Origin of the sequence: Gordonia phosphorivorans (assembly GCF_042432625.1) — a bacterium.
Classification (GTDB): domain Bacteria; phylum Actinomycetota; class Actinomycetes; order Mycobacteriales; family Mycobacteriaceae; genus Gordonia; species Gordonia phosphorivorans.
Genome location: NZ_JBHLWV010000022.1, coordinates 57672 through 146187 on the forward strand (window position 1 = coordinate 57672; position 88516 = coordinate 146187).

Sequence of the window (88516 nt, forward strand, 5' to 3'; positions counted from 1 at the left end):
TGCCACAGGGTCAGTTCCCTCCCAACCTACTCTCCCGGCGGCGGCGCACAGTTTCCTCCACAGCGGGGAGGGCATAGGCTGTGCGCCGTGCCCCTCTATGCCGCATATGCGTCGAACATGGACCCCTCCCAGATGCTGGAGCGGGCTCCCCATTCACCGATGGCGTCCACCGGTTGGCTGCACGGCTGGCGGTTGACCTTCGCCGGCGACGACCTCGGCTGGGAGGGCTCCCTGGCCACCGTCACCGAGGACCGAGACGACCCGGAGGCCAAGGTCTTCGTGGTGATCTACGACGTGCCGGTGGAGGACGAAGCGAACCTGGACCGGTGGGAGGGCACCGAGCTGGGGGTGCACCGCAAGATCCGCACCCGCGTGACCACCGCCGACGGCCCGGTGATGGTGTGGCTGTACGTGATCGACGGCTACGAAGGCGGACTGCCCTCGGCACGGTACATCGGGGTGATCGCCGACGCCGCCGAAGTGGCCGGCGCACCCGCCGAGTACGTCCAGCGCCTCCGACTGCACGAGGCACGCAACGTGGGCCCGGGCCCCGACGAACCGATGGACAACCAGCGCTAGCCGACCTGCCCGGGCGGTCCCCGTGACCACCCAGGCCCCGCCCCCACGGCGGGCCCAGTATGAAATTTTCAAACAACACATCGCGCCGGGACACCTTCCCGACACTTACTCAGAGCGCCTCACGCGGCGCTGGCCGATAACGTCAAGGTCCGTCGCGCATTCGACCGGATCGGTTCACGACGGCGCTCCGGATGCTCCGGATCGGCCGGCGGCACGAACCACGGCTGGCGATCGCGGCCGATGAACACTTCCCACCCACCGTGATGAATCACGGTGTGGTGTCGGCGGCAGAGCAGGACACCGTTGTCCAGACTCGTCACGCCGCCGTGCTCCCAATGCTCCACGTGGTGCCCGTCGCACCACGACGGCGGCACCCCGCAACCGGGAAAGGCGCAACCACGGTCCCGCAGGACCAGCGCCTTGCGGATACCGGGGGTGAACAGTCGCTTCTCGCGGCCGACGTTCAGCGGCACACCGTTGTCGTCGAGCAGCGCCAAGGCGACGGACGCCTCGCACATGATCAGCTCCGCCGTGCGCGCCGAGATGGGTCCACCGAACCCGAGCCACGGCACGGCGGTGCTGTCCTCGGCAGTGCCGTCATCGGACATCCGGATTGAAATCGTCTGTCCCGCAACCGAATCGAGTACCTGCCCGTTCATCACCACCGCCGCGGGCACCGACAAGGTGACGTGCGGCAACACTCCTCCCGACTCGGGCCGCTCGGAATGAGACAGATACGTGCGCACCACCTGCGCCATCGCATCCGCACGCCGCCGCTTGGCCGACCGCCGATCCGCAGAGCCGTCGGGCTCGGGCACGGGCCGCGTGAGCGGATCCAATGCCGCGCTGAGTTCCTCGCCTGCCACGATGTCGAAGTCGATCGTCACCGCCACCCGACCGTCATCGGTCCGATTCAGCGTCATCTCGTTCAGATCGTCACGCTCAGCGACCGGAACGTACCCGCCCGAAGCATCGGCGTCGTCCTCGACCGGCGCCAACTTGATCGCCCACGCACGCGCGGACTCTCTCACCCGCGCCGGCGAAGTCTGAACCAGCAATGAATGCACGATCTTCCGACGATCCTCGTCGGACGGTTCCACCCGACCGGCGACGTGCCCGAGACCGGCCGCCACGGCGTCGCCGTGCTCCGCCGACACCGCCCCATCACGCAATCCGCGAATGGCTGGCACAAGGTTCTCGTCGGAGATCGCCTGCCCGAGCCGCGCGGCGCGGTAGGCCACCGCCGGCGCCGCACCGAGCTCGGCAAGGATCGCCGCACCCGACCGCACATGCTTCCGGACCGGCAGGCCCACGCGTTCGATCGCGGCGCACGTCGCGGCCACCGAGTAGTCGGTGACATTGCGCAACCGCAGAACCGCCGCGGCTACCGCCAGGAGTTCCCGGTCGTCGTCGACCGCCCGCGCCCGAGCCAGGAACTGCCCCAGATTCGCCGGCGTATCAATGTCGGTACCGACGGGGATTGTGAGGTCATCGCTCATCAGATCGGCGAAGGCGGTGAGAGTTGTCGCGTCCATGACGCACTCCTCAGGTCATGAGAAGCCAATAGCGAAGGAACCGGTCGAGCCGCGTGACGATCGGTCACCCGGCCACTCATGTTCCGAGAGTTCTGTGGGCGAGTCCGGGACGGTTCATCCCCTCTCGCCTACTACTATGATACACCTCACATGGGCTAAGCACAATAGTTCGATTCACATTCTTCACACTGAAGTTTCACCCCACCGCACCGGTGCTGCTCAACCCCCGGACGACGGTGCGTTATGGCTTGCGGCGGTGCGGTCTCGGTTGTTCCGGGGACGGGTACTGGTGCGTCGGGATCCGGACGGGGAGGTTCGGCCTTGGCTGTGCCGCGGCAGGCCCATCGCCCTCACTTTCTCGTGCACGCGGATCGAGCCGTGATCGACCGGCGGGGGCGCCGACTGGCTCCGGGGTGCAACGACGGCACTGTGGCGCTCCACGACGGCGATATGACGCCGTGGATCGCTGAGTTGCCGTCGTCGAACCGACAAGGATGCGAGACCGACGAGTTCGCCCATGGCGACCGAACCGGGAAGAGTACGAAGCCGACCACCGTTCTCGGCGGTCGGCTACGCGTGCCGCTCAGAGCAGCGGCGGTTCCGGCTCCAGTTCACCCTGCAGGACAGTGCCGGCGAGCGTTGCGATGCCGATCGCAATGGCGCGTTCGTCGAGGTTGAAGTCCGGCTGGTGCAGGTCGCCGCGTGGTCCGGTTCCCGACCACACGCCCAGGCGGGCCATCGCCCCCGGCGCGTGCTGCAGGTACCAGGCGAAGTCCTCACCGCCCGCCGACTGCGGGGTGTCCACCTCGGTGGCCGGATCGATGGCGCCCACCGCGCGACGCAGCATGGCGACGCTGTCCTCGTCGTTGACCACCGGCGGGACGCCGCGCACGTAGTTCAGGTCGTAGCTCACCCCGAGCGGCGCGACGAGCTCGCCGACGATGCTGCGCACCAACGGCTCCATTTCGTCCCACACCGACTGGTCGCCGGTGCGGACGGTGCCGCGCAGTCGCCCTTCTTGCGGAATGGCATTGGGTGCGTCACCGGAATGCGCTGCGCCCCAACCCATCACGGTGCCCGAACGGGGGTCCACCCGACGGGCGAGCACACCGGGCAGTCCGGTGATGAGGGCCCCCATCGCATAGACCAGGTCACCGGTCAGGTGCGGCCGCGAGGTGTGGCCGCCTGGCCCGCGCAGGTGCACCTCGATGCGGTCGGCCGCCGACGTCAGGGCGCCGGCGCGCAGGCCGACGGTGCCCACCGGCAGGTGCGGATCGCAGTGCAGCGCAAAGATTCTCGCCAGCCCGTCCATCACGCCGGCGTCGATCGCGTCCAGCGCGCCGCCGGGCATGATCTCCTCGGCCGCCTGGAACAGCAGCCGCACGCCGAACGGCAGATCCTCGAGGTCGGCGAGCAGGCAGCCCACACCCATCAGGATCGCGGTGTGCGCGTCGTGCCCGCAGGCGTGCGAGACTCCCTCCACCTGCGAGGCGAAGGGCAGACCGGTCTGCTCGGTCACCGGCAGGGCGTCCAGATCGGCCCGCAGACCGATGCGCGGGCGATCCGTGGGACCGAAGTCGCAGACCACACCGGTGCCCTTGGGCAACACCACCGGCGACAGCCCGGCCGCCGTGAGCACCTCGACCACCTTCGCGGTGGTCGCGAACTCGGCCATCGACAGCTCCGGCGCCGCGTGAATCTCGCGGCGCCACGCGATCACCCGGTCCAGGTTCGCGTCGAGCCAGTCACTGATCGCCGGAAACATCAGAGCAGCGTGGGAGGCGTGGGGGTGTTGAGATCCTCCAGCAGCGGAAGACGCAGGCCGCGCTTGATCGTCGACAGGTTGTCGGACACCAGGCCGGCACGCTCACGCGCGATGTCCCGAGCCCGCTCGACCAGTGCCTCCGCGTCCGCGGCCTCTTCCACGATGCCGGCACGCACGGCGTCGTCGCCGCCGTACCGGCGGCTGGTCAGCATGGCCTCGGTCGCGGTGGCATCCGGCGTGCGCGTGCGGATCAGCGCCGCCATGCCGCGGGTGAACGGCATGTTCAGCGCTGCCTCGGGCAGCGACCAGAAGCCGCGCTCGGTACGCATGATGCGGTGGTCCGCGCACAGCGCGAGCATCGCGCCGCCGCCGAAGGCGTGGCCGTTGATCGCGGCGATGCTCGGCACCGGCAGGGTCAGGATCCGGACGTACAGCTGATGGATGCGGTCCAGGTAGCCGGGCAGTTCGGCGAAGTTCGCGGCGATGAAGTCGGTGTCCAGGCCGTTGGAAAAGAACTTCCCGGTGGCCGTCAGCACGATCGGCTTGCCCGCAGCCACTGCCTCGTCGAGCACCCGATCCATCTCGTCGAGCCAGCTGAGCGTGAACCGGTTCTCCGGATTGGTCTCGTCGAGTTCGCGTCCGGGCGCGCCCAGGTAGACCTCGGCGGCGTCATCGTGCAGGGAGAAATACGGCATGGCGAAGACTCTATCGCCCGGCACTAGGGTGAGCACTATGGATCCCACCCTCGACGCCGACGCCGCCGCGGTCGCCGCGGCGGCCTATATCGCCGCGCACACCGATTGCCGCCGACACGACGTCGCGGTGGTCCTCGGCTCGGGCTGGGCGCCCGCAGCCGACGAGTTCGGTCTACCGCTCGCCGAACTGCCGATGACGTTGATCCCCGGCTTCACCGTCCCGTCCGCCCAGGGGCACAGCGGATCGGTGCGCTCGGTGCGGATCGGCAGCTCCCGCGTGCTGATCATGGCCGGCCGGGTGCACGCCTACGAGGGCCACCACCTGTCCCGGGTGGTCCATCCGATCCGGACGGCCGCTGCCGCCGGTGTCCGCACCGTGATCCTGACCAATGCCGCGGGCGGCATCGCCGACGGCCTCGACGTGGGTCAACCGGTCCTGATCGCCGATCAGCTGAACCTGACCGGCCGCTCTCCGCTACACGGGGCCCAGTTCGTGAACATGGTGGACGCCTATTCCCCCGCACTGCGCACGCTGGCTCGCGACGTGGACCCGTCCCTGCGCGAGGGCGTCTACGCCGGCCTGCCCGGACCGCAGTACGAGACCCCCGCCGAGATCACCATGCTCAAGACCATCGGTGCCGACCTGGTGGGCATGTCGACGGTGCACGAGACCATCGCCGCCCGCGCCGCCGGACTCGACGTGCTGGGCGTGTCGTTGGTGACCAACCTGGCCGCCGGGATCACCGGGGAGCCGCTGGCGCACTCGGAGGTGCTCGAGGTGGGCCGGGCCTCCGCGACCCGGATGGGCACACTGCTCGCCGAGGTCGTGACCGCCCTCGACCGCCGGTGAGCCTGCGCTTCGGCACCGCCGGGCTCCGCGGTCCCGTCCGCGAGGGCCCGGACGGCATGAACGTCGACACCGTCACCCGCGCCACCGCCGGCCTCGCCGACTGGCTGGTGCGGCAGGGTGAACGCGGCGCCATCGTCGTCGTGGGCCGCGACGCTCGACACGGCTCGGCCGAGTTCTTCACCGCCGCCACCGAGGTCCTCGCCGCGGCCGGATTCGACGTCGTCGCACTCGACGAGCCCGGCCCCACGCCGCTGGTGGCCTTCGCCACCCGGCGCCTCGACGCCGCGGCCGGGGTGATGATCACCGCCTCACACAATCCGGCCGGCGACAACGGCTACAAGGTCTACGTCCGCGGCGGCGCGCAGCTACTCTCCCCCGCCGACCGGGAGATCGAAGCCGCCATCACCGCCGCGCCGCCCGCGCCCGCGGTACCGCGCCGCCACCTCGCGGCCGACCCGCGCGGCGCCGGGATCGTCGCCGCCTACCTGGCGCGCCTGGACGAGCGATTCGAGCCGCGCCCGACCGGCACGGTCCGGATCGTGCTCACCGCGATGCACGGGGTGGGCGGCCGATTGGCCGTGGATGCCCTGGCGCGGCACGGCTTCCACGACGTCCACGTGGTGGCCGAACAGTTCGCACCCGACCCGGACTTTCCCACCGTCGCCTTCCCCAACCCGGAGGAGCCCGGCGCGACCGACCTGCTGCTGGCCCTCGCGGCCGACCGCGGCGCCGACCTTGCGCTGGCGCTGGACCCGGACGCCGATCGGTGCGCCGTCGGGATGCGCGGAGACGACGGCCGCTGGCGCATGCTGACCGGCGACGAGACCGGTGCACTCCTCGGCGATGCCGCGCTCGACGAATGGCCGGTCGGCGCCGAACCGCCGGTGGTGGCCTCGTCGATCGTCTCGGGCACCCTGCTGCACACCCTGGCGACCGCGCGCGGCGCGCGCTCGGTGCGCACCCTCACGGGCTTCAAGTGGCTCGTCCGCGCCGGCGAGCCCCTGCTCTACGCCTACGAGGAGGCACTCGGGCACTGCGTGGATCCCGTGGCGGTCCGGGACAAGGACGGCATCAGCGCCGCCGTCGCCCTCGCCCGGCTGGCCGCCGCGAAGGGCGATCTGGCGGCGACGCTCGAGGAGCTGATGACCCGGCACGGGCGCCACCTGACCGCCCAGCGCAGCCTGCGCGTGGACGATCTGAACCAGATCGGCGCCGTGATGGACCACCTGCGGACGGATCCGCCGACCTCGCTGGCCGGGATCGGGGTGATCGCCGCCGACCTGTCCACCGCGCCGACCGGTCCGCGCACCGACGCCGTCGAACTGACCGGCCGCGACGAGGCCGGAATCGCCCTGCGCATCGTGGCGCGCCCCAGCGGCACCGAGCCGAAACTGAAGTACTATGCGCAGGTCAGCGCCCCGGCCGGCGCGGACCTCGAAGCCGGCGCGCTGGAGACGATTCTGGTCCGGGCCCTCGCCGAACTGCCCGGCCACCCCCGAAGGGAACCACCGCCATGACCTACCCCGAGTACGGCGGACAGCCAGATCCCCGTCACGAGCCGACCCAGTACGGCCAACCCCAATACGACCCGTCCCTGTACGGGCAGCCCCAATACGGCCAACCCGAGTACGGCCAGCCCCAGTACGGGCAACCCGAGTACGGACAGTCCCAATACGGGGCCTACCCGCCGCCCGCGCCGCCGAACCGCGGGCCGCAGATCATCGCGGTGGTGGCCGCGGTGATCGCGCTGGCCGCCGTCGCCGCCGTCGTGCTGCTGTTCGTCAATTCTCGCGGCGACGACAGCGACACCGCCGACGGCGGCGAGACCGTGGTGACCCAGTACGTCTCCACCCCGCCGACGGCCGACGACGACGCCCAGGTCAGGCAGGCGCCCGCGCCGGCCCCGGCGACGCCCTCGTCGTCGACGCCGCAACTACCCGTGCCGTCCGTGCCCGGCACCGGCGTCCACGGCTTCGCCGGCGGCCCCACCTGCGATGACAACGCCGATCCCCTCGTCTTCGTCGGATACAGCAGCCGGTCCAAGGTCATCATCTGCCAGGTGGGTCAGCAGACCGGTCGCTACTACTACAAGGGCCTCGCCGACGGAAACTCCCGCCACGTGGACTTCCCGACGCGTTCGGGCAACACGTTCACCGCGACCAACGGCAACGTCTCGTACATCGTCTCGCCCGCCTCACTGGTCATCACCGAGAACGGCCGGGTGCTGACCACCGAGCCGATGCTGTCCGCCTGGGTGAACTGACCGCGCGCGAACCCCGCCTCCCGACTCAGAAGTTTCGGGGGCCGAACAGTCGGTCGCCGGCGTCGCCGAGGCCCGGCACGATGAACGAGGCCTCGTTGAGCCCGTCGTCGAGGCCGCCGATCACCAGGCGCGGCGCATGCGGCGACGCCGTCAGCGCCGCGATGCCCTCCGGCGCGGCGACGACGCAGACCGCGGTCACGTCGGTGGCGCCCCGCGCGGCCAACACGTCCAGGGTGTGCAGCATCGATCCGGCCGTGGCCAGCATCGGGTCGAGGACGAAGACCGGCCAGCCGGACAGATCCTCCGGCAGCGACACCAGATACTCCCGCGGGAGCGCGGTGTGCTCGTCGCGCGCGATGCCGACGAACCCGATCTGCGCCTCGGGCACCGCGGCGGTGGCGGCCGGGAGCATGCCCAGTCCGGCGCGCAGCACCGGAACCATCAGCGGGGTCTGCGCCAACACCGCGCCCGGGCACGGACCGATCGGCGTGCGCACCACCACGTCGTCGACCGGCTGATCGGCCATCGCCTCGTAGATGAGCATGCCGGTGAGCTGGGTCAACAGCTCGCGGAACCCCGCGCTGGAAGTGTGCTCGTCGCGCAGTCGGGTCAGGCGGGAACGCACCAACGGGTGATCCACGATGCGCATGTCCAGCGAGTCAGTGCTCATGCCCGCCAAGCCTAATCGCCCCGCAACGCCACGCCGCGCCGCAACTGTGGAACCGGACGACGCCGCGCAGCGTCTAAAGATCATGAAACCTGTCGCAGTCACCGAATCCGCGTTACCCGCCATCGCCGGACGGCAGAGCACCGCCGCCGGGATCGTCGCCGATCGAGCCGTCGCCGAGCGGCTCGACACCGCAGCACTGGCACCCACCTTCGGCCTCATCGGCGCCCCCTTCCTGGGTGCCCTCGGCGCCGCCATGAATGCGCGCGCCGCCCGGCTCGACGCGCTGGCCGGAACGCACACCGGCCAGGCCGCCGCCACGCTCGCCGGGGCCGCCGCCTACGGCGCCGCGGACGCGGCAGGCGCGGCGGGGATGTCGGCGTGATGTTCGACTTCTTGATCGCCCCGCTGCGCATGCTGATCGCCGCGCTCGGCACCGGCGACCTACCCGCGGGCGGCCCCACCACCACCCTGACCGCAACCCGCACCGCCCTCGACGGCGCCGCCGACCTGACCCGCGGGGCCGCTCGCCAGGCCACCGCCGACTGGACCGGCAGCGGCGGCACCGCCGCCGCCGCGCGGGCCTCGGCGACCGCGACGGCAGAAGGCACCGAGGGCGCAGCGGGAGCCGACATCGCCGCCGTGGTGCAGACCGCCGCCGGTCGGGTCAAGCAGGCCAACACCGAACTCAATCGCCTCGCCGACAGCTTCGTCGCGGCGGCGTCGGCCGCGGCACCCACGCTGACACCCGCGGCGTTGGCCGTCCTGATTCCGTTGGCGGCCGACCACCTGGGCCGCGGACTGGCCACGGTCGCCCGTACCCAGGGCCAGCTGGCCGCCGACGCCAAGGGTCTGGGCCGGATCACCGCCCCGGACCAGACCACCGTCGGACTCACCGACACCGCGGCACCGGGGCGAGTGCCGATCACCCTGCCCGACGGTTCGGTGGCCTACGCGCCCAATCAGCGAGCCGCCACCGCGGTGCGCGCCGCACTCAGCCAGCGCGGCGTGCCGTACGTCTGGGGCGGGACCACCACCGCCGGTTTCGACTGCAGCGGCTTCACCCAGTGGGCCTACCGGCAGGCCGGTCTCGAACTGCCCAGGCTGGCCCAAGACCAGGACACCGCCGGTTTCCAGGTGTCCCAATCGCAGCTGCAGCCGGGCGATCTCGCCGTGTGGAGCGGCCACGTGGCGATGTACATCGGCAACGGCCAGATGGTGGAGACCGGGGGCGATCCGGTCGGGGTGACCGCCCTGCGCACCACAAACGCCGACCAGAGTTTCGAGGGCTTCTACCGGCCCCGGTAGGCTCAGGCCCATGGCCGGAGACATTGTCCCCATTGAGCTCGGATTGACCGAGGGGAACCTATTCACACTGTGGGCTCCTCGCTGGCGCGAGGGCGACGACGAGTGGGAGGCATTCCTGGGACTGGAGGACGACCTCTACGGGTTCGACTCCGTCGCCGCGCTGGCCGCATTCGTGCGCACCGACGACGAGAACGACCTCGCCGATCACCCGCAGTGGTCGACGATCACCGAACTGCAGGCCGAGGAACTCATCCCGGACTCCAAGCACAGCTACGACCTGATCGGCGTCCCCGAACTGGCCGCCGAGGACCCGCGCGGCGCGGTCATCGCCGAACTCGAAGACGCGCTGGAGATCACCCGCATCATCGGTGAGGTCTGCGAGCTCGCCCCGATCACCAAGTTCTTCACCGCGAACCCGATCCTGGGTGCGGTCACCGTCGGCACCGAGAACTTCCAGGGCCGCGACGGCGTGGACCTGTGGGTGCGTATCGGCCGTCTCATCGCCAAGCACTGGGACGATGTGATCGACGCGCTCGACGACGTCGTGACCGTCCCCGAGGTCGACGCCGCAGCACTGAGCATCGCCGAGGGCGAACTGGCCGCCGCCGCCTCCGCCGAGGACGAGGACGAGCCGGAGTTCGATCCGGTCGACCCCCTCGACGACGAGGACGACACCGACTCGGACGACGATGAAGACGACGACGATGACGACGTCGACGAGGGCTTCTGGGGCGAGGTCGGCATCGACCCGATCCGCATCTACACCGACACCGGCGAGTACCTGACGCTGCGCTGCTACCTCGGCGACGACGCGGTCTTCCTCGGTGCCAAGGGCACCATCTACGGCTTCACCTCCGAGCGCGCGTTGACGCGCTACCTGGCCGAGCACAACGATCACGACCTGGCGCGCGTGTCGACCTACGGCGAGGTGCAGTCGATGGCCAACGCCGGCGAGCTGACCTACGACGTGCTGACCGAGAACGTGTACGCCCTCCCCGGTCTGGACGAGGACATCCTCGACGGACCGCGCCGCGTGGACTCCAAGCAGCTCGACCTCGCGGTGGAATTGCTGTCCGACGCAGCCGATTTCGCCGACCTCGACACCGTCGACGAGGCGCTGGGCACCACCACCCCGCTGGGCTGGTTCGTCGACTACACCATCAAGCCCGACCCCAACCGGCTGGCGCCGTCGGGCCCGTTCGACAACGAGTCGGAGGCCTGGCGCGCCCTGGTCAACGACTTCGAGGAACGCCTCATCCGACGCGGCTGACCCCGACCGATCACACACCGACCGATCACACCGGACGAACGCACCCCGGGGGTTGCCGCCCCCGGGGAGGTCAGCCGAGCAGGACCGCGTAGCCCGGCTTGATCACCTCGTCGATCAACGCCAGCCGCTCGTCGAAGTGCAGGAACGCCGACTTCATGGCGTTGACCGTGAACCGCTGGAAGTCGGCCCAGCCGTAGCCGAACGCCTCGTGCAGGAGCAGGAACTCCCGACTCATCGTGGTGTTGCTCATCAACCGGTTGTCGGTGTTCACGGTGACCCGGAAGCGTAGGCGCGCAAGCACATTGAACGGATGCTCGGCGATCGAGGCCACCGCCCCGGTCTGCACGTTGCTGCTCGGACACAGCTCCAGCGGAATCCGCTTGTCGCGCACGTAGTTCGCGATCGGTCCGAGCCGCGCGCCCGGATAGTCGTGGTCGGCGGGTCTGGCACCGGACGCGAGGGTGATGTCGTCGATCACGCGGACCCCGTGCCCGAGACGATCGGTGCCGCAGAAGGCGACGGCCTCGTGGATCGACGGCAACCCGAAGGCCTCGCCCGCGTGAATGGTGAAGTGCGAGTTCTGCCCCCGCAGATATTCGAACGCATCCAGGTGCCGCGAGGGCGGGTTGCCCGCCTCGGCCCCGGCGATGTCGAAACCCACCACCCCGCGGTCGCGGTACCGCACCGCCAGCTCGGCGATCTCCCGGGACCGTGCCGCATGGCGCATCGCCGTGACCAGCGTGCGCACGATGATCGGTCGCCCCTCCGCCGCCGCTTCGGCCGAGCCGTCGGCGAAGCCGCGCAAGACCGCCTCGACCACCTCGTCCAAGGACAGACCGCGTTCGGTGTGCAGTTCCGGCGCGAATCGGACCTCGGCGTAGATCACCCCGTCGGCCGCGAGGTCGAGCGCGCATTCGCGGGCCACCCGGGTCAGCGCCGACGCCGTCTGCATCACCGCGACCGTGTGCGCGAAGGTCTCCAGGTAGCGCTCCAACGAGCCGGAGTCGGCCGCCGTCGCGAACCAGTGCCCGAGCGCCTCCGCGGTGTCCGCGGGCAGCCGGTCGTACCCCACTTCCCGCGCGAGGTCGAGCACCGTACTCGGGCGCAGTCCGCCGTCGAGGTGATCGTGCAGCAGCACCTTCGGCGCCAGCCGGAAGTCGTCGAGCGTGAAGGTCATGTGCCCCACCGTAGTACCGCTGCCGTGCGCGGTCGCGGTCGTCGATCAGGTCCGGGCATGATGTTCACATGAGCGATTCCGACGCGTGGCGCCCTGTTCCTCCCGAGGACTCCGTTCCGCCCGAGGGCCCTGTTTCTCCCGAGGGCTCCATTCCTCCCGAAGGCGCCGGTCCGCAGCAGCGACCCGACGACGCGGTGCCGGAACAGGCCAACCCGTACGCGGACGACCCGCACACCGCACCTCCCTACAGCGCAGATCCCTACAGCGCAGATCCCTACAGCGCAGATCCGTACCGGGCCGATCCATTTGCGGCCAACCCGTACGCACAGCAGTACGCTCCGGCGGGGCCCACCCTGGTGCCCGCGTCACCGTCGCTCTCGAACGCCTTCTCCTGGGCCTGGCGCAAGTTCTCCGCCTCCGCCGGCGTCATCATCGGCGCGGCCGCGCTGTGGGCTCTCCTGCTCGTCGCTCTCTTCGTCGTCGGGTCGATCGCGCTCACCATGGTGCTGTTCGCCGGGTTCAGTGTGAACGACGACTGGCTCACCGGCGGCCAGGCCGCCAGCACCGCCGTCGGCATCACCCTGGCGATCGTGATCACCGTGCTGGCCACCGTCGTGATGGCGCTCGCCCTGTCGTGCTGGCTCAACGCGATGATCATCATCGCCGACGGACGACGCCCCGAACTCGCCGACTTCGCCCGGCCCGTGGCCCTCGGCCCGATCGTGGTGATCTCGCTGATCCTCGGAGTGGTGAACGGGGCGGCGAACGTGGTCTTCATCGACCTGCTCGGTATGGAGTGGCTGTCCTGGATCGTCGCCATCATCCTCGGCCTCTGCACCATGTGGATGGTCTATCAGGCCGCCGACGCCCGACTGCCCGTCGGTGACGCCCTCCGCAAGGGACTCGACCTCGCCGTCGCCAATCCCGGCACCACCCTGCTGGTCATGGTGATCACCGGCCTGCTCGCACTGGCCGGTCTGCTCGCCCTCGTCGTGGGTCTGCTCGTAGCGGTCCCGGTCGGTGTGCTGCTGACGCTCTACTACTTCCGCGCGCTGAGCGGCCGCCCCATCGCCGAGTGATTCGGGAGGCCCCGCCGGGTGAGCGCCACACTCGCTACCCTGGGGCCCGTGTCCACCGCAGCTCCCTCCCCCGCACGCACCAGTACTGCGATCGCCGGTTTCGAGAACTCCTTCGCTGCAGCGCTGGCGCCGCTCACCACGCCGTGGCGGGGCGCCGACGTTCCTGACCCCACGCTTCTCGTGGTGAACCACCACCTCGCCGAAGCGCTGGGCCTGGACTCCGCTGACCTGTGCACCGACGACGGTGTCGCAGTCCTCTCCGGCGCGGCCAGCCCGGCCGACGCCGTCCCGGTGGCCACGGCGTACGCCGGCCACCAGTTCGGCGGGTACGCGCCGCTCCTCGGCGACGGCCGGGCACTGCTGATCGGCGAACTCTCCGACGCCGAAGGGCGGCGCTGGGATCTACAGCTCAAGGGTTCGGGCCCCACACCGTTCTCCCGCGGCGGCGACGGCTTCGCCGTGGTCGGGCCCATGCTGCGCGAGTACCTCGTCAGCGAGGCCATGCACGCCCTCGGTATCCCCACCACCCGATCCTTGTCGGTGGTGGCCACCGGACGGAACGTCTACCGCGACGGCGCCGAACCCGGTGCGGTCCTGGCGCGCGTCGCCGCGAGCCACCTGCGGGTAGGAACCTTCGAACTGGCCGCACGCCACTCCGATCTCCTGGTCCCCCTTGCCGATTACGCCATCGCCCGGCACTACCCCGCGCTGGCCGAGCTCCCGGCCAGTGGTCCGGACAACCGCTACCTGGCCTTCCTGGGGGCGGTCGTCGAGCGGCAAGCCGCTCTGGTGGCGCAATGGATGCTCGTCGGATTCGTCCACGGCGTGATGAACACCGACAACACCACCATCTCCGGCGAGACCATCGACTACGGCCCCTGCGCCTTCCTCGACGCCTACGACGAAGACGCGGTCTTCAGCTCCATCGACCACGGCGGCCGGTACCGACTCGGCAACCAACCCAGCGCACTGAAGTGGAATCTCGCCCGCTTCGCCGAGACCTTGCTGTCGCTCCTGTCGCCCGTTCCCGACGACGCCATCACCGCGGCGACCAGCGCGCTGACGAGATTCGACGAGTCGTACGACCGACACTTCCGGGCCGGGATGGCCGCCAAACTCGGCCTCACCGATCCCGCCGTCGACCGGACGCTGATCGATGAGCTGCTGACGCTCATGCAGGACCACCGAGCCGACTGGACCGGAACCTTCCGCGCACTCGCCGAGGAACTGCGCGGTGATCCCGCACCCCTCGACGAGGTGCTCGCCCGCGACGTGAGCGCGCCGTGGCTGGCGCGCTGGCGGGCGGCGCTGTCCGGCCGGGGTGTGCCGGCCGGACAGATCGCCGACGAGATGGACCGCGTGAATCCCGTCTATATCCCCCGCAATCACCTGCTCGAAGCTGCGCTGCGCGCGGCCACCGCGGGAGATCTCGCCCCGTTCGAACGACTGCTGGACGCGGTGACCCACCCGTTCGATCGACGGACCGAGTGGAGCGACCTCGCCGGTCCGGCACCCGCATCGTTCAGCGCAGGATTCCAAACCTTCTGCGGCACCTGACGACCGCCCCGGCGAGCCGGAAGGTCTCGTTTTTAGCCGACGCGGCCGAGCACGCGCGAGGCCGGGAGGGCAGGCCGCTCGGCGGCGACGGCGAAGGCATCGGTCAACCGTCCGCGTGCCGCGGCGAACCGTGCCGCGTCGTCGGCGTGCAGCGTCAGCAGCGGCGCACCGGCGACGACGCGGTCGCCGAGTCCGGCGTGCCAGGTCACTCCGGCCCCGGCGGAGACCGCCGCGCCCGGCGTCGAACGACCGGCGCCCAGTTCCCAGGCGGCCTGCCCCACGGCGAGCGCGTCCAAGTCGGTCAGGAATCCCGACTCGGGCGCCGAGACGGTCTCGCTGTGGTGCGCGCGGGGCAGTGGCGCGTCCGGATCGCCGCCCTGCGCGGCGATCATCGCGCGCCAGGTGTCCATCGCGCTTCCGTCCGCCAGGTGGTCGGCCGGATCCACGTCCTCGTATCCGACGGCCGCGAGCATCTCGCGCGCCAGCGCCAGGGTCAGCTCCACCACGTCCGCGGGTCCGCCGCCGGCCAGCACCTCCACCGCCTCGGCCACCTCCAGCGCGTTACCGGCCGACCGGCCCAGCGGCGCGGACATGTCCGTCAGCAGCGCACTGGTGCGCACGCCGGCGTCGGCGCCGAGCTCCACCATGGTGGCGGCCAATTCATGCGCGCGCTCGTAGGTGGTCATGAAGGCACCGGAGCCCACCTTCACGTCGAGCACCAGTGCTCCGGTGCCCTCGGCGATTTTCTTGCTCATGATCGAGGCCGCGATCATCGGGATGGACGCGACGGTGCCGGTCACGTCGCGCAGCGCGTACAGCTTGCGGTCGGCCGGGGCCAGGTCGTCGGACGCGGCGCAGATCACCGCGCCCACCCGGGACAGTTGCTCGCGCAGTCGGTCCGGGCTCACCTGCGGCGACCACCCGGCGATCGCCTCCAGCTTGTCCAGCGTGCCGCCCGTGTGCCCGAGCCCGCGGCCGGACAGTTGCGGCACGGCGAGCCCGAACGAGGCGATCAGCGGCGTGAGCGGCAGGGTGATCTTGTCGCCCACTCCCCCGGTGGAGTGCTTGTCCACGGTGGCCAGCGCGCGCCCGTCCCGGCGCAGTCCGGACAGGTCCATGCGCGTGCCGGAGGCGATCATCGCCGCGGTCCAATCGGCGATCTCGCGCCGGCTCATGCCGCGCCACAGGATCGCCATCGCCAGCGCCGACATCTGCTCCGGCGCCACCGTGCCGGCGGTGAAGCCGGCCACCACGGCGTCGATCTGCGCCGTCGACAGCTCCCCGCCGTCCCGCTTGCGACCGATGATGCTGACCGGATCATTCATGGACGCCACGCTACCCACCGACGCAGCCCACCATCGCTCACGGTTCACCCCGTCGGTTTCGGTTCCCCCCGTCGATCCAGACCGACGGCGCGCACCGATTCGGGGGGTTACGAGCCGTCGCGCCGCGAGCGGTCGGCCGCGGCAGCCAGGTCCTCGGGCCCGAAGGCCTCCGGGAGCAGTTCGGCCAGCGCCCGCGGTCCGTGCACCGAGTCCACGATCAGGCCCGGGCCGCCGAATTCCAGCAGCACCTGACGGCATCGCCCGCACGGAGTCAGCACCCGACCGTCCCGGTCGCACACCGATATCGCCCGCAACGCGCCGAGGCCGCGGGAAACCGCCACCGAGACCAGCGCGACTTCCGCGCACACGCCGAGTCCGTATGAGACATTCTCCACATTGCAACCGGCGACGAGTTCACCTTCCGCGCTGATAGCGGCCGCGCCCACCGGAAAACCGGAGTACGGCGCATAGGCCCTGGTCATCACCTCGCGGGCCGCTTCGCGCAGGGCGTCGAAGTGAATTTCCGTCGTCATTTTCTCTCCCCTTATCCCAAATTCCGAAAGGTTAGGCAAACCTAATGCGCAGACCTGGTCTCGGTCACATTGTTACAAGGATTTATGACAACCCTCAGCATGGGTTTAAAGTCAGGAGTCATTGGGTCCTTGGTCCGCGCCTGCGTGCCCTCGGCCTGACTTCATCAGTTGACACTTTGGAGGCGTAGAACGCGATGAGCACCCCCACCGAGGTCGCACCGGATCCGGTGCGCAAACGCTCTCTTTACCGCGGAGACCCCGGCATGTGGGCCTGGGTGCTGCAGCGTATCACCGGCGTCACGATCTTCTTCTTCCTGTTTGTGCACGTGCTCGACACCGCGGTGATCCGCGTGAACCCGAACACGTACACCGAGATCATCGACACCTACAAGACCTGGTACATCGGGCTCATGGAGATCGGCCTGGTCTTCTGCCTGCTGTGGCACGCCCTCAACGGCATTCGCGTCATCCTGATCGACTTCTGGGGCAACGGACCCAAGTACCAGCGTCAGATGCTGTGGACCGTCGTCGGCGTCTTCGCCGTGGTCTTCACCGCCGCTGCCGTCCGCCTGCTGCAGCTGATCATCAGCCACGCGTTCTAAGGGAGCTGGGACATGACTATCGAAGCCAAAACCATCGCCACCGACTACGACCGTCCGGCGAGCCTTGACGCGCCCCGCGCCCCGCGCGCGCAGAGTCGTACGAACTTCGAGAAGTGGGCATGGCTGTTCATGCGCTTCTCCGGCATGCTCCTGGTGATCCTGGCCATCGGCCACGTCTTCATCATGCTCGCCTGGGACGACGGCGTGCACCGCATCGACGCGTCCTTCGTCGCCGCCCGCTGGAAGGAGCCGTTCTGGCAGGTCTGGGACCTGACCATGCTGTGGCTCGCTCAGCTGCACGGCGGCAACGGTCTGCGCACCGTCATCTCGGACTACTCGCGCAACGACCGCACCCGCTTCTGGCTCAACTCCCTCCTGGCGATCTCGATGATCCTGGTGCTGGTGCTCGGCACCTACGCGATCCTCACCTTCGGCAGCAGCTCCTAAGGAGAATTAGAAACTCATGCAGGAACATCGGTATGACGTCGTCATCGTCGGCGCGGGCGGTGCCGGAATGCGCGCGGCCATCGAGGCCGCTCCGCGTGCCCGCACCGCGGTGCTGACCAAGCTCTACCCGACCCGCAGCCACACCGGCGCGGCGCAGGGCGGCATGTGCGCCGCCCTCGCGAACGTCGAGGAAGACAACTGGGAGTGGCACACCTTCGACACCGTCAAGGGCGGCGACTACATCGTCGACCAGGACGCTGCCGAACTGATGGCCAAGGAGGCCATCGACGCGGTGCTCGACCTGGAGAAGATGGGGCTGCCGTTCAACCGCACCCCGGAAGGCCGCATCGATCAGCGTCGCTTCGGTGGTCACACCCGCGATCACGGTAAGGCTCCGGTGCGTCGCGCCTGCTACGCCGCCGACCGCACCGGCCACATGATCCTGCAGACGCTGTACCAGAACTGCGTCAAGCACGACGTCGAGTTCTACAACGAGTTCTACGCGCTCGACGTGAACATGACGACCGACGAGAACGGCGAGCCCGTCGCCAACGGCGTCGTCGCCTACGAGCTGGCCACCGGCGAGATCCACGTCTTCCACGCGAAGTCGATCATCTTCGCCACCGGCGGCTCGGGCCGCATGTACAAGGTGACCTCCAATGCGCACACCCTCACCGGTGACGGCATGGGCATCATCTTCCGCAAGGGCCTCCCGCTGGAGGACATGGAGTTCCACCAGTTCCACCCGACCGGCCTGGCCGGCCTCGGCATCCTCATCACCGAGGGTGTCCGCGGTGAGGGCGGCATCCTGCGCAACGCCGACGGCGAGCGCTTCATGGAGCGCTACGCCCCCACCATCAAGGACCTCGCCCCGCGCGACATCGTCGCCCGTTCGATGGTCCTGGAGGTCCTCGAGGGCCGCGGCGCCGGACCGAACAAGGACTACGTCCTCCTGGATGTCACGCACATCCCGGAGGAGACCCTGATGGCCAAGCTGCCGGACATCATGGAGTTCTCGCGCACCTACCTGGGCGTCGACCCGGTCACCGAGCTGGTCCCGGTCTACCCGACCTGCCACTACGTGATGGGCGGTATCCCGACCAACATCAACGGCCAGGTGCTGGCGAACAACACCCAGGTGGTCCACGGCCTGTACGCCGCCGGCGAGTGCGCGTGCGTCTCGGTGCACGGCGCCAACCGTCTGGGCACCAACTCGCTGCTGGACATCAACGTCTTCGGTCGTCGCGCCGGTATCGCCGCCGCCGAATACGCCAACGCCGCCGAGTTCACCGAACTCGAGGAGAACCCCTCCGCGCGCGTCGATGAGTGGATCGCGCTGATGCTCAGCGATCACGGCCACGAGAACGTCATGACGATCCGTACCGAGCTGCAGCAGACCATGAACGACAATGCCGCGGTGTTCCGGACCGAAGAGACGCTCAACCAGGCGCTCAAGGACGTGCGGGCCCTTAAGGCGCGCTACGAGCACGTCACCGTGACCGACAAGGGTAAGCGCTTCAACTCGGACCTCCTCGAGGCCATCGAGCTCGGCTTCCTGCTGGAGCTCGCGGAGGTCACCGTCGTCGGTGCGATCAACCGCAAGGAGACCCGCGGCGGTCACGCTCGCGAGGACTACCCGGACCGCGACGACGAGAACTTCATGGTTCACACGATGGCCTACAAGAAGGGCGACGGCCTGATCTCGGACATCGAGCTCGACTACAAGCCCGTCGTCCAGACCCGTTACAAGCCGATGGAGCGGAAGTACTGATGACTGTCACCGTCGAAAACAATGTCGCCTCTGTGCCTCCGGTGCCGCCGGAAGCCACCATGGTGACGCTGAAGATCTACCGTTTCAATCCGGAAAACCCGGATGCGCAGGGCTTCGAGAGCTTCCGCGTCCCGGCTCTCCCGTCGGACCGACTGCTGTCGCTGCTGCTGTACGTGAAGGGTTACCTGGACGGCACCCTCACCTTCCGACGCAGCTGTGCGCACGGCATCTGCGGCAGCGACGCGATGCGGATCAACGGCGTCAACCGCCTGGCCTGCAAGCTGCTGATGAAGGACCTGCTGCCCAAGGACCTCAGCAAAGAGATCACCATCACCATCGAGCCCATCAAGGGCCTGCCGGTGGAGAAGGATCTCGTGGTCGACATGGAGCCCTTCTTCGACGCTTTCCGCGCCGTGAAGCCGTTCCTGATCACCAGCGGCAACGAGCCCAGCCGCGAGTACATCCAGAGCCAGGCCGACCGCGCGCGCTTCGATGACACCACCAAGTGCATCCTGTGCGCCTGCTGCACCACAAGTTGCCCGGTGTTCTGGACCGAGGGCAGCTACTACGGCCCGGCCGCGATCGTGAACGCTCACCGCTTCATCTTCGACAGCCGTGACGAGGGCACCATCGAGCGTCTGGACATCCTGAACGACGCCGACGGTGTGTGGCGCTGCCGCACCACCTTCAACTGCACCGACGCCTGCCCGCGTGGCATCCAGGTGACGCAGGCGATCCAAGAGGTCAAGCGCGCCCTGATGTTCTCGCGCTAACAAGCCAACTCTGCAGCCCCGAGAAAGCCCCCGGTCCCGCCGACCGGGGGCTTTGTCGTCGGCTCCGAAATCCGGGCGGCTAGAATTTCACTCCAAATGCGCTCTTCATCACCTTCACGCCTGCTGTCCATCGCGGTCACCGTCGCCCTGGGCGGCGCGGTGCTCGCCGCGCCCGCCGTCGCCGACCCGCTGGGCCCCACTCCGACGGTGGTGCTGCCCACCGAGACCGCCCCCGAGGCCTGCCCGCACGCGGTCAACCCGCCGCCGCCCGTCGACGACTCCGAGACCGTCGCCCCCGGGCAGACCACCCCCACTCCCCTGGTGGTGCAGGACCCGCCGATCGGCGGGGACCGCCTCGGCGAGTGCGGGATCGTGGCCGACCCGGCCGCCGGTCCCACCCCCGCCGACCTGACCTCGCTGGGATGGTTGATCGCCGACCTGGACAGCGGTGCGGTGATCGCCGCGCAGGACCCGCACGGACGCTACCGACCGGCGTCGACCATCAAGGTGCTGCTGGCACTGGTGGCGCTGGAGCAACTGGATCTGGCCGCGCCGGTCACCGCGACCGTCAACGACTGGTCGATGGAAGGCGATGCGTGCGGCGTCGGGCCGGGCGGGCAGTACACCGTCCGGGACATCCTGACCGGGCTGCTCGTGGTCTCCGGCAACGACTGCGCCAACATGCTGGCCCGTGAGCTGGGCGGCTACGACGAGGCCCTGGCCAAGATGAACGCCAAGGCCAAGGAACTCGGCGTCCTGGACACCCGCGCGGCCTCCCCGTCCGGTCTCGACGCGGCCGGCATGTCCACCTCGCCCTACGATCTGGCGGTGATCTTCCGCGCCGCCATGGCCGATGAGAACTTCGCGGAGATGATCGGACTGTCGTCGTACAAGTTCCCCGGCTACCCGGCCCGCAAGGACGTCCCCGGCGATGAGGACCACCCCGCCTACCTGATGGGTACGTCGAACACCCTGCTGCGCGACGGGGTGCCCGGCATGACCGTGCTCGGCGGCAAGACCGGCTACACCGATGACGCGCTCAAGACCTTCGTCGGCGCCGTGGAGCAGGACGGTCGCACCCTGCTGATCGTGCAGATGGCCGGGCTCTCCGAGGGTGGCAACAGCTACCACGATCAGGCCGTCCGGATGCTCGACTACGGCTTCGCCGCCGATGGGTCCATCTCCGTCGGCACCCTGGACACCGGGGTCGCCGACTCCTCGTCCGGGGAGTCCGGACAGCAGCCGTGGGCGAGTTCCGGCACGGACGCGGCCGCGCTGGGTCCCCTGGAGCTGGTTCTGGTGGCGGTGCTGGGATTGACCGCGGCGTCGCTGGTGGTGCTGGCGGTCCGGCGACACCGCCGACGACGCTGAGCGCGCCTCAGCGGCCGCGCCGCATCCAGCCGTAGAGCCCGGCGGCGGCCGCCCCGAGCCCCGCCGCGGTCAGCAGCGCGCGCGCCTTGGGCGCCTCGGCCTGCTCGTACACCGGGGCCAAGACGACCGGTTCGCGCTCCTCGTCGTCGTTCTCCCGCGTGTAATCCACCAGCCGGTACTGTTCGTTGCTCGGATTCGCCGCGATCCACGCCGACGCGTACAGCACGATCTGCGAGGCGAGGAAGGCGAAGGCCAGCATGCCCAGGATTGGACCGAAAGCCGCACCCGCCGGGCTGCTGAGCACCGACCGCAGGTACAGCCCGCCGAGTTCCTTGAGCGCGGTGAACACCAGGGTGGTGACCAGCGCCGGCCAGAGCACCACCCGCACCGGAAGCTGGTGCCGGGGCAGCCGGGCCAACACCACGATGAACAGTCCCCAGGTGCCCAGCACCGCGATCACCTGGGACGCCAGGCGCAGCAGCGCGCTGAGATCGCCCAGCCCCAGCCAGTCGGTCACGGTGAGGGCGATGGGCCCGGTGGCCACCACGGTCAACGCGATGGTGAGCACGAAGACCAGGCCGAGTACGACGAACATGCCGAGGTCCTTGACCTTCGCCAGGATCGCGTTGGTGCTGGTGCGGCCGCCCCACATGTCGGTGAGCGCGGTGCGCACCAACCCCATCCAGCCGATGCCGGTGAGGGCGGCGCTGGCCAGACCGATCAGGCCGACCGCACCGCGCGAATCGATGGCCGAGGCGATGATGTCGCTGACCGTCTCGCCCAACTGGCCCGGCATCGCCTGGACCACCTGATCCACCAGGGTGTCCACCAACTCCGGACGGCTGGCCAGCACGAAGCCGGCGATCGAGAAGGTGACCATCAGGACGGGGACCAGCGCGAGGATCCCGGTGAAGGCGATGGCCGCCGCGTAGGTGCTGCCGCGACGCTCGCCGTAGCGGGTCAGCGTGGCGAGGAGGTGCTCCAGCCACGGCCACCGCGTCTTGGCATCTTCGAACAGCGCGACGGCGTGCGCCACGAGCTTTTTGATTCGCGCGACGATTGGTCCCATCGGCAACCGACGTTACCGCGTCGCGGGCTGAAAGCCGATCTTCTCGTACACCTCGGCGAGGGTCTTGGCCGCAGTGGTGCGCGCCTTGGCCGCACCGGCGGCGAGCACCTCGTGCAGCACCGCGCGATCGTCGAGCAGTTCCTCGACGCGTCCGCGCAGGGGCGTCACGAATTCGGTGAGGGCGTCAGCGGTGTCCACCTTGAGGTGGCCGTACTGCTTGCCGACGTAGCCCTCCACCAGTTCGTCGACCGAGCGACCGGTGAGTGCGGCCTGGATGGTCAGCAGATTGGAGACGCCCGGCTTCTCCTCGCGGTCGAAACGGATCTCGCTGCCGCTGTCGGTGACCGCCGAGCGAATCTTCTTGGCCGAACGCTTCGGGTCGTCGAGCAGGTTGATCAGCCCGGCGTCCGAATCGGCCGACTTGCTCATCTTGGCGGTGGGATTCTGCAGGTCGTAGATCTTGGCGTACTCGCTGACGATGCGGGCCTTGGGCACCACGAACGTCTCGCCGTAGCGCGAGTTGAAGCGCTGCGCGAGGTCGCGGGTCAGTTCCAGGTGCTGGCGCTGATCCTCCCCAACCGGCACCTCGTCGACGTCGAAGGCGACGATGTCGGCGGCCTGCAGGATCGGATAGGTGAACAGGCCGACGCTGGCCGATTCGAGGCCGCCCTTGGACGACTTGTCCTTGAACTGGGTCATCCGGCTGGCCTCACCGAAACCGGTCAGGCACTGCAGCACCCAGGTGAGCTGCGCGATCTCCGGGATGTGCGACTGGACGTAGATCGTCGAGCGCTCCGGGTCCACGCCGAGGGCCAGCAGCTGCGCCACACTGCGCAGGGTGCGTTCGCGCAGTTGCGCGGGGTCCTGCGGCATGGTGATCGCGTGCATGTCGGGGATGAAGTAGAACGCCTCGTCGAAGTCGTCCTGCAGGGCCACCCACTGTCGTACCGCACCCAGGTAGTTACCGAGGTGGAACGAGTCGCTGGTCGGCTGGATTCCGGACAGGACTCGGCGCGGCCGAGTGGTGGGAGTGGTCATGTCAGCCATTCTCGCAAACCCGTCAGCGCGCGAAACGAGCGGTCACCGGTGCGTGATCAGACCAGCGCAGGTCGTACGCGTCGGCCCGGTCCACCCACACCCGTTCGACGGCGCCGGCCAGCCCCGGGGTGGTCAGGTGGTAGTCGATGCGCCAGCCCGCGTCGTTGTCGAAGGCCTTCCCGCGCCACGACCACCAGGCGTAGGGGCCGGCTACGTCACCGTGGTGCTCACGCGCCACGTCGGTCCAGCCGGCGGCCAGCCGCTTGGCCACCCATTCGCGCTCGTGCGGCAGGAAACCCGCGTTCTTCAGGTTGCCCTTCCAATTCTTGATGTCGCGCTCGTCGGGGGCGATGTTCCAGTCGCCGGCCACCACCACGTTGCCGCCGGCGCCGAGCAGGTCGTCGAGGTAGGGGCCGAAGTCGTCGAGGAAACGCACCTTCTCGTCGTGCTTCTCGATGTCCTTGGGGTTCTCGGTGCGCGCGGCCCCGGACGGCACGTAGACGCTGGCCACGGTGATCGCCTCGGTGCCGCTGCCGAAGTCGGCCTCGAGGTAGCGGCCGAGTCCGTCGAACTCGTCGCTGCCGAAGCCGATGCGGACCGCGGCCGGCTCGGTCTTGGAGAGGACGCCGACGCCGGATCGCCCGGCCACCGACGACTCGGCCATGACCAGGTGCCAGCCCGCTTCCAGCGCCGGGGCCAGCGCGGTCCGCGCGATCTTCTCCGAGGCCCGGATCTCCTGCAGCAGGACCACGTCGGGGTCGGCCTCGGTCAGCCACGGCAGCATGCCGAGGTTGCGCTCGTTGCGCTGCTTCACCGCCGCCCGAACACCGTTGACGTTGACACTGGCGACGGTCATCGATGCGCTTTTCACAGCACAGCAGCCTATCGGGGAGCGGCTGACTCGACCCGGTCGGGGTTGGCCGACATGAGGCCGAAATGTCTTCCCATGAAAGGGACCATCACCGGTCACGGAAGAACAGAATTCGCCGACGCCGACCATTCGGCACGGGCGGCAGGGGTGTTCTGCGACCAACCCCTGGCCAACGGCACCACGACGACCATCACCTCGCCGCGTCGTGCACACGCATATCCCGGAGACCATCAATGAGATCGTCTGGGTGCGGGAATTCTTTCCCGGGTGGGCAGACTATCTGACCGCCGTGGCGCACGGTGCACACTTGACGGCCACCGAAACGACGCCGAGGGCCCCGGAGCGGCCGACGGCGCCCGTCAAGCAGCGGGCGCCGCCGGTACCGCTTCGGAGAGTCGGACCTCCGGTTCCTGCCTCGTCGAGGGCTCCGCGGGTTCGGCTGCCGGGTCGTCGGACAGTTCCGGGGACGGAATCTCCGCGTCGGCTACCGCGACCGACGGCCGGGAGGTCGACGGGCTCGGCACCGGCGCCGGCGCCGGAGTGAGCAGGGTGTTCGGCTCCGACGACGGCTCGTCGGCCGCCACGGCGACGAGATCCGGGGTGCGGGTCGACCCATCGGTGTCGACCCCGTCCCGCACCGCCTTCACGGATTCACCGACCCAATGCTCGACGAAGCGCAGCGGCATGGCCGCGATCGAGACGGCGCTGCCCACCAGTCCACCGAGGCCGCCCAGGACAGCGGGCAGATTCACCTCGCGCAGCCCGGTGACGATGTCGGAGAACAGCAGCGCGCTGGGGAGGTAGCCGCCGTAGCCGAGCTGCGGCAGCTCCGGCAGCAGTTTCAGCACCGGCGTCACCAGCGGTTGCAGGTCCGACAGGTTGGCGTGCGGAAAGAGCCCGTTCAGATTCGGCCGCAGGGCGAGGAAGTCGATCACCTCGCGCGGGGCCAGGCCGAGAGCGGCCCGCACCCGGTTCACCCCGTCCTGCCGGACACCGCTGAGCGCCGATTTCGCCGGAATCAGGCAGTCGACGGTGCCGGTGCCGCCCTGCGCCGCGACCGCAGGCGTCGCCGCGCACGTCCAGGTGTTCGCGTCGGTCACCGGCCGCCACATGCGCCACGGGTAGTACGCGTGCTTGGTGAAGTAGCCGAGTAGAGCGTCGAGCGCGCCGAGCGGATCGTGCAGCGGGTCCGGCATGTCGCAGATCGCGTCACCGGCCACGCAGAAGCTGACCACCGGAATGCTCCCGAAGCCGCCCTCGCGCGCCCCGCGCATCGTGAGCCCGGGGAGAAGCCCGAGGATCGACTGCTCGATGCCCCGCCCGCTCTCCGGACCGTCCCGGCGCGGGTCGGAGTACAGCTCGCCGCTCAGGCCTTCGTCGGTGATCCAGTACTCCTGCCCACCCGGGTCGACCACCTTCCGGTAGGTCACCCCGTCGACGGTCCGAGTCTGCGTCGACGTCGCGACCGCGTTGAGTACGTCGCCGGCGATGCGCGCGCCCTGGGAGTAGCCGACCACGGTGACGGGCTTGCCCGGGCATGCGGCCTGATACTCGGCGATGGCGGCCACCGTGGCCGCGGTGCCTCGACGGACATCGTCGTCGTAGCCGACGGAGCCGACCGGCCACAGTTCGGTGGGGAACTCGGGGGTGATCACCCGGTAGGCGCCGGCCCCGGCGTACGGACTGGCCGGATTGTCGGTGTTGTTGGCGTTCTTGCCCGTGTACCGCTGCTTGGCGCCGACCAGGTGGTTGGCCCCGACGTCGTTGGTGCCGGCGACGGCGATCAACGCCCCGCCGCCGCAGTCGGCCGGGTCGGCGTGCACCCCGCCGATCGCCGCGGGTATCGCCCCGGCGCCGATGACCGCCCCCGCGACGGTCACGACCACGGCCCGTCGCGCCCGCACCTGCCACCTCGACATCGTCATCGCGGTTCGCCCCCCGGCTGCTGGAATCTCGAGGCCGGACGGCCTCGGTGCCCATCTTCCGATGATCTGGGTCGCGGCGTAAGCACCCATTCGGGGGACTCGGCCCCGCATCCCGCCCCGCACCTGCGCGAATACCGGTTCTCGGCGCGCTTCCGGCGGTCCCTTACCAGAACTGTGCGCCCGGGACAGAGTTACGCTCACGGCGCTCCCTGGTGTTACCGGTGTCCTTCGATGGTGCTATATCCTGAGGCACAGGTCATGAGTGTCAGCGTCAAGCCCCGGCTCGCTGAACGGCAACCCTCCAACCGCGGTGGGGTGCTCCGGGTGATGACCTGGTCGTCACACACCGCGGCGACAAGCGCGGGTCCGAGGGTCGGACCCCTACCGGGCACCTGCCCGGCCGACCGAAAGAAAGTGATCTGACGTCTATGTCTGACGCCAACAAGTGGAGCTTCGAGACCCTTCAGGTGCACGCCGGGCAGACCGTCGGCGACACCAAGGCCCGGGCCTTGCCGATCTTCCAGACCACCTCCTTCGTCTTCGACGACACCGACCACGCCGCGAACCTGTTCGCCCTGGCCGAGCCGGGCAACATCTACACGCGCATCATGAACCCGACCCAGGACGCGGTCGAGCAGCGTCTGGCCGCCCTGGGCGGCGGCGTCGCCGCCCTCCTGCTGGCCTCCGGACAGGCCGCGACCACCTACGCGATCCAGAACATCGTCGAGAACGGCGGCCACGTCGTCTCCAGCCCGCGGATCTACGGCGGCACCTACAACCTCTTCGCGCACACGCTGCCGAAGTTCGGTATCCAGGTCTCGTTCGTCGAGAACCCGGACGACCCGGAGTCGTGGCGCGCGGCCATCCAGCCGAACACCCGCGCCGTCTTCGGTGAGTCGATCGCCAATCCGCACAACCAGATCCTGGACGTCGAGGCGATCGCCGAGGTCGCGCACAGCGCCGGCCTGCCGTTCATCGTCGACAACACCGTCGCGACGCCGTACCTGTTCAACCCGCTCGCCCACGGCGCCGACATCGTGGTGCACTCGGCCACCAAGTACATCGGCGGCCACGGCACCTCCATCGGCGGTGTCATCATCGACGGCGGCATCTTCGACTGGCGGGTCGAGCGCGACGGCGAGAGCCTGTTCCCGGGCTTCACCGTGCCCGACCCCAGCTACGGCGGCGTGGTGTACGCCGACCTCGGCGCCCCGGCCTACGCCCTCAAGGCGCGCGTGCAGTTGCTGCGTGACACCGGCTCGGCCATCTCGCCGTTCAACGCCTTCCTGCTGGCCCAGGGCATCGAGACCCTGAGCCTGCGCGTGGAGCGTCACGTGGCGAACGCACAGAAGGTGGCCGCGTACCTCGAGGCCCATCCGCAGGTCGAGTCGGTCACCTACGCCGGACTGGAGTCCTCGCCGTACTACGAGCTCGGCCAGAAGCTCATGCCGAAGGGCCAGGGTGCGGTGCTCGGCTTCGAGATCGTCGGCGGCAAGGAGTCCGGCCGCAAGTTCGTCGACTCGCTGGAACTGCACAGCCATGTCGCCAACATCGGCGACGTCCGCTCCCTGGTGATCCAGCCCGCCACCACCACCCACAGCCAGCTGAGCGACGAGGAGCTGACCGCCGCCGGCATCAGCCCCGGTCTGATCCGCTTGGCGGTGGGCATCGAGAACATCGACGACATCCTCGCCGACCTCGATACGGGCTTCGCGGCCGCTAAGGGCTAGGACACAGCAGCCGTGAATCGTCAGTCGAACGGAGTCGCGCCGTGTCGGTGAGTATCGACGCGACCACGACGATCAGCGACCCCGACTGGACCAGTGGTCCGGACGGGTCGCTGGTCGACGTCTCGATCGGCGACCTCGAGCTGGAGTCGGGGCGGCGGCTCGCGGACGTGACCGTCAACTTTCAGCGCTGGGGCACCCCCAACGCACGACGGGACAACATCGTCCTCGCACTGCACGCCCTGACCGGTAATTCTCACGTCACCGGCCCGCCGGACGACCGTTTCTCGATGGTCGGCTGGTGGGACGGGCTGGTGGGTCCGGGGCAAGCCGTCGACACCGATGAATGGTGCGTCGTCGCCCCGAATGCGATCGGCGGCTGTTTCGGGTCCACCGGTCCGGGCAGCATCGCACCGGACGGTGAGCCGTGGGGCTCCCGTTTCCCGCGGCTGACCGTCCGCGATCTGGTCGCCGCCGAACTCCGGGCCTTCGAGTCCCTGGGCATCACGCGCTTCGCGGCGGTGACCGGCGGCTCCATGGGCGGTGCCCGGGCGCTGGAATGGCTCGTCTCGCACCCAGAGCGGTGCGATTCCGGGCTGGTGCTCGCGGTGGGTGCCCGCGCCTCGGCAGACCAGATCGGCACGCAGACCACGCAGATCGCTGCCATCACCGCCGATCCCGACTGGCAGGGCGGCGACTACTACGGCTCCGGTCGCGCACCGATGACCGGTATGGGCATCGCCCGCCGCATCGCGCACCTCTGCTACCGCAGCGACGGCGAACTCGACGAGCGCTTCGAGAACAAGCCCCAGGGCGACGAGAAACCGCTGCTCGACGGCCGGTACGCCGTCGCCAGCTACCTCGAATACCAGGCCGACAAACTCAAGCGGCGGTTCGATCCGGGGGCCTACGTGGCCCTCACCGACGTCCTCAACAGCCACGACATCGGGCGCGGACGCGGCGGTGTGGCCGCTGCCCTCAACTCCTGCACCGTGCCGACCATCGTCGTGGGCATCGACTCCGACCGGCTGTACCCGCTGTATCAGCAGGCGGAGCTGGCCGCCGAGCTGGGCAACTGCGTCGACGGCTTACAGGTGGTCCACTCCACCGCCGGTCACGACGGCTTCCTCACGGAGCGTGAGCCGATCGGTGAGCTTCTGGCGCGCACCATGGATGTGGCGCGGCGACAGCGCGACGCCGACCCCGCCTGACGCTGGCGCTGTCGAGGAGGCCCACCCGCGCACCCATCCGGTGCGCTGCGGACTCCGAATAGCTCTCGACAGAAAGGGCTCTTTTGTGATCGACATGCAGCGCAACGTACCCACCGCGGCACCCCCGGCAGCGGTCTTCGAATACCTCGCCGACTTCCGCAACACTGAGCAGTGGGATCCCGGCACCATCCGTACGGTGCGGACCACCGGCGACGGCGGGGTCGGCACCCGCTACGCCAACACCTCCGAGTTCATGGGGCGCACCAGCGAGCTGACCTACGAGGTGATCGACCTGGTCCCGGGCCGGTCGATCCGGCTCCGGGGCGAGAACCACGCCCTCATCGCCCACGACACCATCAGCGTGGCCGAGCGCGGTGACGGCTCGGTGGTCACCTACCACGTGCAGTTCGACTTCCAGGGCCGACTGCGCTGGGCCGAGCCGCTCCTGCGCCTGGGTGTGCGCCGGCTGCTCGACAAGGGCGCGACGAGCATGAGCCGGGCGTTGGCCCGCCTCTGATCCTCATCGCCCGTCCAGATCGAGGTGAGGAGAAGCGATGACTGAGACCGAAGCCACCGGACTGCGGGTGTTGGTCACCGGCGCCACCGGATACATCGGCGGCCGTCTGGCGCCGCGGCTGCTCGCGGCCGGGCACCGGGTCCGCGCGCTGGCCCGGGATCCGGCCAAGATCAGCGATGTGCCGTGGTCCGCGGACGTCGAAGTGATGCGCGGCGACCTGAGCGACCCGGCTTCTCTCGACGCCGCCTGCCGGGACATCGACGTGGTGTACTACCTGGTCCATTCGATGGCCGGCGGCGGCGATTTCGCCGACGCCGAACGACGCGGTGCGCAGAACATGGCGGCCGCCGCGCGCCGGGCCGGGGTCGACCGCATCGTCTACCTCGGTGGCCTGCACCCGGCCGCCGAGCAGCTGTCCACGCACCTGGAGTCCCGGCGGCAGGTGGGGCAGATCCTCCTCGATTCCGGGGTGCCCACCTTGGTGCTGCAGGCGGGAGTGGTGATCGGGTCGGGGTCGGCGTCGTTCGAGATGATCCGCCACCTGGCCGACCGGCTGCCGGTGATGACCACTCCGCGCTGGGTGAACAACCGCATTCAGCCGATCGCGATCCGCGACGTGCTGCACTATCTGCTGGCCGCGGCCACCGCGCCACTGCCGCGCAGCCGGGCCTTCGACATCGGCGGGCCCGACGTGCTGCGGTACGGAGAGATGCTGCAGGTGTACGCCGATGTGGCGGGCCTGCGCCGCCGGCGGATCTTGGTCCTCCCGGTGCTGACACCGACGCTCGCCGGGCTGTGGATCGGGCTGGTGACCCCGATACCGCCGGCGCTGGGACGGGCCCTGATCGAGTCGTTGCGGACCGACGCGGTGGTCGCCGAGAGTGATATCGACGAGGTGATCGCACCGCCGGACGGCGGTACCACCGGCTACCGGGAGGCCGTCGCTTTGGCGCTGGCCCGTATGGAGAACGGCGAGGTGGAGACGACGTGGACCAACGCGTCACCGACGCGGGCGCCGTCCGATCCCCTGCCCTCGGACCCGGACTGGGCCGGGAAGGTGGTGCACACCGACCACCGCAGTCTGATCTGCGATGCCCCGATCGAGCAGGTATGGCGCGTGGTCGAGGGTATCGGTGGGGAACATGGCTGGTACTCGTTCCCGCTGGCCTGGACCGTGCGGGGCTGGCTCGACCGGCTCACCGGAGGGGTCGGGTTGGCGCGCGGGCGGCGCGACCCGCAGGTGTTGTACACCGGCGAGGCCCTGGACTTCTGGCGGGTCGAACGCATCGAGCGCCCTCGACTGCTGCGGTTGCGCGCGGAGATGCGGACACCGGGCGGCGCATGGCTGGAGTGGGAACTGGAGCCGCGCCCCGGCGGCACCACGCTGCTGCGTCAGCGGGCGGTCTTCTTTCCGAAGGGACTCGCCGGGCAGCTGTACTGGTACGCATTGGTGCCGTTCCACGGGATCATCTTCACCGGCATGATCGCCAACATCGCGGGCGCCGCGGACTGAGCCCCGGGAGGCCGGGCCTACAGCTGGTCGCCCGTACCCAGCGAGTCGATCGACGTGGCCAGCCAGATCACCAGCAGGCCCATGGACGTGAGCGCGCCGATGTCGAACGGTCGGCTCCGGACCTGCAGCAGACCCGCCCGGTCGGTGGGCAGCAAGGTGCGCAGCAGGGCGCCGAGCAGGAGCGCGGCGCCGAAGGCCACGCTGCCGCGGCGCCAGCGGTCGAACAGCACCAGGATCGCGGCCACCACGACCACAGCCATCACCGCGAAGAACGGGATCTGGCGGACCACGCGCTGCCATCGCCGCGCGCGGCGCAGCGAGTCGACCTCGTACGCGGTCACTGCGCGCGCGCCGCCAGCTGCGCCTCGGCCCGTTCGACGACGTTCACCAGCAGGAACGCCCGCGTCAGCGGGCCCACGCCGCCGGGATTCGGGGACACCGCACCGGCGACCTCCCAGACGTCCGGAGCCACGTCGCCGAGCAGTCCGTCGGGCCCGCGGCTCACACCGACGTCGATCACGGCGGCGCCCGGCTTCACCATGTCGGCGGTGATCAGGTGGGCCACGCCGGCGGCCGCGATCACGATGTCGGCCCGGCGCACCTCGGCGGCCAGGTCGCGCGTGCCGGTGTGGCACAGCGTCACGGTGGCGTTCTCACTGCGGCGGGTCAGGAGCAGGCCGATCGGGCGACCGATCGTGATGCCGCGGCCCACCACGACGACGTGCGCGCCGTCGAGCTCGATGTCGTAGCGACGCAGCAGATGCACCACACCGCGCGGCGTGCACGGCAGGGTGGCGTCTTGGCCGATCACCAGTCGACCCAGGTTGATCGGGTGCAGACCGTCGGCGTCCTTCTCCGGAGCGATCCGCTCGAGTGCGGCGTTCTCGTCGAGATGCTTGGGCAGCGGCAGCTGCACGATGTATCCGGTGCAGGCCGGGTCGGCGTTCAGTTCGTCGATCGCGGCGTTGAGCTGTTCGGTGGTCGCGTCCGCGGGCAGGTCGCGGCGGATCGACGCGACGCCGACCTTGGCACAGTCGGCGTGCTTGCCCTTGACGTAGGAGTGCGAGCCGGGATCGTCGCCCACCAGAATGGTGCCGAGTCCGGGCGCGATGCCCGCCTCACGCAATGCGTCAACGCGTTGGGAGAGGTCGGTGAAGATCTCGTCGCGGGTGGTTTTGCCGTCCAGTCGAATCGCCGTCACGGTTCCACATTGTTCCACTTGTGCGGCCGATTCCCCATCGCGGCATGTGCGGGCGGTGCCGGAGGAGCGCTCAGCAGTCGTTCGGCTCGCCCTTCTTGACCACCGAAAGGACGGCTTCGCCCTCCCCGATGGGTTCGCCCGCCGCCGGACGTTGGGCCACCACCACCCAGTTCCGATCCCACAACTGCTCGCGGGCCCGCCCGGTCGCGTCCTCGCTCCGGGAGAAGTAGACGCCGTTCTTCTGGATCGTGTTCTGCGCCGTCTGCAGGTCCAGGCAGACCACGTCGGGCATCTTGCCCTTGGCCGAATTCTGTTGCCCCGCCGCATCATTGGCGGCCGACTCGGGCGTGGCACGGCTGGATGCCGCGGCGCCGCCCGTGTCGTCGGAGTCCTTCACCGACGACTCCGGCGACGACGCGACGCTCGGCGTCTCGGTCACGGTGACGGTCGCGGCCGACTGGTCCGACCCCGAGCCGCACCCGCCGATCGCGAGCACTCCACACAGTCCTACGACGAGCGCCCCCGCGCGCATTCCCGACCAACGCATGGTCCAGTTCTACCACCGACCCCCGACGGTGACCGGAGACACAGCACTTCGCCATGTATACCCCTAGGGGTATATAGTCGAGGCCGACAACACCCCCTTCGATCCAAGGAGCCTCCGTGCCGATCTCGCGCTACACCAAGAACGCGCCCCTCACCGTCGACCGCCTGGTGCCCGCCATGGCGTCGTTCATGCTGTTCGTCAGCATCGTCCTGGTGGCCACCCTCGGTCCGTGGTGGTTGTTCTTCACCGGCTTCATCGCCCTGAACCTGGCGTTCTTCGCCTACGCCGGCTGGTGCCCGGCCTCGCTGATCATGGAGAAGGTGGGCCTGGGCCGCTACGCGGTCTGCACCCGCTGATCCCCCGTCGCCTCCGGGCGCAATAATGGATGTCGTGCCCGAGCCCGAATCGCTGCAGCTGAAGATCGTCTACTACCAGCCGTGCATCCCGCCCAACACCGGCAATGCGATCCGTATCGCCGCCAACACGGGCGCCGAACTGCATCTCATCGAGCCGCTGGGGTTCACGATGACCGATCAGCAGGTGCGGCGGGCCGGGCTCGACTATCACGAGATGGCCAACGTCACCGTCCACCCGAATCTCGAGGCCGCGTGGGCTCTACTGCAGCCCACGCGGGTGTTCGCCTTCACCGCGCACGCGGACACCTTCTTCACCGAGGTGCAGTACCAGCCCGGCGACGTGCTGCTGTTCGGCCCGGAACCCACGGGACTGCCCGACGAGGTGCTCGACGACCCGCACGTGACCGGCAAGCTCCGCATCCCGATGCTCGCCGGCCGTCGTTCCATGAACCTGGCGAACGCCACCAGCGTGGCCCTCTACGAGGCGTGGCGCCAGCAGGGTTTCGTCGGCGCAGTGTGAATCATCCGAGTGTGAATCATCCGGGTGTGAATCAGCGCGCGAGCTTGTGCTCGTACGCGTTGAGGTAGTAGTCCACGTCGCGCAGCAGCGCGGCCGCCGCGCGGTCGACCACCACGGTGGCGTGGGCGTGCCACTGCAGGATCGACGCCGGGCACGCCGCCGACAGCGGCCCCTCGACGGCTGCGGCGATCGCGGCGGCCTTGCCCTCCCCGGTGGCCGCCAGCACCAGGCGCCGCGCCTCGGTGATGGTGCCCAGGCCCTGGGTGATCGCGTGCCGGGGCACCTCGTCGAGCGAATCGAAGAAACGCGCATTGTCCAGGCGCGTCCGCTCCGCGAGCGTCTTGAGGCGGGTGCGCGAGGTGAGCGACGAGGACGGTTCGTTGAATCCGATGTGGCCGTTGCTGCCGATCCCGAGGATCTGGACGTCGACCGGTCCGACCCTCGCGATCAACTCGTCGTAGTCGCGCGCGGCCTTCTTCGGGTCGTCGGACATGGTGTCGGGCAGGTACACGTCGCCGATGTCGATGAGTCCGGTGAAGTTGTCGTGAATGAACCGGGTGTACGACTCGGGGTGATCGTGCGGCAGGCCGACGTACTCGTCGAGCATCACCGCGGTGACGTTCGCGAACGAGAGCCCCTCCTCGCGGTGCCGCCGGATCAGCTCCCGGTAGGTCGGCAGCGGAGAGGAGCCGGTGGCCAGGCCGAGCGTCGTGGCACCGCCGGTGATCGCCTCGGCGACCGCGTCGGCCACCACCAGCTCCGGGTGATCGGTGATCACGACCTCCATGCGCCTACCTGCTTCCGCTCGTCCGATGGGTGGGGTTTGTCTGAACTTTATCGCGCGGTCGGGGGCCGGCTCACTGCCAGTCCCGCGATCGGGTGCCCACGCGCAGATCCAGGTGCGAGAGCCGATCGGCCACCACGGTCACCGCGCCCTCGGCATTCTGCACCTTGCCGCGCACCAGCAGTGCCGAGGCGGTGTGCGCCAGCTTCCGATAGCGCGTCCACAGCCCCACCGAGCACACCACGTTCACCATCCCCGTCTCGTCCTCGAGGTTGAGGAAGGTGACCCCGGACGCGGTGGCCGGCCGCTGCCGGTGCGTCACCGCACCACCGACGGTGACGCGCGTGCCGTCGGGCACCGCCGAAAGGCCGTCGGCCGGGATCACGCCCATCGCGTCCAGCCGCGGCCGCAGATACTGCGTCGGATAGCTGTGCGGGGTGATCCCCGTCGACATCGCGTCCACCGCCGCCAGTTCCACCTCGGACATGCCGGGCAGTGTCGGCGCCGCCCGCGGCGACACGGCGGGCAGCTGGTCCTCCCGCAGTCCCGCCGCCGCCCCGGCCTCCCACAGGGCGGTGCGACGGTCCATCCCCAACGACTCGAACGCCCCCGCGGTGGCCAGCGACTCCAGTTGCGCCGCAGACAGTTCCGTGCGCCGCGACAGGTCGGCGATGCTCGCGTACGGTCCCCGCGCGGTTCGCTCGTCGACGATGCGCTGCGCCGCGGCGTCCCCGAGTCCACGCACCGCGGCCAGGCCGATCCGAACGTCCAAGCCCCGATTCTCCAGCTCCGCGTGCGCCACCGAGCGGTTCACGTCGGGCCGATGCACCACGACGCCGTGGCGGCGCGCATCGGCCACCAACGACTGCGGAGAGTAGAAGCCCATCGGCTGCGCCCGCAGCAGCGCCGCGCAGAAGGCCGCCGGGTGGTGCAGCTTGAACCAGGCCGAATAGAACACCAGGGACGCGAAACTCTGCGAATGGCTCTCCGGGAAGCCGAAATTGGCGAAGGCCGCCATCTTCTCGTAGATCCGGTCGGCGGTGGGGCCGGTGATCTGGTTGACCCGCTCCATGCCCTCGTAGAAACGCGCCCGCAGACGTTCCATCTTCTCCGGGGACCGTTTGGAGCCCATCGCCCGCCGCAGTTGATCGGCTTCGGCCGGGCCGAAACCGGCCACGTCGACTGCCAACTGCATCAACTGTTCCTGAAACAGCGGGATGCCCAGGGTGCGGTCGAGTGCCTTGTGCATGGACGGATGCTCGACGGCGGGCGCCTCCTGGCCGTTGCGCCGCCGGATGTACGGGTGCACCGAGCCGCCCTGAATGGGACCGGGACGGATCAGCGCCACCTCCACCACGAGGTCGTAGAAGTTGCGCGGCTTCAACCGCGGGAGGGTTGCCATCTGCGCACGCGACTCCACTTGAAAGACCCCGACCGTGTCGGCGCGGCAGAGCATGTCGTAGACCGCCGTCTCGGACAGGTCCAGCCGCGCCAGGTCCACCTCGATGCCCTTGTGCGCGGCCACCAGATCGATCGCGTAGTGCAGCGCCGAGAGCATGCCCAGGCCCAGCAGGTCGAACTTCACCAGGCCCACGGCGGCACAGTCGTCCTTGTCCCACTGCAGCACGCTGCGGCCCTCCATCCGAGCCCATTCGGTGGGGCAGACGTCGGCGATGGGCCGGTCGCAGATCACCATGCCGCCCGAATGAATGCCCAGATGCCGCGGCAGCGAGGAGATCTCGGCGGCCATCGCGCGCACGTCGTCGGGCGCGGAGTCGGGCGTCTTGCTCCACGCATCCTGCTGACCGGGGTCGTAGCCGAGCGCCCGCGCCATATCGCGCACCGCCGACCGACCGCGATAGGTGATCACGTTGGCCACCTGCGCACTGTGCGCCCGACCGTGCCGGGCGTAGACGTATTGGATCGCCTCCTCGCGGCGATCGGACTCGATGTCGACGTCGATGTCCGGCGGGCCGTCGCGGGCGGGTGAGAGGAAGCGCTCGAACAGCAGCCCCGCCCCCACCGGGTCGACGTTGGTGATGCCGAGCGCGAAGCACACAGCCGAGTTGGCCGCGCTCCCCCGCCCCTGGCACAGGATGTCGTTGTCCTTGCAGAAGGTCACGATGTCGTGCACCACCAGGAAGTAGCCCGGGAAGGTCAGCGTCTCGATGATGTCCAGTTCGTAGTCGATCTGCCGGTAGGCGTCGGGACGCTCGGCGCGGGTGCCGTATCGGTTCGCCGCACCCCGCTCGGTGAGCTCGCGCAGCCAGGTCGCCTCGGTGTACCCATCCGGGACGTCGAAGGGCGGCAGCTTCGGCGCGATCAGCCCCAGCGAGAAGGCGCACTCCTGCGCCAGTCCAGCGGCGTTCTCGATGGCGTCCAGATGCGCGGGCAGCAACCGCGCCATCTCGTCCCCGCTGCGCAGGTGCGCCCCGCCGAGCCCCGGCAGATGTCCGCCGATGGCGGCCAGGTCGGTGCGCGCCCGCACCGCCGCCACCGCCATCGCCAGCCGGCGCCGCGGCGGACCGGAGAAGTGGGCCCCGGTGGTGGCCACGGTGGGCAGCCCGAACTCGGCCGCCAGCCGGGACAGGACGGCATTGCGCTCATCGTCGTCGCCGGTCCCGGTGGCGGTCAGTTCCACCGCGACGCCGTCGCGGGAGAAGCGTTCCACCAGCCCACCCAGGGCGGTGCGCGCCCCGGCCTCCCCGCCGGCGGCCAGTGCGCGCCGCACCGCACCCTTGCGGCAGCCGGTCAGGACCGTCCAGTTCCCGGCCGCCGCGTCGGTGATCGCGTCGGCGTCGTAGCGCAGCAGCCCCTTGCGTCCCCCGCTCATGTGCGCGTCGGCGATCACCCGCGACAGCCTGCGGTAGCCCTCGGGGCCGCGGGCCAAGACCAGCAGATGTTCGCCGGGCGGGTCCACCGCACCGGCGCGCGCGGAGTCCGGTTCCAGGGACAGTTCCGCACCGAAGACGGTCGGCAGGCCGTGCTCGCGGGCGGCCTCGGCAAAGCGCACCACCCCGTAGAAGCCGTCGTGATCGGTCAGCGCCAGGCCCGTCAGATCCAGACGACGGGCCTCGGCCACCATCTCCTCGGGCAGGCAGGCGCCGTCGAGGAAGCTGTAGGCGCTGTGCGCGTGCAGTTCGGCGTACCGCAGGCGCGACGGCGTGGGCGTCACGTCGTCGGCGAGGTACTCCCCGCGTTTGCGCGACCAGGCCGGCGAATCGCCGCCGTCGCCCGGCGGGCGTCGGGCGTCGACGGGTGCGCGCCCGGACAGCACCCGTTCCATCTCCGCCCAGCTCGGCGGCCCGTTACCCCATCCCACACCGCCATTTTAGAACTAATGTTCGACAGTTGCCATCGCGTCGCCGGACGCCGGGGTTCCGCGGTAGTTGACCAGCAGCGCCGCGGCCGCACCGGCCGCGCAGAGCAGCCCGAATACCTCGGTGGTGTGCGGCAGCCCCCACTCCAGGGCGGCCGCGCCGATGCCGATGGCCGGGATCGCCAGACCCAGGTAGAAGCAGAAGAACAGGGTCGAGGTGGTGGCCGCACGCTGATCGGCCGGCGTGGCCGCGGAGACCTGCGCAACTCCCTTGGACATCGTCGCGCCCTGCCCGGCGCCGCCGACGATGCCCGCGATGACGAAGCCTGCGGCCGAGTTCCACCAGATCGCCGCCGAGATGCCCACGCAGCCCAGCAGCAGCAGGCCGCAGCCGATGAGGATCAGGCGACGTTCGGGCACCGAGCCGGTGGCCAGCTGCATCACGGCCGAGCCGGCGAAGACCGCGAAGACCGCCGCCCCCTGCACGGCCACCGAGTCGATCCCCATCGGATCGCGCAGCAGGCTGGGCGCCACCGCGCCGTACAGACCCAGCATCGCAAAGCCCACCACACCCGGCAGCACCGCTCGCCGGAAGGCCGCGCGCGTCGATTCCGGCACCGTCAGCCGATGCATCGCCGGTATCCGCAGAGGTCGGTGACGCGTCACCGTCTCCGGCACGAAGACGACCGCCAGCAGCGCGAGCACCTGAAGCGCCAGCAGTATCCAGAACACCGTGCGCAGCGGCTCGAAGTCGATGAACTGCACCACCAGGCCCCCGAAGAGCGGCCCCACCCCGAGCCCGAACACGTTGACCGCGGTGGCCAGGAAGGAAGCGCGGGCCGGGTCCCATTTCTTGGGCGCCAACTCCACGATGTAGACCGTGGCGGTGCCGACGAAGATGCCCGAGGAGAGCCCGGCAAAGAAGCGCGCGATCAGGAGAACCGCCAGGTCGGAGGCCACCAGGAACAACACGGTGGACCCGATCGCCGAGATCAACGCGGCGGCCAGCATCGGCATCCGGCCGAAGACGTCGGACCAGCGCCCCACGCCGAACAGCGCCGCCAGCACGCCGAGCACGTAGGTCGCGAAGATCACCGTCACCACGAAGACCGAGAAGCCGAACTCCTCGCGGTAGATCGGATACAGCGGCGTGGGCAGCGTCGTTCCGGCCATGATCAGCAGGTAGGCGCAGGCGATCACCACCACCTGGAGCACCCCGCGCCGCGATCGGTGGTGCGCGGTGGCCACGGCTGTCGACACGTTGTGCATGAGGTCGAACCTAATCCAATGCACCGAAATCCGGCGGATCGGACGAGGGTTCAATCCGGAAGATCCCGGCCCGCGACCCCGGCCCGCACCGCCCCGAACCCACACCAATTTCCGCCTGCAACTGAAACGTATTCGTTTCTAACAGCCCGCCGGGCGGCCGAGTGTGAGAACCTGTTCTAGTGACCCGCTTACTCGTGACCGGTGCCTGCGGCCTGCTCGGCCGCCGCGTGCTCTCGCGACTGCTCGATGCCCCCGGGTCCGCGGTCACCGCGCTGGTTCCCACCGAGGACCTCCCTCGTCTGGCCGCCCTGTGCGAGGAACTCGACGGCGGCGACCGCGTGACCGCGGTCGTGCGTCTCGATGACGAGAGCCTGGAGTCCGTCGACCACGTCATTCACCTGGGCCGGCACGGGGTCCCCGACCCCGAGGAGACGGCCCGGCTGGCCGAGTTCGCCCGCGCACGGGGGGCGATGCTGCACCACCTGTCCTCGATCACGGTGTCCGGCGATCACGGCGAGGCCTTCGCCGAGGACCACTTCGACCTCGGCCAGGATTTCCCCACCGCCGCCCATCGTGCCGCGTTCGATGCCGAGAAGGCGGTGCGCGACGCCGAGGGCCTGCGCTGGCGGATCTATCGACCGTCCACGATGGTCGGCGACTCGACGACCGGCGAGATGGATCGCATCGACGGTCCCTACTACTTCTTCCCGTGGCTGCGCGGCCTCGGAAAGCTGCCGTCGTTCCTGCCGCTGCCGGTGTTCGGCGTGGGTTTTGTGAACGTGGTGCCGGTCGATTACGTGGCCGACGCCCTGGTGGCGCTGCTCGACTACGCGCCCGACGAGTCCGGCCGCGTCTTCCACCTGGCCGATCCCGAACGCCGCACCCTCACCGAGCTGTTCAACGCGCTGGCCCCGGCCCTGGACGCGCCGCGCGGCTTCGACTTGGTGCCCGGCGCGCTGGCGCGACCGCTGCTGGCGGTCACCAGCCACAGCCCGCTGCGGATGGGCCGCGACCTGGTGGTGCAGCAGCTCGGCATTCCGCCGGAGACCATCGACGACGTCCCGGTGCCCAAGTACTTCCTGTCCGACACCAGCACCGCGACGCTGGAAGAACTCGGCGTGGTGCTGCCGGAGCTGAGCGAGTACGGGCCGCGGCTGTGGACCTACTGGAACGACCACCTCGACCCTTCCCGTCATCGGCGCGACGACGAACGCGGCCCCCTGGTCGGCAAGAACATCATCATCACCGGCGGCTCGTCGGGCATCGGCAAGGCCACCGCCCGCATGTGCATCACGCGCGGCGCCAACGTGATCCTGGTGTCCCGTGAGGCCGACCAGCTGATCGAGACCGTCGACGAACTGAACGCGGAACTCCCCAAGCCGGGCTTCCCGCTCGGCGTCGCCTCGGCCTATCCCGCCGACATCACCGACGAGGCGGCGGTGCGCACGCTGGTCAAGTCGATCATCGCCGAGCACGACCACATCGACGTCCTGGTGAACAACGCGGGCCGTTCCATTCGACGCGCCTCCATCAACGCGCTCGACCGCGCCCACGACTACCAGCGCCTGATGGCCGTGAACTACTTCGGCGCGGTGTACCTGACGCTCTCGGTGCTGCCGCACATGATCGAGCGGCAGTCCGGGCACATCGTGAACGCGTCCTCGGTGGAGGTGCAGAGTCGCGCTCCTCGATTCGGCGCGTACGCGGCGTCGAAGGCAGCGCTGGAGGCGTTCGCCGATGCGACCGGCGCCGAAACCCTCTCCGACCACGTGACGTTCACCAACGTGCGGCTGCCGATCACCCGCACCCGGATGATCGCACCCACCCGCGCCTACGAGTCGCGGCGCGGTATCTGGGGCGTCGACAAGGCTGCCAACCGCATCCTCAAGGCGATCATCGAGCGCCCCAAGCGCGTCAACTCGCTGTGGGGCGACATCGCCGAGTTCGGTCACTGGGCGGCGCCGCGCCTCACCAACCGGATCATGCACCAGGAGTATCTGGCCGTCGCCGAGTCCGAGGCCGCCCTCGGCATCCCGCCCAGCTGATTCGCCCGCCGATCGAGCCGCGCCGAGACTTCCCATGACCGAGACTCCCCTGATCGAGACTCCCCCGATCGACACCCCCTACCTGCTGGTCGACGACGCCGTCCTGCGCCGCAACCTCCGGGCGCTCGCCGAGCGCGCCGCCGCGAGCGGTCTGCAGGTGCGCCCGCACGCCAAGACCCACAAGTGCGCGCAGGTGGCCAGGCGTCAACTCGACTGCGGCGCCACCGGTTTCACGGTCGCCACCATCGGCGAGGCCGAGGCTTTCGCCGACGCCGGGTTCACCGACCTGTTCATCGCCTACCCGCTGTGGCTCACCGAGGGCAAGGCCGCGCGCCTGCGCTCGCTGGCCCGGCGCGCCACGCTCCGACTCGCGGTCGACTCTGTCGACGGCGCCCAGCAGATGGCCGCGCTCCTCGGCTCCGCTCCGGTCGAGGTGCTGATCGAAGTGGATTCGGGCATGCGCCGCAGCGGCACCCAGCCCGAGCATGCCGGTGCTGTCGCCGAGGCCGCCGCGACTGCGGGACTGCCGGTGGTCGGGGTGTTCACCTTCCCCGGCCACGGTTACGGTCCCGGTTCGGCCCGCGCCGACGCGGCCCGCCAGGAAGCGGAGGCTCTCGCCGCGGCCGCGGAGTCGTTGCGCCGTCACCGGATCGAACCGACCGTGATCAGCGGAGGATCCACCCCCACGGTGGCCTTCGCCGACGCCGGAGTGCTCACCGAGATCCGGCCCGGCGTCTACCCGTTCAACGACGCCCAGCAGCTCGAGATCGGCTCCTGCACCTGGTCCGAGGTGGCATTGGTCGCCGTCGCGACCGTCGTCGGGCGGGACGGCGGCAGGATCGTCCTCGACGCCGGCAGCAAGACACTCGGCGCCGACCGCCCCGCGTGGGCGACCGGCTTCGGCCGCCTCCCCGAGTTTCCCGACGCCCGGATCGTCTCGCTGTCCGAGCACCATGCCGTCGTCGAGTTGCCACCGGACACGAAGCCCCTTCCGGCACTCGGCGACCGGGTCCGCGTGATACCGAACCACGTCTGCTCCGCGGTGAATCTGGCCGACGAACTCCTCGCGCAGACCGCCGACGGCATCGAGGCCTGGCCGATCATCGCCCGCGGCGCCAACCACTGACCCCTCACCGCGGCCCTCACCGCCAACCGTCACCACCGACCGTCTCCACCGGCCGTCGTTGCCGGGCCGGGGCCGAGGACCTGGGCGATTCCCGTGACCGCCCAGGCCCGCCCACTGGGCAGACACACTATGAAATTTTCAAATAACACATCGCGCCGGGACACCTTCCCAACACTTACTCAGAGCGCCTCACGCGGCGCTGGCCGATAACGTCAAAGTCCGTCGCGCATTCGATCGGATCGGTTCACGACGACGCTTCGGATGCTCCGGATCGGCCGGCGGCACGAACCACGGCTGCCGATCCCGACCGATGTACACCTCCCATCCACCGTGGTGAATCACCGTGTGATGCCGGCGGCAGAGCAGGACACCGTTGTCCAGGCTCGTGGCCCCGCCGTGCTCCCAATGCTCCACATGGTGCCCGTCACACCACGACGGAGGCGCCCCGCAACCGGGAAAGGCGCAGCCACGGTCCCGTAGGGCCAGGGCTTTACGGAGACCCGGGGTGAAGAGCCGCTTCTCCCGGCCGACGTTCAGCGGCACACCGTGCTCGTCCAGCAGCGCCAACGCCACCGACGCCTCGCACATGATCAACTCCGCAGTCCGCGCCGAGATCGGCCCACCGAACCCGAGCCACGGCACCGCAGTCTCGTCCTCAGTCATCGGTATTGAAATCGTCTGTCCCGCAACAAGTCCCGCGCCTGAATCGAGTACCTGCCCGTTCATCACCACCGCCGCCGGCACCGACAAGGTGACGTGCGGCAACACACCGCCGGACTCAGGACGCTCCGAATGAGACAGATACGTGCGAATCACCTGCGCCATCGCATCCGCACGACGACGCTTCGCCGAACGCCGATCCGCAGAACCATTAGGCTCGGGCACCGGCCGCGTCAACGGATCCAACGCCGCGCTCAGTTCCTCGGCGGCCACGATGTCGAAATCGATCGTCACCGCCACCCGCCCGTCGTCGGAGCGAGTCAAGATCATCTCGTTCAGATCGTCACGCTCAGCGACCGGGACTACCCCATCCACAGGCTCAACCGGCGCCAGCTTGATCGCCCAGGCCCGGGCCTTCTCCCTCACCCGCGCCGGCGAGGTCTGCACCATCAACGAATGCACGATCTTCCGGCGATCGTCGTCGGACAGCTCCACCCGACCGGCCACATGACCGAGACCGGTAACCACCGCGTCGCCCTTCTCCGCCGACACCGCACCATCACGCAAACCACGAACTACCGCGACCAGGTTCTCGTCGGACATCGCCTGCCCGAGCCGGCCGGCGCGGTAGGCCACCGCCGGAGCCGCCCCGAGTTCGGCGAGGATCGCCGCGCCCGACCGCACATGCTTCCGTGCGGGCAAGCCCACGCGTTCCATCGCGGCGCACGCCGCGGCCACCGAATAGTCCGCCACATTGCGCAACCGCAGAACCGCCGCGGTCACAGCCAGTAACTCGCGGTCATCGTCCACCGCCCGCGCCCGGGCCAAGAACTGCCCCAGATTCGCCGGCGCATCGATATCGGTACCGACCGGGATAGTGAGGTCATCGCTCATCAGATCGGTGAAGGCGATGAGAGTTGCTGCGTCCATGACGCCCACTCCTGAAGGTTACGAGAAGCCAATAGCGAGGGAACCGGTCGAGCCGTGTGACGATCGGTCACCCAGCCACTCATGCTCCGCGAGTGTGTTCCGCGAGTTCGGAATCGTTGATCCCATCTCGACTACGTCTATGATACCCCTCACTACTGACAAGCACATCAGTGCGATATGGGTTGTGGACAACCGATTTCTCTTTCCGTCTCCGACCACTGATCCGTACGCTGAGCTGTGTGACGGCAGCGCCGCCACACCTCGCGCAATCGATGGTGAAGTGCTCACCTGACACATTCGCGGAGAGGACTGAACTGATCAGGACATGTCCGCAATGGAGAACGCGCAACTCCTCTGCCACCCGGCGGAGGGGTTGTCCTGTCCATGCCGCGATACGCGGCGCGAGAAAGAGATCAGTCGATACCGCCCCTTCCAAGGTCAACAAGGATCACCTGGCGGTGACCGAGAAGATCGAGGCGATGCCCGAGCCGTACCGAGCTGTGGCCCGCCGACTGCACGAGACCATCCTGGCCGCGGGCCCCAAACTGAAGCCGCGCCTCTGGTACGGCATGCCCGGCTACGCCACCACGCGCAGCGCACCGGTGCGGGTCTTCTTCCGCCTGGACGATGACCTGATGAGCGTGGGAATCACCGAAAAGGCCTACCGTGCACCCGCACCCGATGCACCGAACTCCCTGATGCCGTGCGCGTGGTACCTGACCGAACTCGACGAGGCAGGCGCCGATCTCCTCACCGAGGTGGTCCGCGCGGCCTTCGCCGACTAGCAACACCGCAGGCCGGCCCGTCGGGGGCGTCATTCGTAGACGCCTTCGACGGACCAGCGGGCACCGCGGAAGCACAGCAGCAGCGCCCGGGAGGTTCCGGCGACTCCGGTCTCGTCGAGCAGCACCTGCGCTCGGGCGGCAACGGCGGTGTTACGCGCGAACGGTGCGGGCTCGTCGTCGGCCACCGGCGCGCCGTCGTCGATGCCGAACGGCCACGGCCCGGCCCACCACTGCACCCGTCGCCGGCTGCGTCCCATGCACACTTCCACGGGCTCGGAGCTGAAGGAACCGCGCGCGGTCACCGTCACCGGATCGCCCGCCGCATCGAGCAGCTCGGCGGCCCCGGTGGTCAGCAGGGCAGGCAGCGGACGAGCCAGCGCGTCCGGCCACGCCGCATCGACCGGTAGGGTCGGCACGGCTTCGTCGCCATAGGTCACCAGCGACACCCGTTCGGCCGGGCCGCGCCCGCCGCTGGGCACCGGCACCCGCACCGACTCCCCACCGAGCAGCCCCTGCACGCGCACCAGCGAACGACGAGCCCGTTCACCCAACCCCGTGCCCACATCCGTCGGCAGCCCGGCCCCGGTCAGCGCATGCTGCAACCCGCCCGGATCCACCAGTTCCACCGGCTCCAGGATCAGCCGCACCAGCGGGCCGTCCGGCCCCGATTCGGTGCCTGCGGCGGTGAGCCACCCTTCCAGCTGCCACCGGATCCGGTCGGCGGTGGCCTCCGGGGTGAGGGGTTCGGCGCACCGCCAGGTGCGTGAGTGCCGCCGCCCGCTGTCGGTGATCACATGCACGGTCAGCCGGGTACAGGCCAACGCCGCCGACATCAGCCGCCGGTGCAGTTCCTCGGCGAGCCGACGGCCGAGGAAGGCCGCCGCATCGATCCGGTCCACCGGCGGATCGCACCGATAGGTCACCTCCAGATCCGGCGGGATCGGCGCCCGGGACGGACGACGCCCCGGCCGGCCGGCGGCCATCCGGTGCGCGCGCACCGCGTCGGCGGAGAAGCGGGCGGACACATCCGCGGGGTCGAGGGCCGCGAACCGCCCCAGCGTCCGAAGCCCTAAGCGCCACAACAGGTTCACCAGCTCGTCCCGTTCCGGCGCGGACAGGGACGGTTCGATCGCGAGATCGGCGACGGGCCGGTCGGCGAGGAAGTCGGCGCCGGTACCCGGCGGCACCACTTGACCCGAGCGGGCGGCCAGCACCGCGGTGAACAGCTGATCTGCCACGCCCACCTGCGCGATCACCCCCGCCGCCTCCACCGCCTCCACCACGGCCTCGGCCAGTTCGGCCTCCCCACCGAAGTAGCGTCCGGCACGATCGGCGGCCATCACCAGCAGTCCGGGGCGTAGCACTTCGGTCATCGGGATCACGGTGGTCACCGCCGCGGTGACCGGATCGAAGAAGCGTCCGTCGCGGTGCGGATCGGCCTGCGCCACGGTCAGTTCCGGGCAGGCCGCCTGCGCCTGCCGCTTGCGCATGCCGCGCCGCACCCCGGCGCGTCGTGCGCTGCGCGAGCACGCGGTCACCCGACCGGCGGCCAGCACCGCGATCGGCTCGCCGCCGACCAAGCCGCGTCCCCGGGCGACAGCGACGGCCGGCCAGTCCGGGCACCACAGGGCCATCACCCGCTCCGACGCACTCAATTCGCCACCGCCCAACGATCGCGCGCGGACACCGCGCTCCGGCGGCGGGCAGGCTCCACCGACTGCAGCCGCAAGGATCCTGCGTCGCCGATACTCGGTGTCACCAGCTCGCAACGCAGTCGACGAGGGGCGATCCCGGTTCCCGCCGCCTCCACGTCCACCTGTAAGCCGCCGATGCGGCCGTAGCCGTTGCGACGCAACGGCAGGTGCCGGTAACCGACCACCTGGGCGGAGAGTCGCACCGAGGCACCCGGCCACACCCCGGGCGGTCCCAGCACCAGCAGCGTCGCCGATTGTCGTCGGGCACGGCCGGCCAGCACCCGTGCCCGCGACGGTGTCACCCGGTCGATGCCGACCAGCACCAGATCGATCCCGTCCAGCAGCACCGCCGCCGCCTCCAGCCGATCCCACGCCGTGCTCGAACGTCCCGCCGACGACTCGACCGCGGAGTCGGCCACGGGTGATTCCACCACCGCGATCCGCCCGAGGTCGGCCCCGAGATCCGCCGCCATCGCGAGATTCAACTCGGGCAGGCCCACCACCGCGGCGGTGGCTCCGGCCGCGCTGGCCGCGGCCAACAATGCCACCGGCAGGGTCATGGCTCCGCTCACCGCGACCACGGATCCGGGCACCAGCCCTCGTCGCGGCAACAGGTCGGCAATCGGTGTCGGCACCGCCAGCACCGTCGACCTCTCCCCGTCGACCGAGCCGGTCTGCGACGTCCTCGACGGGTCGGTCCCGCCCGACATCTGCGTGAGCCTTCGCCGCAGTGCCGCCACGGTGGCCGCTTTATCTACACTTTGATCGGACATGCGCTTCCCCTCGCCTGAGACGACCATTCGTTCCAGCGGCAGGGAAGATACCGATGTTCGAACTTCTGTTCGATAGAATATCGCCGGGGTCCGACAATCGTCAACGAGAGGAACCGAGCCCGTGCAACAGCGCCTCTTCGCCCTGGTCATCGCCGTACTGGCCACCACAGCGTCCTGGCTCACTACCCTCCCCTGGGCCGACATCGAGCCCGCCATGGAGACCGCGTTTCGGTGGAACGGCTTCGGCACCCTGACCGCCGAGATCACCGACCCGGAGTTCCCGACCAACGCGGGCCTCGAGGCGGCGCCCCTGGGCATGTGGGTCGCGGTCGCCTGCCTCCTCGCACTGGCGGCCGCCGTCGCGATGGCGATCCCAAAACCCGCTCTGGCCACGCCGCTGCGCTGGATCGCCGCCGGCGCCACGCTGGCGGCCGCGGTGATCCCGATCGTCGTGCTGCTGTCGCCCAGCACTTTCCTGGGCCGGCCGTTCGACGCGATGGGGATCGGACCGATCCTCACCGACGACCACTACGACGACATCGTCGGCCAGCTCCTGGAACGCACCACCCTGATCGCCTTGGCCGTGGTGCTGGTGGTGCTTGCCGCCGTCTGCGCCGCCGCCGCACTGGCGGCCCGTCGCAGCACTGCGGCGGCCTGCCCCCTGAACGTCGCCGCCCGCCCCGAGAACACGGACCTCGCCGAGTAGATTCGAGCATCATGCAGCAGCAACAACGGCGCCTTTACGCGTCTGTGATCGGCGTGGTCGCCGTCCTGGCGATCGCCACCACCCTCCTGCCCTGGGTGTCCCTGCAGACGCTCGGCACGCAGGTCACCTGGAACGGTCTCGGCCGCACCTCCGATGTCCTCCTCGCCGAGAACGGCATCGGTCCACACCCGTACGGATGGTGGGTGGTCGCGGCCGCCTTCGTCGCGATCCTGGCCACCGGCCTGCTACTGAGTTCGGGCAAGGTGATCGACAAGATCACCGCTCCGGTGCTGTGGCTGGCCGCGGTCGCCGCGCTCGCCGCCACCGCGGTGCCGATCACTGCCCTGGCCGACCCCGCGTGGCTGATGGGTGACTTCCTCGACCAACTCGGCCCCCGCGGCCTCGTGGACCTGATCGGCGGGGAGTTCCTCGTCGTTCCGGTCTTAGGCTTCACCATCGGCAGCCTGATCATCTTGGCGCTGCTCGCGGCCGCCACCGCCCTCATCGTCCGGCCGATCCGCCTGCGCGTCCGCATCAGCATCGACCGCGGCACCGATACGAAGAAGCAGCCCACGCCCGCCCGGACCGCCCCGGCCGTGCGCGACGACGAACCCGCTGCCGAGGACGTCGATCCGGAAGCCGACGAGGCTGACACCACCGTCGACGAAGACCCCGTCGACGCAGATTCGGCTGACGAAGACTCATCCGACGAAGAACCCGCCGACGAAGAACCGGCCGACGAAGAACCGGCCGAGGCCGGCGCTACCCGATCTGCCGGTTCACCGCCCAGCGAGTGAGCGCGTTGCGGTTGGACTGCTGCGTCTTGCGCAGCACGTTGGAGGCGTGGGTCTCGACGGTCTTGACCGAGATGAACAGTTCCTCGGCGATCTCCCGATAGGTGTAGCCGCGCGCCAGCAGGCGCAGCACCTCCATCTCGCGCCGGGTGAGCGAGTCCAGTTCCGGGTCCAGCGCGGGTTCGGGCACCGGCGAGCGGCCGGTGAACGAGTCGAGCACGAAACCGGCCAGTCGCGGACTGAATACCGCATCGCCCTCGGCGACGCGGCGCACGGCGTCGGCCAGCTCCCGGCCGCTGATCGTCTTGGTCACGTAGCCGCGGGCCCCGGCTCGGATGGTCGCGATCACGTCGGCGGCCGCGTCCGAGACCGACAGCGCCAGGAACACCGGGGCCTCCGAGCCGATCGCGTCGGCCACCCCGCGCAGCACCGCCACCCCGCCACCACCGGGCATGTGCACGTCCAGCAGCACCACGTCGGGCCGCAGTTCCACGATGCCGGCCACCGCGTCGGGCACCGTCCCGGCGTCGCCGATCACCTCGATCCCCGCCTCCGAGGCCAGTTCGGCGCGCACGCCGGAGCGGAAGACCCCGTGGTCGTCGACCAGAAACACCCGGTACGTCATCAATCCTCCTGTTGTCCCGCGCGCCGCGGCAGCCGCAGCGTCACGTTGGTGCCTTGTCCGGGTGCCGAGCGGATCGTCGTCGTGCCGCCCGCCCGCACCATGCGTCCGGTGATGGAACCGGAGATTCCCTGGCGGTCCCCGTCGACGGTGTCCGGGTCGAAGCCGACGCCGCGGTCGCGGACGAACACCTCCACTCGATCGTCGAGGACCTCGGCGTAGACGTCGATCTTGTCGGCGCCGGAATGCTTGGCGGCGTTGACCAGCGCTTCCCGGGTCGCGGCGACCAGCGCGCTGGCCGAGCGCGCCCACGTCTCGTCGCGCAGTTCGGCCGGGCTGGTGTCGCCGACGGTCACCGCCTCGATCTCGGTGCCGTACGACGACTCCACCTCCGCGGCCAATGCGGCGATCGCGGCGGCGAACGACTCGCGCTGCTGAGCCGGGTCGCCGAACAGCCAGATCCGCAGCTCGCGTTCCTGCCGTCGGGCCAGGCGGGCGACGGTGTCCGGATTGCCGGCCTGCTTCTGAATCAGCGCGAGGGTCTGCAGCACCGAGTCGTGCAGGTGGGAGGCGATCTCTTCGCGTTCGGCGTCGCGGATGCGGGCGGCCCGCTCCGCGTCGAGGGCGCGCAGCAGGCGCATCCACAACGGCACCGTCAGCAGCACGACGCCCACCAGCGTGGCCAGCACGGCGAGCACCGTGGAGTTGACGCCGCCGAGCGCCGACCCGCCGGCCACCACCATCACCACCAACCCGCCGATCACCAGCACCGCGCCGCTGATCAGCCGCAGCCAGGTGAACGCGGAACGATGGGCGCCGCTGCCGAGGCCGGTCACGTCCACTTCGCGCCACACCAGCGCGGCACCGCCGAGCGTGATGCCCACCGCAACCAGTTGCTGGGCCGGAGCGTTGGAGGCCAGCATGAAGCTGGCTACCAGTGCGACGAGGCCCAGCGCGACGAGGCCGTAAGCCTGGCGTCGTTCCCGCGACGGCGCGCGTTCGGTGTCCTCGCCGAGCGGCACGAAGAACCACAGACCCGCGTACGCCATCGCGCCCGCGCCGGCCAGTGCGGTGAGGACCACGAAGACCACGCGCACTCGGAAGACGTCAACACCGAGGTGGTCGGCGAGGCCGCCGGCCACTCCGCCCACCACTTTGCCGCCGTTGCGCCGGTGCAGCGTCGGCGTCGTCGTCGTGCGGGATACGTCGGTTCTCATCACCTTCGATACTGGCACGCCCGGAGGCTTTTAAGCTCGCCCCGCGGCAGAGTTCAGGGACCATCTCAGGGTGGTTCCCGATACCTCGGCGTCGGCGTCGACACCAGGATGGAGTCATGGACGCAACGACGCTCTCCGACCTCTGGGCCACCCGTCCCGTTCGACGTCGACAAGGCCACAAGGTGGCCGGCGTCTGTTCGGGTTTCGGTGCGCGGTACAACGTGGATCCGACGTTGGTGCGCGTCGCGCTCGTCGTGGCCACGATCTTCGGCGGCGCCGGGATTCTGCTGTACGTGATCGCCTGCTTCGTGCTCCCCGCCGACCGCACGCCTCGCGCGGAGAGTCCCGCCGACCAGCACCACGGCCACTTCCGCTGGGGCTCGCTGATCCCCCTCGTCATCCTCGCCGTGGTGCTCTCGGCGATCTTCGGCGGCGACAACTGGAGCGGCAGCGGCATTCTCAGCACCGGCCTCCTCCTGTTCGGCTGGTGGCTCCTGTACCAACGCACCCCCACCCCACCCCCCGGCACCTCCGCCACCACACCCCCTGAGCCCGCCCCGATCCCTGAGCCTGTCGAAGGGGCCTCGCTTCCGTTCCCTGGGCCTGTCCCCACCTCTACGGGCCCGACATCCCCGATCGCTGAGCAGGTCCCGGTCCCTGAGCCTGTCGAAGGGTCCTCAACCACCACGACGACGGTCCCCGAAGCCCCACCCACCCCACCCGCCTGGGACCCGCTCGGAGCAGCCCCCTTCGCGTGGGATCTCCCCGCACCCCCGCCCGCACCGCCGGCCCCCAAGCCCGACGTCCCGCGCTCTCCTGTCACCCCGATCACGCTGGGCCTGGCTCTGCTCGTGGTCGCCGGCGGCACCGCCGCGCACACGGCCGGCATGGACTGGTTCACCGTCAGCCGGATCGCCTCCCTCGCCCTGCTGGTAATCGGCGGAGGACTCCTCATCTCCGCCCTGCAGCGCCGCCCCGAGGGAGCGTCGAGTTCCGGCTTGGTCTCGCTCGGCGCCCTGACCGCAGCCGTCGTGATCGTCTCAGCACTGGTCGACGCTTCCGGCTGGAATCCACCCAAAGGCGGTATCGGCGAACGCAATTGGCCCGTCACCGAGCAGTCCCAACTGCGCGACCACTACGAACTGACCGTCGGCTCCACCGTCCTGGACTTGCGTCAGCTGCCCGCACTCGACGCCGACCGGTCGATCAGCCTGGAGCAAGGCATCGGCGAGATCGTCGTCTGGCTGCCCGACGACGTCCGCGTCCGCCCGGAGTGCAGCGTCACCGTCGGCGACTTCGCCTGCCCGACCGGCGTCGTCGGCGGCAAAGACGACGGCCCGATCCTCACCATCAACGCCCACGTGGGCATCGGCAATGTGGAGATGAAGCGATGAACGACGACCTGCAGAACTCCGACCCGCAGACCGCACCCGAACTCCGCCGCAGCCCGTGGCTGGCGGTCGCCGGTCTCCTCGCGATCGCTGTCGGCGCGTGGGGTGTCGCCGGAGGCCCCGACCTGCCCGACCTGACGATCCTGCCGTGGGTGCTGATCGGCGTCGGCGTCGTGGCCGGCGTGGTGCTCATCGCGAGCGGTCTGCGTCGTCCGTCGAACTGATCGACGGCGACGATCCTGTCGTATCCCGCCGCTACCCTGCGCGGCATGGAAACCATGAAGACCTCTGACGCCATTTGCCCAGTGCCGCGCATGATGGGCTGGTTCGACGTCGCCGCCCGCGTCCGGTACGCATCCGACGACGGCAAGATCGTCCGCTACGCGCACGACACCTACCTCGACTCCCACGACCAGGACGGCCCCGTCTTCATGGGCGACGGCATCGAGATGATGTTCCACCACCTCGGCCTGCAGCTCCCCCGCGGCGAAGAGCTCTACAACTTCTGCGACGCGGTCACTGCCGGCTTCGCGGAAGCCACCGTCGTCGAGATCCCCCTCGACGAGGGCGAACTCCTCCTTGAGCTCACCCCCTGGCAGGAAGTCCCGGGCAGCCTGCTGAGCTAGCGGCTCGTCGACGAGCAGTCCGAAACCCGAGATCCCGGCCAACTCCGGTTCGGCCCAGCTAGAGACGATTATCCGATAAGCCCCACCCCGGCTTCGCGACTCGGATACCGTGACGAGGGGCTTGGCACAGAACCACACTCTTTCTCTTTGCTAGGCGGAATCCACACACAGCAACACTGTTGATTTCTGCCGTCCGAATGCAAGAGCGAGGAAGACACACTATGCCAAAGATGCCTTCATCACCGGCCCCACCTTCCAATGAATCGGCACGCGTGAGCGGCCTACCCCAGGTCACCATCTACATCGCCGCGTCGGCACCGATCCAGACCGGCATCGAGGTAGAGCGAAGCGGCTGGGCAGCGTATGGGCGATCGGGTGAGCACCACAAGCTGCTCGATGTTGGTGCCGATCCGGCGGGAGGCACCCCAGCGCGGATGTACCTACTGGCCCTGGCAACTGCACTGACTCGACTGAAGAGGCCATGCTCGGTAACGGTCGGATGCAGCGACAGCAATATCGTGCGCGATATCAATGAGAATTTGGATAATCTTCGCACCGGAAAGTTCCGTAAAAAGAAGCGCAACATCGACCTCTGGCGGCAGGTATTGGACGCGGAGCGGTCAGGGGGACACACCCTGGCGAAAGCGCTTGTTCCAGACGCGTCTGATCCAGACGCGACAACCGCTCAGCAGCATGCGAGAGCTGCCCGCACGGACCAAACTAGCCCCTGACCTCCGAACGACTGCGGCCGTTATCGCTGGCTTCGCGGAAGCCACCGTCGTCGAGATCCCCCTCGACGACGGCGAACTCCTCCTACTCAGGCCCTAGCCGGAAGTCCCGGGCAGCCTGATGGGCTCGTAGATCTATGAGGTATTGCTCGACTTCGACCAGTGCACAGGCGGTATCTCTCGTCACGAAGTCACGAGCCGCAGCGACATTCTGGAGCTCCCCAAGGCCGCTTGCACACTGCACAAGGCTGGTAGTAGAGATGCTCGGTGAGCTGATCTTCCGTGACTCCCGGGCGAGCATGGCGAGCGAACGCCGCAGAATTGTGCTCATACAGCACATCTCCCGGCACAGCAGCCTGATCCTTCTTGTCGTCCGTAAGGTTCGCACGAATCACCAGACCGGTCGGAACTTCCGCCGCCCGAACGTCCTGTTGCTCCGGATCCGAGAGCGCCTCATCCAGGCCAGTACTCGGTAGCTCGAGACCGAACTCCAGATCGAAGTACGAATCACTGGCCCGATCGCCGGTCCGGCTTGACGACGCCTCCAGAGATAGCACCAGGTCGTCATCAAGTTCGACTTTGAGGGCAAGCCGCTCATGCAACGGCGGAGCGGTGACGTCCACGTCGACCGCCAACATACCCAAAGCCGTGCGCGGTTCACTGGCCCTCGGCTTCGGGGAGAGTGCGGTAGGGGTAACGACCGGAAATTTTGCCACGCCGTCGGTAGGGTCGGCGCAGTACAAGTGGAGCACTTCGGTACTACTGCTACCACCAAGCGGCATCTCTGTACCCGCGGCAAGCAACGGTATCCGGGAGCCCCTCGCCAGCTCGAGCTCGATCGGCTTGGCCAGTCTCAACCTCTGCTGGTCCTTCGCAATCCATGCCGCGCCCTGCGAGATCAGGGTTGCACTATTCGCCGGCACCCTAACCCGGTCAGGTCCGAACATTGCATGCAGTCTCGCGCGAATGGCAGGCATAGCCGCCATACCCCCGACGACAATACACATCGAGACCTGCCCAACCGCCATCGAAAGACTGTCCAGAAGAGATTCGATCTCGCGAATACCAGCCGAAATAAGCGGCCGGGTAAATTCATCGAGCTCTTGCCGGGACAGCGAGTAATGGAGAGCGCTGCCAGATTCGAAGTATCCACCCCTATAGAAGGTAGCCTTTTCGATTTCACCGGACAACTCGACTTTGTGCATTTCCGCATCCTGAAGGAGCCTCAGCTCCGCCTCACGGATCGCCGCGTCAGACGACGCAATCTCGCTCTGTGCGCGGAATCTGGCAACAACCTCGTCGCGAATCACTTTGTCGAACTCATCGCCACCAATACTGTCGGATCCACCGTTTCGCAGCTGACGAATCTCCGACTCATCAATCCGACACAATGTCAGATCGAGTGTGCCGCCACCCCAGTCCACGACCAACACGTTTCGCTTCGCCAAGCGCCGGGCCATCTCCGCGGAGTCAGGTGCACTACGAATGAATCCGTAAAGCGCGGCCAGCGGCTCGTGCACAAATTGGGTGATAGAAATCCCAGCACTCGCGAATGCCTCCCGAAGTGCCGCTCGACGCTCCCCATCCATTGTCACAGGGATCGTCACCACGGCCTGGTCTAAATTGCCCAGATCTTCCTTGCGGGCACTCCGTAGCGACTCAGCGCGGACGTGCTTGACAACGTGAGAAACAATGTCGACCGGACTCCGATCAACGCCTCCAACAGAAACAACTTCCTGCCCTAAGAGAAACTTGGGGGACTTGACGACATCTCCATGAATCCCAATTCCAACTGCGTCCAGCGACGCCTGTGCCTCGCGGCCAACGACGACTCGTTCACCCTCATACTTGACGACCGATGGATAAGGCCGGCCCCCATCTTCTCCGTTCGTCACATCGATAACACGCCCACCTACCACGACCGATACCAGGCTGTTGGTCGTTCCGAAGTCGAATCCGACTACGGTCACAATGCACCACCGCCTTTCGTAATTCTGAGTTGCTCAAGCTCTCTACCCAGGCCCCGCAACGAGCGATCCAGGTATTCTTCGGTCACTGAAGGAACTCCGTCGCGCAGTGCTTCAAGTCCAGTAGTCAACAATGAAACTTCTTCAGTCAATCGCCCTATGACCCTGGTCCGCAGCAGCTCATAGTCGTCAATCAGATGGCTCTGACTCACTATTCTACTTTCACGCTCAGCCGCCAGTGCAGCTTCGAGGCGCTGCACCTCTGACCGCAAAACATCGCTCTCCTCAACGAGGGATCGTTCCCTTTCGTTGCCCACTTCAATCTGGCCGACCAGAACCGCTTCCCGGGATGAACTGGCATTAACCACATTCTCAAGTCGGTCAACTTCGCTGGCGTACTGCGCCATTCTGGAGGAGTAGTTCGCAGCGACCAGTCCGAGTGAATCGAGCCTGCCAGATTCGACGATCGTGCTTGCCTGCCGTTCAACCCTGATCGCGGACGGAACCGCCGTTACCCATACAGCACGGTTCAACTCATCGATGAATCGGTCGAGGTTCCACGCACCCTGGACGACGCGCAACAGCCCCAGCGCATACACAGCATTCTTCTCAAGGCGCGCCCTATTCGCAGCCGTGAAGGGCCCATCGCCAAGCCCTTTGCCGCCGTCACGCATTTCCGCCCGGCCATCCTTAAACCATTCCTGAACTGCCTCGCGAACCAATATCGGCGCCGGCTGGGAAGCGCTAAGCGGGTCCACCAAGGAAGCTTCGTGAACGCGAAAAATTCGACTCTGACACATTCCAACGATGGCCAGTTCAACAAGGCGATTAAGAACCCGAGCTACCCCTGGCTGCGCGGTTGGCCGGTTAAGGTCCACTCCACGGGACGCAACGAAGGTGAGGATCTTGCACGGAGCAGCAAGGGTCAAATCCTCGCGCGCGTGCTCCACGACGAGGGCACGCTGTCGCTCGAGATCTTCGTCGTCGACCGGCAGCACCGCCAAGATGTCACCTGGCGCAACCGTGGCAGTACCACTCGATTTATAGACTTGTACGATCAGATCGTCGATTGACGTGATCCGCGCAGCCTTTGTGGCCTTCTTCTTGGCCTTTACTTTAGGAAGGCCTGCGACAGAATCGACGCCATCGCCCGCGATCTCAGTATTTTCTGCTCCCGTGTTCACCGTTCCACCTCTTGAATACGCGCGAGGAACGCCTTATTCCACGCGTCAGTCTGATTCGAATGCTGCAGCAACTCGGCGACCTTTTGCGCCTCGCGAACGTTCCCGCCGGCCAGGAGCGCCTCACACGCCAGAAGCCTGACCTTGAGTTGATCGTAGGGACGAAGATCATCTGACCTCGATACTCCCACCCTAATTGATGACAGATCAGAACCGTCAATAGGCAAGGTATAGAAGCGCATCAGCTCTTCGGTGGTTCGATCACTGAGGGCCGAATCAAGGGTTCCGTGCGCACGGTCCGCCAAACTGTTTCGATCGAAATCGTTCTCACCGGAAAGGATTGCGGAAAACCGAGCGGCGACGTCGGAAACTCTGGGGCTATTCGTTTTCCGAAGTGCGAGGTCGAATTGATTGTAGTGCAGGGCGACGAGTCCGCAGATTGCTTCGGCCGGGGCCCGATCAAAGTCACCGAGAGCATGCACTGCCCTGTTGCATTTCTCCTCAAACCTCAGAATGCTCCTCTGATCGCTCGGGCCGCTTCCATTTCGCTCAGCGTCTTCGCGATCGAGGACGGCGTACAGATACATTGCGAGACCCTCGCGGTAGCGGTTAGCGGTCCCTCCCCGACTGGCCCGCGTGATGAACTCCTCGACCGAGGCCCAACTCAGCTCACCGCCGAAAATCAGCTGGTCAAGCGCATGATCGACCACCGCGAGGTCCTCGTCGGCAGCCAGCGAGAAGTCGAACTCAACCGTTCTATGGAGTGATCCGTTGACGAGGGTAAGCGCCTGGACTCCGCTTCGTGCATCGGCAAGGTATTCTTTCGCCCCTTCGGACGTAGTCGTCCGCCCATTGATTCTCACCTCCGTAACGTCGGACATGCACCAGTCGGAGGGCGAACTCGGGGCGGAGATCAGGAGCCTCGCCCGTCCACAGTCTCGGCCCTTGAAGACCAGGGATGGGCGTCTTGTCGCGTGACCTACGAACTCATGAGTGCGAAGCTCCCGATCGCTCGCAAACTCGAGGCCACACTGCCCACAGATGAAGGCCGGGGGCTTCGGCGGAGGCCGTTCGCCCGTGTCCTCGGGGCCGACGAAGTCGTGGAACTCTTCATACCCTGTGTGCCAAAACCCCACAGCACTCCTCGTCTTCCACAGCAGACTGGCACGCCGCCAGGTCCGAAACCACTCTAGCCGTGGCCTCCGACACATCTAACCGCCACCGTCTGTCGCCTTCGTTTCCCCCGGGACAGTGGTAGATCGCACGCCTCTGATCGACCGTGGATCCACCACGGTACCTCCGTTGTCGACCCATCAAGCCTGCATGGCAGCACCGAGGTCAGACGAGTCCGACCGCGCTCCGCCACGCGGCAACCGCCGCGTCGAACTCCCGGTAGAACTCGTCGAGCCGGTCCTGCTCGCACTGCTTCGCCGCCACCACCTCGACGTCGTTCTCCACCGGCGACAGGTTCAAGCCATGGATCGGCCGTGCCGCCCTCGCCTGGCCACAGACCGAGCATTGAGTCCAGCCGAACACGCACCCGTCGCACTCGCAGTCGTCGCCCCAGCAACGGTCGGGGCCACACTCCTCCCGACACTGGCCCGATTCCTCGACGACCAAGCCGAGCCGTTCGCACACCACGTGGAACTGGTGCCATCGTTGCGCTGACGCTTCGCTGTAGCAGCGGGCGTGTTCGGCGAGCGACCAGTCAACGGGAGCCAGCGCCCGCGCCTCACACAGCTCCACGGCGTCCCGCAGGAGGTTCGCATTCGATGCCCACGCGCGGGCCTCGTGCTGACAGGCGTCCGCCTGGTCCTTGTCGCCTTCGATCGCCGCGTCGAACGCGGCCGTCGTCCACTCCTCGGACTGTTCCAGGTGCTCGGTCTGTGCGTCCCGCAGTTCGTCGACGTCGCAGCCGAAGAGGTACGCGGTCTCGGCCGCGTCGAGCGGCTTCGATGGCCGATCGGACAGCACCAGGTATGCGTACTGGCGGGAATCGAAATAGTCGTCACTCATGGGGTGAGATTACGGCCGGGGTACGACAATTCTGCTCAATGCATGGCTCCTGAGCCGGCGACCTACCGCAGCACGTCCAGCGTCGGGATCTGCGACTTCAACATCTCCAACTGGCTCTGGATCAGTGCGAAGTCGGTGACCGGCTGCGACGCATTCAAGCGGATCTGCGCAGCGCTGGTGATCGCGTCGTCGAGCCCGTCGCGGAACACCTGCAGCCGGGACCACGACTCCTGCGCGGCCTGAGTCTGCGGACTGCCGGCCCCGGTGAAGCCCGGCTCCAACGTGCGGCCGAGCGACGCGAGGTCCTCCGCGAACGTCAACTGCGCGTGGAGGTCTCGAGAGACCTCGCCCAACCAGCCACGGACCGACTCCGCCCGAGTCGCCGCGCTGACCTCGTCGAACACGCGGATCTTCTCGTAGCAGATCGCCAAGCACTGGCCCCACCCGTCCGTCGCCGACATCCGCGGTGGCGGCGGATAGTAGCCCGTCGCCGGTGCGAAAGCAGGCGCCGGATTGACCTGCGGTGCCGCCGGCCGACGACGGTGTCGGATGTACAGGAACCAGAACACGACAGCCGCCACGAAGTAGAAGATCGTCCCACCGACCCGATCGGCGGCGGTGTTCCCATCGGTGAAAGGCATCACGAACACGCCGATCGTGCAGAACACCGCGAGGGCGATGCGCCAATGCTCCTTGAAGAAAGCCTTCATTGATTCCCCACTCACTCCGAACGTGCCGAACCCGCATCGACCGGCGGCGGCGCAGGCAGTCTGTCGTTTCCGAACCATCCTCCCCGACGCCAACCGTAGTCGTCGAACGCCCACGGGAGCTGGTCGCCGGAGCGACTGAGCTCCACGAGTTGCCGGAACCACGCCGCGTATCGCGGGTCGGAGCTCTTCTCGGTCAGCTTGAGCTCGGCAAGGATCAAATCGCCGACCGCGCGCAGCGGCGTCGCGGCGGTCACCACACCGCGGGCGAACTGCTCGACGTCGCTGTTGCTGTAGACGATGGTCGGCGACGTCGGCACTTCGAATCGGACGTCCGGCTGGTCGCGGGTCATGCCGACCTCGATCTGCAGCCGCCAGTGAAAGCCCGACGGGCTGATCGACGGCAACGCGCGCACGTTCTCGTACCCACGACGGTGCAGATCCTCGATGCCTTCCAGGAGTCGAATCGGCACCGACGTGCCCAGGTAGTAGCGCAGTCGCTTGGCCAGCCGTTGATCCGGCGTCACCACTGCCACCGATTCGACCCGGGTATCGGTCGCGGCGATCGTGTCGATGGCGACGGCGATCGCGTCCTCCATCGGCCAGCCGTAGGCGCCGGCCGAGATCAGCGGGAACGCAACCGACTCCACGCCGAGTTCGTCGGCCACCGCCAGGCTGTTCCGATAGCACGACTCCAGCAGGACTCGATTCCGTTGCCCCGCAGCGAAATTCGGTCCGACGGCGTGGATCACCCAGTCGACCGGCAGGTTCCCGGCCGCCGTGTAACCCGCCTGGCCGGCGGGCAGCCCGTCGGGGAATCGCCGTATGCAGTCCTCCAGCACCAGCGGTCCGCCGACACGGTGGATCGCTCCGTCGACTCCCCCGCCGCCCCGCATGCGCGAGTTCGCCGCGTTCACCACGGCGTCGGTGGCGATCGCGGTGATGTCGCCGCGCACGATCTCGATCTCGGTCATAGCGTGATTGTGCATCGCCCCTCTGACAACGAACGGCCGTCGCGAGCTGGACCGATCGAGTATCAGGCTCCGATCAGCGGATCACCAGATCGTTCTTGGTAGCACTGAGCGTGATCGCGGCGATCCGCTTGCCGCGCATCCAGCCGTTCACGAACCGCTTGATCGCCGGGTCGCTCTTTCGCTTGGCCCACACGGCGTCGGGCAGTTGGACGGCACCGACCAGGTGCCGCGGTTTCGCGGTGAGGCCCGGTTGCGACGGTGACATCCGCATGCCGTCCGCGGTGTGCAGCAGGACCGGAATCCTGGTGCCACCCGGGGTGATCACCGTCGCTTCCCGGGTGGTGACCGCAGGATCGAAGTTCTTCACAGACAGCTTGTAGCCGGACGGGTCGGCCTTCAGCCCGATCTGATCCAGCATGCGCGGGTCGACGATGCTGTAGGGCAGACCGATGTCGATCAGCGTCTGGCCGTCGACCAACGCCGTGCGCGACGGCAACGAACCAGTCAGGTTCCAGGGCGTCGGCGCAGACAGCGTCTCAGCAGAACGATCGACCGACGAGTTCTCCAGCAGCGCGCCCTGCAGTTCGCCTCCGGTCTCGGTGAACTGCCACTGCTGCGCGTGAAGTCGCTTGTGCCAGAACCCGGTTCGGCCGTCGCGGCGCCCTTCCACCCGTAGTTCCCGGTTCTCCGCACCGGGGCCCGGCGAGACGACGGTGAGCGCCGACGTGATCTCGCCGGGGATCTTCGGCTGCGACTCCCATTCCGGTGAGGGCAGTTGGACGGCCGCGGTGGAGCGGTCCAACAGCTCCTGCGGCAGGCTACTCGCCGACGGCTTGCCGTTCTGCGAGTCCCAGCTGTAGCGGAAGAACACCGAGTCCGAGCCGGAGGAGTCGAAATCGAAAGTGCGCGTGAACATGTCGCCGTAGCGGTTCGTCACGAAGATGGTCGACGCCGATGCCGACAGCCCCACCATCTGAAGCCGGCCGTCGAGCGGGCTGCCGATCTCATAGCTACGGTCGTTCGGGAGCCACGGGTCGGCGTAGCCGATGCGGCTGCCGTCGCCGTACAGGTACGGAATCATGGTCATCTTGGCGCCGCCGCTCGGGTGCACGCGGCCGGCGATGTCGAGGTACTCCTTGTTGTCCCACGGCGACGTCACCGACAGCGCCCAGCCATTCGGCCGCACGGTGTCCGCCGGGAGCGTTTGCCCCTTCCCTGTCCAGAGCATCGCGCCCCAGCTCGACGTCCAATTCCACAGCAGCGGTGACTGATTCACCGGATCCATGGTGTAGATCCACCGATTCTTATCGATGGCGACCAGTTCGTCGTCGTCGAGCGAGATCGCGGTGAGCTGCCCCTGCAGGCACGACGGCAACGGCACCACCCGCCACTGTTTGCCGTACCGCGGCCGTGCCAGCAACTTGCCGCCGGGCAGCAGCGTGAACTCCCAGTACCGGTTGAACTGGGTTCGTTCGGTGCGCAGATCGACACGCGCGGGAGCTGCGGTGCCGGTGTACCGCGGGAAGGTCTCGAAACCGCGGCGATCACCGCTCGACGGAATCCCCGGTGGAACCTGCCCGCTGCCGAACGGGACGCACGCGGCGGGGCGGGACCGATCAGCGCTCGCCGGCGCTGCGACCACGGTCTGCACCAACGGCAGCAACGCGATCGCGGCGACGACTCCTCGACGAGCCCGATTCGATCGCGAGATCTGGTGTCCGCCAGGAAGTTTCGTAGGCTGACCGATCAATGGGTCGCTCCTCCGTGCGGCAGGTCATGCCGGGGCCAGACGCTGCGTTGGGTGGTCCCTTCCCATCATGCAACGTGAACGACTACGGATTCAGCATCTCGCGACACTGCTCGATCGTGTACTCGGCGATGCACTCGGCCCATTTGGTCTGCTCATCGGCCCACTTGTGCTGCGGCGTCTGGCCGACGTTCGCGCGCCACTGGTAGTCGTCGCACATGATCGCGACGCCATTGGCGTCCACCGCCGTGCGGCCGATACAGCGATCCCCGACCTGAGGTCCGGCCGCGGCCAGCGCCGCGATCGCCCACCTCGTTTTCATGTCCGCAGCGTGCCACACGCTGCGGACATCGACACCGGAACGCCTTGCGGCGCCCGGCTCACTCCCACTCGATGGTGCCCGGCGGCTTGCTCGTCACGTCGAGCACCACGCGGTTCACGTCGGGCACCTCGTTGGTGATGCGGGTGGAGATGATCTCCAGCGTCTCGTAGGGCACGCGCGTCCAGTCGGCGGTCATCGCGTCTTCCGACGAGACCGGGCGCAGCACGATCGGGTGACCGTAGGTCCGGCCGTCGCCCTGCACGCCCACGCTGCGAACGTCGGCCAACAGGACCACCGGGCACTGCCAGATCTGGCCGTCGAGGCCGGCCGCGGTCAGCTCCTCGCGGGCGATCAGATCCGCCTTGCGGAGCAGGCTCAGGCGGTCGGCGGTCACTTCGCCGACGATGCGGATCGCCAGGCCCGGGCCGGGGAACGGCTGACGGTTGACGATCTCCTCGGGCAGGCCCAGCTCGCGACCGACCGCGCGGACTTCGTCCTTGAACAGCAGTCGCAGCGGCTCGACCAGCGAGAACTCGAGGTCTTCGGGCAGGCCGCCGACGTTGTGGTGGCTCTTGATGTTCGCGGTGCCGCTGCCGCCGCCGGATTCGACGACGTCCGGGTACAGGGTGCCCTGGACCAGGAAGTCGATCGTCTGGCCGGTTGCGGCCTTGTCACCGAGGACTTCGGAGACCGCGCCCTCGAACGACCGGATGAACTCGCGGCCGATGATCTTGCGCTTGGTCTCCGGGTCGGAGACGCCGGCGAGGTGGCCGAGGAAGGTCTCCTCGGCTTCGACGGTCACCAGGCGTGCGCCGGTGGCGGCGACGAAGTCGGTCTGCACCTGCTCGCGCTCCCCCGCCCGAAGCAGGCCGTGGTCGACGAAGACGCACGTGAGGCGATCACCGATGGCGCGCTGGACCAGCGCTGCGGCAACGGCGGAGTCGACGCCGCCGGACAGGCCGCAGATGGCCAGACCGTCGTCGCCCACCTGGGCCTTGATGTCGGCGATCAGCGACTCGGCGATGTTGGCCGCCGTCCACGTCGGCTTCAGGCCGGCGACTTCGTACAGGAATCGGGTCAGCACTTCCTGCCCGTGCGGCGAGTGCATCACCTCCGGGTGGTACTGCACGCCGGCCATCCGACGGTCGAGGCACTCGAAGGCGGCGACCGGGGCACCCGGCGTCGAGGCCGTCACGGTGAAGCCCTCCGGCGCCGACTGCACGGCGTCGTTGTGGCTCATCCACACCGGCTGGGTGTCGGTGAGGCCGTGGTGGAGCACGCCGCCGTCGCCGGCGACGTCCATCATGGTGCGGCCGAACTCGCTGACGCCGGTCTTGGCCACGGTGCCGCCCAGCTCGGCGGTCATCTTCTGGAAGCCGTAGCAGATACCGAACACCGGAATGCCCTGGTCGAAGAGCTGCGAGTCGATCGACGGCGCGTCGTCGGCGTAGACCGACGACGGTCCGCCGGACAGAATGATCGCCGCCGGGTCCTTCGCCAAGAACTCGGAAAGCGGCGCGTCGTGCGCGATCACTTCCGAGTAGATGCGTGCCTCGCGCACCCGTCGCGCAATGAGCTGCGCGTACTGGGCACCGAAGTCGACGACGAGGACAGGGCGCGGGTGGTCAGCCGAGGATTCCGTCACGGAAGTCAGTCTATCGGCGCAAGCCCTCGATCCCCGAGTCAGCCCGAAGAACGCTCAACCGCTGTTGCCCGCCGTCGCCTTCTTACCCAGCCCCGCGCTGAGACTGCCGCACCGCTTCAGATCGGCGTGCTGCCGCCAGCCTGCAACCCATGCTCGTCGCACGGGAGGGCACGCCAACTCCTCTGCGCGTCCGCCCTTGCTTGCGGCCACCGATTGGTTTCACCAGTTGCCAGCACACCCCTCCATCGCTTGACCAGCGCATTTACAAGTGCCGCAACCAAAAACACCCCGGTGTTCCACTAGTTCCGCTCGTCCACCTCCAACGAAAGGAACTCCGATGTTCATCCCCATCGCCTTCATCATGGCCCTGATTCTGTTGCCTCTGGTCGCAGCGGCTGCGAAGTTCGCCGTCGCCCCCGCGGGCGGCCTCTCCATGCTCGGGCTCGTCGTCTGGCTCACGGCAGGCTTGTGGCCGGCGGTTCTCACCGTCGGAGCGATCCTCGCGCTGTGTGGAGCATTCCCCCGCATGGCGTATGTCGGTGCCGTCGTTTGGGGCGCGATCCTCGGCCTGCCCACGTTCCTGCTCACCGCCGCAATCGGCGCACCGATGTGGCTCGCCGCGGGGCTCGGCATTGTCGTCGCGTCCGTGCCGTTCAGCAGTTTGACCAAGACGGCCTGACCGGCTTCCTCGACGCGCTGCCGCGCACCTAAAACACTGGCGCGGCGGCGCGTCCTTCCCTTCGGATTTGCCCCACTTCATTGCGGTAGGCCTCGGCGACGTCAGCCAAGGTGCGGCCGAGCCGACACAGAGTTCTGACCAGCAGGAGTAGCAGCACGCGGCCACCGGTTCGGGTGTGGCCCCTGGGGCATGTGCGCAGAAGACGCCAAGTAGTGTCGGCATGCACCGATAGTGTGAGGCTGGTCGCAATGCCTTGCGGTCGAAGCAGGTATTGAACGACCTAGATGGGGGGAGCATGGACGTCTTCGGAGTGCACGGTCAGATGATCGACGATTATCGCTCCTTCACGTCGTCGTCGGTCGACGTTCTCGACCCGACAATTCGCCAACACATCGACGACTTGGCCGAGTCGAATGAACAGTGGCCGGAACCGTGGCTCTCCCTCAACCCGGTGTTCGCCTCCGGCGGGTCGATCGACGAACTCGTCACTGAGGGTCTGCTGCACCCCGAGTGCGAACGGATCTTCCGGCCGAAGTCCGGCCCGGACGACGCGGGCGGTCGACCGATCACGCTGCACCGCCACCAGCGCGAGGCGATCGAGGCCGCGGGTACGGGACAGTCCTATGTGCTGACCACCGGCACCGGTTCGGGAAAGTCGCTGGCGTACATCATCCCGATCGTCGATCGCGTCCTACGGATGGATCCGAAGCCGCCCGGCGTGAAGGCGATCATCGTGTACCCGATGAATGCGCTCGCCAACAGTCAGGTCGGCGAGTTGGAGAAGTTCCTGCGCTACGGATTCGGCGAAGGTGGCGAACCGGTGACCTTCGCCCGCTACACGGGTCAAGAGTCCGCGGAGGAACGGCAGGCCACTCTCCGGAATCCGCCGGACATCCTGCTCACCAACTACGTGATGCTCGAGTTGGTGCTCACTCGGCCCGAGGAGCGGCGCCGCTTGGTGCAAGCCGCCCAGGGGCTACACTTCCTCGTTCTCGATGAACTGCACACCTACCGGGGGCGTCAGGGCGCCGACGTCGCCATGCTGGTCCGCAGGGTCCGCGATGCTTGTCAGTCGCCGAATCTGCAGTGCGTCGGAACCTCGGCGACGATGGCCAGCGCCAGCACCGCAGCCGATCAGCGATCAGTCGTTGCGCAGGTTGCCAGTCAGGTTTTCGGCACTGAGGTGACTCCAGACCGGGTGATCGGTGAGACGTTGGCGCGGGCGACGATCGGAGATTCGGCCGACGAGTCGACCCTCAACAGCGAGATCCTGGCCGGTGGCGCTGTCGGCGACTATCAGCAGCTCGCCGCGTCCCCACTGGTGACCTGGATCGAGTCCGAGTTCGGTCTGGCCATCGACGATGCCACTGGCGCGATCGTCCGTCGACGACCCGTCACCGTGCACGATGCCTCCGCCCGGCTCGCCGGCCTGACTGGCCAAACCCGGGACGAATGCGAGACCGCGATCCGGGCCACGCTGATGGCGGGATCGGCGCAGCCTCATCCGACCACGGGGCGCCCGCTATTCGCCTTCCGACTGCACCAGTTCCTGTCCAAGGGCGACACCGTCTACGTGTCGATCGAGCCCGAGGACATCCGTCACGTCACGTCGACATACCAGGTCGTGGTGCCCGGCGAGCCGCACAAGGCGCTGATGCCGTTGGCCTTCTGCCGCGAGTGCGGCCAGGAGTATCTGGTGGTGGCGCGCACCGAACAGCGCAACACCGTGCGCTACCGACCGCGACGCGACCGGGATGCGAGTGGTGGTGACGACGCCAACGGCTACCTCTATGTGTCCACCGACCAGCCGTGGCCGGCCGATCCGATCGCCGACGGCCGTTACCCGGACTCGTGGATCGCCGACGGTCAGATCGTCGACCGCCTCAGCAAGCACCGGCCGCGACCGGTGCGCGTCGGTCTCGACGGCGCCGAGACTGACGACGGCCTCCCGATGACGTATGTCCCGTCGCCCTTCCGCTTTTGCCTGCGCTGCAAGATCTCCTACGAGCAGGCGCGCGGGAGCGACTTCGCCAAGCTCGCGACGCTTGACGCGGAGGGCCGTAGTTCAGCGGTCTCGGTCCTGTCGGCGTCCATCGTCCGATCCCTGAAACAAATGCCTGCCGACGCCCTGCCCGCCGACGCCCGCAAGCTCCTCACCTTTGTCGACAACCGCCAAGACGCGAGCCTGCAGGCCGGTCATTTCAATGACTTCGTCCAGGTGGTGCAATTGCGCGGAGCCCTGCACCGCGCGCTGACGCAGTGCGGTTCGCTGCGCCACGACGATGTGGCGCAGCAGACCGTTGCAGCGCTGGGCCTCCCGTTTGACTCGTATGCCCAAACTCCCGACGCCCAGTACGGTGCACGAGCGGCGGCCGAGCGCGCCTTCGCCGGGTTCATCGAATACCGCCTGTATGCGGATCTGCAGCGCGGCTGGCGGGTCACCATGCCGAACCTGGAACAGACCGGACTCCTACGCATCGACTACGAGTCGCTACCGGAGATCGCTGGCGACTCCGACTTGTGGCGTGCCACCGCGGCCCCATTATCGTCAGCGCCCAGCGGCGAGCGCGAAGATCTGTGTCGCATCGTCCTCGACGAGTTCCGACGGGAATTGGCCATCGACGTCGAATGCCTGTCCCTCGACGGCTACGAGCGACTCCGCCGATCCTCTGATCAGCACCTGACTGGGTTGTGGGCGCTCGCCTCCCGCGACATCGCTCCCATCGTGGCCAGTGTGTCCACCCGCAGCGGCTCTCCCGGCCGACCCCGCCAGGAAGTACGTTTCACCGGCCGCTCCGCTCTGGGCCGCTATATCAAGGACCGCAGCGGTCTGCGCCGGTTGGACGGCACCGCACTCGACACCGCGGACGCGCAAGAAATCATCGAGCATCTGCTCGACGTTCTCGCCCGCGTCGGACTTCTGAACAAAACCACGAACACGCCGGCCGACGGCCCCACGTACCGGCTCAAAGCCTCCGCGGTCATCTGGGCTCTCGGCAACGGTCTTGCCGGTGCCCCGGATCCGCTGCGTAGGACGGCCGCCGCCGACCAGGGATTGAGGATCAATCCCTTCTTCCAAAACCTGTACCGGGCCACCGCCGCCTCTCTCGCGGGCCTGCGGGCGCGCGAGCACACCGCCCAGGTCGGGTCGCACGATCGACAGGAGCGAGAGGACGAATTCCGTTCCGGCGCACTGCCATTGATGTTCTGTTCCCCCACCATGGAGTTGGGCGTCGACATCGCCAGCCTCAACGCCGTCGGTCTTCGCAATGTGCCGCCGACCCCGGCTAACTACGCGCAGCGATCCGGCCGGGCTGGCCGGTCCGGGCAGCCGGCCCTGGTCGTCACCTATTGCGCCACCGGCAATTCCCATGATCAGTATTACTTCCGCCGGTCGCGCGACATGGTCGCCGGTTCAGTGGCTGCGCCGCGTCTGGACCTGACGAACGAGGCCCTCCTCGCTTCGCATCTGCACGCACTGTGGCTGTCGGAGACCGGCGCCGACTTGCGGTCGCGGATGCCGCAGCTACTGGACGTCGGCGATCCAGGAAAGCCGATCAACGCCGATCTCGCCACGGCGATCGGCGATCCGGATGCGATCACCCGAGCCATCGCTCGTGCCGAGCAAATCACTCTGCCGCTGCGCGAGGACCTGGAGCGGACGCCGTGGTGGCACGAACAGTGGACGGCCACGGTCATCGGCGCAGCACCGCGTTCCTTCGACGCCGCATGCAACCGGTGGCGGGACCTGTATCAAGCAGCAATGGCCGACCAGGATGAGCAGAACCGGATCGTCCTGGACACATCAGCGCTACCCAAAGCCCGAAAGGCCGCCGAGTCGCGGCGTCGTGAGGCCGAACAGCAGCTCCGCCTGCTGCGAAACGAAGACTCCGACCGCGGCCATTCGGACTTCTACACCTACCGATACTTCGCCTCCGAAGGTTTCCTACCCGGGTACAGCTTCCCGCGGCTGCCGTTGGCGGCCTACATTCCCGGCGTGCGATCGGCCGCCGGACGCGGCGACGGCGGCGACTACCTGCAGCGTCCCCGCTTCCTCGCAATCAGCGAGTTCGGCCCGGGTTCGCTCATTTACCACGAGGGCGCCCGATACGAGGTCCAGCGAGTGCAGATCCCGATGGCAGCCGGTGGTATCGGGACTGTGGACTTGCAGGATGCGCGCCGCTGTGAGGAGTGCGGCTATCACCATCAGCGGCAGGCAGGGCTGGACGTGTGCGAGAACTGCAGCGCGAGCCTGGCACCACCGCGCACTCAGCTGATGCGCATGCAGACCGTCTTCACCCGTCGCCGCGAACGCATCTCGTCCGACGAGGAGGAGCGTCGTCGGGCCGGGTTCGAAATGGAGACGTCGTTCCGGTTCAGCCAGCACGGCCCGCGATCCGGTCGAGTGAATGCCGCCGTCGTCGGCAACGACGGTCCCCTCGCCGAACTGACCTACGGCGACACCGCCACGGTTCGGGTAACCAATCTGGGGCGTCGCCGACGGAAGAATCCCAACGTGCTCGGCTACTGGCTCGACACGGTCAAAGGCCATTGGCTCAGTGATAAGGCCGCCGCCGATGCCACACCGCAGGACGACGATCTGCCGGCAGCCGATGAAACGCCCACAAAGGCCAAGGTGATCCCCTATGTGGAGGACACCCGCAACATCGCCGTGGTGCGACTGTCGGCGAGCGTCGACGAGACGATCGCCACCACGCTGCGCTACGCGCTGGAGCGCGGTATGGAGGCCGAGTTCCAGCTCGAGGACTCCGAGCTGTCCAGCGAAGCCCTCCCTGATCCTGCCGAACGGGCCCGCATGCTGTTCACCGAGTCCGCCGAAGGCGGCGCGGGGGTCCTGCGGCGGCTGCACGCGGAGCCCGACGCACTGGCGCGGGCGGCTCAGCGGGCACTGGAGATCGCCCACTTCAGTCGGATGGGCGACGATCTGGCCCACGCCGACACCGCGCGGGAGCGCTGCGAAAAGGCCTGCTACGACTGCTTACTGTCGTACGGAAACCAGTCGGATCACCAGCTGATCGACCGCCACGCCATCCGGGATCTACTGTTGGCGCTGGCCTCAGCGCGCACCACTCCCGAGACACAGACCGTCGGCGCGGATGCGGCTGCCGCTGCCGCGCTGTCCCGCTGCCGAACCGAAGCCGAACGGCGATTCGTGGAGTTCCTGGTGGCCAACGAGTTCCGCCTCCCCGACGCCGTGCACTTTTCAGTGGGCACTGCATCGGCTGACTTCGCCTTTTACGGCGAAGGATCGGGCACCGCGGTCCTGATCGACTCGGCCGACATGTCGGCCGGTCCGGGACGGGATGCAGCGGCCGAAGATGAGTTTCTCGACCACGGCTGGTCGGTTCTTCGACTCCTCGAGAACGGCGATTGGCTCACTGAAGTACGTGCGAACAGATCCGTGTTCGGCGCAGGAAGGACGTAGGCAATGGGGTTCGCTCCGGGCAATCTGGTTTCCGCACGCGGTCGTGAATGGGTGGTGTTGCCCAACAGCACCGACGACTTCTTGGTGCTGCGCCCCCTCGGCGGACTCGACGACGACATCGCCGGGGTGTTCGTCACCGAAGGGGTGGCCCCTGCAGCGTTTCCCCCGCCCGAGCCCGCCGATCTTGGCGATCACTTCAGCGCCCAGCTTCTAACCAACGCACTGCGCATCGGTTTCCGGTCCACCGCCGGACCGTTCCGCTCACTGGCCTCCATCGCCGTCCAGCCCCGCGCCTACCAGCTGGTGCCACTGATGATGGCCTTGCGTCAAGACGTGGTACGTCTGCTCATCGCCGACGACGTGGGTATCGGTAAGACGATCGAGGCCGGGTTGATCGCCACTGAACTGCTGGCCGTCGGCGACGCGCGCGGACTGTCGGTGCTGTGCAGCCCGGCGCTGGCCGAGCAGTGGCAGTCCGAGTTGCGCGAGAAGTTCGGGCTAGAGGCCGAGCTGGTTCTGCCGTCGACGGTCCGCCGCCTCGAACGCGGCCGGATCGGCTCCGAGTCCATCTTCGAGCGCTACCCGATCACGGTGGTGTCCACCGACTTCATCAAGAGTGCCCGACGGCGGCACGAATTCCTGCGGACCTGCCCAGACTTGGTGATCGTCGACGAAGTTCACACCTGTGTGACTGCGGTCGGCCAAGGTGGCGCCGGACGCACCCAGCGTTACGAACTGATCCGAGATCTGTCCGCGGACCACAAACGCCACATGATCTTCGCCAGCGCGACCCCCCATTCGGGCAAGGAAGAGGCGTTCCGGAACCTCCTCGGGTTGCTCGATCCAGCATTGGCCACAGTCGATCTGGAAGATCGGCGCGGCCGCGAACTACTGGCCAAACACTTTGTCCAACGTCGTCGCGGCGATATCCGGCGTTATCTCGACGAGGACACTCCGTTCCCCAAGGACCGACTCATCAAGGAGGTTCCGTACGCGCTGTCGCCCGAATACCAGGCGCTGTTCGAGAAGGTCCTCGACTACGCGCGAGAGACCGTGCGCACCGATCAGGGCGACCTAACCAAGCGGGTCAACTGGTGGTCGGCTCTGGCGCTTCTGCGGGCACTGGCCTCCTCACCGCGGGCCGCTGCGCAAACGCTGCGGACCCGCGCGGCGTCGGCGGCCGCCCATTCACCCGCCGAAGCCGATGCGATCGGCCGCGCGATGGTCCTCGATCAAGCTGACGACGAAGCGCTGGAAGCAGCCGACACCACCCCTGGCGCCGACACCGGTGACGAACCGGGTGGAGCCGCGGCTCGACGGCTGCGCGGTTTCCTCAACGACGCCAAGAAGTTGGAGGGTAAGGCGGACAAGAAGATCGGCGCACTCGTCAAGGAAGTCAAAGCGCTCCTCGCCGAGGGCTGTGATCCCATCGTCTTCTGCCGCTTCATCGACACGGCCGAGTATGTGGCCGAACACCTCGACAAGGCCCTTGGCAAGAACGTCGCGGTGCGAGCGGTCACCGGCACGCTCCCACCCGCAGAACGCCTGGCCCGGATCGACGAACTGACCGCGAGCGAAGGCCGTCACGTGCTGGTGGCGACCGATTGCCTGTCGGAAGGTGTGAATCTCCAGGAGAGCTTCCAAGCCGTCGTCCACTACGACCTGGCTTGGAATCCGACGCGCCACGAACAGCGCGAAGGCCGAGTCGATCGGTTCGGGCAGCGGGCTGACCAGGTACGGGCGATCACTCTGTACGGCCGCGACAATCAGATCGACGGCATCGTCCTCGAGGTGTTGCTCCGCAAACACGAGGCGATCCGTCGGGCGACGGGCGTGTCGGTGCCTATTCCCGACAACAACTCGGCCGTCCTCGAGGCACTGATGGAGGGGCTGCTGCTGCGAGGCCAGGATGCGGAGCAGTTGTCCCTCGACTTGGGGGTACGGGAGAAGCAGGAATCGCTCTACCGGGAGTGGGAGTCGACCGCCGAACGCGAACGGCTGGCTCAGACCAAGTACGCCCAGCACGCGATCAAGCCTGAAGAGGTCTCGGCCGAGGTGGCGGTGGCGCGCGCCGCTCTGGGCACTGACGAGGACGTAGCGACGTGTGTCGAGCACGCCTTGCGGGCGTTGCATTCGACGATCACTCCGACCGAGGAGGGCTTCACCGCCACCCTCGCACCGTTGCCGGTCGGGCTTCAGGATGCCTTGCCCCTCGGGCGTCACGATCCACTCCCGTTTTCCGCAGACCTTCCGGTCCGACGCGGCGAGGCCGTGCTGAACCGGACCGACCCCAGCGTCGAGGCCATCGCGCATTATGTGCTCGAATCGGCCCTCGACTCGGCCCTCGACCCCGCCCTGCGCCCGGCACGCCGGTGTGCGGTGATCCGGACCGCGACGGTGAGTACCCGCACCACCCTGCTGGTGGTGAGGTACCGATTTCACTTAGAGCTGCCGTCCCGCTCGGGAACCCGGGAGTTGATCGCAGAGGACGTCGCCACCCTCGCCTTCGAGGGAGCCCCGGCACAAGCGCGATGGCTCGACGATGCCACCGCGGCCGGCCTGCTGGCGGCCACCCCCAGCGGTAACGTCCCGACTCTCCAGGCCGAGCAGTTCATCTCCCGTGCGCTCAACGGCCTGCCGGACCTGTCAGCACACCTGGATCAGACCGGAGCTGCGCTGGCCGATCATCTGCGGGCCGCGCACCGTCGTGTCCGGCAGGCATCCGCGGAGATCGTCCGCGGCCTGCGCGTGGAAGTCGAACCGAACGCCGATGTGCTGGGCGCCTTCGTCTTTGTTCCGCCGATCGTGGAGGCACAGCAGTGAGTGCACGACCGCTGTCCGACGGCGACTTCGCCGGTATCCGAATCCAAGGTGGGCTCCTCCCCGCCGATCTGCCATCGACACTGGCGGCCGGATTCGACCCGACCGGGAAGGTGCTGTCGGCCAACGACTTCCACCTGGCCACGGGCGAGTCGGTGCGCGACGCCGCCAACCGGGTGTGGGCATACCTGCGGGGTGTCTGGACCGGTTATCGGGAGGCGCTCGCGGCGCTCCCCGTCGACGCACCGACTGCGTCGCTGACCCGCGAGCGCTTCCTGCTGGTGCTGCTCGATCAGCTCGGTTACGGCCGCGTACCGACCACCGGCCGCGGCGGTATCGATGTGGATGGACACTCCTTCCCGGTGTCCCACCTGTGGGAAGCCACTCCGATCCATCTGCTCGGTTGGGGCACTCCGCTGGACACCCGTACCAAGGGGCTGGCCGGTGCCGCTGGATCGTCACCACAGTCGATGGTGCAGGAGCTGCTCAATCGCAGTGACGATCACCTGTGGGCGATGCTGTCGAACGGACAGGTACTTCGGCTGCTGCGCGATTCCACCTCGTTGGTGGGTTCGGCGTACGTCGAGTTCGACTTGGAAGCGATCTTCGACGGCGACTTGTTCGCCGATTTCCTGCTGCTGTACACCCTGTGCCAGGTGTCGCGGGTGGAGATTCGCGATGACGCTATCGGCCCGGTCTCGTGCCGGCTGGAGCAGTGGCGCACTGAGGCCGTCGAATCAGGCTCGCGTGCGTTGAACTTGCTGCGCGACGGTGTGGTCGATGCGCTCCGCACCCTGGGCAGCGGCTTTCTGACCCACCCGACCAACACCGGTTTACGCGACGATCTGGCCGCTGGAAAACTCTCGGTGGACGACGTCAACCACGCACTGCTTCGCGTCGTCTACCGGCTGCTGTTCACCTTTGTGGCCGAAGACCGCGATGCGCTGCTCGATCCGTCGGCGACACCCGAGGCCCGGCAGCGGTATGCCGACTACTTCTCTACCGCGCGGTTGCGCACGACAGCCCGGCGGCGCCGCGGCGGCCGCTACGCCGATCGCTGGCGCGCACTGACCCTGGTGTGGGAAGGCCTGGGTCGCGAACAAGGGCACCCCGAATTGGGCCTTCCCGGTCTCGGCGGCTTGTTCGAGCGCGGAGACCTCGACAACCTTCTCCTTGAGTGTGAGCTCTCCAACGAGGCCCTCCTCGCGGCGGTGCGCTCGTTGTCGTTGGTGCGCGAACCCAAGTCGCAGGCGCTGCGCGTGGTGGATTACCGCAATCTGGGTGCGGAGGAGCTGGGCAGCATCTACGAGGCGCTCCTGGAGTTCGTTCCCCAGTGGGATCCAGCGACCAAGCGCTACACCCTCGACATCACCTCGGGCAATCAACGCAAGGACACCGGCTCGTACTACACCCCGACCTCCCTGGTGGAGTCGCTGCTCGACACCGCGCTGGACCCTGTGCTCGACGCCGCGGTCGTCTCCGCCGACGACGCCCAGGGGTCGGTGGCAGCGTTGCTCGCGGTGACCGTGTGCGATCCGGCGTGTGGCAGCGGACATTTCCTGGTCGGTGCGGCCCGCAGGATCGCCAAGCGGGTCGCGGCGATCCGCACCGGAGATCCCGAACCTGCGCCAGAACAGGTGCGCTCGGCCATGCGCGAAGTGGTCTCGAGCTGCATCTACGGCGTCGACATCAATCCGCTGGCCGCCGAGCTGGCGAAAGTGTCGTTGTGGATGGAGGCCTTGGAACCGGGGCGGCCACTCACGTACTTGGATGCACAGATCAAGGTGGGCAACGGTCTGATCGGTGCCACCCCGAGGCTGCTGGCCGAAGGTCTGCCCGATGCTGCCTTCAAGCCGATCGAGGGCGACGTCAAGCAGATCGCCACCGCAACCGCGAAGGCTAACAAGGCCGAACGCGGCAACCAGGGCAGTCTTTTCGACCTGGGCGAGTCGATCACCGCGAACACCGGCCTGGGAGCTCAGCTGGAGAACGTGATCGGCACGCAGGCGCTGTCGCTGTCCGACGTCCACGTCCAGGCAGTCCGATTGCGCGCGTACACCGATTCCACCGAGTATCGGCAAGCTCGACTGCTCGCCGATGCATGGTGCGCCGCCTTCGTGTGGCCCCTGCATCCGGGAGCCCCTACCCCTGTCACACAGGGGACGCTCGCTGCGCTGCGCGCCGGGCACGCCCTCGATGTCCGACAGAAGGAGCACGTCGCGCGGCTAACCGCCGAGTACCGATTCTTCCACTGGCACCTGGAGTTCCCGCACCTGTTCCCCACCACGGCAGCTCCCGGAGACGCCGTCGACGAGGAGACCGGCTGGGCCGGCGGCTTCTCGGTGGTCCTGGGTAATCCCCCGTGGGAACGAGTGAAGCTGCAAGAGCAGGAGTTCTTCGCCGCCCGAGATCCCGAGATTGCGACCGCACCGAACGCTGCGGCCCGCAAACGGTTGATCGCGCACCTGCCGGAAACCAATCCAGCGCTGTACCAGTCGTTCGTCGCCGAGAAGCGACGAGCCGAAGGGACCTCCCACATCCTGCGCAATTCCGGGCGCTACCCGTTGACTGGCCGCGGTGACATCAACACCTACGCAGTATTTGCCGAGGCCGACCGGAGTCTGTTGGCCGGACGAGGCCGTCTCGGTGTGATCCTCCCGACCGGAATCGCCACCGATGCGACCACGCAATACTTCTTCAAGGATCTGGTCACCCACGGCTCGATCGTGAGTCTGTACGACTTCGAGAACTCGCGCCCGCTGTTCGACGGCGTGCACCGCAGTTTCAAATTCTGCCTGCTCACCCTGGCCGGCCGCAGCACTCGGGAGCCGCGCGCCGATTTCGCCTTCTTCGCGCACGATCCCACAGATCTGCAACAGCCGGACACTTGCTTCACCCTGACCCCAGAGGAGATCACCCTGCTAAACCCGAACACCGGCACCTGCCCGGTATTCCGGTCACGCCGCGACGCAGAGATCACCTTGAGCATCTACCGACGAGTCCCCGTCCTGATCAACGAGAACGACCCGGTGAACGGCAATCCATGGGGCGTCAAGTTCATGACGATGTTCCACATGTCCAACGACTCGCATCTGTTCCACACCCGCGAGGAACTCGAAGCCGACGGCTGGGTCCTCAACGGCAACGTCTTTGAGAGGTATCGCGGCGGACAGCCCGAACGAATGCTCCCGCTCTACGAGGCCAAGATGATCCACCACTTTGACCACCGGTGGGCCACCTATAAGCCCGACGGCTCCGTGCGTGACGTGACACTCGCAGAAAAACAGGATCGCGAGTTTGTCGTCTTGCCTCGTTACTGGGTAGTGGACGGTGAAGTCTCAACCAAACTCGACGGCCGTTGGGAACGGAATTGGCTTCTCGGCTGGCGCGACATCTGCCGCAGCACCGACGAGCGCACCTGTATAGCCACCATCAACGGTAAGCACGCATCCCCCGAAGGCGGCACGCTGATCACATTCTGCGAGCCTCCTGAGGCTGCGCCATTGATACTTTCGAATTGGAACAGCTTCGCGTTCGATTTCGTCACACGGCAGAAGGTCGGCGGCACCCACCTCAAGTACTTCACAATGCGCCAGCTTCCAATGCTCGCACCCGCGGCCACCGAGTCCGTACCGGCTTGGGCGGGCACGAGCGTTGCTGAGTGGGTCACCGAACGAGCAACCACACTGCTCGCCGACAACTACGAGATGAAGCCACTCGCTGACGATCTCGGTCTGCCCACTACAAATAGCGCGTGGGATCCTGGTCACCGCAAGGAGATTCGCGCCGAACTCGACGCGGCGTTCTTCCACCTGTACGGGATCAAACGCAACGACGTGGACTACATCATGGACACGTTCCCGATCGTCAAGCGCAAGGACGAAGCCGAGTTCGGCGAGTACCGGACCAAACGGCTCATCCTGGAAAACTATGACGCGATGACAGCGGCAATGATCGGAGACGGCGAGTGACCATCGAGGGCGCGAGTATGGACCGGCCGAGTATGGACCGGCCGGGCGCACCGGCCGTAGAGCTGATCGGCCGCCGCTTCATCGACGAGGGGTTCGGTGACGGCGAATCGGTATTCACCCCCGGTCGCCGAATCTGGACGGTGGAGTATTTTCAGGAGCTCAAGAAGGTGTTCGTCGACCGACCCGATGCGGGTTCGTCTGACTTCTTCAGCAAGCTCGATCTCCAACTCGCCTCGGCGTCGTCGAACACAATCCAGTTGTTCGCCGAGTTGTTCACCGTCAACCTGCTGCCGCTGGACGACTACACCCCGGGCAAGAAGATGCAGCTGATCGAGAAGGTGCTGGCCAAGTGCCGACCCTCGGTCGCTATTCCCGACGAGGTGGTCGCGGCGCTGTCACGCGGCGTTTTCGGCGGCGGTGTTGCCTTCAAGACCTACCGGTGGGCACAGCTCAGTGTGCTGATCGAACTCGGTCTGGAGATTCGTAGCCTCCCTGCTGCGGAACGCGAGCGCATCCTGGCCGACCCGTTGGCGTTTCGCGCGCTGGTCAGCCCAACTCCTAAAGAATCCCAGCCCGCTCAACGCCAGAGCCTGCTGTACCTGGCGTTCCCGGACTTCTTCCTGCCGATCGTGGCCCGCAAGGACCGTGTCGCCATTCGCGACGCCTTCGCCAGTGACTACCTCGATCGTCTGCCCGGCGACGTCGACGTCGACCTGCACGACATCTACCGCGCGATGATGGACGCCCAGGGCGGTCCGGTCGACTTCTATAACTCCCCGTGGAAGGAGATCTGGCAGCCGCCTTCCGCGGCCGACCCGGAACCGACCGACGAGGTGACGCACGCCTGGAAGGTCTACGGCTCGGGCGTCAACGGTCAGGACATGGTGCCGATCTGGCGGCGTAAGGGCACCGTCTCACTGTCGGCCAAGTTCCTCCGGGAGGTCGAAACCGGCATCGACAAGGACACACTGCGCAAGATCGTCGAGGACGACTACCGCTCGTCCTCCTACTCAGTCCGCCAAGACAAAGCCGATGAGTTCTACGCGTTCCTCAACCGGATGCACCCTGGCGACCTCATCGTCACCAGTAGCCGCGGAAGCGTCCATATCGGCACGGTGACCGGCGAGGCTGAACACGTGCGCAGCAGCGACGGCCGGTCGAATCTGCGCCGACCCGTCAGCTGGAACACCCGGCCGATCAGCAACGAGGAGGTGCCGAAAGACCTCGCGACGCGCCTGGCCTCCCAGGGCGAGGTGGTCGACCTGACCTCTCACATCGACACCATCCGGGAGTTGATGGGCCAGCGCCGAGACTTCACCCCGGCCAAGGGACTCAACATTCCCGACCCGGACGACAAGCTCGCCGCTCGGTTGCATGTCCCTGTGTCCTGGCTGCAGGAGTGCGTCACGCTGCTGAGGGATCGACCGCAGCTGATCTTCTATGGACCGCCCGGGACCGGAAAGACCTATCTGGCCAAAGAACTCGCCGGCTACCTGGTCGGCGAGTCGAACGTCAAGATCGTGCAGTTCCACCCGGCGTACTCCTACGAAGACTTCTTCGAGGGCTACCGCCCGGCGCAGAAGGGCGCCGGCCAGGTCGGGTTCGAGCTGCGCCCGGGTCCACTCCGACGGCTGGTCGACAAAGCGAACGAAAGTCCCGATGCCACGTTCGTCCTGATCATCGACGAGATCAACCGGGGCAATCTCGCAAAGATCTTCGGCGAGCTCTACTTCCTTCTCGAGTATCGCGACGAGGGCATCGATCTGCTCTACAGCTCGGCCGATTCCGAGCCGTTCATGTTGCCGCTCAATGTGATTCTGCTCGGCACCATGAACACCGCCGATCGGTCCATCGCGCTGGTCGACGCGGCGATGCGCCGACGCTTCGCCTTCCTGCCGCTGCATCCGGCGGAGGAGCCCACCAGCAGCATCCTTCGGTCCTGGCTACGCGAGGAGGGGCACCCGCCGGAGGTGGCCGACCTTCTCGATCAACTCAATGCGCTGATCGACGATGAGGACTTCAAGATCGGGCCGTCGTACTTCATGCGGGCGGCAGTCTTCACCGACGGCGGTCTGGAACGTGTGTGGAAGACGTCGGTTCTCCCGCTGCTGGAGGAGTTCCATTACGGCGACCGCAGCGTCGACGTGTCTTCTCGTTACGGCCTCGACGCCATCCGGAAGACAGTAACCGCGCAGCACGCCGATCGCGACACCGATGTCACCGATTCCGCTGGCCCAGAAGCCGACGCCCAGGACCCCGACGACCCACGCACCGACTTCTGAGACGCCCACGATGACGACACCGCGTCGGCTTCTCCTGACGGAGGGCGGGACCGCACAGCGAACGACGCTGACCGCCGACGAGTTTCAGGCCATCAGCGGTCTGGGCCTTGCGACCGCAACCCCGACTCTCGTGTCGGGGGTCTACGAGGTGGCCGCCGGCAGCAAGATCGGCGCCGTATCCGTCGGCGATCTCCAAATTCTGGTGCGGCCCAAGATCACCGACCTGAATCGGCTGATCTTCTTGCTCGGCTACAGCCGCCGTCCAGTCTGGCGCGACGACCCGGTCGAGCTGGCGCGCGACGACGAGCTGTTCCCCGCATTGGCCGAAGTCTTCTCGAGGCTGGCCACCCGCGCGACCGACGTCGGACTGCTGCAGGGCTACCGGACCGTCACCGACACTTTGCCGGTGCTACGCGGGCGCGTGCTGGCCACCGAGCAGATGACGCGACGATTCGGCCTGCCGGTGCCGCTGGCCGTGGAGTACGACGATTTCACCGTCGACATCGCCGAGAACCGTCTGCTGCTTGCCGCGACCCTGCGACTGCTGGGTGTCGCCGACCTGTCACTCGATGCGCGTCGGAGGTTGCTGCGACTTCGACGGCTACTCAGCGATGTCTCCGCCCCGGTCCGCGGTGCCCCACTGGACGAGTGGCACGCATCGCGACTGAACACGCGCTATCACGACGCGCTCCGCCTCGCGGAGGTCGTGCTCGGCGCCCAATCCTTTGAACAGCGCGCCGGAGACCTGACCGTCACCGGCTTCATGTTCGACATGTGGCGGATTTTCGAGGACTTCGTCTGTACCGCCCTCGGGGAGACGCTAGGAGACCGCGGCCATCGGACTGCCACCCAATTCACCAGCCATCTCGACGTCGACCGCCGGGTGACGATGAAGCCCGACCTCGTCTGGCTCGGTGAGGGCAACCGCGTGCTCGGCTTGGTCGACGCGAAGTACAAAGCGGAACGCCCCGAGGGCTTCCCCAACGCCGACCTCTATCAGGTGCTCGCCTATTGCACCGTGTTCGGACTATCCGAGGGCCACCTCATCTATGCGAAGGGCAATGAGCCAACCAGGACGCACATCGTGAGCGGCAGTGGGGTCGCCATCCACTGCCACACTCTGGATCTCGCCCTGCCGCCGACCGACCTACTCATCCAGGTTGACCAACTCGCCTCGACCATCTCCGAACCGCACGTCAGCGGACTGGCTCGAGCTCGGGCTGCTGCGCGTACGCCTCCTTCTTGAGAGCTCATCTAGTGGATCCTCGGATTTCTGTATAAGAACACGTGTGCGTCGAAGATCTGGACCAGACGGCGAGAGGGAACCGCGCGATCATGCCCGGGCACACCACCGAACGGGCACGGCGCTCTGCAGATATGTCGATATTGGGAGCATCCCGGCCGGTGCCGGTGACCGATCCGGCCGCCCTCATTGCGGAGACTTTCGGTGTCCGTCGACGCAAGGTGATGGTCGCCGACTACCGCCGCCAGGGGTGTGCCCGTGCTTACGTGTCATCCGACGCGGCCGGGCTGGCGCGGAGGCCTACCCGGTCCGTCAATTCCCTTCATACGGGCCAAAAGTGGAGGGGTAGGCCAGGTGTCGCACACTCTGTTCACGAGGCCCGATCCTCAACCGGAAACCGCGCTCACCAGAACTCTCCCACCTTTGACCCTAGCGGGGTCGCTGAGGTAGATCGCCTCGCGACTACTCACGCCGTTGCCGCGCTCGGCGGAAGGACGATCACCGAGCCGTCCGCCTGCTTCACCATGTCGATGGCCACATCAGCCTGTCCGAGCGAGCTCGACACTTGGTCGCCGAGCGCTCGGAGTCGCTGGGTTGTGTGCAGAAGCTTGTCGACGGAGGCCGAGCTGAAGGTGAAGTCGCGGATGCCGTGCGACCTATCGAGTTGCAGTGTGGACAACCGGAGGCGAACGTCGTCGAGATCGTCGGTCAACTTCTCAAGGTTCTGGGCATCCAACTTCAACGCTGCCGAGAAGTTCTCGAACTCATTCCCCTCGTCCTGCTGAGCGTGCTCCACCGCCTGCAGAACGAGGACCCTCCGCTTGAGCGCGATGGCCAAGTCGGCGAGTTCGAGGTGCGCATAGAACTCGCCGTCCTCGTCATCGATTCCGTTGATCGCGCCGACGAGCGCCGGCAGTTCCACCTTGTCGCCCCGCAGCTTTTTGAGCGCCTTCTTCCACCCCTTCGCACGGCGTTCGGCAGCGGCAATCGCGGTATCGATTGCATGCACAGCTGATCCGAGACCCAGCGAGGAGCTGATCTTTCCCTTGTCGAGCAGAATCGCGGTGGCCTTATCGATGGCATTCCGGCAACCGTCCAGGCTGTTTCGCTCGTCGTCGAGTCGATCCTGATGCAGTTTCTCCAACAGCACGGTGATCTTTTCGATCGCGGCGCGTCGCTGCTGCTCGGCATAGACGCTGGCGCCTGCAGCGATGCTGAACATGATCAACGGGGCGGCCACCGTCGCGAGACCGGCTGTAGCTGCGCCAGCGGTCACCGGGACGTATGTCGCCTGAGCGGCGATCCCCTTGGAACCGAGAAGCGCGCTATGCACACCCCCTGCGGCTGCCTTCGACGGCATGGACCGCAGGACGTTACCGCTGACCTGTGCCGCCACCTTGGCCGGAACCGTCATGCGGTACAGCGTCTCGCCGCTACCCGCTGCGGAGGGCAGCACTTTGGACGTGGTGGCCGTAAGAGTCGAGAGCTGTTGAGCCAAGGGGCTCAGGCTGCTGAAACTCATACCACCGGAAGTATCGAGCGACTCCGGCTTCGGTCGCACTTCCAACGTCGCGACGGGCGATTCAGCCATCACGGCGAGAACGCTGCGCAGTTCACTCAACCTGGCGGGCGTCATCGCCTCGTCCAGCTTGACCGGCGTATGCACCTCGGCCGTGGACAGTGTCCAGAGCGGAATAATCTCCGCGGTGGTTTCAGTAGTCATCTTGCTGCCTTCATCTCGCGACACGGGCTGCGCCTCAACTGGACGCCGCCGAATTCCCCGAAACCATATCCGCTGCGTCGGACACCTCCACTCGACACCAGCTCTCGAAGGCCAGCAGGTTGCACCCGCAACGGACTGATCGGGTCGACCGTCGGCAGCCGATTAGTCCGTTCGGATGAATAGCCGATCCGGTGACCTGGCCACCCGTCCACCGGGATCCGAACGTCCGGACCAACTGCTATACCTGTCGTGTTGCGGAAACTCTCCGCTCGCCGGGTCGCTCGGGACCACCCGACGTAGGCACGCGAGACAGAATCCTGGGGCCCACATTGACGATTCTCGACCAGCTGCCACGCTTCTCGGCACAGGACACAGGTGCGGTCGGCGAAGGGACCCTGGACCCGCTCGGACTCAGTCCCGTCGCCGAACGAATCGCGGAACTCCTGGCTCCCGGGCTGCGCGCCCGTATGGGTCAACCGCGTTTCACCACGCTCGCAGCTGTTGGCGCAATGGCACAACCTGATCCGGGCACGGTTTCTGCCTCGAACGGTCCGGCGGCGGACATCGCATTCGAATGGCTCGTTGCAGAAGCCCTGGCCCGCGACAAGGGCGCGAATCCCCCGCATACCTTTCCTGGCTCACGCAAGGTGGCCCGCGCCCTGCGGCGCAACGAGCGGGTCAGCGCCTCCGACTACCTTGCCTCACCCCGGGTCTTCGGATTCAACGGTGTTTACCGCCCGTTCGCTCGGTACGCCGGAGTCCTCGAAGACAAATCTGATGAACTCGGACTCAAGGCCACCGGACTGGTCGAAGCGTGGGAGCAGGATCAAGGCCTTTCCGGATTCGCCAGCCGCCAGCCGGGCACCGAGGGCAATCGCTTCCGCGCCGAAGCGAGCAAGTACGTTCAGGACGCCATGGAGAAAGGTGTGGTGACAGCGCCGGCGACCGGGCAATTCCTCCGGAACCTGGCGCAGGTCGCGAACCCCACGGGCGCCGGTCCGCGAGAACGCGCGTATCTCCGCGATCTGCTTCTCCACGGCCGGGTCGGCGACGGTGAGATCCGCGATGAACTCGTCCAGTTGATCGCCAACGAACTCGCCGCAGGACCCGATGACATGTCGATCTCCGACCGCAGCCTCGCCGAGTTCGTCGTGCCCAAGGCCAGCACAGTGACTCGGCGCGTCCTCGAGTCGGCGATCGCCTACGAAACCTGCGCCGCCCAGATGGACTACGCCTTCCGCAGCGTCCTTCGACACGGCAGTTCTCTGCACGGCGCCTTCACGCTGGACATGGCTGCCGACGCCGAGGGTGTAGCGGAGATTGCAGCCGACTTCCCCGCACTCGTCGACGCCGCCCACACCGCGGCGGGAGCGCTGCAGTCACCCCTGTGGGCAGTGAGCCCGTTCGAGGCATTCACCGAACCACTCGATCCACTTCAGTTCGCCCAAGCCCTGATCACCCACCACCACCGGGTCCAGGCGAATAAGGCGAAACTCTCGTGGCTGGACGTCGACGGCGACGGGTGGCGAGTCCGCCGCCTGTTCCGCGATCAGCCTGAGCTCGACCCCACGGCCTGGCTTCACCCGATGCGATTGACGACCATCGCGATCTTCCTGAAGGCGACAGCATGAAGCAGAAGACCGACGCGCTCCTCGATCTGTGGCAGCCGCCGTTGCATGCCGGCGACCCCGTCGGGGTCCTCGCCACGACGTTCTCCTTTGAACCCGATTTCTTCGAAGCAAACTGCCTCGCTCGTTTCCTGTCCGTCGAGACGGTGTCCGAGGGCGCCAAGTCGATCACCGATCTAGTCGGCGAGATCGAGTTGCAGCAAGCCCTCCGGACGACCGACGTGACGGTGCTCGCCGATCGTTCCCAGGCCGCCGATCGCACGACACTGCAGTGGGATGCGCTCCACTGCCTCGTCCCGACTGGGCTGCTGCACTCGAAGATTTCGATCCTGTTGTGGCAGAACGCAGCTCGTGTCCTGATCGGATCCGCGAATCTCACCCAGGCGGGGTATCGGTCGAATATCGAGATCGTCGTCAGTGCCGATCTGGGACCGGACTGTCTTCTGCCTCGAAACGTTCTGGACCAGATCGCGAACGAAGTGGCGTCGTACCTCGACCTCGTGCCCGGTTTGGCACCGGACTCCGGCGCACGTGAACGTGCTGAACGCCTCCTCGGACAATTTCGGGAGCGGATCGCGGATTCGTCCGCCAGCGCAGGCAAAGTCCTCGTCAGCGCGGCACCCACCAACCCGTCCGCGCAGCCGCTGGAGCAACTCAACGACGTCTGGAAGCACGGGCGGCCGCTCATAGCCACGCACCTGTCGCCGTTCTGGGACTCGGGGGACCCGCGCGTCCTCGAAACCGTCGGGAGCCTACTCACCGGCCGACCAGCCAGCGAACGCGAGCACATCGTTCTCACCACCATCAACCAGCAGGCCGAGGTCTACTTCCCCGCCGAGCTGAACAACCTAGGGTTGATCGACGGCGTCTACGAACTTCCCACGATCGACGAAGACGGCCGACCGCTACATGCCAAGTGCCTCCAGGTGTCCAACGCCGACTGGGTCGCGGTACTCGTCGGCAGCTCCAACCACACGGTCCCCGGACTCGGCCTCTCCCCCGCCTCTCGCCGCCATCGCGAGATGAACATCTGGCTGGGCGCACCGCGATCCAGCAAAGAAGGCGCAGCCCTCGAGGCGCTGTTGCGGTGCGGCAACCAGTTGGACATGGAGATCACCACCCTGGTGGACACCGAGGACGACGAGGAAGCGGACATCACGCCGCTGCCCGCCTTCTTCGGCTACTGCGAGGCCCGCACGGTCGATGACCACTGGATTCTCCGGTTCGGGTTCGATCCGGATGCCAAGCAACCCGCCGAATGGTGGGTGCGCTCGACGGCGGGACAGTCGATCGTGACGTCGCACGACTGGCGGGCCGCCGGCGCCCCTGCCACCGTCGACTGGACCTTGTCGGTCGACGACCTGATGACCCAGGTCGTCGTCGAGTGGGATGGCCACGAAGGCGTCTGGCCGGTGGTCGTCGACGATCCGCTGGTGCTGCCGCCACCTCCGACGTTGGCGAGTCTGCGCGCCCACCAGCTCTTGGCCGCGCTCGCCGATCGCAAGTCGATCAGTCAGGCGGTCCGCGAACAGCTCGAATCAGAAGCCGTCAAAACCGCCGACCTCACGCCGGTGGACGACCCGCACAAGCGCTTCGAATCGGATCAGTATCTATTGCGACGCGGTCGTGCATTGGGGCGGTCACTCACTCAGATGGAACGGCTCCTGAGCCGCCCGGCAGCCACCGTCGATGTGCTCCGTGCACGTCTCGCGGCGCCGCTCGGTCCCCTGTTCATCGCTGATCGGCTCGCCCACGACGCACACGACGGCACCGTCCCGTCGACCGAGGCGGCGTTCACGATCGCGGAGGTTGCGCTCTCGGTGGGCCGGGTCGACTGGGCCATCGTCGTCGAACCTTTCGCCGATGACACACCGAACGCGATGGATCCCGTCGCCGACACCATCGCGCAGTTGACCGCTCTCTCGACGAGTCTGACCGATGTACCCGAGCAGATGGCGGCGTACTGCGCCCGCGCATGTGCCCACGCACGCAACGAGGTAGCGCCATGACTTCCCGCCTGACCCCACACCTGTGCACCGAGACCAAAGCCCCTGGGTTCCAACAGGATTGGCAACGTCAACGAAAGACGGCGGATGCGATCCTGGACCGATTCGACCACCAGGAAGGCGTGATCCTCGCCGACCAGGTCGGCATGGGCAAAACTTTCGTCGCCCTCGCGGTCGCTGCAACGCAGGTCCTGGAGAACCGCAACGCCCAGGTCGTGATTCTCGTTCCGCCGCGCGTTGCGCAGAAGTGGGTCGAGGAGGCGAAGGGATTCGCGTCAGACCTCGTGTCCGGTGCCGAGCTGCGCTGTGTGGACCGCCCGATCCGCAGCGGCGAAGCCTTCCTCAAGGCGCTCGACGACGAGCCGGGTCAGCAGGACCATCTGGTCGTCGTTACCTACGAGGCATTGACGACGACGCTGAAGGACCAGTTCGTGGTCCTCGCGCTTCTCTACTTCGCTGTGCAACGCCGAAAGGGCGCCGACGAAGTACGCCAACGGATCGCCCGCTGGTCCGAAGGACGCCACGGGCTCATCAGCGATCCACGCTTCACCCCGGACCGCGTGGCGGAATTACTCAGCACGCCGCCGGCACGGTGGCGGGAGAAGTGGCTCGACCTGACCGGTGAAGATCTCGGCGACGACCCCGTGCCCCGCCAGTTGATCGACGCCGCGCCCGACCTCGATCTGCAAGAAGTCTGGGACACCGTCCATGATCTTCCCCAGCGCTCATCGTCGAAGATCGCTGCCCGTCTGAAGAACATCCGAGAAGCGCTGAACGACGCCATGCAAGGCGTCTGGAAGAGCCTGCTCACCGTTGCCGCAGTGGAACTGCCCCTTCTGATCGTCGATGAGGCGCATGCACTGAAGAACTCCGCCACTCGGCGAAGTCGGCTACTCGGCGAACGCATTGACGGCTCCCCGGACGGGGCACTGTCGGACGTCTTCTCGCGAATCCTGCTCCTCACCGCCACCCCGTTCGAGCTGGACGACCGCGAACTGATCAGCGTTCTCGGACGCCTGCGAGCGGTCCGCGAGCCAGCCGTGCCCGAACCACTGTCCGACCGCCTCACGGTCTTGGCCGATTCCCTGAAGAAGACACGTTCTGCTGCGGTCGCCTTCGAGAACGCGTGGTCGCGCATCGAGCCGGACGCTCTGTCGACGTTCGACGACTGGACTCCCGGCGCGGCCTCACCCGCAACCGCCCCGCCTCGGATTCGCGGGGCCTGGGAGTTGGCGAACACTGCCGTGCAAACGCGGCGCGACCTGGCCGTCGAACTTCGTCGGTGGGTGATTCGCCACGAACGGCCCCACCGTCGCCAGTATCTTCCCGGAGCGCTGACAATTCCCGGTTGCACGCAGCCCGGCGGCATAGCGATCAGCGACGAGATCCAGCTGCCGTTCCTCCTCGCCGCCCGGGCCCAAGCACTCAGCGAACGAACCCACTCGGGCGCGGCGCAGGCCCACTTCGCCTATGGAATCGCGTCATCATTCGAGACGTTCCTTCGTCTGGATGAGACTGCCAGGGACACCGATGAGGGCACCGACGATGCCGTGCAAGCACCGCCCACCAGCGATCTGGACTCGCCCGACTGGTACCTCCGCGAGATCACGGCTTCGCTCGAATCCGCCAACACGCGCCAGCAACACCCGAAGATCACCGCCACCGTCGCCCGAGCCGTGGAGCTGTGGAAGAACGGCGAGAAGTGCCTCGTCTTCTGCTGGTTCATTCGCACCACGAGCGCGGTACAGATGGCCATTCTCGCGGAAGTCCAATCCACTGTCGGGGCACTCGCCATCGAAGCCCTCGGTGGAACCGAACAAGAAGCTCGCAAAGACATGGAGCGCATCGCCGAACGCCTGCTGTCCCGCGGCAGCGCCTCGCACCGGCTCATCGAGGAAGCCATCAATGAGCGCTTACTCGTCGGGACCGACCAGGATCGCGAACTCGCGAACGAACTGACTCAAGCAGCTATCAGCAATCTTCGACGTCCCGAGAATCTCGTTCGCTACACGCATCTCCGCGACCTGACACCGCAAGGTCTCCTCGACGGAATTCGCGGGGCCAACCCGATCGGAGTCGATCTACTCTCCCGCTGGGCGGACGCAGCGACGCGAATCTCGAAGCTGCCTCAAGAAAAGCGTGAGGCACTTATCGAGCACCTGACTGGCGAGCATTCCGACCCGAACGAGCGGGACGGCCGAGGAGCATCGCTGGCGCCCGTCCGGCGCGCCACGGGACAGCAGGCTCGCGAGGTCCGCGAGCGCCTGATTTCGGTCTTCAACACGCCGTTCGCGCCAGATGTACTCGTTGCAAGCTCCGTGATGGGCGAGGGAATCGATCTTCATCAGGAATGTCGGCACGTGATTCACCACGACCTCGACTGGAACCCGAGCAAGCTGGAACAGAGAACCGGCCGACTTGACCGTATCGGTGCGCTCGCAGAGCGGATCGGCAAGGACATCATCGTCTACGAGCCCTACCTCGCCGGAACCCATGACGAGAAGATGTATCGCGTCGTCAAGGGGCTCTTCGGTTCTGAGAGTGCGTAGGTGAGGTTCGGGACGAGCGCGGGCGACCACAAGATGTAGGCGGGTCCTGGGTGTGATCATGGAAGTTCCTACACACCCT

At 67.6% G+C, this 88516-nt stretch carries 70 protein-coding genes and 1 riboswitch; of the genes, 38 read left to right on the forward strand and 32 right to left on the reverse strand.

The genetic code is table 11. From position 1 onward, the window contains the following. The first annotated feature begins 87 nt into the window (after positions 1-87). Positions 88-579 carry a gamma-glutamylcyclotransferase family protein gene (locus ACFFJD_RS12830; RefSeq protein ID WP_382364735.1) on the forward strand — a complete coding sequence of 164 codons (492 nt, stop codon included), beginning with the start codon at positions 88-90 and terminating at the stop codon, positions 577-579. 119 nt (positions 580-698) lie between these two features. Here ACFFJD_RS12830 and ACFFJD_RS12835 read toward each other — a convergent pair whose 3' ends face one another. The 3 genes from ACFFJD_RS12835 to ACFFJD_RS12845 all read right to left on the reverse strand — a co-directional run bounded on the left by ACFFJD_RS12835 (position 699) and on the right by ACFFJD_RS12845 (position 4574). Next, entirely contained in the window at positions 699-2114 is a 1416-nt protein-coding gene (locus tag ACFFJD_RS12835; RefSeq protein ID WP_382364737.1) for an HNH endonuclease signature motif containing protein, read from the reverse strand. Between the two features lie 583 nt (positions 2115-2697). Further along, positions 2698-3879 (reverse strand): amidohydrolase, encoded by a 1182-nt coding sequence (locus ACFFJD_RS12840; RefSeq protein WP_382364739.1) that lies wholly within the window; start codon positions 3877-3879, stop codon positions 2698-2700. Next, positions 3879-4574 (reverse strand): enoyl-CoA hydratase/isomerase family protein, encoded by a 696-nt coding sequence (locus tag ACFFJD_RS12845; RefSeq protein ID WP_382364741.1) that lies wholly within the window; start codon positions 4572-4574, stop codon positions 3879-3881. The genes ACFFJD_RS12840 and ACFFJD_RS12845 overlap by 1 nt, the downstream gene beginning before the upstream one ends. Positions 4575-4611: 37 nt before the next feature. On the opposite strand from ACFFJD_RS12845, the gene ACFFJD_RS12850 reads away from it, so the two are divergent. The 3 genes from ACFFJD_RS12850 to ACFFJD_RS12860 are packed head-to-tail and all read left to right on the forward strand — an operon-like array spanning position 4612 to position 7687. Beyond that, positions 4612-5424, forward strand: a complete 813-nt coding sequence (locus ACFFJD_RS12850) for a purine-nucleoside phosphorylase (protein WP_382364743.1) — start codon at positions 4612-4614, stop codon at positions 5422-5424. Beyond that, on the forward strand, positions 5421-6941 hold the full coding sequence (locus tag ACFFJD_RS12855; protein WP_382364745.1) for a phospho-sugar mutase: 1521 nt from the start codon (positions 5421-5423) through the stop codon (positions 6939-6941). Before ACFFJD_RS12850 ends, ACFFJD_RS12855 begins: the two co-directional genes overlap by 4 nt. Then, positions 6938-7687: a hypothetical protein gene (locus ACFFJD_RS12860; RefSeq protein ID WP_382364747.1), complete on the forward strand. Its 750-nt coding sequence runs from the start codon at positions 6938-6940 to the stop codon at positions 7685-7687. Before ACFFJD_RS12855 ends, ACFFJD_RS12860 begins: the two co-directional genes overlap by 4 nt. Positions 7688-7712: 25 nt before the next feature. Here the strand turns inward: ACFFJD_RS12860 and upp are convergent, their stop codons facing one another. Continuing rightward, positions 7713-8357 (reverse strand): uracil phosphoribosyltransferase, encoded by a 645-nt coding sequence (gene upp, locus ACFFJD_RS12865; RefSeq protein WP_382364749.1) that lies wholly within the window; start codon positions 8355-8357, stop codon positions 7713-7715. Between the two features lie 82 nt (positions 8358-8439). Between upp and ACFFJD_RS12870 the strand changes: the two genes are divergently transcribed. The 3 genes from ACFFJD_RS12870 to ACFFJD_RS12880 are packed head-to-tail and all read left to right on the forward strand — an operon-like array spanning position 8440 to position 10932. After that, complete coding sequence (locus ACFFJD_RS12870; RefSeq protein ID WP_382364751.1) at positions 8440-8739, forward strand: type VII secretion target; 300 nt, start codon at positions 8440-8442, stop codon at positions 8737-8739. Beyond that, entirely contained in the window at positions 8739-9662 is a 924-nt protein-coding gene (locus ACFFJD_RS12875) for a C40 family peptidase (protein ID WP_382364861.1), read from the forward strand. The genes ACFFJD_RS12870 and ACFFJD_RS12875 overlap by 1 nt, the downstream gene beginning before the upstream one ends. Positions 9663-9672: 10 nt before the next feature. Then, the gene (locus ACFFJD_RS12880) at positions 9673-10932 is read left to right on the forward strand and encodes a SatS C-terminal domain-containing protein (protein ID WP_382364753.1); all 1260 of its coding nucleotides are present in this window, start codon (positions 9673-9675) and stop codon (positions 10930-10932) included. Positions 10933-11002: 70 nt separating this feature from the next. On the opposite strand, the gene ACFFJD_RS12885 is transcribed toward ACFFJD_RS12880, so the two are convergent. Beyond that, positions 11003-12109 (reverse strand): adenosine deaminase, encoded by a 1107-nt coding sequence (locus tag ACFFJD_RS12885; RefSeq protein WP_382364755.1) that lies wholly within the window; start codon positions 12107-12109, stop codon positions 11003-11005. A gap of 68 nt (positions 12110-12177) precedes the next feature. Here ACFFJD_RS12885 and ACFFJD_RS12890 point away from each other — a divergent pair, with 68 nt between their 5' ends. Both ACFFJD_RS12890 and ACFFJD_RS12895 read left to right on the forward strand, forming a co-directional pair. After that, entirely contained in the window at positions 12178-13188 is a 1011-nt protein-coding gene (locus ACFFJD_RS12890) for a hypothetical protein (RefSeq protein WP_382364757.1), read from the forward strand. A gap of 48 nt (positions 13189-13236) precedes the next feature. Then, positions 13237-14745 (forward strand): protein adenylyltransferase SelO, encoded by a 1509-nt coding sequence (locus ACFFJD_RS12895; RefSeq protein ID WP_382364759.1) that lies wholly within the window; start codon positions 13237-13239, stop codon positions 14743-14745. Between the two features lie 32 nt (positions 14746-14777). On the opposite strand, the gene ACFFJD_RS12900 is transcribed toward ACFFJD_RS12895, so the two are convergent. Then, positions 14778-16070, reverse strand: a complete 1293-nt coding sequence (locus ACFFJD_RS12900; RefSeq protein WP_382364761.1) for a thymidine phosphorylase — start codon at positions 16068-16070, stop codon at positions 14778-14780. Between the two features lie 107 nt (positions 16071-16177). Next, complete coding sequence (locus ACFFJD_RS12905) at positions 16178-16603, reverse strand: cytidine deaminase (RefSeq protein ID WP_382364763.1); 426 nt, start codon at positions 16601-16603, stop codon at positions 16178-16180. A gap of 194 nt (positions 16604-16797) precedes the next feature. On the opposite strand from ACFFJD_RS12905, the gene sdhC reads away from it, so the two are divergent. From sdhC to ACFFJD_RS12930, 5 genes are all read left to right on the forward strand, one after another. Next, positions 16798-17205, forward strand: coding sequence for a succinate dehydrogenase, cytochrome b556 subunit (gene sdhC, locus ACFFJD_RS12910; protein ID WP_382364765.1), 408 nt, complete (start codon positions 16798-16800; stop codon positions 17203-17205). A gap of 12 nt (positions 17206-17217) precedes the next feature. Continuing rightward, complete coding sequence (locus tag ACFFJD_RS12915) at positions 17218-17652, forward strand: succinate dehydrogenase hydrophobic membrane anchor subunit (RefSeq protein WP_382364767.1); 435 nt, start codon at positions 17218-17220, stop codon at positions 17650-17652. A gap of 16 nt (positions 17653-17668) precedes the next feature. Next, positions 17669-19423 carry a succinate dehydrogenase flavoprotein subunit gene (gene sdhA, locus ACFFJD_RS12920; RefSeq protein ID WP_382364769.1) on the forward strand — a complete coding sequence of 585 codons (1755 nt, stop codon included), beginning with the start codon at positions 17669-17671 and terminating at the stop codon, positions 19421-19423. Beyond that, positions 19423-20196 carry a succinate dehydrogenase iron-sulfur subunit gene (locus tag ACFFJD_RS12925; RefSeq protein WP_382364771.1) on the forward strand — a complete coding sequence of 258 codons (774 nt, stop codon included), beginning with the start codon at positions 19423-19425 and terminating at the stop codon, positions 20194-20196. Before sdhA ends, ACFFJD_RS12925 begins: the two co-directional genes overlap by 1 nt. A gap of 96 nt (positions 20197-20292) precedes the next feature. After that, on the forward strand, positions 20293-21567 hold the full coding sequence (locus ACFFJD_RS12930) for a D-alanyl-D-alanine carboxypeptidase family protein (protein WP_382364773.1): 1275 nt from the start codon (positions 20293-20295) through the stop codon (positions 21565-21567). 7 nt (positions 21568-21574) lie between these two features. Here the strand turns inward: ACFFJD_RS12930 and ACFFJD_RS12935 are convergent, their stop codons facing one another. The 4 genes from ACFFJD_RS12935 to ACFFJD_RS12950 form a co-directional block, all read right to left on the reverse strand. Next, positions 21575-22636 (reverse strand): YhjD/YihY/BrkB family envelope integrity protein, encoded by a 1062-nt coding sequence (locus tag ACFFJD_RS12935; RefSeq protein ID WP_382364775.1) that lies wholly within the window; start codon positions 22634-22636, stop codon positions 21575-21577. A gap of 12 nt (positions 22637-22648) precedes the next feature. After that, the gene (gene trpS / locus ACFFJD_RS12940) at positions 22649-23674 is read right to left on the reverse strand and encodes a tryptophan--tRNA ligase (protein WP_382364777.1); all 1026 of its coding nucleotides are present in this window, start codon (positions 23672-23674) and stop codon (positions 22649-22651) included. Positions 23675-23696: 22 nt separating this feature from the next. Next, positions 23697-24530 carry an exodeoxyribonuclease III gene (locus ACFFJD_RS12945; RefSeq protein WP_382364779.1) on the reverse strand — a complete coding sequence of 278 codons (834 nt, stop codon included), beginning with the start codon at positions 24528-24530 and terminating at the stop codon, positions 23697-23699. A gap of 374 nt (positions 24531-24904) precedes the next feature. Further along, positions 24905-26470 (reverse strand): PE-PPE domain-containing protein, encoded by a 1566-nt coding sequence (locus ACFFJD_RS12950; protein WP_382364781.1) that lies wholly within the window; start codon positions 26468-26470, stop codon positions 24905-24907. A gap of 254 nt (positions 26471-26724) precedes the next feature. Continuing rightward, a riboswitch (SAM riboswitch) is annotated at positions 26725-26837 on the forward strand. Between the two features lie 61 nt (positions 26838-26898). Here ACFFJD_RS12950 and ACFFJD_RS12955 point away from each other — a divergent pair. From ACFFJD_RS12955 to ACFFJD_RS12970, 4 genes are all read left to right on the forward strand, one after another. Continuing rightward, positions 26899-28200 (forward strand): bifunctional o-acetylhomoserine/o-acetylserine sulfhydrylase, encoded by a 1302-nt coding sequence (locus tag ACFFJD_RS12955; RefSeq protein WP_382364783.1) that lies wholly within the window; start codon positions 26899-26901, stop codon positions 28198-28200. A 41-nt stretch (positions 28201-28241) separates the two neighbouring features. After that, positions 28242-29408 (forward strand): homoserine O-acetyltransferase MetX, encoded by a 1167-nt coding sequence (metX, locus tag ACFFJD_RS12960; RefSeq protein ID WP_382364785.1) that lies wholly within the window; start codon positions 28242-28244, stop codon positions 29406-29408. 94 nt (positions 29409-29502) lie between these two features. Next, positions 29503-29925, forward strand: coding sequence for an SRPBCC family protein (locus tag ACFFJD_RS12965; RefSeq protein ID WP_382364787.1), 423 nt, complete (start codon positions 29503-29505; stop codon positions 29923-29925). Positions 29926-29962: 37 nt separating this feature from the next. Next, positions 29963-31438 carry an SDR family oxidoreductase gene (locus tag ACFFJD_RS12970; RefSeq protein ID WP_382364789.1) on the forward strand — a complete coding sequence of 492 codons (1476 nt, stop codon included), beginning with the start codon at positions 29963-29965 and terminating at the stop codon, positions 31436-31438. A gap of 17 nt (positions 31439-31455) precedes the next feature. Here ACFFJD_RS12970 and ACFFJD_RS12975 read toward each other — a convergent pair whose 3' ends face one another. The 3 genes from ACFFJD_RS12975 to ACFFJD_RS12985 all read right to left on the reverse strand — a co-directional run bounded on the left by ACFFJD_RS12975 (position 31456) and on the right by ACFFJD_RS12985 (position 33186). Beyond that, positions 31456-31779, reverse strand: coding sequence for a DUF3017 domain-containing protein (locus ACFFJD_RS12975; protein WP_382364791.1), 324 nt, complete (start codon positions 31777-31779; stop codon positions 31456-31458). After that, positions 31776-32639 carry a bifunctional methylenetetrahydrofolate dehydrogenase/methenyltetrahydrofolate cyclohydrolase gene (locus tag ACFFJD_RS12980; protein ID WP_382364793.1) on the reverse strand — a complete coding sequence of 288 codons (864 nt, stop codon included), beginning with the start codon at positions 32637-32639 and terminating at the stop codon, positions 31776-31778. The genes ACFFJD_RS12975 and ACFFJD_RS12980 overlap by 4 nt, the downstream gene beginning before the upstream one ends. A gap of 70 nt (positions 32640-32709) precedes the next feature. After that, a complete protein-coding gene (locus tag ACFFJD_RS12985; protein WP_382364795.1) occupies positions 32710-33186 on the reverse strand; it encodes a hypothetical protein in 477 nt (158 codons plus the stop codon). A 116-nt stretch (positions 33187-33302) separates the two neighbouring features. Between ACFFJD_RS12985 and ACFFJD_RS12990 the strand changes: the two genes are divergently transcribed. Both ACFFJD_RS12990 and ACFFJD_RS12995 read left to right on the forward strand, forming a co-directional pair. Next, entirely contained in the window at positions 33303-33542 is a 240-nt protein-coding gene (locus tag ACFFJD_RS12990) for a YgaP family membrane protein (protein ID WP_382364797.1), read from the forward strand. Between the two features lie 25 nt (positions 33543-33567). Continuing rightward, complete coding sequence (locus ACFFJD_RS12995; RefSeq protein WP_382364799.1) at positions 33568-34062, forward strand: tRNA (cytidine(34)-2'-O)-methyltransferase; 495 nt, start codon at positions 33568-33570, stop codon at positions 34060-34062. A 31-nt stretch (positions 34063-34093) separates the two neighbouring features. Here the strand turns inward: ACFFJD_RS12995 and nagB are convergent, their stop codons facing one another. The 3 genes from nagB to ACFFJD_RS13010 form a co-directional block, all read right to left on the reverse strand. After that, positions 34094-34849 carry a glucosamine-6-phosphate deaminase gene (gene nagB / locus ACFFJD_RS13000; protein ID WP_382364801.1) on the reverse strand — a complete coding sequence of 252 codons (756 nt, stop codon included), beginning with the start codon at positions 34847-34849 and terminating at the stop codon, positions 34094-34096. Between the two features lie 70 nt (positions 34850-34919). Next, a complete protein-coding gene (locus ACFFJD_RS13005; RefSeq protein ID WP_382364803.1) occupies positions 34920-38168 on the reverse strand; it encodes an error-prone DNA polymerase in 3249 nt (1082 codons plus the stop codon). A gap of 15 nt (positions 38169-38183) precedes the next feature. Next, positions 38184-39434: an MFS transporter gene (locus tag ACFFJD_RS13010; protein ID WP_382364805.1), complete on the reverse strand. Its 1251-nt coding sequence runs from the start codon at positions 39432-39434 to the stop codon at positions 38184-38186. Between the two features lie 179 nt (positions 39435-39613). On the opposite strand from ACFFJD_RS13010, the gene ACFFJD_RS13015 reads away from it, so the two are divergent. Together ACFFJD_RS13015 and ACFFJD_RS13020 are read left to right on the forward strand one after the other, a co-directional pair. Then, positions 39614-41479 carry an SDR family oxidoreductase gene (locus ACFFJD_RS13015; RefSeq protein ID WP_382364807.1) on the forward strand — a complete coding sequence of 622 codons (1866 nt, stop codon included), beginning with the start codon at positions 39614-39616 and terminating at the stop codon, positions 41477-41479. 34 nt (positions 41480-41513) lie between these two features. Then, positions 41514-42605: an alanine racemase gene (locus tag ACFFJD_RS13020; RefSeq protein ID WP_382364809.1), complete on the forward strand. Its 1092-nt coding sequence runs from the start codon at positions 41514-41516 to the stop codon at positions 42603-42605. A gap of 189 nt (positions 42606-42794) precedes the next feature. Here ACFFJD_RS13020 and ACFFJD_RS13025 read toward each other — a convergent pair whose 3' ends face one another. Next, on the reverse strand, positions 42795-44195 hold the full coding sequence (locus tag ACFFJD_RS13025; RefSeq protein WP_382364811.1) for an HNH endonuclease signature motif containing protein: 1401 nt from the start codon (positions 44193-44195) through the stop codon (positions 42795-42797). 458 nt (positions 44196-44653) lie between these two features. On the opposite strand from ACFFJD_RS13025, the gene ACFFJD_RS13030 reads away from it, so the two are divergent. Next, positions 44654-44980, forward strand: a complete 327-nt coding sequence (locus ACFFJD_RS13030; RefSeq protein ID WP_382364813.1) for a DUF1801 domain-containing protein — start codon at positions 44654-44656, stop codon at positions 44978-44980. Between the two features lie 29 nt (positions 44981-45009). Here the strand turns inward: ACFFJD_RS13030 and ACFFJD_RS13035 are convergent, their stop codons facing one another. Then, the gene (locus tag ACFFJD_RS13035; RefSeq protein ID WP_382364863.1) at positions 45010-46614 is read right to left on the reverse strand and encodes a DNA polymerase Y family protein; all 1605 of its coding nucleotides are present in this window, start codon (positions 46612-46614) and stop codon (positions 45010-45012) included. Positions 46615-46631: 17 nt separating this feature from the next. Continuing rightward, on the reverse strand, positions 46632-47447 hold the full coding sequence (imuA', locus tag ACFFJD_RS13040; RefSeq protein ID WP_382364815.1) for a DnaE2-dependent mutagenesis accessory factor ImuA': 816 nt from the start codon (positions 47445-47447) through the stop codon (positions 46632-46634). Positions 47448-47568: 121 nt separating this feature from the next. Here imuA' and ACFFJD_RS13045 point away from each other — a divergent pair, with 121 nt between their 5' ends. Both ACFFJD_RS13045 and ACFFJD_RS13050 read left to right on the forward strand, forming a co-directional pair. Continuing rightward, complete coding sequence (locus ACFFJD_RS13045; protein WP_382364817.1) at positions 47569-48153, forward strand: hypothetical protein; 585 nt, start codon at positions 47569-47571, stop codon at positions 48151-48153. 11 nt (positions 48154-48164) lie between these two features. Continuing rightward, positions 48165-48950, forward strand: a complete 786-nt coding sequence (locus ACFFJD_RS13050) for a hypothetical protein (RefSeq protein ID WP_382364819.1) — start codon at positions 48165-48167, stop codon at positions 48948-48950. Here the strand turns inward: ACFFJD_RS13050 and ACFFJD_RS13055 are convergent. Both ACFFJD_RS13055 and ACFFJD_RS13060 read right to left on the reverse strand, forming a co-directional pair. Then, positions 48916-49572 (reverse strand): LuxR C-terminal-related transcriptional regulator, encoded by a 657-nt coding sequence (locus tag ACFFJD_RS13055; RefSeq protein WP_382364821.1) that lies wholly within the window; start codon positions 49570-49572, stop codon positions 48916-48918. The genes ACFFJD_RS13050 and ACFFJD_RS13055 overlap by 35 nt on opposite strands. Continuing rightward, positions 49572-50786 (reverse strand): sensor histidine kinase, encoded by a 1215-nt coding sequence (locus ACFFJD_RS13060; RefSeq protein ID WP_382364823.1) that lies wholly within the window; start codon positions 50784-50786, stop codon positions 49572-49574. Before ACFFJD_RS13060 ends, ACFFJD_RS13055 begins: the two co-directional genes overlap by 1 nt. Positions 50787-50902: 116 nt before the next feature. On the opposite strand from ACFFJD_RS13060, the gene ACFFJD_RS13065 reads away from it, so the two are divergent. The 4 genes from ACFFJD_RS13065 to ACFFJD_RS13080 all read left to right on the forward strand — a co-directional run bounded on the left by ACFFJD_RS13065 (position 50903) and on the right by ACFFJD_RS13080 (position 53534). Continuing rightward, entirely contained in the window at positions 50903-52180 is a 1278-nt protein-coding gene (locus ACFFJD_RS13065; RefSeq protein ID WP_382364825.1) for a PspC domain-containing protein, read from the forward strand. Continuing rightward, positions 52177-52401, forward strand: coding sequence for a hypothetical protein (locus ACFFJD_RS13070; RefSeq protein WP_345313302.1), 225 nt, complete (start codon positions 52177-52179; stop codon positions 52399-52401). The genes ACFFJD_RS13065 and ACFFJD_RS13070 overlap by 4 nt, the downstream gene beginning before the upstream one ends. 45 nt (positions 52402-52446) lie before the next feature. Then, entirely contained in the window at positions 52447-52803 is a 357-nt protein-coding gene (locus ACFFJD_RS13075) for a hypothetical protein (protein WP_382364827.1), read from the forward strand. A gap of 230 nt (positions 52804-53033) precedes the next feature. Continuing rightward, positions 53034-53534, forward strand: coding sequence for a ribonuclease H family protein (locus ACFFJD_RS13080; protein WP_382364829.1), 501 nt, complete (start codon positions 53034-53036; stop codon positions 53532-53534). A gap of 188 nt (positions 53535-53722) precedes the next feature. On the opposite strand, the gene ACFFJD_RS13085 is transcribed toward ACFFJD_RS13080, so the two are convergent. The 9 genes from ACFFJD_RS13085 to guaA all read right to left on the reverse strand — a co-directional run bounded on the left by ACFFJD_RS13085 (position 53723) and on the right by guaA (position 64090). Beyond that, a complete protein-coding gene (locus tag ACFFJD_RS13085; RefSeq protein ID WP_345314397.1) occupies positions 53723-55501 on the reverse strand; it encodes an Hsp70 family protein in 1779 nt (592 codons plus the stop codon). Further along, a complete protein-coding gene (locus ACFFJD_RS13090) occupies positions 55498-56682 on the reverse strand; it encodes a coiled-coil domain-containing protein (RefSeq protein WP_345314398.1) in 1185 nt (394 codons plus the stop codon). Before ACFFJD_RS13090 ends, ACFFJD_RS13085 begins: the two co-directional genes overlap by 4 nt. Beyond that, positions 56679-57560 carry a hypothetical protein gene (locus ACFFJD_RS13095; protein ID WP_345314399.1) on the reverse strand — a complete coding sequence of 294 codons (882 nt, stop codon included), beginning with the start codon at positions 57558-57560 and terminating at the stop codon, positions 56679-56681. The genes ACFFJD_RS13090 and ACFFJD_RS13095 overlap by 4 nt, the downstream gene beginning before the upstream one ends. Before the next feature lie 457 nt (positions 57561-58017). After that, complete coding sequence (locus tag ACFFJD_RS13100; RefSeq protein ID WP_382364832.1) at positions 58018-58695, reverse strand: hypothetical protein; 678 nt, start codon at positions 58693-58695, stop codon at positions 58018-58020. Between the two features lie 62 nt (positions 58696-58757). Beyond that, the gene (locus tag ACFFJD_RS13105) at positions 58758-59405 is read right to left on the reverse strand and encodes a hypothetical protein (protein WP_345314401.1); all 648 of its coding nucleotides are present in this window, start codon (positions 59403-59405) and stop codon (positions 58758-58760) included. A gap of 11 nt (positions 59406-59416) precedes the next feature. After that, positions 59417-60376 carry a macro domain-containing protein gene (locus ACFFJD_RS13110; protein ID WP_345314402.1) on the reverse strand — a complete coding sequence of 320 codons (960 nt, stop codon included), beginning with the start codon at positions 60374-60376 and terminating at the stop codon, positions 59417-59419. A gap of 73 nt (positions 60377-60449) precedes the next feature. Then, positions 60450-62027 (reverse strand): hypothetical protein, encoded by a 1578-nt coding sequence (locus tag ACFFJD_RS13115; RefSeq protein WP_382364865.1) that lies wholly within the window; start codon positions 62025-62027, stop codon positions 60450-60452. Positions 62028-62208: 181 nt separating this feature from the next. After that, complete coding sequence (locus ACFFJD_RS13120) at positions 62209-62445, reverse strand: hypothetical protein (RefSeq protein WP_382364834.1); 237 nt, start codon at positions 62443-62445, stop codon at positions 62209-62211. Between the two features lie 58 nt (positions 62446-62503). Further along, the gene (gene guaA, locus ACFFJD_RS13125) at positions 62504-64090 is read right to left on the reverse strand and encodes a glutamine-hydrolyzing GMP synthase (protein ID WP_382364836.1); all 1587 of its coding nucleotides are present in this window, start codon (positions 64088-64090) and stop codon (positions 62504-62506) included. 337 nt (positions 64091-64427) lie between these two features. Between guaA and ACFFJD_RS13130 the strand changes: the two genes are divergently transcribed. The 6 genes from ACFFJD_RS13130 to ACFFJD_RS13155 all read left to right on the forward strand — a co-directional run bounded on the left by ACFFJD_RS13130 (position 64428) and on the right by ACFFJD_RS13155 (position 80534). Further along, positions 64428-64769 carry a hypothetical protein gene (locus ACFFJD_RS13130; protein ID WP_246994752.1) on the forward strand — a complete coding sequence of 114 codons (342 nt, stop codon included), beginning with the start codon at positions 64428-64430 and terminating at the stop codon, positions 64767-64769. Between the two features lie 295 nt (positions 64770-65064). Further along, a complete protein-coding gene (locus ACFFJD_RS13135) occupies positions 65065-70215 on the forward strand; it encodes a DEAD/DEAH box helicase family protein (RefSeq protein WP_382364839.1) in 5151 nt (1716 codons plus the stop codon). Positions 70216-70218: 3 nt separating this feature from the next. Next, positions 70219-73038, forward strand: a complete 2820-nt coding sequence (locus ACFFJD_RS13140) for a DUF8741 domain-containing protein (protein ID WP_382364841.1) — start codon at positions 70219-70221, stop codon at positions 73036-73038. Next, a complete protein-coding gene (locus ACFFJD_RS13145) occupies positions 73035-77006 on the forward strand; it encodes an Eco57I restriction-modification methylase domain-containing protein (RefSeq protein WP_382364843.1) in 3972 nt (1323 codons plus the stop codon). Before ACFFJD_RS13140 ends, ACFFJD_RS13145 begins: the two co-directional genes overlap by 4 nt. A gap of 17 nt (positions 77007-77023) precedes the next feature. Then, positions 77024-79288 (forward strand): McrB family protein, encoded by a 2265-nt coding sequence (locus ACFFJD_RS13150; protein ID WP_382364845.1) that lies wholly within the window; start codon positions 77024-77026, stop codon positions 79286-79288. 10 nt (positions 79289-79298) lie between these two features. Continuing rightward, positions 79299-80534 (forward strand): McrC family protein, encoded by a 1236-nt coding sequence (locus tag ACFFJD_RS13155; protein WP_382364847.1) that lies wholly within the window; start codon positions 79299-79301, stop codon positions 80532-80534. A gap of 463 nt (positions 80535-80997) precedes the next feature. On the opposite strand, the gene ACFFJD_RS13160 is transcribed toward ACFFJD_RS13155, so the two are convergent. Continuing rightward, positions 80998-82254 (reverse strand): hypothetical protein, encoded by a 1257-nt coding sequence (locus tag ACFFJD_RS13160; protein WP_382364849.1) that lies wholly within the window; start codon positions 82252-82254, stop codon positions 80998-81000. Positions 82255-82583: 329 nt separating this feature from the next. On the opposite strand from ACFFJD_RS13160, the gene ACFFJD_RS13165 reads away from it, so the two are divergent. The 3 genes from ACFFJD_RS13165 to ACFFJD_RS13175 are packed head-to-tail and all read left to right on the forward strand — an operon-like array spanning position 82584 to position 88437. Then, positions 82584-83885, forward strand: a complete 1302-nt coding sequence (locus ACFFJD_RS13165; protein WP_382364851.1) for a hypothetical protein — start codon at positions 82584-82586, stop codon at positions 83883-83885. Next, positions 83882-85891 carry a phospholipase D family protein gene (locus ACFFJD_RS13170; RefSeq protein ID WP_382364853.1) on the forward strand — a complete coding sequence of 670 codons (2010 nt, stop codon included), beginning with the start codon at positions 83882-83884 and terminating at the stop codon, positions 85889-85891. Before ACFFJD_RS13165 ends, ACFFJD_RS13170 begins: the two co-directional genes overlap by 4 nt. Further along, entirely contained in the window at positions 85888-88437 is a 2550-nt protein-coding gene (locus tag ACFFJD_RS13175; protein ID WP_382364855.1) for a helicase-related protein, read from the forward strand. The genes ACFFJD_RS13170 and ACFFJD_RS13175 overlap by 4 nt, the downstream gene beginning before the upstream one ends. The last annotated feature ends 79 nt before the right edge of the window (positions 88438-88516 follow it).

Coding starts and splice junctions, on each gene's coding strand:
- ACFFJD_RS12835 (WP_382364737.1), bottom strand. CDS start 2,114: ATGGACGCGACAACTCTCACCGCCTTCGCCGATCTGATGAGCGATGAC.
- ACFFJD_RS12840 (WP_382364739.1), bottom strand. CDS start 3,879: ATGTTTCCGGCGATCAGTGACTGGCTCGACGCGAACCTGGACCGGGTG.
- ACFFJD_RS12845 (WP_382364741.1), bottom strand. CDS start 4,574: ATGCCGTATTTCTCCCTGCACGATGACGCCGCCGAGGTCTACCTGGGC.
- ACFFJD_RS12850 (WP_382364743.1), top strand. CDS start 4,612: ATGGATCCCACCCTCGACGCCGACGCCGCCGCGGTCGCCGCGGCGGCC.
- ACFFJD_RS12860 (WP_382364747.1), top strand. CDS start 6,938: ATGACCTACCCCGAGTACGGCGGACAGCCAGATCCCCGTCACGAGCCG.
- upp (WP_382364749.1), bottom strand. CDS start 8,357: ATGAGCACTGACTCGCTGGACATGCGCATCGTGGATCACCCGTTGGTG.
- ACFFJD_RS12870 (WP_382364751.1), top strand. CDS start 8,440: ATGAAACCTGTCGCAGTCACCGAATCCGCGTTACCCGCCATCGCCGGA.
- ACFFJD_RS12875 (WP_382364861.1), top strand. CDS start 8,739: ATGTTCGACTTCTTGATCGCCCCGCTGCGCATGCTGATCGCCGCGCTC.
- ACFFJD_RS12880 (WP_382364753.1), top strand. CDS start 9,673: ATGGCCGGAGACATTGTCCCCATTGAGCTCGGATTGACCGAGGGGAAC.
- ACFFJD_RS12885 (WP_382364755.1), bottom strand. CDS start 12,109: ATGACCTTCACGCTCGACGACTTCCGGCTGGCGCCGAAGGTGCTGCTG.
- ACFFJD_RS12890 (WP_382364757.1), top strand. CDS start 12,178: ATGAGCGATTCCGACGCGTGGCGCCCTGTTCCTCCCGAGGACTCCGTT.
- ACFFJD_RS12900 (WP_382364761.1), bottom strand. CDS start 16,070: ATGAATGATCCGGTCAGCATCATCGGTCGCAAGCGGGACGGCGGGGAG.
- ACFFJD_RS12905 (WP_382364763.1), bottom strand. CDS start 16,603: ATGACGACGGAAATTCACTTCGACGCCCTGCGCGAAGCGGCCCGCGAG.
- sdhC (WP_382364765.1), top strand. CDS start 16,798: ATGAGCACCCCCACCGAGGTCGCACCGGATCCGGTGCGCAAACGCTCT.
- ACFFJD_RS12915 (WP_382364767.1), top strand. CDS start 17,218: ATGACTATCGAAGCCAAAACCATCGCCACCGACTACGACCGTCCGGCG.
- sdhA (WP_382364769.1), top strand. CDS start 17,669: ATGCAGGAACATCGGTATGACGTCGTCATCGTCGGCGCGGGCGGTGCC.
- ACFFJD_RS12925 (WP_382364771.1), top strand. CDS start 19,423: ATGACTGTCACCGTCGAAAACAATGTCGCCTCTGTGCCTCCGGTGCCG.
- ACFFJD_RS12930 (WP_382364773.1), top strand. CDS start 20,293: ATGCGCTCTTCATCACCTTCACGCCTGCTGTCCATCGCGGTCACCGTC.
- ACFFJD_RS12935 (WP_382364775.1), bottom strand. CDS start 22,636: ATGGGACCAATCGTCGCGCGAATCAAAAAGCTCGTGGCGCACGCCGTC.
- trpS (WP_382364777.1), bottom strand. CDS start 23,674: ATGACCACTCCCACCACTCGGCCGCGCCGAGTCCTGTCCGGAATCCAG.
- ACFFJD_RS12945 (WP_382364779.1), bottom strand. CDS start 24,530: ATGACCGTCGCCAGTGTCAACGTCAACGGTGTTCGGGCGGCGGTGAAG.
- ACFFJD_RS12950 (WP_382364781.1), bottom strand. CDS start 26,470: ATGACGATGTCGAGGTGGCAGGTGCGGGCGCGACGGGCCGTGGTCGTG.
- ACFFJD_RS12955 (WP_382364783.1), top strand. CDS start 26,899: ATGTCTGACGCCAACAAGTGGAGCTTCGAGACCCTTCAGGTGCACGCC.
- ACFFJD_RS12965 (WP_382364787.1), top strand. CDS start 29,503: ATGCAGCGCAACGTACCCACCGCGGCACCCCCGGCAGCGGTCTTCGAA.
- ACFFJD_RS12970 (WP_382364789.1), top strand. CDS start 29,963: ATGACTGAGACCGAAGCCACCGGACTGCGGGTGTTGGTCACCGGCGCC.
- ACFFJD_RS12985 (WP_382364795.1), bottom strand. CDS start 33,186: ATGCGTTGGTCGGGAATGCGCGCGGGGGCGCTCGTCGTAGGACTGTGT.
- ACFFJD_RS12995 (WP_382364799.1), top strand. CDS start 33,568: ATGGATGTCGTGCCCGAGCCCGAATCGCTGCAGCTGAAGATCGTCTAC.
- nagB (WP_382364801.1), bottom strand. CDS start 34,849: ATGGAGGTCGTGATCACCGATCACCCGGAGCTGGTGGTGGCCGACGCG.
- ACFFJD_RS13010 (WP_382364805.1), bottom strand. CDS start 39,434: ATGCACAACGTGTCGACAGCCGTGGCCACCGCGCACCACCGATCGCGG.
- ACFFJD_RS13020 (WP_382364809.1), top strand. CDS start 41,514: ATGACCGAGACTCCCCTGATCGAGACTCCCCCGATCGACACCCCCTAC.
- ACFFJD_RS13025 (WP_382364811.1), bottom strand. CDS start 44,195: ATGGACGCAGCAACTCTCATCGCCTTCACCGATCTGATGAGCGATGAC.
- ACFFJD_RS13035 (WP_382364863.1), bottom strand. CDS start 46,614: ATGGCCCTGTGGTGCCCGGACTGGCCGGCCGTCGCTGTCGCCCGGGGA.
- imuA' (WP_382364815.1), bottom strand. CDS start 47,447: ATGTCCGATCAAAGTGTAGATAAAGCGGCCACCGTGGCGGCACTGCGG.
- ACFFJD_RS13050 (WP_382364819.1), top strand. CDS start 48,165: ATGCAGCAGCAACAACGGCGCCTTTACGCGTCTGTGATCGGCGTGGTC.
- ACFFJD_RS13055 (WP_382364821.1), bottom strand. CDS start 49,572: ATGACGTACCGGGTGTTTCTGGTCGACGACCACGGGGTCTTCCGCTCC.
- ACFFJD_RS13060 (WP_382364823.1), bottom strand. CDS start 50,786: ATGAGAACCGACGTATCCCGCACGACGACGACGCCGACGCTGCACCGG.
- ACFFJD_RS13065 (WP_382364825.1), top strand. CDS start 50,903: ATGGACGCAACGACGCTCTCCGACCTCTGGGCCACCCGTCCCGTTCGA.
- ACFFJD_RS13070 (WP_345313302.1), top strand. CDS start 52,177: ATGAACGACGACCTGCAGAACTCCGACCCGCAGACCGCACCCGAACTC.
- ACFFJD_RS13075 (WP_382364827.1), top strand. CDS start 52,447: ATGGAAACCATGAAGACCTCTGACGCCATTTGCCCAGTGCCGCGCATG.
- ACFFJD_RS13080 (WP_382364829.1), top strand. CDS start 53,034: ATGCCTTCATCACCGGCCCCACCTTCCAATGAATCGGCACGCGTGAGC.
- ACFFJD_RS13095 (WP_345314399.1), bottom strand. CDS start 57,560: ATGTCCGACGTTACGGAGGTGAGAATCAATGGGCGGACGACTACGTCC.
- ACFFJD_RS13100 (WP_382364832.1), bottom strand. CDS start 58,695: ATGAGTGACGACTATTTCGATTCCCGCCAGTACGCATACCTGGTGCTG.
- ACFFJD_RS13105 (WP_345314401.1), bottom strand. CDS start 59,405: ATGAAGGCTTTCTTCAAGGAGCATTGGCGCATCGCCCTCGCGGTGTTC.
- ACFFJD_RS13110 (WP_345314402.1), bottom strand. CDS start 60,376: ATGACCGAGATCGAGATCGTGCGCGGCGACATCACCGCGATCGCCACC.
- ACFFJD_RS13120 (WP_382364834.1), bottom strand. CDS start 62,445: ATGAAAACGAGGTGGGCGATCGCGGCGCTGGCCGCGGCCGGACCTCAG.
- ACFFJD_RS13130 (WP_246994752.1), top strand. CDS start 64,428: ATGTTCATCCCCATCGCCTTCATCATGGCCCTGATTCTGTTGCCTCTG.
- ACFFJD_RS13135 (WP_382364839.1), top strand. CDS start 65,065: ATGGACGTCTTCGGAGTGCACGGTCAGATGATCGACGATTATCGCTCC.
- ACFFJD_RS13140 (WP_382364841.1), top strand. CDS start 70,219: ATGGGGTTCGCTCCGGGCAATCTGGTTTCCGCACGCGGTCGTGAATGG.
- ACFFJD_RS13150 (WP_382364845.1), top strand. CDS start 77,024: ATGGACCGGCCGAGTATGGACCGGCCGGGCGCACCGGCCGTAGAGCTG.
- ACFFJD_RS13155 (WP_382364847.1), top strand. CDS start 79,299: ATGACGACACCGCGTCGGCTTCTCCTGACGGAGGGCGGGACCGCACAG.
- ACFFJD_RS13160 (WP_382364849.1), bottom strand. CDS start 82,254: ATGACTACTGAAACCACCGCGGAGATTATTCCGCTCTGGACACTGTCC.
- ACFFJD_RS13170 (WP_382364853.1), top strand. CDS start 83,882: ATGAAGCAGAAGACCGACGCGCTCCTCGATCTGTGGCAGCCGCCGTTG.
- ACFFJD_RS13175 (WP_382364855.1), top strand. CDS start 85,888: ATGACTTCCCGCCTGACCCCACACCTGTGCACCGAGACCAAAGCCCCT.